The 113,635-nt window shown below is 75.6% G+C and carries 105 protein-coding genes and 1 pseudogene (1 of these 106 running past the window's edge); 75 read left to right on the plus strand and 31 right to left on the minus strand.

Annotated features, from left to right (window positions below):
- Positions 1-1,244 carry the 3' portion of a hypothetical protein gene (locus KPF47_RS01670; protein WP_224386422.1) on the plus strand. It extends 535 nt beyond the left edge of the window, so the window shows 1,244 of its 1,779 coding nt (coding positions 536-1,779); its start codon lies beyond the left edge, outside the window; the stop codon is at positions 1,242-1,244.
- Positions 1,245-1,272: 28 nt separating this feature from the next.
- On the opposite strand, the gene KPF47_RS01675 is transcribed toward KPF47_RS01670, so the two are convergent.
- Both KPF47_RS01675 and KPF47_RS01680 read right to left on the minus strand, forming a co-directional pair.
- The gene (locus KPF47_RS01675) at positions 1,273-1,710 is read right to left on the minus strand and encodes a DinB family protein (RefSeq protein ID WP_224386423.1); all 438 of its coding nucleotides are present in this window, start codon (positions 1,708-1,710) and stop codon (positions 1,273-1,275) included.
- Between the two features lie 51 nt (positions 1,711-1,761).
- On the minus strand, positions 1,762-3,009 hold the full coding sequence (locus KPF47_RS01680) for an IS110 family transposase (protein ID WP_224386790.1): 1,248 nt from the start codon (positions 3,007-3,009) through the stop codon (positions 1,762-1,764).
- Between the two features lie 273 nt (positions 3,010-3,282).
- Here KPF47_RS01680 and KPF47_RS01685 point away from each other — a divergent pair, with 273 nt between their 5' ends.
- The gene (locus KPF47_RS01685) at positions 3,283-4,128 is read left to right on the plus strand and encodes an IS5 family transposase (RefSeq protein WP_224386382.1); all 846 of its coding nucleotides are present in this window, start codon (positions 3,283-3,285) and stop codon (positions 4,126-4,128) included.
- Between the two features lie 31 nt (positions 4,129-4,159).
- On the opposite strand, the gene KPF47_RS01690 is transcribed toward KPF47_RS01685, so the two are convergent.
- Together KPF47_RS01690 and KPF47_RS01695 are read right to left on the minus strand one after the other, a co-directional pair.
- Positions 4,160-4,753, minus strand: coding sequence for a plasmid pRiA4b ORF-3 family protein (locus KPF47_RS01690; RefSeq protein ID WP_224386178.1), 594 nt, complete (start codon positions 4,751-4,753; stop codon positions 4,160-4,162).
- Positions 4,754-4,844: 91 nt separating this feature from the next.
- On the minus strand, positions 4,845-5,687 hold the full coding sequence (locus tag KPF47_RS01695; RefSeq protein WP_224386276.1) for an IS5 family transposase: 843 nt from the start codon (positions 5,685-5,687) through the stop codon (positions 4,845-4,847).
- A gap of 215 nt (positions 5,688-5,902) precedes the next feature.
- Between KPF47_RS01695 and KPF47_RS01700 the strand changes: the two genes are divergently transcribed.
- Genes KPF47_RS01700 through KPF47_RS01710 form a run of 3 tightly spaced genes read left to right on the plus strand, consistent with a single transcriptional unit; the run spans position 5,903 to position 9,296 of the window.
- The gene (locus tag KPF47_RS01700; RefSeq protein ID WP_224386424.1) at positions 5,903-7,315 is read left to right on the plus strand and encodes a heparan-alpha-glucosaminide N-acetyltransferase domain-containing protein; all 1,413 of its coding nucleotides are present in this window, start codon (positions 5,903-5,905) and stop codon (positions 7,313-7,315) included.
- Complete coding sequence (locus KPF47_RS01705) at positions 7,312-8,622, plus strand: sensor histidine kinase (protein ID WP_224386425.1); 1,311 nt, start codon at positions 7,312-7,314, stop codon at positions 8,620-8,622. Before KPF47_RS01700 ends, KPF47_RS01705 begins: the two co-directional genes overlap by 4 nt.
- On the plus strand, positions 8,619-9,296 hold the full coding sequence (locus tag KPF47_RS01710; RefSeq protein WP_224386426.1) for a response regulator transcription factor: 678 nt from the start codon (positions 8,619-8,621) through the stop codon (positions 9,294-9,296). The genes KPF47_RS01705 and KPF47_RS01710 overlap by 4 nt, the downstream gene beginning before the upstream one ends.
- Here the strand turns inward: KPF47_RS01710 and KPF47_RS39820 are convergent.
- Positions 9,289-9,789, minus strand: coding sequence for a cupin domain-containing protein (locus tag KPF47_RS39820; RefSeq protein ID WP_224386427.1), 501 nt, complete (start codon positions 9,787-9,789; stop codon positions 9,289-9,291). The two genes, KPF47_RS01710 and KPF47_RS39820, sit on opposite strands and share 8 nt — an antisense overlap.
- A gap of 166 nt (positions 9,790-9,955) precedes the next feature.
- Between KPF47_RS39820 and KPF47_RS39825 the strand changes: the two genes are divergently transcribed.
- The 3 genes from KPF47_RS39825 (at position 9,956) to KPF47_RS01730 (ending at position 11,668) form a co-directional block, all read left to right on the plus strand.
- Positions 9,956-10,291: a hypothetical protein gene (locus tag KPF47_RS39825; protein ID WP_224386428.1), complete on the plus strand. Its 336-nt coding sequence runs from the start codon at positions 9,956-9,958 to the stop codon at positions 10,289-10,291.
- An 82-nt stretch (positions 10,292-10,373) separates the two neighbouring features.
- Positions 10,374-11,024, plus strand: a complete 651-nt coding sequence (locus KPF47_RS01725) for a thioredoxin domain-containing protein (protein ID WP_224386429.1) — start codon at positions 10,374-10,376, stop codon at positions 11,022-11,024.
- 2 nt (positions 11,025-11,026) lie between these two features.
- Positions 11,027-11,668 (plus strand): vitamin K epoxide reductase family protein, encoded by a 642-nt coding sequence (locus tag KPF47_RS01730; RefSeq protein ID WP_374108786.1) that lies wholly within the window; start codon positions 11,027-11,029, stop codon positions 11,666-11,668.
- Between the two features lie 56 nt (positions 11,669-11,724).
- Here the strand turns inward: KPF47_RS01730 and tatA are convergent, their stop codons facing one another.
- The 3 genes and pseudogenes from tatA to KPF47_RS01745 form a co-directional block, all read right to left on the minus strand.
- Positions 11,725-11,985, minus strand: a complete 261-nt coding sequence (tatA, locus tag KPF47_RS39655) for a twin-arginine translocase TatA/TatE family subunit (protein WP_305080397.1) — start codon at positions 11,983-11,985, stop codon at positions 11,725-11,727.
- The gene (locus KPF47_RS01740) at positions 11,982-13,220 is read right to left on the minus strand and encodes a cation-translocating P-type ATPase (RefSeq protein ID WP_224386430.1); all 1,239 of its coding nucleotides are present in this window, start codon (positions 13,218-13,220) and stop codon (positions 11,982-11,984) included. Before KPF47_RS01740 ends, tatA begins: the two co-directional genes overlap by 4 nt.
- Positions 13,221-13,320: 100 nt before the next feature.
- Positions 13,321-14,709, minus strand: a pseudogene (locus KPF47_RS01745) (cation-transporting P-type ATPase); the annotation flags it as partial.
- 85 nt (positions 14,710-14,794) lie between these two features.
- On the opposite strand from KPF47_RS01745, the gene KPF47_RS01750 reads away from it, so the two are divergent.
- From KPF47_RS01750 to KPF47_RS01760, 3 genes are all read left to right on the plus strand, one after another.
- Positions 14,795-15,145 carry a helix-turn-helix transcriptional regulator gene (locus KPF47_RS01750; protein ID WP_224386431.1) on the plus strand — a complete coding sequence of 117 codons (351 nt, stop codon included), beginning with the start codon at positions 14,795-14,797 and terminating at the stop codon, positions 15,143-15,145.
- A 371-nt stretch (positions 15,146-15,516) separates the two neighbouring features.
- Positions 15,517-16,755 (plus strand): LCP family protein, encoded by a 1,239-nt coding sequence (locus KPF47_RS01755; protein WP_224386432.1) that lies wholly within the window; start codon positions 15,517-15,519, stop codon positions 16,753-16,755.
- A 78-nt stretch (positions 16,756-16,833) separates the two neighbouring features.
- The gene (locus KPF47_RS01760) at positions 16,834-17,439 is read left to right on the plus strand and encodes a DedA family protein (protein ID WP_224386433.1); all 606 of its coding nucleotides are present in this window, start codon (positions 16,834-16,836) and stop codon (positions 17,437-17,439) included.
- 76 nt (positions 17,440-17,515) lie between these two features.
- On the opposite strand, the gene KPF47_RS01765 is transcribed toward KPF47_RS01760, so the two are convergent.
- Positions 17,516-18,580, minus strand: coding sequence for an IS630 family transposase (locus KPF47_RS01765; RefSeq protein WP_255658826.1), 1,065 nt, complete (start codon positions 18,578-18,580; stop codon positions 17,516-17,518).
- A gap of 132 nt (positions 18,581-18,712) precedes the next feature.
- Here KPF47_RS01765 and KPF47_RS01770 point away from each other — a divergent pair, with 132 nt between their 5' ends.
- The 3 genes from KPF47_RS01770 to KPF47_RS01780 all read left to right on the plus strand — a co-directional run bounded on the left by KPF47_RS01770 (position 18,713) and on the right by KPF47_RS01780 (position 22,630).
- Positions 18,713-18,949 carry a hypothetical protein gene (locus KPF47_RS01770; RefSeq protein ID WP_224386434.1) on the plus strand — a complete coding sequence of 79 codons (237 nt, stop codon included), beginning with the start codon at positions 18,713-18,715 and terminating at the stop codon, positions 18,947-18,949.
- 136 nt (positions 18,950-19,085) lie between these two features.
- Positions 19,086-21,644, plus strand: a complete 2,559-nt coding sequence (locus tag KPF47_RS01775) for a molybdopterin oxidoreductase family protein (RefSeq protein WP_224386435.1) — start codon at positions 19,086-19,088, stop codon at positions 21,642-21,644.
- Positions 21,641-22,630, plus strand: a complete 990-nt coding sequence (locus KPF47_RS01780; RefSeq protein WP_224386436.1) for an NADPH:quinone reductase — start codon at positions 21,641-21,643, stop codon at positions 22,628-22,630. The genes KPF47_RS01775 and KPF47_RS01780 overlap by 4 nt, the downstream gene beginning before the upstream one ends.
- A 36-nt stretch (positions 22,631-22,666) precedes the next feature.
- Here KPF47_RS01780 and KPF47_RS01785 read toward each other — a convergent pair whose 3' ends face one another.
- Complete coding sequence (locus KPF47_RS01785) at positions 22,667-23,347, minus strand: DUF3153 domain-containing protein (protein WP_224386437.1); 681 nt, start codon at positions 23,345-23,347, stop codon at positions 22,667-22,669.
- Positions 23,348-23,384: 37 nt separating this feature from the next.
- The gene (locus KPF47_RS01790; RefSeq protein WP_224386438.1) at positions 23,385-23,996 is read right to left on the minus strand and encodes an N-acetyltransferase; all 612 of its coding nucleotides are present in this window, start codon (positions 23,994-23,996) and stop codon (positions 23,385-23,387) included.
- 321 nt (positions 23,997-24,317) lie between these two features.
- Between KPF47_RS01790 and KPF47_RS01795 the strand changes: the two genes are divergently transcribed.
- Together KPF47_RS01795 and KPF47_RS01800 are read left to right on the plus strand one after the other, a co-directional pair.
- Positions 24,318-24,638, plus strand: coding sequence for a hypothetical protein (locus KPF47_RS01795; protein ID WP_224386793.1), 321 nt, complete (start codon positions 24,318-24,320; stop codon positions 24,636-24,638).
- A gap of 42 nt (positions 24,639-24,680) precedes the next feature.
- Positions 24,681-25,628, plus strand: coding sequence for an SAV_6107 family HEPN domain-containing protein (locus KPF47_RS01800; protein WP_224386439.1), 948 nt, complete (start codon positions 24,681-24,683; stop codon positions 25,626-25,628).
- 84 nt (positions 25,629-25,712) lie between these two features.
- Here KPF47_RS01800 and KPF47_RS01805 read toward each other — a convergent pair whose 3' ends face one another.
- Entirely contained in the window at positions 25,713-26,543 is an 831-nt protein-coding gene (locus tag KPF47_RS01805; RefSeq protein WP_224386440.1) for a ParA family protein, read from the minus strand.
- 126 nt (positions 26,544-26,669) lie between these two features.
- Here KPF47_RS01805 and KPF47_RS01810 point away from each other — a divergent pair, with 126 nt between their 5' ends.
- Both KPF47_RS01810 and KPF47_RS01815 read left to right on the plus strand, forming a co-directional pair.
- Entirely contained in the window at positions 26,670-27,428 is a 759-nt protein-coding gene (locus KPF47_RS01810; RefSeq protein ID WP_224386441.1) for a bifunctional 2-polyprenyl-6-hydroxyphenol methylase/3-demethylubiquinol 3-O-methyltransferase UbiG, read from the plus strand.
- A gap of 300 nt (positions 27,429-27,728) precedes the next feature.
- Positions 27,729-28,139 (plus strand): DUF3040 domain-containing protein, encoded by a 411-nt coding sequence (locus KPF47_RS01815; protein WP_224386442.1) that lies wholly within the window; start codon positions 27,729-27,731, stop codon positions 28,137-28,139.
- A 551-nt stretch (positions 28,140-28,690) separates the two neighbouring features.
- Here KPF47_RS01815 and KPF47_RS01825 read toward each other — a convergent pair.
- Genes KPF47_RS01825 through KPF47_RS01835 form a run of 3 tightly spaced genes read right to left on the minus strand, consistent with a single transcriptional unit; the run spans position 28,691 to position 33,358 of the window.
- The gene (locus KPF47_RS01825; protein ID WP_224386443.1) at positions 28,691-31,042 is read right to left on the minus strand and encodes a DUF3488 and transglutaminase-like domain-containing protein; all 2,352 of its coding nucleotides are present in this window, start codon (positions 31,040-31,042) and stop codon (positions 28,691-28,693) included.
- Complete coding sequence (locus tag KPF47_RS01830) at positions 31,039-32,403, minus strand: DUF58 domain-containing protein (protein ID WP_224386444.1); 1,365 nt, start codon at positions 32,401-32,403, stop codon at positions 31,039-31,041. Before KPF47_RS01830 ends, KPF47_RS01825 begins: the two co-directional genes overlap by 4 nt.
- A 1-nt stretch (position 32,404) precedes the next feature.
- Positions 32,405-33,358: a MoxR family ATPase gene (locus KPF47_RS01835; RefSeq protein WP_224386795.1), complete on the minus strand. Its 954-nt coding sequence runs from the start codon at positions 33,356-33,358 to the stop codon at positions 32,405-32,407.
- Between the two features lie 629 nt (positions 33,359-33,987).
- On the opposite strand from KPF47_RS01835, the gene mraZ reads away from it, so the two are divergent.
- The 20 genes from mraZ (at position 33,988) to ileS (ending at position 61,774) form a co-directional block, all read left to right on the plus strand.
- On the plus strand, positions 33,988-34,419 hold the full coding sequence (gene mraZ, locus KPF47_RS01840) for a division/cell wall cluster transcriptional repressor MraZ (protein WP_043276508.1): 432 nt from the start codon (positions 33,988-33,990) through the stop codon (positions 34,417-34,419).
- A 395-nt stretch (positions 34,420-34,814) separates the two neighbouring features.
- Entirely contained in the window at positions 34,815-35,813 is a 999-nt protein-coding gene (gene rsmH / locus KPF47_RS01845) for a 16S rRNA (cytosine(1402)-N(4))-methyltransferase RsmH (RefSeq protein WP_224386445.1), read from the plus strand.
- Positions 35,814-35,877: 64 nt separating this feature from the next.
- Complete coding sequence (locus KPF47_RS01850) at positions 35,878-36,561, plus strand: septum formation initiator (RefSeq protein ID WP_224386446.1); 684 nt, start codon at positions 35,878-35,880, stop codon at positions 36,559-36,561.
- Positions 36,561-38,387 (plus strand): penicillin-binding protein 2, encoded by a 1,827-nt coding sequence (locus KPF47_RS01855; RefSeq protein ID WP_224386447.1) that lies wholly within the window; start codon positions 36,561-36,563, stop codon positions 38,385-38,387. Before KPF47_RS01850 ends, KPF47_RS01855 begins: the two co-directional genes overlap by 1 nt.
- 368 nt (positions 38,388-38,755) lie before the next feature.
- On the plus strand, positions 38,756-40,366 hold the full coding sequence (locus KPF47_RS01860) for a UDP-N-acetylmuramoyl-L-alanyl-D-glutamate--2,6-diaminopimelate ligase (RefSeq protein WP_224386448.1): 1,611 nt from the start codon (positions 38,756-38,758) through the stop codon (positions 40,364-40,366).
- 94 nt (positions 40,367-40,460) lie between these two features.
- Positions 40,461-41,906: a UDP-N-acetylmuramoyl-tripeptide--D-alanyl-D-alanine ligase gene (gene murF, locus KPF47_RS01865; protein WP_224386449.1), complete on the plus strand. Its 1,446-nt coding sequence runs from the start codon at positions 40,461-40,463 to the stop codon at positions 41,904-41,906.
- Positions 41,903-42,973: a phospho-N-acetylmuramoyl-pentapeptide-transferase gene (mraY, locus tag KPF47_RS01870; RefSeq protein ID WP_062404548.1), complete on the plus strand. Its 1,071-nt coding sequence runs from the start codon at positions 41,903-41,905 to the stop codon at positions 42,971-42,973. Before murF ends, mraY begins: the two co-directional genes overlap by 4 nt.
- Positions 42,970-44,388, plus strand: a complete 1,419-nt coding sequence (gene murD, locus KPF47_RS01875; RefSeq protein ID WP_224386450.1) for a UDP-N-acetylmuramoyl-L-alanine--D-glutamate ligase — start codon at positions 42,970-42,972, stop codon at positions 44,386-44,388. The genes mraY and murD overlap by 4 nt, the downstream gene beginning before the upstream one ends.
- Entirely contained in the window at positions 44,385-45,665 is a 1,281-nt protein-coding gene (ftsW, locus tag KPF47_RS01880) for a putative lipid II flippase FtsW (RefSeq protein ID WP_224386451.1), read from the plus strand. Before murD ends, ftsW begins: the two co-directional genes overlap by 4 nt.
- Positions 45,666-48,051: 2,386 nt before the next feature.
- On the plus strand, positions 48,052-49,128 hold the full coding sequence (locus KPF47_RS01885) for a glycosyltransferase (RefSeq protein ID WP_224386797.1): 1,077 nt from the start codon (positions 48,052-48,054) through the stop codon (positions 49,126-49,128).
- A 47-nt stretch (positions 49,129-49,175) separates the two neighbouring features.
- Positions 49,176-50,540, plus strand: coding sequence for a UDP-N-acetylmuramate--L-alanine ligase (gene murC, locus KPF47_RS01890; protein WP_374108787.1), 1,365 nt, complete (start codon positions 49,176-49,178; stop codon positions 50,538-50,540).
- Positions 50,541-50,585: 45 nt separating this feature from the next.
- A complete protein-coding gene (locus KPF47_RS01895) occupies positions 50,586-51,587 on the plus strand; it encodes a cell division protein FtsQ/DivIB (RefSeq protein ID WP_224386453.1) in 1,002 nt (333 codons plus the stop codon).
- Between the two features lie 224 nt (positions 51,588-51,811).
- Positions 51,812-53,215: a cell division protein FtsZ gene (gene ftsZ / locus KPF47_RS01900; RefSeq protein ID WP_224386454.1), complete on the plus strand. Its 1,404-nt coding sequence runs from the start codon at positions 51,812-51,814 to the stop codon at positions 53,213-53,215.
- 62 nt (positions 53,216-53,277) lie between these two features.
- The gene (pgeF, locus tag KPF47_RS01905) at positions 53,278-54,006 is read left to right on the plus strand and encodes a peptidoglycan editing factor PgeF (RefSeq protein ID WP_224386799.1); all 729 of its coding nucleotides are present in this window, start codon (positions 53,278-53,280) and stop codon (positions 54,004-54,006) included.
- Positions 54,007-54,076: 70 nt separating this feature from the next.
- On the plus strand, positions 54,077-54,829 hold the full coding sequence (locus KPF47_RS01910) for a YggS family pyridoxal phosphate-dependent enzyme (protein ID WP_224386455.1): 753 nt from the start codon (positions 54,077-54,079) through the stop codon (positions 54,827-54,829).
- 128 nt (positions 54,830-54,957) lie between these two features.
- Positions 54,958-55,707, plus strand: a complete 750-nt coding sequence (locus KPF47_RS01915) for a cell division protein SepF (RefSeq protein ID WP_224386456.1) — start codon at positions 54,958-54,960, stop codon at positions 55,705-55,707.
- Between the two features lie 3 nt (positions 55,708-55,710).
- Positions 55,711-56,007: a YggT family protein gene (locus KPF47_RS01920; RefSeq protein ID WP_374108773.1), complete on the plus strand. Its 297-nt coding sequence runs from the start codon at positions 55,711-55,713 to the stop codon at positions 56,005-56,007.
- Positions 56,008-56,054: 47 nt separating this feature from the next.
- Positions 56,055-56,909 (plus strand): DivIVA domain-containing protein, encoded by an 855-nt coding sequence (locus tag KPF47_RS01925; RefSeq protein ID WP_224386457.1) that lies wholly within the window; start codon positions 56,055-56,057, stop codon positions 56,907-56,909.
- A 96-nt stretch (positions 56,910-57,005) separates the two neighbouring features.
- Positions 57,006-58,235, plus strand: a complete 1,230-nt coding sequence (locus KPF47_RS01930) for an ABC transporter permease (RefSeq protein WP_224386458.1) — start codon at positions 57,006-57,008, stop codon at positions 58,233-58,235.
- A 332-nt stretch (positions 58,236-58,567) separates the two neighbouring features.
- Complete coding sequence (gene ileS / locus KPF47_RS01935; RefSeq protein WP_224386459.1) at positions 58,568-61,774, plus strand: isoleucine--tRNA ligase; 3,207 nt, start codon at positions 58,568-58,570, stop codon at positions 61,772-61,774.
- Between the two features lie 23 nt (positions 61,775-61,797).
- On the opposite strand, the gene KPF47_RS01940 is transcribed toward ileS, so the two are convergent.
- Positions 61,798-62,412 carry a hypothetical protein gene (locus KPF47_RS01940; protein WP_224386460.1) on the minus strand — a complete coding sequence of 205 codons (615 nt, stop codon included), beginning with the start codon at positions 62,410-62,412 and terminating at the stop codon, positions 61,798-61,800.
- Positions 62,413-62,479: 67 nt separating this feature from the next.
- Between KPF47_RS01940 and KPF47_RS01945 the strand changes: the two genes are divergently transcribed.
- Genes KPF47_RS01945 through KPF47_RS01965 form a run of 5 tightly spaced genes read left to right on the plus strand, consistent with a single transcriptional unit; the run spans position 62,480 to position 67,038 of the window.
- On the plus strand, positions 62,480-63,289 hold the full coding sequence (locus KPF47_RS01945) for a methyltransferase domain-containing protein (protein ID WP_224386461.1): 810 nt from the start codon (positions 62,480-62,482) through the stop codon (positions 63,287-63,289).
- A 13-nt stretch (positions 63,290-63,302) separates the two neighbouring features.
- A complete protein-coding gene (locus KPF47_RS01950; RefSeq protein ID WP_224386462.1) occupies positions 63,303-64,784 on the plus strand; it encodes a potassium/proton antiporter in 1,482 nt (493 codons plus the stop codon).
- A 55-nt stretch (positions 64,785-64,839) separates the two neighbouring features.
- Positions 64,840-65,388 carry a signal peptidase II gene (gene lspA / locus KPF47_RS01955; RefSeq protein ID WP_224386463.1) on the plus strand — a complete coding sequence of 183 codons (549 nt, stop codon included), beginning with the start codon at positions 64,840-64,842 and terminating at the stop codon, positions 65,386-65,388.
- Between the two features lie 10 nt (positions 65,389-65,398).
- Positions 65,399-66,310: an RluA family pseudouridine synthase gene (locus tag KPF47_RS01960; protein WP_224386464.1), complete on the plus strand. Its 912-nt coding sequence runs from the start codon at positions 65,399-65,401 to the stop codon at positions 66,308-66,310.
- 5 nt (positions 66,311-66,315) lie between these two features.
- The gene (locus KPF47_RS01965; protein WP_224386465.1) at positions 66,316-67,038 is read left to right on the plus strand and encodes a hypothetical protein; all 723 of its coding nucleotides are present in this window, start codon (positions 66,316-66,318) and stop codon (positions 67,036-67,038) included.
- Between the two features lie 46 nt (positions 67,039-67,084).
- On the opposite strand, the gene KPF47_RS01970 is transcribed toward KPF47_RS01965, so the two are convergent.
- Positions 67,085-67,711 (minus strand): HAD-IA family hydrolase, encoded by a 627-nt coding sequence (locus KPF47_RS01970; protein WP_224386466.1) that lies wholly within the window; start codon positions 67,709-67,711, stop codon positions 67,085-67,087.
- A 348-nt stretch (positions 67,712-68,059) separates the two neighbouring features.
- Between KPF47_RS01970 and dnaE the strand changes: the two genes are divergently transcribed.
- Complete coding sequence (gene dnaE / locus KPF47_RS01975) at positions 68,060-71,608, plus strand: DNA polymerase III subunit alpha (protein ID WP_224386467.1); 3,549 nt, start codon at positions 68,060-68,062, stop codon at positions 71,606-71,608.
- 148 nt (positions 71,609-71,756) lie between these two features.
- On the opposite strand, the gene KPF47_RS01980 is transcribed toward dnaE, so the two are convergent.
- On the minus strand, positions 71,757-72,662 hold the full coding sequence (locus KPF47_RS01980) for a PaaX family transcriptional regulator C-terminal domain-containing protein (protein ID WP_224386468.1): 906 nt from the start codon (positions 72,660-72,662) through the stop codon (positions 71,757-71,759).
- 110 nt (positions 72,663-72,772) lie between these two features.
- Between KPF47_RS01980 and KPF47_RS01985 the strand changes: the two genes are divergently transcribed.
- From KPF47_RS01985 to KPF47_RS02015, 7 genes are all read left to right on the plus strand, one after another.
- Positions 72,773-74,053, plus strand: a complete 1,281-nt coding sequence (locus KPF47_RS01985) for an adenosylmethionine--8-amino-7-oxononanoate transaminase (RefSeq protein WP_255658955.1) — start codon at positions 72,773-72,775, stop codon at positions 74,051-74,053.
- 278 nt (positions 74,054-74,331) lie between these two features.
- On the plus strand, positions 74,332-76,641 hold the full coding sequence (locus KPF47_RS01990) for a bifunctional SulP family inorganic anion transporter/carbonic anhydrase (protein ID WP_224386470.1): 2,310 nt from the start codon (positions 74,332-74,334) through the stop codon (positions 76,639-76,641).
- Positions 76,642-76,690: 49 nt separating this feature from the next.
- Positions 76,691-77,080: a co-chaperone YbbN gene (locus tag KPF47_RS01995; protein ID WP_224386471.1), complete on the plus strand. Its 390-nt coding sequence runs from the start codon at positions 76,691-76,693 to the stop codon at positions 77,078-77,080.
- Between the two features lie 73 nt (positions 77,081-77,153).
- Positions 77,154-78,335 (plus strand): 8-amino-7-oxononanoate synthase, encoded by a 1,182-nt coding sequence (locus KPF47_RS02000; protein WP_224386472.1) that lies wholly within the window; start codon positions 77,154-77,156, stop codon positions 78,333-78,335.
- Positions 78,332-79,036 (plus strand): dethiobiotin synthase, encoded by a 705-nt coding sequence (gene bioD, locus KPF47_RS02005; protein WP_224386473.1) that lies wholly within the window; start codon positions 78,332-78,334, stop codon positions 79,034-79,036. Before KPF47_RS02000 ends, bioD begins: the two co-directional genes overlap by 4 nt.
- Positions 79,033-80,040, plus strand: coding sequence for a biotin synthase BioB (gene bioB / locus KPF47_RS02010; RefSeq protein WP_224386474.1), 1,008 nt, complete (start codon positions 79,033-79,035; stop codon positions 80,038-80,040). The genes bioD and bioB overlap by 4 nt, the downstream gene beginning before the upstream one ends.
- Positions 80,037-80,258, plus strand: coding sequence for a hypothetical protein (locus tag KPF47_RS02015; RefSeq protein ID WP_224386475.1), 222 nt, complete (start codon positions 80,037-80,039; stop codon positions 80,256-80,258). The genes bioB and KPF47_RS02015 overlap by 4 nt, the downstream gene beginning before the upstream one ends.
- Before the next feature lie 58 nt (positions 80,259-80,316).
- Here KPF47_RS02015 and KPF47_RS02020 read toward each other — a convergent pair whose 3' ends face one another.
- On the minus strand, positions 80,317-81,354 hold the full coding sequence (locus KPF47_RS02020) for a zinc-dependent alcohol dehydrogenase family protein (protein WP_224386476.1): 1,038 nt from the start codon (positions 81,352-81,354) through the stop codon (positions 80,317-80,319).
- Between the two features lie 81 nt (positions 81,355-81,435).
- On the opposite strand from KPF47_RS02020, the gene KPF47_RS02025 reads away from it, so the two are divergent.
- Positions 81,436-81,972, plus strand: coding sequence for a type II toxin-antitoxin system PemK/MazF family toxin (locus tag KPF47_RS02025; protein WP_224386477.1), 537 nt, complete (start codon positions 81,436-81,438; stop codon positions 81,970-81,972).
- Positions 81,973-82,214: 242 nt separating this feature from the next.
- A complete protein-coding gene (locus tag KPF47_RS02030) occupies positions 82,215-83,864 on the plus strand; it encodes an ABC-F family ATP-binding cassette domain-containing protein (RefSeq protein WP_224386478.1) in 1,650 nt (549 codons plus the stop codon).
- A gap of 9 nt (positions 83,865-83,873) precedes the next feature.
- Here KPF47_RS02030 and KPF47_RS02035 read toward each other — a convergent pair whose 3' ends face one another.
- Positions 83,874-84,545: an LON peptidase substrate-binding domain-containing protein gene (locus KPF47_RS02035; protein ID WP_224386801.1), complete on the minus strand. Its 672-nt coding sequence runs from the start codon at positions 84,543-84,545 to the stop codon at positions 83,874-83,876.
- A 13-nt stretch (positions 84,546-84,558) separates the two neighbouring features.
- On the minus strand, positions 84,559-85,269 hold the full coding sequence (locus tag KPF47_RS02040; protein ID WP_308015295.1) for an NUDIX domain-containing protein: 711 nt from the start codon (positions 85,267-85,269) through the stop codon (positions 84,559-84,561).
- A 164-nt stretch (positions 85,270-85,433) separates the two neighbouring features.
- Between KPF47_RS02040 and nadA the strand changes: the two genes are divergently transcribed.
- From nadA to nadC, 3 genes are read left to right on the plus strand one after another with little or no spacing between them, the layout of a single operon-like run.
- The gene (nadA, locus tag KPF47_RS02045) at positions 85,434-86,432 is read left to right on the plus strand and encodes a quinolinate synthase NadA (protein ID WP_224386479.1); all 999 of its coding nucleotides are present in this window, start codon (positions 85,434-85,436) and stop codon (positions 86,430-86,432) included.
- Positions 86,429-88,015, plus strand: coding sequence for an L-aspartate oxidase (locus KPF47_RS02050; protein WP_224386480.1), 1,587 nt, complete (start codon positions 86,429-86,431; stop codon positions 88,013-88,015). Before nadA ends, KPF47_RS02050 begins: the two co-directional genes overlap by 4 nt.
- The gene (gene nadC / locus KPF47_RS02055) at positions 88,012-88,911 is read left to right on the plus strand and encodes a carboxylating nicotinate-nucleotide diphosphorylase (RefSeq protein WP_224386481.1); all 900 of its coding nucleotides are present in this window, start codon (positions 88,012-88,014) and stop codon (positions 88,909-88,911) included. The genes KPF47_RS02050 and nadC overlap by 4 nt, the downstream gene beginning before the upstream one ends.
- Before the next feature lie 32 nt (positions 88,912-88,943).
- On the opposite strand, the gene KPF47_RS02060 is transcribed toward nadC, so the two are convergent.
- Positions 88,944-90,152: a winged helix DNA-binding domain-containing protein gene (locus KPF47_RS02060; RefSeq protein ID WP_224386482.1), complete on the minus strand. Its 1,209-nt coding sequence runs from the start codon at positions 90,150-90,152 to the stop codon at positions 88,944-88,946.
- Between the two features lie 92 nt (positions 90,153-90,244).
- On the opposite strand from KPF47_RS02060, the gene hisD reads away from it, so the two are divergent.
- From hisD to KPF47_RS02080, 4 genes are read left to right on the plus strand one after another with little or no spacing between them, the layout of a single operon-like run.
- Positions 90,245-91,606, plus strand: a complete 1,362-nt coding sequence (gene hisD, locus KPF47_RS02065; protein ID WP_224386483.1) for a histidinol dehydrogenase — start codon at positions 90,245-90,247, stop codon at positions 91,604-91,606.
- Positions 91,603-92,724, plus strand: a complete 1,122-nt coding sequence (locus KPF47_RS02070; protein WP_224386484.1) for a histidinol-phosphate transaminase — start codon at positions 91,603-91,605, stop codon at positions 92,722-92,724. Before hisD ends, KPF47_RS02070 begins: the two co-directional genes overlap by 4 nt.
- Positions 92,721-93,323 carry an imidazoleglycerol-phosphate dehydratase HisB gene (hisB, locus tag KPF47_RS02075; protein ID WP_224386485.1) on the plus strand — a complete coding sequence of 201 codons (603 nt, stop codon included), beginning with the start codon at positions 92,721-92,723 and terminating at the stop codon, positions 93,321-93,323. Before KPF47_RS02070 ends, hisB begins: the two co-directional genes overlap by 4 nt.
- A 35-nt stretch (positions 93,324-93,358) precedes the next feature.
- On the plus strand, positions 93,359-94,411 hold the full coding sequence (locus KPF47_RS02080) for an LLM class flavin-dependent oxidoreductase (RefSeq protein WP_224386486.1): 1,053 nt from the start codon (positions 93,359-93,361) through the stop codon (positions 94,409-94,411).
- Here the strand turns inward: KPF47_RS02080 and KPF47_RS02085 are convergent.
- Positions 94,378-95,763 (minus strand): CoA transferase, encoded by a 1,386-nt coding sequence (locus tag KPF47_RS02085; RefSeq protein ID WP_224386487.1) that lies wholly within the window; start codon positions 95,761-95,763, stop codon positions 94,378-94,380. The genes KPF47_RS02080 and KPF47_RS02085 overlap by 34 nt on opposite strands.
- Positions 95,764-96,005: 242 nt before the next feature.
- On the opposite strand from KPF47_RS02085, the gene KPF47_RS02095 reads away from it, so the two are divergent.
- The gene (locus KPF47_RS02095) at positions 96,006-96,599 is read left to right on the plus strand and encodes a hypothetical protein (protein ID WP_224386488.1); all 594 of its coding nucleotides are present in this window, start codon (positions 96,006-96,008) and stop codon (positions 96,597-96,599) included.
- A 36-nt stretch (positions 96,600-96,635) separates the two neighbouring features.
- Here the strand turns inward: KPF47_RS02095 and KPF47_RS02100 are convergent, their stop codons facing one another.
- Positions 96,636-97,160 carry a MarR family winged helix-turn-helix transcriptional regulator gene (locus tag KPF47_RS02100; RefSeq protein ID WP_224386489.1) on the minus strand — a complete coding sequence of 175 codons (525 nt, stop codon included), beginning with the start codon at positions 97,158-97,160 and terminating at the stop codon, positions 96,636-96,638.
- Between the two features lie 77 nt (positions 97,161-97,237).
- On the opposite strand from KPF47_RS02100, the gene KPF47_RS02105 reads away from it, so the two are divergent.
- From KPF47_RS02105 to hisH, 3 genes are all read left to right on the plus strand, one after another.
- Complete coding sequence (locus tag KPF47_RS02105; protein WP_224386490.1) at positions 97,238-98,017, plus strand: alpha/beta hydrolase; 780 nt, start codon at positions 97,238-97,240, stop codon at positions 98,015-98,017.
- A gap of 67 nt (positions 98,018-98,084) precedes the next feature.
- Positions 98,085-98,333, plus strand: coding sequence for a hypothetical protein (locus KPF47_RS02115; protein WP_224386839.1), 249 nt, complete (start codon positions 98,085-98,087; stop codon positions 98,331-98,333).
- A gap of 144 nt (positions 98,334-98,477) precedes the next feature.
- Positions 98,478-99,113, plus strand: coding sequence for an imidazole glycerol phosphate synthase subunit HisH (hisH, locus tag KPF47_RS02120; RefSeq protein WP_224386491.1), 636 nt, complete (start codon positions 98,478-98,480; stop codon positions 99,111-99,113).
- 60 nt (positions 99,114-99,173) lie between these two features.
- Here the strand turns inward: hisH and KPF47_RS02125 are convergent, their stop codons facing one another.
- From KPF47_RS02125 to KPF47_RS02135, 3 genes are read right to left on the minus strand one after another with little or no spacing between them, the layout of a single operon-like run.
- The gene (locus KPF47_RS02125) at positions 99,174-99,983 is read right to left on the minus strand and encodes a DUF1707 domain-containing protein (protein ID WP_224386492.1); all 810 of its coding nucleotides are present in this window, start codon (positions 99,981-99,983) and stop codon (positions 99,174-99,176) included.
- Positions 99,984-100,038: 55 nt separating this feature from the next.
- Positions 100,039-100,734 (minus strand): SDR family oxidoreductase, encoded by a 696-nt coding sequence (locus KPF47_RS02130; RefSeq protein ID WP_224386493.1) that lies wholly within the window; start codon positions 100,732-100,734, stop codon positions 100,039-100,041.
- Positions 100,735-100,771: 37 nt separating this feature from the next.
- The gene (locus tag KPF47_RS02135) at positions 100,772-101,554 is read right to left on the minus strand and encodes a DNA-formamidopyrimidine glycosylase family protein (RefSeq protein ID WP_224386494.1); all 783 of its coding nucleotides are present in this window, start codon (positions 101,552-101,554) and stop codon (positions 100,772-100,774) included.
- A 37-nt stretch (positions 101,555-101,591) separates the two neighbouring features.
- Here KPF47_RS02135 and priA point away from each other — a divergent pair, with 37 nt between their 5' ends.
- The 4 genes from priA to KPF47_RS02155 are packed head-to-tail and all read left to right on the plus strand — an operon-like array spanning position 101,592 to position 103,747.
- Entirely contained in the window at positions 101,592-102,341 is a 750-nt protein-coding gene (priA, locus tag KPF47_RS02140) for a bifunctional 1-(5-phosphoribosyl)-5-((5-phosphoribosylamino)methylideneamino)imidazole-4-carboxamide isomerase/phosphoribosylanthranilate isomerase PriA (protein ID WP_224386495.1), read from the plus strand.
- Positions 102,341-103,114: an imidazole glycerol phosphate synthase subunit HisF gene (gene hisF, locus KPF47_RS02145; RefSeq protein WP_224386496.1), complete on the plus strand. Its 774-nt coding sequence runs from the start codon at positions 102,341-102,343 to the stop codon at positions 103,112-103,114. The genes priA and hisF overlap by 1 nt, the downstream gene beginning before the upstream one ends.
- On the plus strand, positions 103,111-103,500 hold the full coding sequence (hisI, locus tag KPF47_RS02150) for a phosphoribosyl-AMP cyclohydrolase (protein ID WP_224386497.1): 390 nt from the start codon (positions 103,111-103,113) through the stop codon (positions 103,498-103,500). Before hisF ends, hisI begins: the two co-directional genes overlap by 4 nt.
- A 43-nt stretch (positions 103,501-103,543) precedes the next feature.
- Positions 103,544-103,747: a hypothetical protein gene (locus KPF47_RS02155; protein ID WP_224386498.1), complete on the plus strand. Its 204-nt coding sequence runs from the start codon at positions 103,544-103,546 to the stop codon at positions 103,745-103,747.
- 4 nt (positions 103,748-103,751) lie between these two features.
- Here KPF47_RS02155 and KPF47_RS02160 read toward each other — a convergent pair whose 3' ends face one another.
- The 3 genes from KPF47_RS02160 to KPF47_RS02170 are packed head-to-tail and all read right to left on the minus strand — an operon-like array spanning position 103,752 to position 105,771.
- Positions 103,752-104,669, minus strand: a complete 918-nt coding sequence (locus KPF47_RS02160; protein WP_224386499.1) for an oxygenase MpaB family protein — start codon at positions 104,667-104,669, stop codon at positions 103,752-103,754.
- Between the two features lie 56 nt (positions 104,670-104,725).
- Positions 104,726-104,896, minus strand: a complete 171-nt coding sequence (locus tag KPF47_RS02165) for a hypothetical protein (protein WP_224386500.1) — start codon at positions 104,894-104,896, stop codon at positions 104,726-104,728.
- Positions 104,893-105,771, minus strand: coding sequence for a hypothetical protein (locus KPF47_RS02170; protein ID WP_224386501.1), 879 nt, complete (start codon positions 105,769-105,771; stop codon positions 104,893-104,895). Before KPF47_RS02170 ends, KPF47_RS02165 begins: the two co-directional genes overlap by 4 nt.
- Before the next feature lie 109 nt (positions 105,772-105,880).
- On the opposite strand from KPF47_RS02170, the gene KPF47_RS02175 reads away from it, so the two are divergent.
- A complete protein-coding gene (locus KPF47_RS02175) occupies positions 105,881-107,188 on the plus strand; it encodes a histidine kinase (RefSeq protein WP_224386502.1) in 1,308 nt (435 codons plus the stop codon).
- A 39-nt stretch (positions 107,189-107,227) separates the two neighbouring features.
- Complete coding sequence (locus KPF47_RS02180) at positions 107,228-107,896, plus strand: response regulator transcription factor (RefSeq protein ID WP_224386503.1); 669 nt, start codon at positions 107,228-107,230, stop codon at positions 107,894-107,896.
- On the opposite strand, the gene KPF47_RS02185 is transcribed toward KPF47_RS02180, so the two are convergent.
- Positions 107,854-108,501, minus strand: a complete 648-nt coding sequence (locus KPF47_RS02185) for a TetR family transcriptional regulator (protein ID WP_224386504.1) — start codon at positions 108,499-108,501, stop codon at positions 107,854-107,856. The genes KPF47_RS02180 and KPF47_RS02185 overlap by 43 nt on opposite strands.
- A 57-nt stretch (positions 108,502-108,558) precedes the next feature.
- On the opposite strand from KPF47_RS02185, the gene KPF47_RS02190 reads away from it, so the two are divergent.
- The 5 genes from KPF47_RS02190 to KPF47_RS02210 all read left to right on the plus strand — a co-directional run bounded on the left by KPF47_RS02190 (position 108,559) and on the right by KPF47_RS02210 (position 113,405).
- On the plus strand, positions 108,559-110,169 hold the full coding sequence (locus tag KPF47_RS02190; protein ID WP_224386505.1) for an anthranilate synthase component I: 1,611 nt from the start codon (positions 108,559-108,561) through the stop codon (positions 110,167-110,169).
- Complete coding sequence (locus KPF47_RS02195) at positions 110,166-110,816, plus strand: Trp biosynthesis-associated membrane protein (RefSeq protein ID WP_224386506.1); 651 nt, start codon at positions 110,166-110,168, stop codon at positions 110,814-110,816. Before KPF47_RS02190 ends, KPF47_RS02195 begins: the two co-directional genes overlap by 4 nt.
- Before the next feature lie 118 nt (positions 110,817-110,934).
- Complete coding sequence (trpC, locus tag KPF47_RS02200) at positions 110,935-111,735, plus strand: indole-3-glycerol phosphate synthase TrpC (protein ID WP_224386805.1); 801 nt, start codon at positions 110,935-110,937, stop codon at positions 111,733-111,735.
- 3 nt (positions 111,736-111,738) lie between these two features.
- Entirely contained in the window at positions 111,739-112,770 is a 1,032-nt protein-coding gene (gene lgt / locus KPF47_RS02205; RefSeq protein ID WP_224386507.1) for a prolipoprotein diacylglyceryl transferase, read from the plus strand.
- Positions 112,767-113,405, plus strand: a complete 639-nt coding sequence (locus KPF47_RS02210) for a DUF2461 domain-containing protein (RefSeq protein ID WP_224386508.1) — start codon at positions 112,767-112,769, stop codon at positions 113,403-113,405. The genes lgt and KPF47_RS02210 overlap by 4 nt, the downstream gene beginning before the upstream one ends.
- Positions 113,406-113,635: the final 230 nt, after the last annotated feature.

The raw sequence follows: 113,635 nt of genomic DNA on the forward strand, positions 1-113,635 counted from the left end.
CGGTCCCGGAGAGCGCCGTCCCGGAGAGCGCCGTCCCGGAGGTCACCGGCCCGGAGAAGCCGGTCCCGGAGAGTGTCGTCCCGCGGAGCGCGCCCCTGCAGAGTGCGCCTCCGGACAGCGCGGCTTCGGACAGCCCGGCCCCGGACAGCGCGGCCTCGGTCGGCGCAGTCCCGGTCGGCGCGGCCCCGGACAGCGCGGCTCCGGTCGGCGCGGCCCCGGACAGCGTCGCCGACCGACTGTGCGCCCAGGCGCCGGATCCCGACGACCCCGCCGTGCGCGACCTGCCCGAACCGCCGGAGGCCGGTCCCGCTGCGGCGCGGGGAGCCGCCCCGGCCGGCCCGCCCCGGCCGCCCACGACCGGTCCCGACCCGACCCTGCGCGGGGCGCCCGCGGTCGCCCCGCGCCCGGCGCCACGGCTCACCGCCGTGGTGCTCGTCGGGTCGCTGCTGGCGGCGGCGGGCGCGGCTGCGGGCGCGGTCGCCCTCGTCGCCCGGCAGAGCGACGGCGCGGGCTGGCCCGCCGCGACCGACCCCACGGCCGTGACCCGCCCGGACGGGGTCGGCGGCGGTCTACCGGCGGACCAGCGGCCCCTGGTCCCCGTACCCGGTCGTCCGCCCGGACCGGCGGACCCCCCTCGCGGCGACGGAGCCGTGTCGCCGGAGCAGACCCGCGCCGATCCCGACCCGGGCGCCGGGTCCCGCCCGGACCCGGGTGTGCGCCCGGGTCGTGCCGATCCCGCCGCACCCGCGGCGTCGCGCCCCGCGCCGGGCGCCGGGTCCGCACCGGCGGGTCGCGGCGCGCCCTCGTCGGGTCCGCAGCCGGTACCGGGCGGACCCGACGCACCGGCACCCGGCGGACGCGGGACCGCACCGGGTACCCCCGGTGCGCCGACCGGGAGCGGGGCACCGGGCGTACCCGGCACCTCACCCGGCGGCACGTCCCCGGGCGGTCCGGGTACACCGGGAACGGCACCGGCGGACCCCGGTGGTGGGTCCGGCGCGGGGCAGCCCCCCGACGGTGGCACCGGCCCCGGGGCCGGACCCACCGGGGACCCCGCGCCCGGGGCGGGCGACGGGCCGGGCGGTGGCACGACACCCTCGCCCGGGGCGGGCGGCGGGGACGACGCCCCCGACGGGGGCGGCGACGGAGCGGACCCCGGCCCGGCGACCGGTGCACCGCCGTCCGCCGGCGCCACCGGGACCGCCGGGGATCCGACGGCCCCGCCCGCACCCGCGGGGTCCTGACCGCGTGACGCCGTGCGGCGGTGGCGCCTCAGCCCACCGCCAGGATCTGCTCGCGCAGGATGTCGGCGTGCCCGCAGTGGTGCGCCAGCTCCCGCAGCACCTGCAGGTGCACCCAGCGCACCGTGATCGGGTAGCCGCGTCCGGTCACGGTGTCGTCCGGACCCACCCCGGCGACGGCGGCCCGGGACCGGGCGCACACCTGCTGGTAGTGGCGACGGACCGAGTCGACGGTCTCGTCGTCGGCGGCCAGGAACGACTCCTCGACCGTGTCGGGGAGCCCCAGCTCCGCCCGCGACGCACCCGACACCGCCATCCCGAACCACACGGACTCGACGAACGCGGCGTGCCGGACCAGGCCGAGCAGCGTGGTCGCCGACGGGACCAGCCTGCGGCGCGCCTGCTCCTCGGTCAGACCGTCGAGAAGACCGGCGATCAGCGTCCGGTACTCCTCGACGAACGCGCTCACCTGGGTGGACTCGTCGCCGACCTGCACGGAGAAGGAATCCGAATGATGGTGTCAAGCCGCGGTAGCGGGTTGTGGTGCGGTGATGGTGAACATTCTCCGGTCACGCAGCAGGGCCCACAGGACGTCGACCAGGCGTCGGGCCAGGGCGAGCAGAGCTTGGGTGTGCAGCATTCTTTCGCTGCGTTTGCGCTGGTAAAAGGCCCGGGACGGGCCGTTGACCTTGAGGCTGGACAGCGCGGCCATGTAGAACACTCGCCGCAGGCGGCGGTTGTAGCGTCGTGGGCGGCGCAGGTTCCCGCTGATCCGGCCGGAGTCCTGGGGCACTGGGACGAGGCCGGCGTAGGAGGCCAGCCGTCCCGAGCTGGCGAAGCCACCCAGCTCGGAGCCGACATCAGCGCCGATACTGCTGCTGACACCGCCGTTGGTGGCGGTGAGGAATTCCGCGCCCAGAATGGGGCCGAGTCCGGGCAGCGACTCGATGATCGCCGCGTCCGGGTGGGTGCGGAACACGGTGGTGATCAGCTTGTCGGTGTCTTTGATCTCCCGGTCGAGCTCCAACAGCCGCCGGGCCAGGCCGGCGACAAGGACCGCGGTCCGCGTCTCGCTGGGCAGGGTCACGGTCTGGGCGTGGGCTGCGGCGACCGCGGTGGCCGCCATCGTGGGGATGCCTGGTGCCCATGCCCGGTGGGCGTGCAGATACTCGATCACTCCGGCTGTGTCCGCGTCTCGGAGCGCCTGCGGTGTCTGGAACCCGGTGACCAGCACCAGAGCGCTGCGGGTGGAGTAGTCGAAGGCCGCCTCGAGACCGGGAAAGATCGACCCGAGCAGGTCACGCAGCCGGTTGACCCCGCGTACCCAGTCAGCCATCAGGTCCTCGCGGTGGGCCACGAGCCGACGCAGCTCAGCAGTGGTCTCGTCAGTGGCGGTAACCACGGTGAGGTCGGCGCCGGACATGCGGGCGGTGTCGGCGATGACCTTTGCGTCGCGGGCGTCGGTCTTGGCCTCCCCACGGAACACGCCGCTCATCCGGTTGACGACCCGCCCGGGAACGTAGACCACCCGCTGGTCGGCTGCGGTGAGGACGACCTGCAACAGCGCGGCATAGCTGTTGGTCAGATCGATCGCCCACCGCACGTCCTCGGCCGCGGCGGACGCCCGATCGAGCAGAGCTTCGATCGCGGCCTGGTCGTTGCCGACCTTGCGGGAGAACACAACCTTGCCCTCGGCATCGACAGCGCAGGCGTGGTGGGTCCTTTTCCCGACGTCGATCCCGATCCAGACCACTGCTCGTCGCGCCACGAACAAACTCCTGTTGTTGCAGTTCACGCCCGTGGACAACCCGCCATCAGGTCCCTAATCAGCGACGGTTCGCATCAGATCCGAATCAGTGGCCAGGCCTGTCCAGAACGACGGGGCGGCCATTCCTTCCGAGCCACCGAAGCGGCAACAGCTCATCAGCCACACCCCGTCGTCCCGGGCATCCGGGGCATCAACCCCGAACTTAGAGGTCGTTTCAGAAGTCGGCGTGTCGGTCCTGTGTGGATCGGCGCTGGTAGCTGATCATGTCCGGTCGTGGCGCGGCGATCTTGTGTCGAGCGATTGGTGAGCGACGAGCTGTGGGCGCTGGTGGAGCCGCTGCTGCCCAAGCCGCGCAAGCACAAGCGGGGACGGACAGGCCGTCCGCGGGTGCCGGATCGGGCCGCTCTGGCCGGGATCGTGTTCGTGCTCAAGACCGGGATCAGCTGGAACGCGCTGCCCGCCGAGCTCGGCTGTGGGTCCGGAGTGACCTGCTGGCGGCGGCTACGGCAGTGGCAGCAGGCCGGGGTCTGGGCCCAGCTGCACCGGGTGATGCTCGACCGCCTCGCCCAGCAGGGCCTGCTGGACTGGTCGCGGGCGGCGGTGGACAGCGTGAGCGTGCGGGCCAAGCGCCGCGGCGAGGCCACCGGGCCCTCGCCGACCGATCGCGGGAAGGCGGGCAGCAAGTACCACGTGCTCTGCGACCGAGGCGGGCTCCCGCTGCATGCGCTGGTCACCGGGGCGAACGCCCACGACAGTCGGATGCTCGCCCCGCTGCTGGACACCAACCCCGGCGTCCGCGAACGGGCGGGACAGCCGGGGCGTCCGCGACGTCGGCCGGACAAGGTGCACGCCGACAAGGGCTACGACTATCCCCGCTGCCGCCGCTACCTGAGTGGGCGTGGGATCGGGGTGCGGATCGCCCGGCGCGGGATCGAGGACTCCACCCGGCTCGGGCGGGTCCGCTGGGTCGTCGAGCGCACCATGTCCTGGCTGCTGGACTTCCGCCGCCTCGCGCTGCGCTACGACCGCGCCGAATCCACGATCACCGCGCTGTTATCGCTGGCCTGCGCCCTGATCTGCCACCGCCGCCTCACCAAGCCGAAGCCGAAGCCGAAGTGATGGTCGACCCAGCCCTCGCTGAGGCACTCGCCTACGAGGTCGGGGCCAGCGGCCGCCAGGCCAGCCACTCCAAGGCCCGGTCGGCCTCGTCAGGGTCGAAGCGGTGCGGGTCGAACGGCCCGCCCGCCCACTCCAGGCGCTCGGCGCGGTCGGGATGGTCAGGGTCGGCGAGCACGGCCTGGAAGTCCTCATACCCCCCGATCCCGCCGACGTCCTCGGGCGGGCACGCCCCCTGCCCGGCGACGCATCGCGGATAGCACACTCCCGGCTCGACGGCCGCGACCGCCTCGACGGTGATCTCGTGGGCCCAGTTGTCACCGAAGTCGTAGACGTAACCGAACCGGTCACCAGCCTTGACCAGCCGAAACAGCTTCTCTTTCGTCTCGTCGGCGACATCCTGTCCGGGCCAGTCCGGGTCTGGGATCCCGTAGCGGCGCCCGACGATCTCGAACTCGTGCAGATGAGAGTTCGTCCAGCCCATCACTGACTGCACCACCTCGTGTAACACCGCCAAGTCGACCTCGCCCGGCACCTGCACCCGACGCCGGACCGCCGGCACCACCTCGGTCAGGACGATCTCCAACTCGAAAATCTTCGTCTTCTCAGACACACGAGGCGCGACCATCAGCCGATGCTGCCAGCCCCGCCGTCACCGGCAGAACCGGGCCCACCACTTCTGAAACGACGTCTTAGAGGTCGCGCGGATTGGTTGGTGATCATGGACGTCGTGCAGGTCGGGCGTTCCAGCGGTGTGTGGTCCAGGCCTGCCGAATCAAGCTACGGAGTGTGACGATCGTGTCGGCGAGGTCGAAGAACGCGTCGACGACGATTTCTCGTCGTTCGTAGCAGCGCTGCAGCCGGTTGAAGCTGTTGTGCCAAGCGTTGGTCCGCTCGACGTGCCAGCGGCGGGTGGCCTGGATCGGCGCTTTCTCACCCTTGTGCGCGATCTCGCCGTGCAGGCCTCGTTCGGCCAGCGTGTCGCGGGTCTTGCCGGAGTCATAGCCGGCGTCGAGGTGCACGGTGATGTCGTCGGGCAGCGGGCCGAGAGCATCGAGGCGGTCGAGGGTGGGGCCCAGTAGCGGGGAGTCGTGCCGGTTGGCTCCGGCCAGGACTCGGCCCAGCGGGATGCCGTATCCCTCGACGAGCACCGAACGTTTCATACCCTGTTTGCGCCGGTCCACCGGCGACGGACCGGCGACCTCGCCGCCGCCGGGGGCCTTGGTGATGGCGCCATCGACGGCGATGTCGTGCAGCAGCAGACCGACGATGCGGTCGTAGGCGTCCAGGACGATCCGACGCAGCTGGGCGAAGACCCCGAGCCTGATCCACTCGTCACGACGATCGCGGATGGTGGTCGCCGAGCAGGTGCTGTCAGCGATGCCCTCATACGAGCAGCCGAACCGCAGTACCTGCAGGAGCTTGTCGAACACGATCCGATCCGCGATCCGGCGGCGATGGCAGCCCAGCGGATGGGTGGGATCGAACTCGTCTCGATGAGGCAGCAGCGCGGTGAACTGGTCCCACAACGGCTCGGTCAGCCATGATGGCAGGGTGGGCACGCGGCCTCCAGACGATCACGAAGCGTAGATAACTTCATGATCGGCAGGCCCGTACCCGCCCTCGCCCCCAGACACTCGACCGCGGCCAAGCTGTGACCAATCCGCGCGACCTCTTAGGGGCGGCTCATGGCGGTGACCCTACGACCGTGGTCGGACGGCGGAGATCGTTCCCGGCTCCGACGCGCCCGGGGGACCCCGGCCCGCACCGTTGCGGCATGAGCACCACAGACCGGGCCTCCGGCCCACCGTCGGCAGCACCCGCCGGACCGCGCAGGGGCCCGTGGCCGCGCGGCAGGCACCGGCCCGGACGCACCAGGGTCGTCGGCGTCGACGCCGCCCGCGGCCTCGCCGTCCTCGGCATGATCGTCGCGCACGTCGCCGTCGCGGCGGACCCGTCCTGGGCGGTCCAGGCGGTGAACGGGCGTGCCGCGGTGCTGTTCGCGGTGCTCGGCGGGGTGTCGCTGGCCCTGATGACCGCCCCCGTCCTCGCCGCGCCCACCGCACGGAACCGGGCGCGGCTGCGCCGTCGGATCGCCGTCCGGGCCGTGCTGCTCGTGGTCCTCGGGCTGCTCCTGGCCGTGATCAGCACCGGGCCGATGGTCATCCTCGTCGTCTACGGGGTGCTGTTCTGGCTGCTCCTGCCGGTGCTGTTCGCCCCGGCCCGGGCGCTCGCGGTCGCCGCCGCGGTCTGGGCGGTCGCCGGGCCGCTGCTGTCCTGGGTGCTGCGCGCCCGGTTCGGCTCCACCACCGACGCCGCCGGGCGGACGGTGCTCGGCGCGACCGTGCACCCGGCCGACCTGACCTCGCCCGCCGGGCTGTTGCACGCCCTGGACACCGTCCTGCTCAGCGGCGCCTACCCGGTGCTGACCTGGATGCCGTTCCTGCTCCTGGGGATGGCGCTGGGACGGCTCGACCTGCGGTCCGCCGGGGTGCGGTTGCTCACCGGCGGCGCCCTCGGCGCGCTGGCCGGCTACGGCGGGTCCTGGCTGGCCCTCGACGTCCTCGGCGGGCGGGACGCGCTGCTCGCCTCCGTGGCGCCCGTCGCCGACCGGCTCGGCGTCCCGGCCGAGCTCGCGCTGCAGCTGCTCGGCGGCAGCGCGCTGGGCACGGTCGCCACCACCACACCCGCCTGGCTGCTCGCGGCGACGCCGCACAGCGGCAGCCCGTTCGACGTCGTCGGCGCGGCGGGGGGCGCGGTCGCCGTGCTCGGCCTGTGCCTGCTCGCCGCGCGTCGTGCCGGGCCGCTGCTCGCCCCGCTCACCGCGACCGGCTCGCTCGCCCTGACCCTGTACGCCGGGCACATCGCGCTGCTCGCCGCGCTCGGGGAATGGCCGCAGGAGTCCCCGTGGGCGGCCACCGCGCTGGTCGCGGGTCTCGCCGTCGCCGTCGCCCCGGTGTGGCGCGGACTGGTCGGGCGCGGCCCGCTGGAGGCGTTCGTGCACGTGGTCTCGGTCCGCGCGGCCGGAGCTCCGACCACGGTCGGAGCCGCGGGATCGGCCCCCGCTCCGATGCCCGGCGGGCCCGCCGCGGGCCAGGCTGGGGACATGCAGAACGGCACGACGGGCCGCGCGCCCGACACGATCGGGTACCGGGGATCATCGGACCCGGCGCGGGAGGAGGCACGATGAGCATCGCGACCCGTGTGCGGGACTCCCTGCGTCGCCTGCCCACGCTGCGGTCGACCCCCGCCGAGGCACCCACGCTGGTCGAGCGGGCGGTGGCCCTCGGGCGGCGCAACCCCGTCGTCGTCGACGCCGTCCTGGCCGCGCTGCTCATCTGGGTCGCGGTCAGCTGGACCCTGGAGGGCAAGGGCGTCCGCTCCGACATGCGGATCGAGGCGCTGGTCGTCTCGGTGCTGGCGGCGCTGCCGGTGCCGCTGCGCCGGGTGTACCCGATGCCCGCCGCGATCGCGACCGCGGTCGTCGCGCTGGTCTGCTCCTTCGCGCTGCCCGGCACGATGGCCGCGTTCCTGCTGCCGTCGCTGGTCATGGGGTACTCGGCCGTGGCCTACGGGCCCCGCTGGGCGGGCTGGCTGGCCCTGGTCGTGCTCGCGGTGGGGGTGTTCGGACCGTTCGTGGCGCGCGGACCCGCGGCGCTGTTCGCCTCCCCGGACATGACCCCGCTGGTGGTACTGGCCCTGTTCGGCGCGATGGCGACGGTCCCGCTGCTGGTGTGGCTGCTCGGGTCGCTGCGCCGCGCCGCGCACCGCCGCACCCTGGACCTGCGCGAACGCAACCGGCTGCTGCAGGAGGCCCGGCGTCAGGAGGTCCGCCTCGAGCTGCTGGCCGAGCGGTCGCGGATCTCGCGGGAGGTGCACGACGTCGTCGCGCACTCGCTGTCCGGGATCATCGCCCAGGCCGACGGCGGCCAGTTCGCCGCCCAGCGCGACCCGGCGAAGGCGGTGGAGGTCCTGTCCGGCATCGCGACGACCGGCCGCTCCGCCCTGTCCGACGTGCGCGGCCTGCTGGTCATGCTGCGCGACACCGGCCCCGACCCCGACGGCGACCCGGACGACGCCGCCCGCCCGCAGCCCGGCGCCGGGGACGTGCCCGCGCTGGTGGAACAGGTCCGCAGCGGCGGGCTGCCGGTCGAGCTCACCACCACCGGCACCCCGCGCGAGCTGCCGACCGGTCCGGGGCTCACGGTCTACCGGATCGTGCAGGAGTCGCTGACCAACGTCATCAAGCACGCCGGGCACGGCGTCCCCACCCACGTCGGCCTGCACTGGACCGCCGACGAGCTGACCGTGCGCGTGCACGACGACGGCGCCCGCGGCCCCGTACCCACCCCGCCCCGGGGCGGGCACGGGCTGACCGGGATGCGCGAGCGCGCGGCCCTGCACGGCGGCTCGGTCGAGGCCGGTCCGGCCTCCGGCGGTGGCTGGACGGTCCGGCTGCGCCTGCCCCTCACACCCCCGGCCCGAGGAGAACGGTGAACCCCGTACGTCTGCTGCTCGTCGACGACCAGGAGCTGGTCCGCACCGGCTTCGCGATGGTCCTGGACTCCTGCGACGACCTCAGCGTCGTCGCCCAGGCCGGTGACGGCGAGGCCGCGCTGGCCGAGCTGGACCGCACCGGGGTCGACGTCGTCCTGATGGACGTGCGGATGCCGCGCCTGGACGGCATCGCCGCGACCCGGCGGGTCGTCGCCGAGCACCCGGGGGTGCGGGTCCTGGTCCTGACCACCTTCGACCTCGACGAGTCGGTCACCGAGGCCATCGCCGCCGGGTCCAGCGGGTTCCTGCTCAAGGACGTGTCCCCGCAGGACCTCATCGAGGCCGTCCGGACCGTGCACCGCGGGGACTCGGTCGTCGACCCCGTCTCCACCCGCCGGCTGCTGCGCGCCACCCGGCCGCTGCTCACCGCGCCCGAGCCGACCGCCGCGGAGCCGTCGGTGGACGCCGTCGCCGCGCTCGAGGAGCTGACCCCGCGGGAGCGGGAGGTGCTGGAGCTGGTCGGCAACGGCCGCTCCAACGCCGAGATCCGCACCGAGCTGGTCGTGTCCGAGGCGACGGTGAAGACCCACATCGGGCACCTGCTCGCCAAGACGCAGTCCCGCGACCGCGTGCAGCTCGTCGCCCTGGCGTTCCGGGCGGGGCTGGTCAGCTGAGCGGCGTGGAGAAGCCGGGGTGGTCGCGGAGGTTGACCTGGTCGCAGGTCCGCGCGAACGCGTCGACCTCCTGCTCCGACGGTGGTGTCGTCCGCGCGGCGAACTCCGCCAGGCCCCGGAAGTAGCGCTCCCGCGGGGCATCGGGCACGAACAGGATCAGGAACCGCGCGTCGGAGCCCGGGCCGGTGCGGAACGCGTGCACCCCGTGTGCCGGGACGTGCACGAGGTCACCCGGCCCGGCCTCGGTCCAGCTGTCCCCGGTCATGACCCGCAGCGCCCCGTCGAGGACGTAGAAGCTCTCGGTGAACCCGGTGTGGAAGTGCGGCAGCGCGCCGGGCGCGTCCGCCGGGATCCACGACTCGAACAGCCCGAACCCGCCGCCGACCTCCGCGCCGGGGGCGGCGAACCGGGTCCAGGACCCGGTCGGGGAGGTCACGGCGCGCTCGGTGGCCGCGGCGGGACGCCACACCGCGCCGGGCTCGGGGAAGCTCACCCACCGACCGTAGCCCTCCGGGGCCCTCCGGTGACCGGGCGTCCCGGCGCGGCAGCCGGTCGCCGCCGGTCCGGGGCGTGGGGGAGCACCGGGGCGGCCGGCGCCCCTCGGTATCGTCGACGACGCTGCCGCGGGCGTCCGGCCGCGGTCGGAGCGGAGAGGCGAGGTGAGGCACGTGCGTGTCCTCGCCCCGTTGGTGCTGCTGGTCCTGGCGCTGGTGCTGTGTGCGGGACCCGCCGCCGTCACCGCCCCGGGCGGCCACGGCACGACGGCGGTCGTCGCCGGATCGGACTGCTCGCAGCACCCGCTCACGCTCGGGCACGCGGGCGACTGCGAGCAGGCCCCCCGCCGCGACGACGACCTGCCCGCCCCGTCGCTGCTGCCGGTCGCCGTGGTCGCCGTCCTGGCGTCCGGGCACCCCGACACCCCGCCGCCCGCCGCACCGGAACGCACGCTGTGCGCGCCGTCGCCGGTGGAACACCTCTGCGTGGACCGCAACTGAGGCGTGCGGTCGATCCGCCACCGCGTCCCCGCATCCGTTCCGACCCGGCCGTCGCGCCGGGCCCCGTGGAGGAAGACTCCCGATGACCCGCAACGTCAAGATCTCCCTGGCCGTCGTCGGCGCGTTCGCGCTGATCGTGGCCGCGCTGCTGTTCGCGACCCGCCCCGGCACACCGGACACCGGCGCCGCGGCCGCAGGCTCGCCCGACGCCCTCGTCACGGCCGACTCCGCCCGGCTCAACGAGGCCCCGAACGCCTCGGCGACCCTGGTCGAGTTCGCCGACTTCCAGTGCCCCGCCTGCGGTCAGGTCCAGCCGATCATGGACCAGCTGGTCCAGCAGTACGGCGACCGTGTGCAGTTCGTGTTCCGCAACTTCCCGCTGCCGATGCACCAGAACGCCGAGGCCGCCGCGGTCGCCGGTGAGGCCGCCCGTGCCCAGGGCGCGTTCCACCCGATGTACGAGCGCCTGTTCCAGACCCAGCGCGACTGGTCCGAGTCCCCGGACGCGGCGACGGTGTTCCGCGGCTACGCCCAGGACCTCGGCCTCGACCTGGCCGCCTACGACGCCGCCGTCGCCGACCCGGCGACCGCCGCGAAGATCCAGGCCGACAAGGACGCCGGGACCGCGGCCGGTGTGGAGGGCACCCCGACGATCTTCGTCAACGGGGAGAAGGTGCAGCTGCGCTCGGTGCAGGACATCACCGACGCCCTCGACGCCGCGGTGAACCGGTGAGCATCCCCTCCACGGAGCGGACCGGGGAGATCCCCGCCGTCGCGCGCACCGACGCCCCGGCCGTACCGGGCCCGGTGCCGCGGTTCCTGCCGTGGCTGCTCGTCGTCGGCGGAGCGCTGGGGCTGGTCTCGGCGTTCACCCTCACCGTCGAGCGCATCGAGCTGCTGATGGACCCGGGGTACACGCCGTCGTGCAGCATCAACCCGGTGCTGTCCTGCGGGTCGGTCATGACGACCCCGCAGGCGGCGTTCTTCGGGTTCCCCAACCCGCTGCTCGGGATCGGGGCGTTCGCGGTCGTGGTGACGACGGGTGCGGCCCTGCTGGCCGGGGCCCGCTTCCCACGCTGGTGGTGGGTGGGGCTGACGGCGGGCTCGGCGCTCGGTGTCGTCTTCGTACACTACCTGATCGTCCAGAGCCTGTACCGGATCGGGGCGCTCTGCCCGTACTGCATGGTCGTGTGGGCCGTGACGATCCCGATCCTCTGGTACACGCTGCTCGCGACCCTGGACACGCTCGGCGGAGCCGCACGGGGGCTGTACGCCCGCGTCGCCGGCTACCACGCGGTGCCGGTGGTGCTGTGGTTCCTGGTGGTCGTCGGGCTGATCCTGCAGCGCTTCTGGACCTACTGGTCCTCGCTGCTCTGAACCGGCTCGGCACCGGCGCGCGGGGCCGGGGACGGGCGTCCCCGGCCCCGCGACGGTCAGCGTTCGCCGGTGGCCCGGTCGCCGGGGACCCGCTCCCCGGCCACCGGTTCCCCGGTGGCCCGCTCCTCGAGGGCCCGCTCCCCGGCGGCCCGGTCCTCGGACCGGTCCCCCTCGGCGCGGGTCCCGCCCAGCTCGGACTTCAGGATGCGGGTGGACCGGCCCACCGAGCGGGCCAGGTCGGGCAGCTTCTTCGCGCCGAACAGCAGCACGACGACCAGCAGGACGACGAGCAGCTGGGTCGGTCCGGGTGGGGTCATCGGATCCTCTCCTCCTCCGGCCGGGAATCCGCGGCGCGGATCCCCAGCACGTGACGCAGGTACAGCGGCCGCGTCGCGGCCACACACAACAGGAACGGCAGCACGACGGCCGCCAGCAGCGGCCACACCGCGGGCGGCGGTGCCGCCATCCCGAACAGGGGGGCGAGCGGGGTGTAGGGCACCGCGAGCCCGGCGAGCACGACGGCGGACACCGTCGCCACCACCGGCCGCGACGCCCGCCCGGCCCGGGTCCGCAGCAGGAGCAGCACCAGGACCTGGGACAGCACGCCCTCGGAGAACCAGACGGCCTGGAACACCGCCTGCTCCTGCGGGGTGTCCAGGCCCAGGAAGCGCCACACCGCCCAGAACGTGACCAGGTCGAACGCCGAGGCCAGTGGTCCGAGGACCGCCATGGACCAGAGCATCCCGCGGGTGTCCCAGCGCCGGGGCCGCGCCGTCCAGCCCGGCTCGACCCGGTCGAACGACAGCGAGAGCGCGGCCACCCCGAACAGCACGCCCTGGAGCAGCAGCTGCGCGGGCAGCAGCGGCAGGAACGGCAGCACCGCCGAGGCGACCAGGACCGACAGCGCGTTGCCGACGTTCAGCGCGGCCGTCACGGTCAGGTAGCGGGTGGCGCGCCTCAGGGTGCGTCTGCCCTCCTCGACCGCCGAGACGACGACGTCGGGGCTGCGGTCGGCCAGCACGATGTCGGCGGCCGCCCGGGCGGCGGGCACCGCCCCGTCGACGCCGATCCCGACGTCGGCGATCCGCAGCGCGCCGACGTCGTTGAGGCCGTCGCCGAGGAACCCCACGGTGTGGCCGCGCTGCTGCAGCGCGGCCACGACCCGCTCCTTCTGCAGCGGTCCGAGCCTGGTGAACAGGGTGGTGCGCTGCACCGCGCGGGCCAGTGCGACGTCGCCCAGCGCATCGAGCGCGGTGCCGTCGAGGACCCCGGTCACGGCGATCCCGGCCCGCGCGCACACCTGCTCGGCGACGGCGGTGTCGTCGCCGGTCAGGACCTTCACCGCGACGCCCTGCTCGGCGAACCGCTCCACCGCACGGGCCGCGGACTCCCGTACCGGGTCGACCATCCCGACGAAGCCCAGCAGCAGCAGGTCGCGCTCGGGGTCGTCGGCACCGGCGCCGAGCGGGCGCAGCAGGGGGGTCCGGCGGGTGGCGACGGCGACGACCCGCAGCCCGGTCGCGCGGTGCCGCGGCGTCGGCGGCCGCGGCACGCAGCGAGGCGGTCAGCTCGACGGCGGAGCCGTCGCGGACCACCCGGGTGCAGCGGGGGAGCACGGTGTCCGGGTCGCCGCGCACGACCACCAGCTCGCCGGGATCGTGCGCGTCGCGCAGCACCACCGCCGAGCGTCGCCGCGCGTGGTCGAAGGGCAGTTCCTCGACCCGGGTGAGCAGGCCGTGGGCGAGTAGCGCCGAGCCGTCCCGGTCGGCGGCGGCCATCGCGTCGTCGAGGCCGTCGCGCGGGGTGGTCTGGAACCGCACCGCGACCGCCGCCGCGTCGGCCGGGGCGGGGTCGGGTCGTCCGTCGACGTCGACGGAGTGGGTGAACACCACCCGGTCCTCGGTGAGGGTGCCGGTCTTGTCCAGGCAGGCGACGTCGATCGACCCGAGGTCGTGGATGGCCTCCGGGCGGGTCACCAGCACCCCCGCCTCGCGCAGCCGGGCGGTGCCGCGCAGCAGCGTCGTGCCGACGACCAGCGGCAGCAGCTCCGGGGCGAGCCCCACGGTCACGACGACGGCGAACAGCAGCGCCTGCCGCACGTCGCCGGACACCTCGACGTTCACCAGCAGCACCAGCGGCGCCGCGAGAAGCATGCAGCGCACCAGTGCCCGGCGCACCGACCGCAGGCCGCGGTCCACCTCGGACTCCGGCCGGGGCCTGCGGCCGCGGCCGGCCAGCTCCTCGGTGTGCGTGTGCGGGCCGGTGGCCAGCACCACCGCCGTCGCGGTGCCCCGCACCACCGTGCTGCCCGCGAACAGCAGGGTCCCGGCGGTGGTGAGCGGCCCGTCGTCGCCGGCGGCCCGTGACGGGCGTCGTCGCGGCGCCGGACGCGGCTCCCGCGCCGACGGCGGTGCCTTGGCCACCGGCAGCAGCTCGCCGGACAGCGACGACTGGTCGACCAGCAGGTCCCGGGCGTGCAACAGCCGCGCGTCGGCCGGGACGGGGTCGCCCGCGGCGAGCAGCACGACGTCGCCGGGCACCAGGTCCTCCGGCGGCACCTCGCTGTCCCGCGGGGCCGTCCCGGGCGCCGGGCGACGACGGACGGTGACGGTGGTCGCGGCGTGCGCCCGCAGCTCGCGCGAGAGCCGGTCGCCGCGGACGGCGTGCCACAGCCGCAGCCCGACCCCCAGTGCCGCGACGACGAGCACCAGCGTCGCGCTGCCGGGGCTGCCCGCGACGGCGAGCAGCACGCCGAGGACCGTCATCAGGCCGGAGAACGGCCCGGCGAGCGCACGACGGGCCCGCACGGCCGCGCCCGGGCGTCGTACGGCCTCGGTGGAGTTCTCGCCGTGGGTGTGCAGCCGCAGCGCTGCGGTGTGCTCGCAGAGCCCGCGCCGCGACGTCTCCAGGCCCCGGAGCAGCGCGAACGCGTCGGCGTCTGCCCAGCGTCGCAGCGCGACCTCGCCGGGAGTGGCGGGCGGGCCCGCCGGCGGGGGCGGCGGTCGCGCCGCGGCACCGTCGCGCCCGATCGTCCGGTCCAACGGTGCCCTCCGGTCCCCGGCACCGCGGCCGGCACCGCCCGGTACGGTAACAGTTGCGTAAGTGACGCAACTGTCTGGAGGCCCGGTGGAGACCGCCCCCGAGGGCCCGCAGCCCCTCGACCCCGAGCTGCTGGCCGACGCGGCCGCGGCGTTCGGGATGCTCGCCGCGACCTCGCGGCTGCAGATCGTCTGGCTGCTCGCCGACGGCCCGCGCGACGTCGGTTCCCTGGCCACCGTCCTCGGCCAGCCGGTCGCCGCGGTGAGCCAGCACCTGGCCAAGCTCAAGCTCGCTGGGCTGGTCCGGGCCCGGCGCGAGGGCCGTCACCAGATCTACGTCATCGCCGACGCCGGGATGGTCGAGGTGGTCCGCACCGTCGTCGCCGCCCAGGAACGCAGGCGGGAGCCGCACCCGGTGCGCGAGCGGGGGACCGCGTGAGGCCGCCGTCGGGCCCGGTGCCGCCGGACCGTCCGCGCCCCGCCGGCGCCGGCGCCCCGGGCGCCCCTGCCTCCCCGCGCAGCCCTGCCGGCCCGAACACCCCTGCCGGCCCGCCGGCCGCGGGCTCCGCCGGTGCGCCGGTGCGGTGGTCCGCCCCGGCTGCGGGGTGGCCGCGGTCCGGTGGGCCGGCGACCGCCCGGCCCGGCGCCCCGGCCGTGTCCCGGCCGCCCCGGCCGGGCCCCGGTAGCCCGTCGGGTGGAGCCGGACGACCCGCGGGTGACCGCCCAGCTGGCCCCGGCGGCCGGGGAACGGGGGGAGCCCTCCGGACGCGGTCGCGGCCCGCCGGTCCCGGCGCCCGCGTCACCTCCCCGATGCGCCCGGTCGCCCCCTGGCCGCGCGCCGAGCGGCAGGCCCCTGCCCCCGCCCGGCGCCGCGTCCGCGGTCTCGTCGCGGCGCTCTCGGTCGCGGTCTTCCTCGCCACCGGTGCCGGCTGGGCCCTGGTCGGCGGCTCCGGTGGTCTGACCACCGCCGACGTCACCGGCCCGCACGTCGCCGACGGCGCGACCGACATCCTGCTGGTCGGCAGCGACTCCCGGGTCGACGCCCGCGGCAACCCGCTGCCGCGCGAGGTGCTGGACGCCCTGGACGCCGGTGACGCCGAGGGCCAGGAGAACACCGACACCCTGATGCTCGTCCGCATCCCGGACGACCCCGATCTCGGCGCGTCCGCGGTGTCGATCCCGCGCGACTCGTGGGTCGAGGTCCCCGGGCTCGGCAAGCGCAAGATCAACTCGGCGCTGGCCCGTGGTGCGGCGATCGCCTGGCCGGACCTGGTCCGGCAGGGCCTGGCCGGCGCGGACCTGGAGCGGGAGGCCAACGCCGCGGGCAGCCGGCTGCTCGTGCGCACCGTCGAGGGGCTCACCGGTGTCTCGATCGACCACTACGCGCAGGTCAACCTGGCCGGGTTCGCCGACATCACCCGGGCACTCGGCGGGGTCCCCGTCTGCCTGCGCGCCCCGGTGCGCGACCGCTACTCCGTCGCCGACTTCGCCGCGGGCCCGCAGACCGTCCAGGGCGCGCAGGCCCTGCAGTTCGTCCGTCAGCGGCACGGGCTGCCCGAGGGCGACCTCGACCGCGTCCGGCGACAGCAGGCGTTCCTCGCCGGGCTGACCCACCGGCTGCTCTCGGCGGGGACCCTGGCCGACCCCACCGCCGTCGCGGACCTGATGCAGGCGGTCAACGGTGCCGTCGTGCTCGACCAGAGCTGGGACCTGACCTCGATGCTCGCCCACGCCGCCCAGCTGCGGGGCGACCGGGTCACCTTCCGCACCGTCCCGACCGGCCGGGCGGACTACCGGACGGGCAGCGAGGGCGTCGCGGTGCAGGTCGACCCGGCGGAGGTGACCGCGTTCTTCGCCGGTCTGGCCGCGCCCGGGCCGCCACCCGGAGCCGACGACGCGCAGGAGGCGGCCCCGCCCGCCCCGACGGCACCGGCCCCGGCCACCCCGAGCAGCGGGACCGGACGGGCCGCGGCGCCGCGGGGTGACCCGACCCCGGCCGCCGACACCCAGCCCGCGCTGACCGCCGACGGGGTGCCCTGCGTCGACTGACGCGGCCCCGTCACCCCGGCCGAGGAGCCTCCCATCACCGAGATCATCGACTTCCTGACCTCCGTCCCGCTGTGGGTGGTGGTGCTCGTCGCGGGGCTGGTCACCCTCGGCGAGACCACGATCGGCGTGGGTCTCGTCCTGCCCGGGGAGACCGTGCTCATCGCCGCCGCGATGGCCGTCCCCGACGTCCCGGCCGCGGTGCTGGTCACCGGGGTGGTGGCGGTCGCCGCCGCCTGCGGCGACTCGATCGGCTACGCGATCGGCCGCCGCTTCGGCCCGCGGCTGCGCGAGTCGCGGATCATCGGCCGGATGGGCCGCGACGCCTGGGACGACGCCGCCCGCACGCTGCGCCGCTGGGGCCCGTGGGCGGTGCTCGGCGCCCGGTTCCTGCCGGTGGTGCGCACGATGACCCCGGCCGCGGCCGGCGCGTCCGGACTGCCGCTGCGGCGCTTCCTGCCCGCCGTCGCCGTCGGGGCGACGGTCTGGTCGGCGGTGCACGTGACCGCGGGGTTCCTGCTGCGCGAGGCCGCCGAGCAGTTCGAGAAGGCCTTCGGGATCGCCGGCTGGGCGGTGCTGGGGGTCGTGGTCGTCGCCGGGGCGGTCGGCTGGCGGGTGCGCCGGCGACGTGCCCAGGCCCGGCGCGGGGCCGGGGCCGAGGCCGGAGCCGGCCGCGACGCCGCCTGACCGCGGCCCCCGACCCCACCCGTCCGCCGGCCACCGATGCATGCCCCGGCTCGGGAGGGGTCCCCGCAACGTCGACCTAGTGTCGCGTAAACGATGTTCTTTGACCGGGTCGGCAGTGGTTGAGTAGGTGGTCTGCGGGTTTGGTCCAGATGAACGGGTGGCAGCGTTCGTTCCAGCCGTCGATGAACCGGCCGATCGCGCCGATCAGTTCTCTGACGCTGCCGAAGCTGCCACGGCGAATGGCCTGGCGGGTGATGACCCCGAAAAAGACCTCGACCATGTTCAGCCACGATCCCGAGGTCGGGGTGAAGTGCAGGGTGATCCGCGGGTTGCGGGCCAGCCAGGCCTTCACTGCGGGGTGCTTGTGGGTCGCGTAGTTGTCCACCACCAGGTGCAGCTTGCGCCGCGGGTAGGCCTTCGCGACCTGCTTGAGGAACCGCAGGAACTCCTGATGGCGATGCCGCGGCAGGCACGCCTGCTCGACCCGCCCGGTCGCGACCTCTAACGCCGCGAACAGCGTGGTGGTGCCGTGACGGACGTAGTCATGCGTCCGTTTCTCCGGGATACCGGGCATGATCGGCAGGATCGGCGCTGTCCGGTCCAGGGCCTGGACCTGGGATTTCTCGTCGACGCAGAGCACGACGGCCTTGTCCGGCGGGTTCAGATACAACCCGACGATGTCGCGGACCTTGGCTTCGAGCTCGGGATCGGTGGAGAACTTGAACGTCTCGGACTTCCACGGCTGCAGCCCCCACCGCCGCCAAATCTTGCCGATCCACACGTGGGAGATCCCGAGCTCGGCACCGAGCAGCCGTGACGACCAGTGCGTGACTCCGAGCCGCTCAGGCGGCGGTTCCAGCGTGGCGAGCACGACCGCGACCTCGTCGATCACCGGCGGCCGGCCCGCCTTGGGCCGGTCGGCCAGCCCGGCGATCCCCTCAGCGGCGTAACGCTTCTTCCACCCGATCACCGTCGCCTTCGACGCCCCGACCAGTGTGACGATGTCCTTGACCGCCACCCCGTCCGCGGCCAGCAACACGATCCTGCCCCGTCGGGCCAGTCCCGCCGAAACCGACGAGGAACGCAGCCAGGACTCCAGCACCTCGCGGTCGGCGGCCGGAACGTCCACGGTCACGGTCAACGGCACAGCTCATGATCCCGTAAACCAGCCCGTGAGTAAAGTAACCTAGTTACCGCAACACTAGCTTCTCCCTGCCCACACGACCACCGAGCCGGCGGACGACTGCCGGATCGATGACCAGGAGGAGAAGTCATGCCCCACACGCTTCGTAGCGTTCTCGCCGGGACCGTGCTCGCAGTCGGTGCGTCGGTGGCGCTCGCCGCCCCGGCGCTCGCCGCCGGGCTCGGTCCGTACAACTCCAAGAACGAGTGCATCCAGGCCGGCATCGACTACGTCAACGTCGCATCGGGCGGCTACTCGAGCTACGAGTGCATCGGCAACGGCAACCCGAACACCGACTCGACGCAGTGGACCCTGTACCTCTACTGATAGAGGCCCGGGCGGGCGCGCATCGGACACGGCGTGTCCCGCCCGGCACGGCGGATCCGTGTGCTGCGCGCAACGATCGACATCGCCCTGCGGCCGGGTACCCGTCCTGGAGCCGATCGTCGCCAGGAGGCCCACGATGTCCGACCGCATCGCCAGTGTCTGGGGTCCGCGCACCCCCACCGCCCGCGACGGCCGGTGGCCGGTCCGGGTGGACGTGCGCCTGGACCTCGGGCTCACCGAGGCCGACGTCGAGCACTGGGTCCCCAGCGCGTGCGTGCTGTGCAGCAACGGCTGCGGCACCGACATCGCCGTGCGCGACGGCCGCATGGTCGGGGTCCGCGGCCGGGCCACCGACGTCGTCAACCACGGTCGGCTCGGGCCGAAGGGGCTGCACGCCTCCTGCCGCGCCGCGAACTCCGACCGCCGGCTGACCCGGCCGCTGGTCCGCCGCGGCGGGGAACTCGTCGAGACCGACTGGGACACCGCGATGGAGCTGGTGGTCGGCCGTTCGCGGGCCCTGCTGGAGCGCCGCGGGCCGTCCTCGCACGGGTTCTACGGCTCGGGCCAGATGATGGCCGAGGAGTACTACACCTGGGGTGTCATCGCCAAGGCCGGCATCGGCACCAACCACATGGACGGCAACACCCGGCTGTGCACCGCCACCGCCGCCGCGGCGATGAAGGAGAGCTTCGGCTCCGACGGCCAGCCCGGCAGCTACACCGACGTCGAGTCCTGCGACGTCATCGCCCTCTACGGCCACAACATGGCCGAGACCCAGATCGTGCTGTGGGCGCGTGTGCTCGACCGGCTGGAGGGGCCGAACCCGCCGACGGTCATCGCCGTCGACCCGCGCAGCACCCCGGTCGCCGACGCCGCGCGCCGTACCGGCGGCGTGCACCTGGCACCGCTGCCGGGCACCAACCTCGCGCTGCTCAACGGCATGGTCCGCGCGCTCGTCGCCGGTGGGTACGTCGACCACGGCTACCTCGACGCCCACGTGCACGGCTACGACGACCTGGTCGCCGCCGTCGAGCCGTACACGCCCGAGGAGACCGCCCGGATCTGCGACGTCGACGTCGCAGACCTCGTCCGTGCGGTGGAGGTCGTCGGCCGCGCCGAGCGGCTGCTGTCCACCGTCCTGCAGGGCTTCTACCAGTCCCACCAGGCCACGGCGTCGTCCTGCGCGGTCAACAACATCCACCTGCTGCGCGGCATGCTCGGCCGGCCGGGGTGCGGCGTGCTGCAGATGAACGGCCAGCCCACCGCGCAGAACGCCCGCGAGGCCGGCTCCAACGGCGACCTCCCCGGCTTCCGCAACTGGGACAACCCCGCCCACATCGACCAGCTCGCGGCGCTGTGGAACGTCGACCGCGACGTCATCCCGCACGACGGTCCGCCCACCGACGCCCTGGAGATCCTCCGTCTCGCCGAGGCCGGCGACATCGGCCTGCTCTGGATCGCCGCGACCAACCCGGCGGTCTCGCTGCCCCAGCTGCCCCGGATCCGGGAGATCCTCGACCGGGAGGAGCTGTTCGTCGTCGTCCAGGACGGGTTCCTGACCGAGACCGCCCGCTACGCCGACGTCGTCCTCCCCGCCGCCATGTGGGGCGAGCGGGAGGGTGTGTTCACCAACGTCAACCGGACCGTGCACCACGCCGGCAAGGCCGTCGACCCGCCCGGTGAGGCCCGTCCGGACCTGGACATCTTCCTCGACTACGCGCGCCGGATGGACTTCCGCGACCGCGACGGGCAGCCGCTTCTCGGCTGGGACACCGCCGAGGGTGCGTTCGAGGCGTGGAAGGAGTGCAGCCGCGGCAGGCTGTGCGACTACTCCGGGCTCAGCTACGAACGGCTCTCCGGCTCGGGCGGCATCCCCTGGCCGGTCACCGAGGCCACCCCGGACGGCTGCGACCGGCTCTACGCCGACGGCGTCTTCGCCACGGGCGCCGACGTCTGCGAGACCTACGGCCACGACCTGTCGACCGGCGCCGGGCTCTCCCGCGAGGAGTACCTCGCGCTCGGTCTCGAGGGCCGCGCCCGGCTGCGGGGGTGCGCCTACACCCCCGCGGCCGAGGTGCCCGACGACGAGCACCCGTTCGCGGTGATCACCGGCCGGACCGTCTACCAGTTCCACACCCGTACCAAGACCGGGCGGTCCGGCGCACTCCACGCCGCGGCCCCGGACGCCTGGGCCGAGCTGTCGGTCGAGGACGCGCGGCGGCTCGGGGTGGCCGAGGGCGACATCGTCCGGATCGGCAACGACCGGGGCTCGGTGGAGGTGCCCGCCCGGGTCGGCCGCGGGCGGCCCGGTGTGGTGTTCGTGCCGTTCCACTACGGCTACGAGGACGCGGCCTCCTCAGGTGACCACCGCTCGCCGGGGACCGGGCCCGGACGGGCCGCCAACGAGCTCACCCCGTACGAGAAGGACCCGGTGTCGAAGCAGCCGCTGCTCAAGGCGGGTACGGCACGGGTGACCCGGGTCCGGACCGGGGACGGCCCCGCCCCCGCGCCGACGACGGCAGCATCGGCTCCGGCGCGACGGGGGAGCGTGCGGCCCACCCGCGGCCACGACGACGGCACCACGTGGGAACGCACGTCGGACGTCGTCCCGCGCCGGGTCCCGACCCCGGAACACACCCCGAACACCGGTCCCGGCTGCGGGGCCCGGCGGTCGGCGGCAGGATCACCGGGGTGAAGGCAGCCGTCTACTCCCGCGAGGGCACCGCCCGCGACGTCCTGACCGTCGGTGAACTCGACACGCCGGAGCCCGGTCCGGGTCAGGTCCGGGTCCGGGTCCGCACCTCGGCGATCAACCCGACCGACACGAAGACCCGTGACGGCACGGTGTCACGTCCGTTCGACGGGGTCCGCGTCCCGCACCAGGACGGGGTGGGCGAGATCGACGCGGTGGGGGAGGGTGTCGACCCGGCCCGCGTCGGGGAGCGGGTCTGGACCTGGCTGGCCTCGCCGGGCGGTGCCGGCGGCGCCGCGCTCGCCGAGTGGGGCACCGGCGCGGAGTACACCGTGCTGACCGCGGAGCAGGCGACCCCGCTGCCCGACGGCGTGCCCGACGACCTCGGCGCCTGCCTGGGGGTCCCGGCGATGACCGCCTACCACTGCCTGTTCGCCGACGGCCCGGTCGCCGGACGCACGGTGCTGGTCACCGGCGGTGCCGGCGCGGTCGGGCACTACGGCATCCAGCTCGCCCGGTGGGCCGGGGCGACGGTGGTGACCACGGTGTCCGGCCCGGAGAAGGCGGAGCTGGCCCGGGCCGCGGGTGCGCACCACGTCGTCAACTACCGCGACGGCGACCCGGCCACCGCCATCCTCGACGCCGTCGGCCCGGTCGACCGGATCGTCGAGGTCGCGCTCGCCCAGAACCTCGCGCAGGACCTCGCCGTGCTGCGCAACGGGGGCGAGGTCGTCTCCTACGCCGCCACCCCGCAGGACCCGGCGATCCCGGTCCGTGCACTGATGGGGGCGAACGCGGTGCTGCGGTTCGCGCTGCTCTACACCGTGCCCCGCCCGGTGCTGGCCGAGGCGGCCCGCGGGCTGGGTGTCGCGGCCACGCACGGCGCGCTGACCCCGCTGCCGATCACCCGGTTCGGGATCGACGACGTCGTCGCCGCCCACGAGGCCGTCGAGGCGGGGACGACGGGCAAGGTCGTGGTCGACCTCTGACCGGTCACGGTCGGCCACCCCGCCGGTCCGGCGCCCTCAGCGCCGGATCGGCGGGTTCCGGTCGCGCCGGGCCAGTAGTACCGCCGCCCCCGCCGCGACGACCACCAGCCCCGCGAGCAGCAGCGACCACCCCAGGATGGACGGCGCGTTCGGGTCGGTGGAGATCACCGCGGCGTTGATCTGCGAGACCTCGCCGGGGACGAAGTCCCAGGTCACGGTCCCGCCGTCGGTCTCGCCGTCGGACTCGACGACCTCGCCGGGGAAGCTCATCGCGAGCCGCACGTCGGCCCGGTCCACCGGCATCGTGGTCAGGTCGGCCCGGCCCTGGACCGCGATCCGCTCCCCGACCCGGCGCAGCTCCAGGTTCGCCCGGCCCGAGGCGTTCCCCCCGAGCAGGTTCAGCTGCGCGACCTGGGCGAAGCTCAGGTTCTCGAAGGCGGCCCGGGTGCCGACGAACCCGTCCTGGTCGTACGGCGACAGCTCGACCTCGCCGGCCAGGTCGGCCGGGACCTCCAGCTGCGGGCCGCGGCCGTCCGGCGCGCCCTCGGGCGTCGCGACGACGACGGTGCCGTCCACGGTGTCGTCCGGCTGGACGGCGAGTGCGACCTGGACCCGGGTGCAGCCGGTCAGTGCGAGCAGGGCCAGCACCGCGAGCAGCACGAGCGCACGCGTCCGGGATCGACGGCGTGCGGGTGGCGCGGTGCGGTGCGGCGGCATGGCGTCATCGTGCCACCCGGGTACGACGGTCCCGGCGTCACTCGGGGGCGTGTGTCGGGTGATCCGTGGGGAGCAGGGGCAGCTCCCGCCCCAGCACGGCGAACGGGCGCGGATCCCCGGTGAACAGGTGCTCGCGCAGCACGTCGACGAACCCGGCACGCCGGTAGAGCCGCCAGGCCCGGCCGGGCGCGGCGCGGCCGTACTCGGGGGTCGAGAGCAGCATCCGGGCCCGGGCGGCGTCGGTGGCCAGTGCCCGCAGCAGCTGCTCGCCGATGCCCGAGCCCTGCGCCTGCGGGTGGACGTGCAGCTCGGTCAGCTCGAAGTAGTCGCTCAGCCAGTCGGTGCCCGCGGCGCCGGGCTCCCCGCGCCGCGCGCGCAGCCCACGCCGGACCTCCTCGAACCACCACTGCCCGGGGCCACCCCAGTAGCCGTAGCCGATGCCGGTGAGCCGGTCGTGCCCGTCGAGCCAGCCGACCGAGCGCCAGCCCGGCCGGTAGGAGTGTTCGAGCCAGAGCGAGCGGCGCTGGCGCGCGGTCGAGCGCGGGTAGCCCATCGCGGTCACGTAGACGTCGATGGCCTCGCCCAGCCGGTCGGCGAACTCGCTGCGGCCGAGGCCCACCAGACGCGGACGCGACGGTGCGGCGGTCACCGCGAGCACCGGCCCCGGCGGGGACCGCACGCCCGCGCGGGGGCGGGGTCGGTGTCCGGGTACATGGCCCCATCACACCACGGCCGGCCGGTCCCGGCGGTCCCGGACCGGACGCCCCGCCGCACCGCGGCCCGGTGGGCGGGGCCACCGGGGGCCGACTTGACGCGACGATCGAACACGCGTTCTACTGACGTATGTCGAACGCGTGTTCGACGCCGGGCGTCCGGTGGGCGGGGTGGGGGAAGCACCCCGTCGCCGGGCGTCCCGGAGACCGATTCCGGTGGTGGCAACCGAGGCCCCCGCCGGGTGGAAGGCGTGGTGATGCCAGTGGGCGGCTTCTCGCGTTTGTTCCGGTCCCGCCAGCCGGCGGCGATCGACGTGCGCTGGCAGAACGGCGAGCCGGTCGAGTTCTCCCGGCGTCCGTCGCGCCGCGGGGAACATTTCCTGGTCACCGGGGTTCGAGACCAGTGGGTCGAGGAGTCCCCGTGGCCGTTCCCGTCGCCGATGCCGGTGGGCGGGGACCGGCTGAGCTGCTGGCGGGTGCTCGCGCGGTCGGTGCAGGACCCGCAGGAGCCGCCCCGCGAGGTGGTGCTGCGGATGCGGTCCGGTCCCGGTGTGTGGGACCTGGTGAAGGTCGACTGAGAGGTGCGGGAGGTACGGGAGGTGCGCGTGCGGAGCAGGACGATGGAACTGGACCTGGCGCTGCCGTCGCCGCGGTCCGCCGGGGTGCGACGGCCGGGCGAGGTCCCGGAGGGTGCCGCGCGGCCGCAGCGGCGGTCCGGCCGGCCGCGCCCGGCCACCGACGGGCTGTGGCCGCTGGACTGCGGCGTGGCGCGGGGCGGGGCCGACCGCGCGGAGCCCGCTCCCGGAGCGGTGTCGTCCCGGCGGGGGAGCGGCCGGACCGGCTCCGACCCGGCCGGGACCGGCTGCGCCGGCCGCGCGGCCAGGACCGCGTCCGGCACCGCCGGCTCGTCCGGGACCGCCGGCTCGGCCGGGACGGACGGGCCGAGCGCGGCCGGCCCGGGTGGCACCGCAGGTACGGCCGGGACGGCCGGCTGGACCGGGACGGCCGGTCCGACCGGGACCGGCGGCCGGAGCGGGCCCGGCCCGGAGCGGCGCGCGGCGGACGGTCCGCCGCGGTCCCGGCCCGGCGTCCCCGGCCGGGCCGGGCAGGTGGTGCCGCTGCCGAGCGCTCCCGCATCCTCGACCGGCGGTGCCGCCCGCCCGGCCGGTCCGGGGTCCCTCCGGTCGCCTGCGCCCGCCCCGCCGTCGCGGGACGCGCTGGGGTTGCTGCGCCAGGCCGCGGAGCAGCTCGCCGAGGCGCACCGGGAGCTCGAGCCGCTGCGTCGCTACCCGGCGGCCTATCTCGCCGCGCTCCGCGCCGGAGCGGCGGTGCTGGCGATGCGGGCCCGGCCCCGGACCCGCCGTGGTGCCCCGCGCGACGTCTGGCGCCTCCTCGCCGAGGTCGCCCCGGAGCTGGAGGAGTGGGCGGCCTTCTTCGCCGGGTGCTCGCGGCTGCGGATCGAGGCCGAGGCCGGCATCGACCGGCACGTCGACCGGCGCGCCGCCGACGACCTGCTGCGCCAGGCCGAGCAGTTCGTCACCCGGGTGCAGCTGCTGCTGCCGCGGTGAGGAGGGCCGACAGCGGGCGGCGGGCCGTACCGGGGGAGCCGGATGGCCGGGAGCGACCGGGGCCGGGCGCGGGAGCGGAACGTCTCAGGCCGAGGCGGCGGGGCGCGAGGCGCTGCGCAGCACCCGGCCCAGCAGGGCGGTGAACACCGCGGAGATCTCCCGGGCGCCCGGGGTGTCCCACGCCTGGATCGGCAGGCAGGCGCCCTGGGCCTGCTGGACCGCCGAGCGGTCGGGCAGGACGCTGTTGAACACGAGGGGGCCGAACAGCTCGCGCAGCTCCGAGATCCGGAACTCGTGCTCGGTGTTGCGCGGCCGTACCCGGTTGACCAGCACGCCCAATGGCTGCAGGCGGTCGTTGGACCGCTCGCGTTCGGTCTGCACCGCGTCGAACGCACGTTGCACACCGGACACCGAGAACATCGTCGGGTCGGTCACCAGGATCGCCCGGTCCGCCGCCGACAGCGCGCTGCGGGTCAGCTGCCCCAGCGACGGCGGGCAGTCCACGATCACCAGCCGGTAGCGCTCCTCGACGGTCTCGGAGCCACCGGACTCGTCGGTGATCAGCTCGCCGGCCAGCCGCTGCAGTGCGCGGTCGAGCCGATGGAGCTGCGCCGCGCCCGGGTCGGGATGGTTGTGCCGCTCGGTCTGCTCCGCGCCGACCAGCACGTCGAGACCCTCACCCCACGCCGACGGCGCGATGGCCCGCTCGACGACCGCGCGGCGCGGCTCGTCCAGCACGTCGGCGACGGTGGCCGTGGTCGGCTCCGGGTCGAGCGCGGTGGTGGCGTTGGCCTGCGGGTCGAGATCCACCACGAGGGTGGAGACGCCGTGACGCTGCGCTGCGCCGGCCAGACCCAGTGCGACGGTGGTCTTGCCGACGCCACCCTTGAGACTGAGCGTGGCGACGACCTGCACCCACCCAACGTACCGTGCGGTCCGGCGGTGTGGCCGGGCGGAGTCCGTGTGATCGCCCGGCGCCTGCCGGCGGCCCCGCGACGGGCGGGCGGTCCGCTTCCCGGTGGGGGCCACTAGTCTCGTGCCGTGGGATCGCCGACACGGGAGCAGTCCGGAGCAGCGCGCGGTGCCGCCGTGTTCCGGGTGCTGGACAGGGAGATCGACCGCGTCCGCCGGGACACCGGGGCCGCGCCCCGGGTGCTCGACGTCGGTGGTGGCAGTGGCACCTGGGCGGTGCCGCTGGCGATCGCCGGCTGCGCGGTCACCGTGGTCGACACGAGCCCCAACGCGCTGGCGACGCTGGCCCGGCGGGCCGACGAGGCCGACGTCACCGACCGGATCACGCCGGTGAACGGCGACGTCGACACCCTCGCCGACGTCGCGCCGGCCGACGGTGCCGACCTCGTGCTCGGCCACGGGCTGCTCGAGGTCGTCGACGGCCCGGCACGAGTGCTCGCCGCGCTCGCCGCGGCCGCCGCCCCCGGCGGTGCGGTGTCGGTGCTGACGGTGGGGCGTTACGGCGCGTTCATCGGGCGGGTCGCCACCGGCCGGCTCGCCGAGGCCCGTGCCCTGCTGGCCGACCCCGAGGGCCGCACCGGTACCGACGACCGGCTGCTGCGCCGGTTCGACGCGCACCGCCTCCGGGAACTCACCGCAGGGACCGGGCGGCTCCGGACGGAGGTGCTGCAGGGCGACGGCACCCTCGAGGCGTGGCTGCCCGGGCCCGGGCCGGAGGGCGAACCGGCGGGCCGGGACGAGCGCGACGAGCTGGACGCCCTCGCGTCGCAGGTCGGTGCGCTCGCCGAGGTCGCCCCGCGGTTGCATCTGCTCGCCCGGCGGTACTGACGCCGGTCTCCGACGGTCGTCGCCCGGCCGCCGTCGGTGACCGGTCGTCCGGCGTTCACCCGGGCGTCCGGCCCCGTCCGGGTGGGTCTGCGAGGCTCCGCGTGAGCGACGACACGCCGCGCCACGCCGTCCGCTCGACGATCAGCCGAGCGGGTTGGACGGTCCGGGTGGTCGCGGCACGATTCGCCTCGTACTCTGACATCAGACGCCCAGGTTGGGGCGCCCGTCGTACCGGTCAGGGCGAGGAAGCCCGGACCGGATGCGGCCTACCGTCCGATTACGTGTGCCGGAGGTGAAGGCATGCCGCTCTCCGAGCACGAGCAGCGCCTGCTCGAACAGATCGAACGCGCCCTCTACCAGGAGGACCCCAAGTTCGCGTCCTCGGTCAGCGGTAGCCGGCGGAGCAAGCCCGCCCGGCGTCGTCGGATCCAGGGCGCCGTCCTGTTCGTGGTCGGCCTCGTGCTGCTGATCGCGGGGATCCCCTTCCGGGCCCTCTGGCTCGGTGACCTGCCGATCCTGAGCATCGTCGGTTTCCTCGCCATGCTCGGTGGCGCCCTGCTGGCCGTCACCTCGATCGGCGCCCGCCGGTGCGGCGAGGAGGCGACGGGGCAGAGCGGGTCCACCCCCAAGGACAAGCAGTCCGGCGAGAGCGGCGGTGGCTTCACCGGCCGTATGGAGGAGCGCTTCCGGCGCCGCTTCGAACAGGAGTGACACCGGGCGGCCCTGCGGCCGCCCGCGCGACGCCCGGCGGGGCGGGACACCGACTCGGTGTCCCGCCCCGCCGTCGTCCGTCGGGCCCCGGTGTCCCGACACCGGTGGGGCGTGCGGCGTCGCCTCCGTCGGGAGCCGGGCACACCCGGGGACCCTCTCTGCATCCGACCGCGCGCGGCCACGGTCCGGGCTGGACCGACCTACCCGGCCCAGCCCGGCCCGGCCCGGCCCAGCCCGGACCGGCCCGGCCCGGCCCAGCCTGGCCCAGCCCGGCCCAGCCCGGCCCAGCCCGGCCCGGCCCGGCTCAGCCCGGACCAGCTCAGCCCAGCCCGGACCAGCTCAGCCCAGCCCGGACCAGCCCAGCCCGGACCAGCCCAGCCCGGACCGGCCCAGCCCCGCCCGACCGGCTCAGCCCGGACCGACCGGTTCAGCTGGGCCCGGTTCGGCCCGGCCGGGGGCGGCCCAGCGGGGGAGCGGACCTGCGGGGGCCGGCCGTCCGGGATCGGGATCGGGCGGGGACCGCGCCGGTTCGGATCGCCGCCGGAACGGGCTCAGCGGCGCTCGGCGGGCTCCTCGGACGCGCTCGGGGCGGCACCGTCCCCGTCGGCGGTCGGGTCCTCGCCGGACGGACGCCGGCCACGCCGGACCGCCTCCGGTACCACCGAGGGCGGCAGCACCCGGGCCCGCAACGACGCCCCGCCGGCCGCGATCGCCGTTCGCACCTCGTCGACCAGGCCGTCGAGGGTGCCCGGCCCGGGCAGCATCCCGCCGTACCAGCTCGCCTCGACCCGGCCAGCCAGCTCCCGCAGCGCCTCGGCGGGGCGCCCGGACAGGCCGTGCCGCTCGATGATGCGGTCGGCCGCCGCCCGGACGGTGTCGCCGGGTGGCACCGGGACCCCGTGGTCACGGGACACGGCGAGGACCTCGTCCCACGCCGCCGCCGCCGCGCCGTCACCACCGGCCCGGGCCAGACCGGCCCGGCGGGAGTACTGGCGCCGTCGCCACAGGCCCGGGGTCAGCACGACCGCGAGCGCCGCGGCCGCCAGCAGCAGTGCGACGACCACCGGCCACCACGACCCGACCGCGGACGCCGGCCGGTCGGCCGCCTGCTCCTCGGCGGGCGGGGGCTCCGGGGTGGGGCCGCCCGCCTCCGGGGGCGGCGGGGTCGCGGACGGCTCGGGCTGCGGGGTCTGCTCCGCGGCGGGCGCACCGCCGTCCTGCTCGCGGGCCTGCTGGACGTAGGCCGGGTCGATGGTGCGGCCGTCGGCGAGCGGGGTCGGGTCGAAGGTCAGCCAGCCGTAGTCGGGGAACCAGGCCTCGACCCAGGCGTGCGCGTCCTCGGTGGTGATCGTGCGCGCCCCGGTGCCGTCCGCGTCGCCTGCGGTGAAGCCGACCGCGACCCGGGCCGGGACGTCGACGGCACGCAGCATGACCGCCATCGCCGAGGCGTACTGCTCGCAGTAGCCGGTGCGGCCCCGGGTCAGGAAGTCGACCAGCGCGTCGCCGTTGCCGCCGGGCGCGGTCGCCAGGCTGTAGGTGAACGGGGAGCCGGGCCCGGTGAAGTGGTCCTCCAGCGCCATCGCCCGGTCGAACGGCGTCGTGGCACCGGCGGTCACCTCACGGGCGATCGCGGTGACCCGCGGGTCGACGCCCGCGGTGTCGAGGTAGCTCCGGTCGACCGTCACCGGTCCGGACGCCGCGCGCAGCTGGTCGGCCGAGGGCTCGGGCAGCCGCATCGACTGGGTCCAGCCGTCCTCGGACTGGGCGCGCTCGCTGTAGACGATGCCGCCCGCGGTGTCGTAGGCCCAGCTCGGGGAGCCCACCGTGATCCGGGTCGGGTCGCCGAACACCGGCAGCCAGTAGTCGTGGAAGCCCAGGTTCTCGACCTGCACGTCCTGCGACGCGGCCGGCCCGGACGTCGACGGCGGGAGCGGACCGGTCAGTGGCACCCCCGGCAGCGGCCGGTCGGCCTTCCAGCCCTCCTGCGGCACGTAGGTCTGCAGGGTGAGGGCACGCAGGTAGGTCGGGGTCTGCAGGCCGCGGACCCCGAACAGCGGCCGCGGCTCGCTGCGGGTCAGCTGGCCGCGCAGCGAGGTGAACGGGTTCAGCCCGATCGAACCGTCGGCGTCGCCGCCGGTCCCGCCGGTGGCGTCGAAGCGACCCGAGGTGCCCACCGACGACGTCAGCAGCCCCACCAGCAGCGACCCGACGACGGCGACCGCGACGACCGCGGCCCCCGCCGGGAGCTGACGCAACCGGTCCGGGCGCAGGAGCAGCAGCACGCCGTAGCCGAGCGTCGCCGCGACCACGGTCCACCAGGGCAACAGCTCCGGCTGCAGCGCCGTCGGCACCGCGAACACCACCAACAGCGGCACCCCGGCCGCGGCCGGGGCGGCGACGGTCACCGCCAGGCCGAACACGGCGATCGCGATCGTGCCGAACCCGAGGGTGACCAGCAGCAGGATCTCCGGGCTCGCCGCGACGGGGGGCAGCCCGGTGTCGATCTGCTGTCCGGCGCCGCCCAGCAGCCCCGACAGCTCCGCGAACGCGGTGGGCCCCGGGACCACGCCCAGCACGCCGCTGCCGGTGAACCATCCGGTGACCAGCAGGACCAGGGCGAGCAGCTGCCCCGGGGCGACCAGCCAGGCCCGGACCGGCAGCAGCAGCCCACCGACCAGCGCGACCAGCACGACCGCGGCGGCGGCGTGGGCGAACCAGGCGGCCCCCTGCACCACCGAGCTCATCGCCGACCCGGCGAGCAGCACCGCCACCACCGTCGCGACCGGGCCCAGCACGACCGTCCAGGCGGGTCCGCCCGGTGCCCGGCCCGGGGGTGCGGTGTCGGCGACCGGCGCGGCGGCCGGGGGCGCGGGCCGGACGGGGGGACGGGTCGGTGCGCTCATCCGGTCGCCCCCGCGAGGCCGGGCGTGCCGCAGGCGTCGGCCCAGGCCCGCTGGACGGTCGTGTCGGAGGTGACGACGGTGGCGTGCCACCCCGCCCGGCGCAACGCCGCCGCCGCGACCGACGCCGGCCGGGACCGCGTCGCGGCCGACCAGGAGTCGACGTCGAGCAGGACGGCGTGTCCGCCGCGCGGCCACGCCGAGACCAGGGCGGTGACGTCCTGGGGGGCGGTCCCGCCGAGCACCGCGAGCACGCCCTCGGGGTGCCCGGGGCCCGGGCCGGGGGCGGTGAACCCGGTGCTGGCGGAGGGGCGCAGCACCGCGAGCGACTCCAGCCGCGGTGGGACGGCGTCCGCGCCGGTCACGCCGGGCGGCACGTCGCCGACGGTGTCGCCGGACTCGTCGACCAGCGCGACGGCCTCGCCGCGCTGCAGCAGGTGCACCGCGACACTGGCGGTGAAGGCCACCGCCCACTCCAGGCTGGAGGCGGGCCCGTGGCCGCGGTGGGCGCTGTCGCGCCGGTCGATCAGCAGCGTGACGCCGGACGGGTCGGGCCGGTCGTCGAGGCGGACCATCAGCTCGTCGCGCCGGGCGCTGGAGCGCCAGTGCACACGGCGTAGCTCGTCGCCCTGGCGGTAGGGACGGATCAGCACGTCCGGGGTGCCGGGGCCGGGGCGGCTGCCGCCCTCGGCGCCGCGTCCGGCCGCGGTGGAGGTCAGCGCCGGGCGCCCGGTCAGCGGGGTGACCCGGGGCAGGACCAGCAGCCGGTCGGCGGGCAGCAGGTCGTGCCGGAACTCGGCCAGGCCGAGTGCGTCGGTGCCGCGGCCGCGCAGCGGGCCGATCCGGTAGGCACCGCGGACCGCGGGCCGCACCGGGTAGCCGACCCGGGCACCGCGGCGGCCGAGCCGGTGCACGGTGAACCGCGGCGGATAGCGGTCGGCGGGGCCGGCGGCGTCGGGCACGTGGTCGGCGATCCGCAGCGCACCCAGCAGCGCCCCGCCGGCGATCCGCAGCAGCACGGTGCCCGCGCCGCCCGCCTCCAGGCGGGCCGGTTCCAGGGTGCGCCCCACCTGCAGCGAACGACGTGACCGCAGCGCGACGACGAGGGCGAGCAGCGGCAGGAGCAGCACGAACGCGCCGATCCGCACGAGGTCACGCTCGTCGAGCGCGATCGCCGAGACGACCATCGCGGCGCCGCCGGCGAGCAGACAGCGCCCGCGCACGGTCAGCCCGGCGCGCCGTTCCCGGCGCGGCGCGCCTCCGGTGGCGAGCGGCGCCGGCGACGAGCCGGGCGCCCCGGTCGCGGCCGGGTCGCCGGGCTCGGTGGGAGCCGGTGCCTCCGGGGGCGGCGCGGTCGGCGCCATCTCAGCCCCGCGGCGGGGACGGCACCGCGACCCGCGCGACGGCGGCCCGCACCAGATCCGCCGGGGTCCGGCGGGCCGCGACCCCCTCGGGGCCGAGCACCAGCCGGTGCGCGAGGACCGGCACGGCGACGGCCTGGACGTCGTCGGGGACGACGTAGCCGCGCCCGGCGGTGGCCGCCCACGCGCGGGCGGCGCGCAGCAGGTGCAGTGTCGCGCGCGGCGACGCGCCGAGGCGGACCTCGGGCAGCCGCCGGGTCGCGCCGACGACCTCGACGCAGTAGCGGCGTACCTCCGCGGCGGTGTGCAGACCGCGCACCCCGGCGACCATCGACCGCAGCGTGCGCAGGTCGGTGACCGGCCGCAGCCGCTCCAGCGGGTCGGTCGAGCCGTGCTCCTCGAGCATCGCGAGCTCGGCCGCCGGGTCGGGGTAGCCGACCGAGACCCGGACCGTGAACCGGTCCTGCTGGGCCTCGGGCAGCGGGTAGGTGCCGTCCATCTCCACCGGGTTCTGGGTGGCGACGACCATGAACGGGTCACCGAGCGGGTAGGTGCCGCCGTCGACGGTCACCTGGTGCTCGGCCATGCACTCCAGCAGCGCGGACTGCGTCTTCGGCGAGGCACGGTTGATCTCGTCGGCGATCACGACGTTGGCGAACACCGGTCCGGGCCGGAACTCGAACTCCGAGGTCTGCCGGTTGTAGACCGAGGAGCCGGTGATGTCGCCGGGCAGCAGGTCCGGGGTGAACTGCACCCGGCTCACCGCCCCGTCGACGGCCCGGGCGAGTGCCTTGGCCAGCGTGGTCTTGCCGACGCCCGGCACGTCCTCGACGAGCAGGTGCCCCTCGGCGAGCATCGCGACCAGGGCCAGCCGGATGGTGTCGGGCTTACCGACGATGATCCGCGCCATCGCGGCGGCGATCCGGCCCGCCGTGTCGGCGACGGCGGCGGCGTCCATCGGCTCGGGCGCGTAACCGGGGTGCGCACCGCTGAGGTCGGCCCGGCGGACGGGCCCACCGGACGGCGACGGGACGGGTGGCACGGAGGGCGCGGACGGCGCGCTCGAGGACAACGGGCCTCCTCGGGAGACGGCTCGGGCGACCCCAGTCTGTCAAACGTCCCCCGATCGTGACCGGGCGCCGCCACCCGTCCCCGACGGCTGCTCCGTCCGGCCCGGTGGGGCAGGTCCCGGGGCGCTCGCGACCGGCCGTTCCCCACCCCGCCCCACCGCGGGGGCACCGGGCCCCCCACCGCCCCCCACCCGGGCTCCCCACGGGTCCCCCCACCGTCTCCCCACCCGTCCCCACCCGGACGTCCCGCGCGACCGGGAGAACGGGGCCTGACCAGCGACGACGCCGGTGGGGGAGCGGCCGGTCGACCGGGCGGCCGGGACGGGCCGGCACCGGCGTCGGACGTCGCGCGACCGGGTGGCGCCGCGCGCGCCCCCACCGTTCCCCACCGCCTCTGACCTGCGACGACACCGAGTCGGGGGCCGACAGGCCACCCGGCTCGGGTTGACGGTGGGTGAGTGTGGGGTAGTGTGGTGATCGCTGGGGCGAACAGGGGTCCCAGGTGGAGGTGGGGTCGGTGTTCCTCGGCACCTACACCCCGAAGCTGGACGACAAGGGGCGGCTCACGCTGCCCGCGAAATTCCGCGACGAGTTGCGAGGCGGCTGCATGATCACGAAAGGGCAGGACCACTGCCTCTACGTGTTCACCCGTGACGCCTTCACCGAGATGGCGCGCAAGATCGCCGCGGCCCCGCTGACGAACGAGTCGGCGCGGGTGTTCCAGCGGAACCTCTTCTCGGGCACCGACGAGCAGAACCCCGACGGCCAGGGCCGGATCGCGATCCAGTCCGAGCTGCGCCGGTACGCCGGACTGTCCAAGGACTGCGTGGTGATCGGCGCGTTCACGCGCGCCGAGATCTGGGACGCGCAGGCCTGGCAGGAGTACCAGGAGCGGCACGAGGACGAGTTCGCCAAGGCCCAGGAGGAGGTTCTGCCCGGGCTGTTCTGAGTTCCGCTGGCGGGCGGGACGAGGGACGGCGGCAGTACCCGAGCAGGACAGCACGACCGACAGCGGACGACACCACCACCACCACCACCGTCGCCGTCCCGACCCGGGTGCCGTGATCGAACAGGCCCTGGCACACCTTCCCCGGTGCCAGGTCCACCTCGGCACGGCCCCCGGGTGGGGACGGCGCCGGCGCCCACCCCGACTGGGGAGTTCGGGTGGCGCGGTGGAGCCCGCGCGTCTTCGGGAGTGGAGCGCACCGGTTGTGGGAGCCGGACGCCACGCCCACGGACATCGACCGTCCCGGTCCCGGCCCCGTGGCCGGGGCCGGGGACGGCCGCCGCACCGGCGGCCCGCACGCACCACACGGGGACGGACGGCGCACCGGGGGGTGGCACGTGGACGGCACTTCCGGCGACGGCGCCACCCCGCGCGACGACCGCGCACCCGGCGACCGGCACACCCCGGTCCTCCTGGAGCGCGTCTCCGAGCTGCTCGACCCCGCCCTGCGCGACCGGGACGCCGTCTACGTGGACGCCACCCTGGGCATGGGGGGACACGCGGCGGCGCTGCTGGCCGCGCACCCCCGGCTCACCGTCGTCGGGATGGACCGCGACCCGCAGGCCCTCGAACTCGCGGGGCGCAGGCTCACCGCGTACGCCGACCGGCTGCACCGGGTGCACACCGTCTACGACGACGTCGCCGGCGCGCTGGAGCAGGCGGGCGTGCCCGCCGCCGACGGCATCCTGTTCGACCTGGGCGTCTCCTCGCTCCAGCTCGACGAGGACGCCCGCGGCTTCTCCTACTCCCGCGACGCCGACCTCGACATGCGGATGGACCCGACCACCGGGCCGACCGCCGCCGACGTCCTGAACTCCTACACCGCTCCCGAGCTGCGCCGGATCCTGCGGGAGTACGGCGAGGAGCGGTTCGCGGGCCCGATCGCGAACGCGATCGTCCGGAACCGGGAGAAGCGGCCCTTCACCCGCAGCGCCGAGCTCGTCGAGCTGCTCTACGGCGTCGTCCCGGCCGCGTCCCGGCGGACCGGCGGCCACCCCGCGAAGCGGACCTTCCAGGCCCTGCGCATCGAAGTGAACCGCGAGCTCGAGGTGCTGCGCGACGCCCTGCCCGCCGCGCTGGACGCGCTGGCGCCGGGCGGACGGATCGTCGTGCTGTCCTACCACTCGCTGGAGGACCGGATCACCAAGCGGGTGCTCGCCGAGCGCGTCCGCTCCCGGACCCCGGTGGACCTGCCGGTGGAGCTCCCCGGACACGGTCCGGAGTTCCGGCTGCTGACCCGGGGCTCCGAGCAGGCCTCCGAGGCCGAGGTCGCCCGCAACCCGCGGGCCGCGCCGGTACGGCTGCGCGCGGCGGAACGCGTGGAGGACGGACCGTGAGCACCCGCGGCACGGACCCGAGCACGCAGGTAGTACCGGTACGACGGAGAGGCAGGAACCCCCGATGAGCACACCCGTCATCGAGCGCCCGGGCACCCCGGGCGGTGGCCGGGCGCGGCCCGACACCCGCCAGAGCCGTCGTACCGCGGCGCCCCCGCGGATCCCGGCCCAGCGCGGCCCCGGCGACGCCCGCCGGGTGGCCGACCAGCGCCGCCGCACCGCGGCCAGGGAGAACACCGGCCGTGCGAAGTTCGTGCTGGTCGTGATGGTCCTGCTGGTCTCGGGCCTGATCGCGACGCTGTGGCTGTCGACGGCCGCGGCCGCCGACTCCTACGCGCTGCAGGCGGCACGGGAGCGCACCGCGTCGCTCACCGAGCAGTCCGAGGCCCTCCGCAAGGAGGTCACCGTGCTCCAGAGCCCCGGTTCGCTGGCCGACCGTGCCGCGGCCCAGGGGATGGTCCGGGTGACCGACCCGGCGCGACTGGTCGTCGCCCCGGACGGACGGGTCGACGTCGTCGGGGAGCCGAGTGCCGCCGTCGCCCCGGCGCCGCCCGCCCCGCCCGCCGAGGCGCCCGGCGAGGTGCCCGCACCGCAGGCCCCGCCCGCCGCCCCGCAGGACGGGCAGCCGGGTGCGGCCACCACCGACCCGGCCGCCGAGGGCGGGGACGCCGCCCCCGGTGCCGCCGGTGCCGGTGAGGGCACCGAGCGCGAGGTCCCGGCCGACACCCGGGCGGCGGGCGGGAACTGATGGTCTACGCGCCGCCGCGCCCCCGCCCACGGGGGCAGGGGCCGCGGGGTGGTCGGCGCCGGTCCCCGGCCGACGACCCGCGCTTCCGGCTGCGTCTGGCCTGGGTGGCGCTGGCCGCCCTGCTGCTGGTGTCCGGGGCGAAGCTCGTCGTCGTCCAGACGGTGCAGGCCGGCACGCTCACCGCCGACGCGGAGAAGCAGCGCGCCAGCCGGATCGTCATCCCGGCCGAGCGCGGCGCGATCAGCGACCGCAACGGCACCGTGCTGGCGTTCTCCACCGAGTCCAAGGCGCTCGTCACCAACCCGCGGCTGATCAACTCCACCAAGGGGGCTGATGCGGCCGCGTACAAGGACCGGATGGCCGACGCCGTCGCCGCGGTCACCCGGGGGGACCCCGAGGAGCTCAGGCGGGCGCTGCACAGCGACCGCGGCTACGTCGTCATGGCGACCGCCGTCGACCCCGGCCCGGCCCGTGACCTGCGCACGCAGTTCCCGGAGATCGCCGAGGAGAGCCGCGAGGCGCGGCAGTACCCCAACGGGACGCTGGCCTCCAACATCATCGGCGCCGCGACCTGGAGCGCCGACGCGCAGAAGCTGATCGGCCGGATCGGCCTCGAGTCCTCCGACGACCAGCTCCTCGCCGGTCGTGACGGCTTCCAGATCGCCGACACCGCCGAGGGCAGCGGCACCGTCATCCCCGGCAGCGTCCGTTCCGAGCAGGCCGCGGTGTCCGGCTCGGACGTGCAGCTCACCATCGACTCCGACCTGCAGTTCCAGGTCCAGCGCATGCTGGCCGACTACGCGGGCCGCGCCGGCGCGCGCAGCGGCTCGGCGGTCGTCCTGGACCGGGCGACCGGGCAGGTCCTCGCGCTCGCCGACAACACCTCCTTCGACCCGGCGCAGCTGCTGTCCGCGGACCCGAAGTCGCTGGGCAACAAGGGCGTGACCACCCCGTTCGAGCCCGGCTCGGTGAACAAGGTCGTCACGATGGCCGCCGCGCTCGAGGCCGGCGTCGCCAAGCCCGACGACGTGCTGGACGTGCCCGGCAGCATCGAGGTCGCCGACCGCACGATCAAGGACGCCTGGGAGCACGGCGTCGACCGCTACACCCTGACCGGGGTGCTGGCCAAGTCCTCCAACGTCGGCACCCTGATGACCGCGCAGAAGGTGGGCGAGGACCGCTTCTCCGACATGCTCGCCAGGATGGGCATCGGGCAGAAGACCGGCGTCGGGCTGCCCGGTGAGAGCGGCGGCCGGGTCCCGCAGCGGGCGACCTGGTCCGGCTCGACCTTCGGCAACCTGCCGATCGGGCAGGGCCTGTCGATGACCGTGCTGCAGATGGCCGGGATGTACCAGGCCATCGCCAACGACGGCGTCCGGATCCCGCCGCGGGTCGTCGCCGCGACGACCGGCCCGGACGGCGTCCGGGTGCCGACCGAGGCCCCGGAGCCGGTGCAGGTGATGTCACCGCAGACCGCGCAGGCCCTGCGGACCATGCTCACCGCCGTCACCCAGGAGGCGCGCGGCCAGTCCGGCACCGGGCCCGCGGCCGCCGTGCCCGGCTACGAAGTGGCGGGCAAGACCGGTACCGCCCAGCAGGTGGACCCGGCGACCGGGGCGTACTCCCGCTCCCAGTACTGGATCACCTTCGCCGGGATGCTCCCGGCCCAGGACCCGCGGTTCGTGATCGGGATCATGCTCGACGCCCCGAGGGGCGGGACGAGCGCGGCGCCGTTGTTCCACGACATCGCCTCGTACCTGGCCCAGCGCGACGCCGTGCCGGTCCAGACCACGCCACCCCCGGTGCAGACCCTCCAGATCAAGTGACGCCGCGGCCGGGTGCGCTCCGGCTGCGTCGGGCGGTCCCGGTCGCTGCTCACCCGTACGGGTGCCCGTCGGGGTCCCGGACACCCCGTCCGACGAGCCGCCCACCGGCCCGGAACCTGCGCCGGATGGCGGTATCGGGCTCATCGGACGGCCGCGTGCCGGTCGCCGTCCCACCGCCCGCCGCGGGGGTCTCCGCGAGCGGTCGGGAGCGCCTGACCGGGACGAGGGGCGGCCCGCGCCGGTCGGTAACCTCCCGCCCTGTGCCCGACCTCCACACCGCAGCCACCGCCCGCTCCCGGAGCACCGGTGGACCCGTGCACGGTGGCGGGCCGGACGGTGTGTCGGGCGACCGGACGGGGACGGGTGACGTGACGGGTTCCCTCGAGTCGCTGCCGGACCGTCCGTCGGACGTGCGCCCGGTCGACGTCGCGCTGCTCGGGCGCCTCGCCGGCGCCGAGCTGAACCCGCGCGCCGCGGGGAGTGGGCCCGGCCCGTTGCTCGACCCGGCCGGCGGACCGCACACCGTCACCGGCGCGACCCTGCGGGCGGGTTCGGTCCGTCCCGGCGACCTGTTCGCCGCGCTGCCCGGAGCCCGCGCGCACGGGGCGGACTTCGCCGCACAGGCCATCGCCGCCGGTGCCGCCGCGGTGCTGACCGACGCCGCCGGGGCCGACCGCGCCGAGATCCGGCACTCCCGGCTGCCGGTGCTGGTGCACCCGAACCCACGCGAGGTCCTCGGCCCGGTCTCCGCCGCCGTCTACGGCGAGCCCACCGCCCGGCTGCGGGTGCTCGGGGTCACCGGCACCTCCGGCAAGACCACCGTCGCGCACCTGCTCGAGGCGGGTCTGACCGAGGCCGGACGGGCCACCGGCCTGCTCGGCACGGTGCGGACCCGGGTGCAGGTCCCCGGCCGCCCGGCCCGGGCGCTGCCCAGCGCGTTCACCACGCCCGAGGCGCCGGACCTGCAGGCCCTGTTCGCGGTGATGGTCGAGGCCGGCGTCACCGACGTGGCGATGGAGGTCTCCAGCCACGCGCTCGCCCTCGGCCGTGTCGGCGGGTCCCGGTTCGCCGCCGGTGCGTTCACCAACCTGTCCCAGGACCACCTGGACTTCCACCCGACGATGACCGACTACTTCGAGGCGAAGGCGCGGTTGTTCGGCGGCGGCGGGGCGGGCGTCGAGGCCGCGCGGCACGGCGTCGTCTGCGTCGACGACGAGTGGGGCCGCCGGCTGGCGGCCCGCCACCGGGACGCGGTCACCGTCTCCTCCGACCCGGGCGGTCCGCACGCCACCTGGACGGTCCGCGACCTCACCGCGCACCCCGACGGCACCCAGACCTTCACCGCGGTGGGCCCCGGCGGGCTCGCGGTGCCGGTCACGCTGAGCCTGCCCGGCCGCTACAACGTCGCGAACGCGCTCGTCGCGCTGGCCGTGCTCGACGCCGACGGGATCGACCCCCGGGTGGCGGCGGCCGGGTTCGGCCGGGCGTCGGTGCCCGGCCGGATGCAGCGCGTCGACGCCGGTCAGCCCTGGCTGGGCGTGGTCGACTACGCGCACAAGCCCGCCGCCGTCGCCGCCCTGCTCGACGCGCTGCGCCGCCAGGTCCACCCGCACGCGCGGGTGATCACCGTGCTCGGCTGCGGCGGGGACCGCGACTCCGGCAAGCGCCCGCTGATGGGCGCGGCCGCCGCGATCCGGTCCGACGTGCTCGTCGTGACCGACGACAACCCCCGCAGCGAGGACCCGGGCGCGATCCGGCGGGCGATGCTCGACGGCGCCTTCGGCGAGCCCGCCCGCGGCGACGTCATCGAGATCGGGGACCGGCGCAGCGCGATCGTCTACGCGGTCCGCTCGGCCCGTCCCGGCGACGCGGTGGTGGTCGCGGGCAAGGGGCACGAGGCCGGGCAGGAGATCAACGGCGTCAAGTACCCGTTCGACGACACCGACGAGCTGGTCGCGGCGATCCGGGCGGCGACGTGACGCGCCGCGTGGCGACACGACAGGACGTGCCGGGGCCCGGCACGGACCGCGTACGGGCAGGAGGACGGATCGGACCGGTGGAGGCGAGCGGGCGATGATCGAGATGACGCCGGCGGAGATCGCGGCCGTGACCGGCGGGTGCATGCACCGCATCGACGACGACGCGGCCACCGCGCCGGTCACCGCCGTCGAGTTCGACTCCCGCAGGATCGGGCCGGGCGGGCTGTTCCTGGCGCTGCCGGGGGAGCGTGCCGACGGCCACGACTTCGCCGCCCAGGCCGTCGCCCGCGGCGCGACCGCGGTGCTGGCCGGTCGCGAGGTCGACGCCCCCGCGGTCGTCGTGCCGCCGGCCGGGGTCCGTGACAGCCACACCTACCTCGGTGCGGTCGACCCGGACGGGACCGGCGCCGCCGTCCTGGCCGGGCTGGGCCGCCTCGCCCGGCACGTGCTGGGTGCGCTCCCGGGACTCGCGGTCGTCGGCGTGACCGGGTCGGCGGGCAAGACCTCCACCAAGGACCTGCTGTCCGCGGTGCTGTCCCCGCTGGGGCCGACCGTCGCGCCGCCGGAGTCGTTCAACAACGAGCTCGGCACGCCCTACACCGCGCTGCGCGCCGACGCGGGCACCCGCAACCTCGTGCTGGAGTTCTCCGCCCGCGGGATCGGCCACATCGCGGCGCTGTGCGCGGTCGCGCCGCCGCGGATCGGGGTCGTGCTCAACGTCGGCTCCGCCCACCTGGGCGAGTTCGGCTCGCGCGCGGCGATCGCCACGGCCAAGGGCGAGCTCGTCGAGGCGCTGCCCCCGGGTGACCTGCCCGGCGGCCGGGGCGGCGTCGCCGTCCTCAACGCCGATGACGAGCTGGTCGCCGCCATGGCGACCCGCACCTCCGCCCGGGTCGTCACCTTCGGGCGCGCCGAGCACGCTCAGGTGCGGGCCACCGACGTCGCACTGGACGCGGGCCGGGCCTCGTTCCGGCTGGTCACCCCGGCCGGGGAGGCCGACGTCGCGCTGCGGCTGGTGGGCGAGCACCAGGTGTCGAACGCCCTCGCCGCCGCCGCGGTCGCCCTCGAGCTGGGTGCCACCCCGGACGGCGTCGCGGCGGCCCTGTCGTCGGCGACGCCCGCGTCGCGCTGGCGGATGGAGGTCACCGACCGCGCCGACGGCGTGACCGTCGTCAACGACGCCTACAACGCCAACCCCGAGTCCGTGCGCGCCGCGGTCGCGGCGCTCGGGCAGCTCGCCGGTCCGGACCGCCGGGCCTGGGCGGTGCTCGGCCCGATGGCCGAGATCGGCGACGGCGCGGCCGCCGAGCACGCCGCCGCCGCGCAGGACGCCCGCGCCGCCGGGGCGCAGGTGGTCGCCGTCGGTGCCCCCGACTACGGGCCCGGGGCCGAGCACGTCGAGGACGTGGCGACCGCGCTGACCCTGCTGCGGGAGCGGATCCGGCCCGGTGACGTGGTGCTGGTCAAGGCCTCGCGCAGTGCCGGGCTCGAGCGGCTCGCCGCCGGCCTGCTGACGACCGAAGGACTGGTGCACCGGTGAGGGGACTGTTCCTGGCCGCGGGCCTCGCGCTCGCGGTGTCGATCCTGCTCACCCCGTACCTGATCCGCTTCTTCGCGCGGCAGGGCTTCGGGCAGGAGATCCGCGAGGAGGGCCCGCAGAGCCACCAGTCCAAGCGCGGCACCCCCACGATGGGCGGCGTCGCGATCCTGCTCGCCATCTGGGTCGGGTACCTGGGCTCACACGCGTTCACCCGGGAACCGATCACCGCCTCGGCGCTGCTGGTCCTGTTCCTGACCACCGCGCTGGGCGTCGTCGGGTTCCTCGACGACTTCCTCAAGATCCGCCGCCAGCGCAACCTGGGGCTGAACAAGACCTCCAAGATCGTGGGCCAGGTCCTGACCGCGACGATCTTCGGTGTGCTCGCGGTGCGCTTCGTGAACGAGCGCAACCTCGCCCCCGCCTCGGAGAGCCTCTCGTTCGTCCGCGACATCACGGTGCTGAGCTTCGGCGTCGTCGGGTTCGTGCTGCTGTGCAACCTGATCGTCGCCGCCTGGTCGAACGCGGTGAACCTCACCGACGGCCTCGACGGCCTCGCCGCCGGCACCGCCGCGATGGTGCTCGGCACCTACGTGATCATCGCGTTCTGGCAGTTCCGCAACAACTGCGCGATCGCCGCGACGGCAGGCTGCTACGAGGTCCGCGACCCGCTCGACGTCGGCCTGGTCGCCGCCGCCGCGATGGGCGGCTGCATCGGGTTCCTCTGGTGGAACGCCGCACCGGCGCGCATCTTCATGGGCGACACCGGGTCGCTGGCGCTCGGCGGCCTGCTCGCCGGCCTGTCCATGGTGACCCGCACCGAGCTGCTGCTCGTCGTCATCGGCGGCGTGTTCGTGGTCGAGGCGCTGTCGGTGTCGCTGCAGATCATCGTGTTCCGCACCTCGCGCCGGCGGCTGTTCCGGATGGCGCCGTTCCACCACCACTTCGAGCTCGCCGGATGGGCCGAGACGACCGTCATCATCCGGTTCTGGCTGCTCGCCGCGATCTGCGCGGCGATGGGGCTGGGCATCTTCTACTCCGAGTGGCTGTCCATGTCGGGTTCCGGGTGAGCGGCCGGCCCGGCGGGGACCCCGTCCTGGTCGCGGGGGCCGGTGTCTCCGGCCTCGCGGCCGCGACCGCGCTGGTCGGAGCGGGTGTCCGGGTGCTGCTGACCGACGACCGCGAGGAGGCGCTGGCCTCGCTGCCCGACGGCGTCGAGCCGTGGCGCGGCGGCGGGATCCCCGAGGGCGTGCGCACCGTGGTCACCTCGCCGGGGCGCCGGCCCGACCACCCGCTGGTCGCCGAGGCCGCGGGCCTCGGGGTCGAGGTGATCGGGGAGCCGGAGCTGGCCTGGCGCCTCGGTGCCCGGCGCGCCACACCGCCGTCCTGGCTGGTCGTGACCGGTACCAACGGCAAGACCACCACCACCGAGATGCTCGCGGCGATCCTCGCCCGCGCCGGGGTGGACGCCGTCGCCTGCGGGAACATCGGCCACCCCGTGGTCACCGCGGTCGCGGCGGGGCACGAGGTGCTCGCCGTCGAGCTGTCCAGCTTCCAGCTGCACTGGTCGCCGTCGGTACGGCCCGCCGCGGGGGTGGTGCTCAACGTCGCGGAGGACCACCTCGACTGGCACGGCGGGATGGACGCCTACGCCGCGGCCAAGTCCCGCGCGCTGGTCGGCGACGTCGCCGTGGGCGGGGTCGACGACGCCGTCGCGGCCCGGCTGCTGGCGCAGGCCCCGGCACCGCGCCGGGTCGGGGTCACCCTGGCGGCGCCCGGCCCGGACCAGCTCGGCGTGGTCGACGGGGTGCTGACCGACCGGGCGTTCGGCGGGGGAGCGCTGCTCGCGGCCGCCGCCGTCGTCCCCCCGGGGCCGCCCGGCGTCGTCGACGCGCTCGCCGCGGCCGCGCTGGCCCGCGCGCACGGCGTCGACCCGGAGCACATCGGCGCCGCCCTGGCGGCGTTCACCCCCGGGCCGCACCGCAGCGCCCCGGTCGGCGAGCACGCCGGGGTGACCTACCTCGACGACTCCAAGGCGACCAACCCGCACGCGGCGGACGCCGCGCTGGCCGCCGTCGCCGCCCGCCGTCCCGGGGCCCGCGCGGTCTGGGTGGTCGGCGGGCTGCTCAAGGGGGTCGACCCGGCCGAGCTGGGCCGGCTCGCCGCCGCGCACGCCGGTCGGCTCGCGGGGATCGTCGTGATCGGGACGGACCGGACACCGATCGTCGAGGCGCTGACGCGACACGCGCCCGGCCTCCCGGTCGAGGAGGTCACGCCGGGACACGATGGCCCGATGGCGCCCTCCGACCTGCAGGACCCGATGCCGGCCGCGGTCCGCCGCGCCGCCGTCCTGGCCCGCCCCGGCGACGTCGTGCTGCTCGCCCCGGCCGCCGCCTCGATGGACCAGTTCCGCGACTACGCCCACCGTGGCGACGCGTTCGCCGCCGCCGTCGCCGGCCTGCCCGCCGCCCGGGTGACCCGGTGAGCCCGGCCGCGCCGGACCGCACACTCGGGCAGGCGGCCGTCACCGGCACCCGGGGGGCGGTACGCCGGCTGCGGCGATGGCTGCGCCGCCCGCTGACCTCGCTGCACCTGATCCTCGGCGTCTTCGGGCTGCTGACCCTGTTCGGGCTGGTGATGGTGCTCTCGGCGTCCTCGGTCGGTGACGGGTCGTCGTACTCGGTGTTCACCCGGCAGCTGATGTTCTGCGCGGTCGGGCTCGTGCTGTTCTACGTGGGTCTGCGCGTGCCGCCGCGCCGCCTGCGGGCTGCGGCACCGGTGCTGCTGATCATCGGGCTGGTGGCGCTGGTGCTGGTGCTGATCCCGGGCATCGGCGCGCTGCGCGGCGGAGCGCGGTCCTGGTTCGCGTTCGGCCCGGTGTCGCTGCAGCCGTCGGAGGGCGCGAAGATCGCGCTGACGCTGTGGGGGGCCCACGTGCTGGCCGCCCGGCGTGCGGTGATGCACCGCTGGAAGCACGCGCTGAACCCGGTGGTGCCGGTGACGCTGGTGATCTTCACGCTGCTGGTGCTGGAGCCCGACCTGGGGATGACGATCTCGGTCGGGATCATCATGCTCGCGCTGCTGTACTTCGGCGGCGCGCCGGTGAAGCTGCTCGCGCTGATCGCGGGCGGCGGACTCGCCGGTGCGGTGATCCTCGGGCTGACCGCCGGCTACCGGGCCAGCCGGATCACCGCGTTCCTGTCGTCGTCGGCGGACCCGCTGGGCCCGGCCTACCAGGCGACGCAGGCGCTCTACGCGCTCGCCGACGGCGGCCTGTTCGGCGTCGGGCTCGGCCAGGGCCGGGCGAAGTGGGACTACCTGCCCAACGCCCACAACGACTTCATCTTCGCGATCATCGGCGAGGAGCTGGGGCTGATCGGGGCGGGTGCGGTGCTGGCGCTGTTCGCGACCCTGGCCTACACCGGCATGCGGATCGCCGCCCGCAACACCGACCCGTGGCTGCGGATCGTCGTCGCGACGTCGACGGCGGGCATGGTCGTGCAGGCCTCGATCAACATCGGGTACGTCGTGGGGCTGTTGCCGGTGACCGGGCTGCAGCTCCCGCTGATCTCCTCCGGCGGTACCTCGCTGGTGGTGACCATGTTCCTGTTCGGGCTGCTCACGAACGCGGCCCGGCACGAGCCGGAGGCGGTCGCCGCGCTCCGGAAGGACGGGCAGGGGCGGCTGGCGAAGCTGCTGCGCCTGCCGTTGCCGCAGCCCTACCGCGCACCGGTTCCGGTGTCGCGGTGGGCGGCGCGTTAGGGCGTTCCCACCCGGAGTGGGAGCGGACACGACGGACGACGAGGGGCACGAGAGCGTGACGGGTACGGATCAGACCGGCGGGAACGACGGCACCGGCTCGGGCCGGGAGCCCGGCCGGCGTCCGACCATGGGCGGCCGTGCTCCGGGACCCCAGGAGGTCCGGCCGGACGGTGTGGTCTTCGGCGGCCCGGACGGTGCGGGCGGCTCCGGTGGGCGTCCGGCGTGGCCCGCGGAGTCCCCGTCGGGTGCCGACCTGTTCGGCGCCCCCGCGCAGCCCCCGGCGGCCCCGCCGTCCGCGGAGCCGGGTGAGCCGCAGGGTCCGCGTGGTCCGCAGCGGCTTCCCGGAACCGGGTGGGACCCGCACGCGCAGTCCCACCGCCCGGGTGCCGGCCCGCTGAACGGGAGCGGGCCGCAGGGCACGAACGGCGTCGCACACGGCGACCGCGGTGCGGCACGGCCGGCGAGCGGTGCCGACCACGCGGACCTCCGCCAGGACCGTCCCGACGACCGCGCGGCGCCGCACACCGGCACCCCGGCCAACGGCACCCCGACCAACGGCGCCCCGCGCAGCGGCGCCCCGCAGAACGGCGCCCCGGCCAACGGCGCCCCGGCCAACGGTGCACCGCGCAACGGCGCGCCGCAGAACGGTGATCCGCGGAACGGCGCCCCGAGCGGCGGCGACCCGCGCGGCGCGGCCGAGGGCACGTCCGGGGGCGGGGGCCAGGGCGCTCCGCAGCGCCCGAACGGCGTGTCCCGCGGGCCGGACGGCACCACCCCGGAGGACGGCCCGTACGGCCCGAACGGCGCGCCGCGCTCCGACGGGGCCGGACGCCCGCCGGGAGGCCTGCCGCGCCGCCGGCCCGGGGGCCCGGTGCCGCCCGCGGCGATGCCGTCGCGGCCCGGTGCGGCCGACGACCTGTTCACCCCGCGCGGGAGCACCGGACGCAGCGGACCGGCGCCTCGGGACCGTGGAGCGGACCGGGTGGACCCGGCTCGGTCCGACGCCCCGGTGAACGGCGTACCGCGCTCCGGCCCGGAGCGCGACGGCCCCACCCCCGGCCCGGGTCCGGACGTCCCCGGCGCACCCGTGACCGACACCGGCCCCACCGTCGCCACGCCGAACACCGGTGCCACGCCGAACACCGGTGCCACGCCGGACACCCGGGCCCCGCAGGGAACCGGCGCGGAGGGCCCCGGCACGAACGGTGCTGTGGCGAACGGTGCTGTGGCGAACGGGGCTCCGGGGGACGGTGCCGTGGGTCCCGACGGAACCGGCGGCGCGGCGCCCACCTCCGGCCGCGGTGACGCACCCGTGGACGGCGCCACCGGCCCGGCCTCGGCCGACACGACCGGCCCCGGGAAGGTGACCGGCCCGCAGCGGGCCGTCGCCGACGGCCCGAGCGAGCAGGCGGCCCCCGACGGGCCGCCGACCGTCGGGCACCCCACCGGCGACGCCACCGGGCTCCCGGCCACCGCCTCGGCGGACGGACCGTCGGGCACCGGGTGGCAGCAGGCCCGGCCCCCGGCGCCGCAGCAGCGCCCGGTGCGGCCCGACGAGCGCGAGCACGCCGGCGTCACCGCCACCGGCCCGCAGGGCGGGCCCGAGCCCGCCGGACTGTCGGCGACGGGCCCCCGTGGTCCGGTCCCGCCGCACGGCCGGCCCGCCCCCGGGACCTACCCGCCCGGCCGTCCCGGTGCCGGACCGCAGGGGTCCGGCCCGGTCCCCGGCGGACCCGGCCCGCAGCAGTTCGGGCGGCCCGGCCCGGCCGGTCCGAACGCGCTGACCGGCACCGGCCCGCAGCACCCCCTCGCCCCCGGCCGCCAGGGCCCCGGCCCGGCCGCCCCGGGACAGCACGGCCCCGGCCCCCAGGGACCCGGCCCCCAGGGACCCGGCCCCCAGGGACCCGGTCGTCAGGGACCCGGTCGTCAGGGGCCCGGTCGTCAGGGGCCCGGTCGTCAGGGGCCCGGGTTCGCGGGACCCGGCCGCCAGGGACCCGCGGGGACCGGCCCGTTCCACCCGGTCGGACCGGGCGGGCCCGGTCCGACCGGCCCCGGCCGGTACCACCCCGGCGGACCGGGCGCCCCCGTCCGGCAGGGACCCGGTGGCCCGGTTCCGCCCGGACCGCAGGGCCCTCGTGGCCCCGTCCCGCCCGGGCCGCAGGGCCCCGGCGCCCTGCAGAACGCCCAGGGTCCCGGCGGCCCGCAGCCCCGGGGCCTCCAGGGCCCCGGTCCGCAGCCGGGTGGCCCGCAGCAGAACCCGCAGGGCGACGGCGTTCCTGGCCCCGGCGTCCCCGGACCCGGTGCCCCCGGCTCCGGGGGCCCCGACGAGACCCGCGCCTTCGGCCCCGCCACCACGCGTCCGGCGGGGGAGCAGGCGCCCGCCCCGGTGCAGGGCGGCCTGTCGGTCGTCGTCGCGGGCGGTGGTTCGGCCGGGCACATCGAGCCCGCGCTGGCCGTCGCCGACGCGATCCGGCGGCTCGTCCCGGGCGCCCGGGTCACCGCCCTCGGGACCGAGAAGGGGCTCGACACCCAGCTGATCCCGGCCCGCGGGTACCCGCTCGAGCTGATCCCGCCGGTGCCGTTGCCCCGCAGGCCCACCGCCGACCTGCTCAAGCTCCCCGGCAACGTCCGGGGCGCGGTGAAGCGGGTCCGGGAGGTGCTGGAGGCGGCCGAGGCCGACGTCGTCGTCGGGTTCGGCGGGTTCGTCTCGCTGCCCGCCTACCTCGGTGCCCGCGGCCGGGTACCGATCGTCGTGCACGAGGCCAACGCCCGCGCCGGGCTGGCGAACAAGGTCGGCGCGCGGTTCGCCTCCGCGGTCTGCGTCGCGGTGCCCGGCACCGGGCTCGCGAACGAGGAGGTGGTCGGCATGCCGCTGCGCCGCTCGATCACCACCCTGGACCGGGCGTCGCTGCGGCCGGAGGCCCGCACCCACTTCGGCCTGCCGCCGCACGGCCCGGTGCTGCTGGTCTTCGGGGGGTCCCAGGGCTCCCGCACCCTGAACGACGCGGTCGCGCAGGCGCTGCCCGCCTTCACCGAGCGCGGCATCGCGGTGCTGCACGCGTACGGGAAGCACGGCACCCCCGCCGACCCGCGGCCCGGCTACGTGCCGGTGCCCTACATCGAGCGGATGGACCTGGCCTACGCCGCCGCGGACGTCGTGCTCGGCCGCTCGGGCATGACCACCGTCGCCGAGCTGACCGCCGTCGGGCTGCCCGCGGTGTACGTGCCGCTGCCGCACGGCAACGGCGAGCAGGCGCTCAACGCACGCCCGGTCGTCGAGGCAGGCGGCGGGAAGCTCGTGCAGGACGAGGACATGGACGGCGACCGCGCGATCGACGAGCTGATGCCGATGCTCACCGACCCCGACCTGGCCCTGGCCATGGGCCGCCGCGCCCGCGCGGCCGGGCACGGCGAGGCCGACGAGAAGATCGCCCGCATCGTCCTCGAGGTGGCGGGCCGGTGAGTGTGCTCTCCGACCACGTCCATCTCATCGGGATCGGCGGCGCCGGGATGAGCGGGATCGCGCGGATCCTGCTCGCCCGCGGCGTCACTGTCTCCGGGTCCGACGCGCGGGACTCGCGCACGGTCACCGCGCTGCGGGCGCTCGGCGCCCGCGTGGAGACCGGGCACGACGCGGGCCACCTGCGTCACGACGGCGAGGCCGAGCCCACGGTGGTCGTCTCGACCGCCATCCGGGAGACCAACCCGGAGCTGGCGGCCGCCCGCGAGCGGGGCTACGACGTCGTCCACCGGGCGGTCGCGCTGGCCGCGCTGACCGAGGGGAGGCGGCTGGTCGCGGTCGCCGGGACCCACGGCAAGACCTCGACGACGTCGATGGTCACCGTCGCCCTGCAGCACGCCGGGGCGGACCCGTCGTTCGCCATCGGTGGCGACCTGTCGGTGTCCGGGTCCGGCGCCCACCACGGCAGCGGCGACGTGTTCGTCGTCGAGGCCGACGAGAGCGACGGCTCGTTCACCGCGTTCGCGCCGTCGGTCGCGATCGTCACCAACGTCGAGCCCGACCACCTCGACCACCACGGTGACGAGGCCGCCTACCGGGCCGTGTTCGAGCGGTTCCTGGACCGGCTCGTCCCCGGTGCCACCCTCGTCGCCTGCGCCGACGACCCCGGGTCGGAGGCCGTGGCCGTGCGGGCCGAGCGGGCGGGCGTCGCCGTGCTGCGCTACGGGCGCACCGCGGCCGGCCCGCACGACGCCCGGCTCCTCGAGTTCGTGCCGGACGGGACCGGCTGCCGTGCCCGGTTCCGCACCGGCGGTGTCGAGCACGAGCTGACCCTGGGTGTCCCGGGCGAGCACATGGCCCTCAACGCGCTCGGCGCGTTCCTCGCGGGCGTCGCCGTCGGGACCGACCCGGCCGCGCTGCTCGACGGGCTCGCCGGGTTCGGCGGGGTGCAGCGGCGGTTCGAGTTCAAGGGCCGCGTCCGCGGCGTCTCGGTCTACGACGACTACGCCCACCACCCCACCGAGGTCGCCGCCACCCTGCGCGCCGCCCGGGAGGCCGCACCGGTGCTGCACGGCCGGCGCGGCCGCGTCCTGGTCGCGTTCCAGCCGCACCTGTACTCCCGCACCCGGCTGTTCGCCGCCGGCTTCGGCGCGTCGCTGTCGCTGGCGGACGAGGTGATGGTCCTCGACGTCTACGGTGCCCGGGAGGATCCCGAACCCGGCGTCGGCCCGGCGCTCATCACCGACGCGGTGACGTTGCCGGCCGAACGGGTGCACCGCGCCCCCTCGTGGGAGCGGACGCCCGCGGCGATCGCCGCGCTCGCGACCGACGGCGACGTCGTGATCACGATGGGCGCCGGTGACGTCACCGCGCTCGGGCCGGAGATCCTGCGGGAGCTCGCCGGCGAGAGGTGAGTGCGCGACACGGCGGCGGCACGGCGGCGGCACAGTGGGGGCACGATGAGCAGCGACGAGCAGGACTCCGGCGACGACCGGGGCCGGGACGGCGCCCGGGCCACCGGCCGTCGTGACCCCGACCAGGAACGGCGGGCCGCCGAGCGGGCCCGTCGCATCCGGGAGCGCCGTGCCGCCGAACGCCGTGCGGGCGCCGGGGCACCCGCCGCCCCCGGCCCCGACGACGACGTCGTCGACGACGACGGTGAGGGGGAGACCGGGCACGCCGGCCGGGGGGACGGTCGCGGTGCGGCCGCCGCCGTCCGGGAGCGCACCGCCGCCCGCGCCGCCGAGCGGTCCCGCAGCCGCGACCCCCGCTACCGGCGCCGTCGCCTCGTCGCGCTGCTCGCCACGGCCGCCGTCGTGCTCCTCGGGGTCTCCGCGGCGGGCTGGTGGGCACTGGGCCGCTACGGCCCGCCGGTGGCCGCCGTGCGGGTCGACGGCACCCGCCAGATCCCCGTCCGCGACGTCGAGGCCGCGACGGGCGACCAGACGGGCGTCCCGCTCGCCGCGGTCGACACCGACGGGGTCGCCGCCCGCGTGTCGGCCATCCCCGGCGTCGCCGCGGTGGAGGTCGACCGGTCCTGGCCGGACACCCTGGTGGTGGCCGTGACCGAACGCGCCCCGGCCGCCCTGCTCGACACCCCGGAGGGGCGCAAGCTCGTCGACGTCACCGGGTTCGTCTACCGCGACGCCCCGCCCGACGTGCGGCTGCCCGTGCTGCAGCTGCCCCGCGTCGCCCCGGACGACCCGGCCACCCTCGCCGCGGTGGGGGTCCTGCAGGCGCTGCCGGTCCCGGTCCGCGACCAGGTGCGGACGCTGTCGCTCGGCGGGGGCGGCTCGACCTTCGAGCTGGGGCTCACCGAGGACCGGCGCGTCCTGTGGGGTCCGTGGTCCGATGCCGACCAGGCCGCCGCGCGCGCCCGGGTGCTCGGACCGGTGCTGCAGCGCGAGGGCGCCGTCTACGACGTCTCCAGCCCGACGCTGGTCACCGTCCGGCAGCGCTGACCCGTCGCGCCCGGCCCGTCGGCTGCTGCGGGTGACCGCCCGGCGACCGTCCGCGTTTCCACCGGCGGCGAGGTCGAACCACCCGGGCGGGGTGTTGTCCTCGTGCGGCGCGCCTGCTGGACCCGGGCACCGCCATCCACCTAGCGTGCGCACCCGAAGGCCCGGGGCACCCGGAGCTTGACCCACCCGATCCCCGGACCCCGAGCGACTGGAAGGTGCCGCGCATGACGCCCCCGCACAACTACCTGGCAGTGATCAAGGTGGTCGGCATCGGTGGCGGCGGCGTCAACGCCGTCAACCGGATGATCGAGGTCGGCCTCAAGGGCGTCGAGTTCATCGCGGTGAACACCGACGCCCAGGCCCTCCTCATGTCCGACGCCGACGTGAAGCTCGACATCGGCCGCGAGCTGACCCGTGGGCTCGGTGCCGGCGCCAACCCCGAGGTCGGGGGCAAGGCCGCCGAGGACCACGCCGAGGAGATCGAGGAGGTCCTCAAGGGGGCCGACATGGTCTTCGTCACCGCGGGTGAGGGCGGCGGGACGGGCACCGGCGGTGCGCCGGTCGTCGCCTCGATCGCCCGCAAGCTCGGCGCGCTGACCATCGGTGTCGTCACGCGCCCGTTCACCTTCGAGGGGCGTCGTCGCGCCGGACAGGCCGAGGAGGGCATCCAGGCGCTCCGCAACGAGTGCGACACCCTCATCGTCATCCCGAACGACCGGCTGCTGCAGCTCGGCGACGTCGGCGTCTCGCTGATGGACGCCTTCCGCTCCGCCGACGAGGTGCTCCTCTCCGGTGTGCAGGGCATCACCAACCTGATCACCACGCCGGGTCTGATCAACCTGGACTTCGCCGACGTCAAGTCGGTCATGTCCGGTGCCGGGTCCGCGCTGATGGGGATAGGGTCCGCCCGCGGCGAGGGCCGCGCGGTGCAGGCCGCGGAGAAGGCGATCAACTCGCCGCTGCTCGAGGCGTCGATGGACGGCGCCCAGGGTGTGCTTCTGTCCATCGCCGGCGGCTCGGACCTGGGTCTGTTCGAGATCCACGAGGCCGCGTCGCTGGTCCAGGAGGCCGCGCACCCCGAGGCCAACATCATCTTCGGTACCGTGATCGACGACTCGCTCGGTGACGAGGTGCGGGTCACCGTGATAGCGGCCGGTTTCGAGGGCGGTACGCCGACCCACAAGAAGCTCGAGCCCGCCGTGTTCTCCCGCGGCACCCAGAAGGCCGCCGAGCCCGCCCCGCAGGCGGCGCCGCCGCAGCAGGCAGAGCAGCACCAGGGCCAGCAGCACCAGGGCCAGCAGCACGGTGGCCAGGCCCCGCAGGGCCAGGCCCGCTGGGCCGCGACGACGGCGACCACCCCGTCGGCCCCGCAGCTCCCGGCCACGGCGCACGCCCCGGAGCGCACCGGCGTGCTGCCGCCCGAGCGGCCGACGGCGCCCGCCCCGCGTCAGGGCGACACCCAGCAGCCCGGCGGCGACGGCGCGGCCGTGCCGAGCGGTCCGATGTCCGCGCCGGCCTCGCCGACGTCGGCCCCGGGGTCGCACGGCACCGTCGGCGCGACGCCCGCGGCCCGTCCGGCCGAGCCGGTCGAGGACGAGGTGGACGTCCCGCCGTTCATGCGGCGCTGACCGCGGTGCCGGACTCACCGGGCCCGGCCCCGGTCCGCGCGGGCGGCGGCACCCGTCGTCCCGTGCGGATCCGCCGGGTCGTGACCACCCGGGCCGGCGGCCGCTCCGGTGGTCCGTTCACCTCGTTCAACCTGTCCCTCGGGGTCGGCGACGACCCGGCCGCGGTGGCCGGGAACCGGGCCCGGGTGGTCCGCGAGCTGGGACTGTCCGGCCTGGCCTTCCTCCGGCAGGTCCACGGTCGCGACGTCGCCGTGCTGCGCGAGGCCCCGCGCGCCCGTTCCGGGACCGGGGGAGTCGCCCCCGACGTCGCCGACGTCGACGCGGTCGTCACCGACGTCCCGCTGCTCGGTGTCGCGGTGCTGGCGGCCGACTGCGTCCCGGTCCTGCTCGGGGACCCGGTCGCCGGGGTCGTCGGGGCCGCCCACGCGGGCCGGGTCGGCGCGGCCGCCGGGGTGCTCGACGCCGTGGTGGCGGAGATGACCGCGCTGGGCGCCGAGCCCGGACGGCTGGAGGCGCTGCTGGGGCCCGCCGTGTGCGGCCGCTGCTACGAGGTACCGCCCGCGATGCGGGCCGAGGTCGACGCCGCGTTGCCCGGCAGCGCCTCGACCACCCGGACCGGCACCGCCGGGCTGGACCTGCGCGCCGGGCTCACCCGCCGCCTCGCCGCCCTCGGCGTGAGCAGGGTCGGCACCGATCCGCGCTGCACGATCGAGGACCCGGACCTGTTCAGCCACCGCCGTGACGGTCGCTGCGGCCGTCAGGCCGCGGTCACCTGGCTCGACCCGCGCTGACCGGCCCGGCACCGCGATCCCCACCACGCGGGGCTCGCGGGTGCCCGCGCGGGCGGGAACGATGGACGGCGTGTCCGATCCCCGTAGCCCCGCCACCACCGACCGTGCCGCCGAACTGACCGACCGGCTCACCGCCGTCCGCGCCCGGATCGCCGCGGCCTGTGACGCCGCGGGCCGCGACCCGTCCGGGGTGGGGCTGCTCGCCGTGACCAAGACGATCCCGGCCGCCGACGTGGCCACCCTGGTCGATCTCGGGCTCGACGCGTTCGCCGAGAACCGCGCCCAGGAGGCGGCGTCCAAGGTGGACGAGGTGCGGGAGGCCCGCCCGGGTACGTCACCGGACTGGTTCTTCGTCGGTGGACTGCAGCGGAACAAGGTGCGGACGGTGCTCCCGTGGGTGACACGGATCGACTCCGTCGACTCGTCCCGGCTGGCGCGCGCGATCGACAAGGAGGTCGCGAAGGCCGTCGACGCGGGGGAGCGGAGCGGTCCGCTGCCGGTGCTCGTGCAGTTCAGCGTCGACGGCGATCCCGGCCGCGGCGGTGTCGCCCCGGACGGGCTCGCCGAGCTGACGGACCTGGTCACGGAGCTGCCGGGGCTCGAGCTCGCCGGGCTGATGGCCGTCGCGCCACTGGGCTGGGAACCGGACGCGGCGTTCGCACGGATCGCCGAGGCGCACCGGGAGACCGTCGGCCGCCACCCCGGGGCGACGGTCCTGTCGGCCGGCATGAGCGGGGACCTGGAGTCGGCGATCGGTCACGGATCGACGGTGGTGCGTGTCGGTACGGCCCTTGTGGGGGATCGGCGGATAGCCTCCGAGTAATCGCTGGTGGGTGTGGGTACTGAGCAGGTGGCGGAGGCCGCACCGCCCGGCGAGACCGTCGCCAGAACGCGGGGTGCGCGTGCGGTTGGGCGCGTACGGAGTCGAGCAGTACTGCGAGGGGACAGCGGATGAGCGCGATGTACCGGCTGAAGGCGTACTTCGGCATGGTCCCGGCCGACGAGATGGACTATGTGGACGAACCGGATCACTACCGGGGCGGCCACGAGCACCACGCCGGCCCGCGCGGTGACCGTTGGTCCGCCGGGGCCGGTCGGTTCGCCGACCAGGCGTCCTACGACGACCACCGCTACGAGACCGCGGTCCGGTACGAGGACGGATGGGGTGCCCGCCCGGCGCGGGAGACGCTCCGTCCGGCGCGCGCCGGACGGCCGGATCCACGCGGCGAGCGGGAGACGCTCGGGCTGGTGTCGGAGCGCGGGAGCCTGCCGACACCCCTCGGAGGGGGCGCCGGGGCTGCCGTGCGCGGGGCACTGGCGATGGACCCGGAGAGCCTCCGGGGCCCGGCCCGCGAGGAGCGCAGCGAGCCCGTCGTGGCGCCCGCACCGGTGCCGGAGCAGCGCGACCGGGCGGCCGCGGGACCGGCGTCGATCACGACGCTGCACCCGCGCAGCTACAACGAGGCGCGCACCATCGGCGAGCGCTACCGCGACGGTGTGCCGGTCATCATGAACCTCACCGATCTGGACGGTGCGGCCGCGAAACGCCTGGTGGACTTCGCCGCGGGGCTCGCGTTCGCGCTGCGCGGCAGCATCGACAAGGTCACCGACCGGGTGTTCCTTCTCACCCCGGCCGACGTCGAGGTGTCCGCCGACGACGCCCGGAGGCTCGCCGAGCGCGGGGCTTTCCGACAGGATTGAGCCGTGGCCGTCCCGATTCTGACGTTGATCTACTACATCCTGTTCTTCTTCTGGCTGCTGCTCGCGGCCCGGATCGTCGTCGAGATGGTCCGGTCGTTCGCGCGCCAGTGGCGACCCGCCGGAGCGCCCGCCGTGGCGCTCGAGGTCGTCTTCACCGTGACCGACCCTCCGGTCAAGTTGCTGCGGAGAGTGATCCCCGTGGTCCGTATCGGAGGCGTAGGACTGGACCTGTCGATTATGGTTCTGTTGCTGGTGGTGTTCATCTCGATGAGCGCCGTCAGATCACAGCTCCTGGGATGAGCCCCAGTCACCCGGGAGTGCCGCCGAGGACCGCATGAGGTGATCCGATGCCGCTGACGCCCGCCGACGTTCATAACGTCGCGTTCAGCAAACCCCCGATCGGGAAGCGGGGTTACAACGAGGACGAGGTCGACGCCTTCCTCGATCTGGTCGAGGCCGAACTGGCCCGGCTGATCGGGGAGAACGACGACCTGCGCGACCAGGTCGCGCAGCTGGAGCAGCGCCTCGGCGACGCTGAGGCCGACCTGCAGGAGGCGCGGAGCCAGCCGGCTCCGGCGCAGACGCAGGCCCTGGCCGCCTCGCCGTCGCCGATGGGCCGTGGTGCGGGTGCTCCCGCCCCGCAGCTGGCCGGTGCCGGTCCCGCCGATGCCGACGGCGGTGACCACCACGTGCAGGCCGCCAAGGTCCTGGGCCTCGCCCAGGAGATGGCGGACCGGCTGACCGCGGAGGCCAAGAACGAGGCCGACACGATGCTGTCGGACGCCCGGAACAAGTCCGAGCAGCTCCTGTCGGACGCCCGGACGAAGGCCGACGGTCTGGTCAACGACGCGCGTTCGCGTGCCGAGACCATGCTCAACGACGCCCGTACGCGGGCCGAGACGCTGGAGCGCCAGTCGCGCGACAAGGCGTCCGGCCTGGTCAGCGAGGCCGAGCGCAAGCAGAACGAGATCATGGGCGCCATCCAGCGCGACAAGTCCGTTCTGGAGAAGAAGATCGACGAGCTCCGGACCTTCGAGCGGGAGTACCGCACCCGTCTGAAGACCTACCTGGAGTCGCAGCTGCGCGACCTGGAGGGCCGTGGTTCCGCTGCTCCCTCGGACGCCGGTGGTGCCGGCCGGTCGGGCTCGAACGGTGGCTACGCCGCCTCGGGGTACGGCCAGCGGGCCGACACCGGGAGCTGATCTGCGGAGGTGGCGCCGGAACCCTCCGGCGCCCCGAGACGCCTGACGACGACCGGGTGGTGGCCAGGGGCCGCCGCCGACCGACGGAGTTCGCCGATGATGCTTCTGGTCCTGATCTTCCTGGTCATCGCGATCGCGTTGTGGGCCGCCGGGTGGATCCTGCAGATCGTGGCCCTGTTCTGGATCTCGGTCGGGATCAGCCTGCTCGCCGGGCTGGTCCTGCTTATCGACTGGTGGCAGAGCAGGGCGGCCGTGCGAGCGGGCGACCAGGGGCACGTGACGGAGTCCGAGGAGGGCTCCCGGGCGTCCGTCGACGACGGTCGTCCCGGCGTGCCGGGCCGGAGCGGTCCGGACATGGAACCGGTGACCCAGGTGCTGCCGGTGGTCCGTCCGGAGTCCGGCGGAGCCGGATCGTCGGCTCCGGGAGGCTCCGGCGGTGCCGGTGACGAGACCATGCAGATACCGCTCGTCCCGCCGTCCGGCTCTGACAAGGCACCGCCCACCGTTTCTCGATCGAGTGGTTGTTCGTCACGCACAGTGACCGATGACGAGCCCGTCGACCGCGTCGCGGACCAGGGCGACCCGGACGGGTCGTCCGGCCCGGACGCGACGGCGGCGACGGCGGACGGTGCGGTTCGTGGTGCCGCCGCGGCGGGTTCCGGCCCGTCCGTCGCCACCGGGGACGGCCCGACGTCCACCGACGCGGGGCCCGCCCCCGCGAGCGGGACGGACACCTCGGACGCCGGGGCCGTCGCGGCCCCGGGCTTCGGATCGGGTGCGCCCGAGCGGGTCGCCGGCCCGGTCGACGAGGCCATCCCTGCGGGGACCGGCACCGGACCCGGATCCGACGATCCCGCCGTGGCGGGTCCGGTGGACGGCAGTGTCGGCACCGTCGGCTCGACCGCGGTGCTCGGTGCACCCGGGGCGGTCCAGGACGCCGGTACGGCCGACAGGACGGCCGCGGGCGCCACGGCGACGGACGGTGCCGCCGGAGGGGTCCGGGCCGACGGGGCGACCGTTGCCGGTGCGGCTGCGGAGGCACCGGCCGGGCAGGCTCCGACCGGGCAGGCCCCGGCCGAGCAGCCCCCGACCGACGGCGACACACCGGAGGCGCCGCGCGACGCCGCGCTCGTCACGCGGCTGTCGGACGAGGTGCTGGTCATCGACGAGCACCCGCGCTACCACATGCAGACCTGTCGTGCGCTCGCCGGACGCTCGGTGATCCCGTTGCCGGTCAGCGAGGCGGTGGAGCTCGGGTTCACCCCCTGCGCCTGGTGCTCGCCGAACCACGTGCTCGGCGAGCGGCACCCCGCGCAGGCCCGCTGAGCGTCGACGCCCCGGCTCCCGGCCTCGTCCGGGTCGTGACGAGGCGGCTCCGGCCCACCCGGTGGGCCGGATCGGGGTCGTCACCGCCCCGACCCGACTCCGCGCTATCCTGGGACCTCAGGCATCGATCCGGCCATCACCGGGGAGCCGCCGGAAGAACCGGTCCTCCGGGGCCGCAGTAGAACCGGCCGGGTACGGCCCGTCACAGCCGTGAACGAGAGGTGCGTACCCGGTGCGCACAAGCGGGGTGGTACCGCGGCACGGCCCGAGCGGGTCGTCGTCGTCCCCGTGCGAGAGGCAGCAATCCGGCCACCGCACGAGGAGCGACCGTCATGAGCGACACCCCGGCACCCGCCTCCGGCTACCCGGAGGTCCCCGCGCACCCGGCGTTCCCCGCCCTCGAGCAGGACGTGCTCGCGTCGTGGACGGCCGACGACACGTTCCGGGCGTCGGTCGACCGGCGCCCGGCCGGGGAGAACGGCGCGGACGAGTACGTCTTCTACGACGGCCCGCCCTTCGCCAACGGTCTGCCGCACTACGGCCACCTGCTGACCGGCTACGTCAAGGACGTTGTCCCGCGCTACCGCACCCTGCGCGGCCACCGCGTCGAGCGCCGCTTCGGCTGGGACACCCACGGGCTGCCCGCCGAGGTCGAGACCGAGAACCAGCTCGGCATCAAGCACAAGTCCGAGATCGACGAGATGGGCGTCGCCGCGTTCAACGAGGCGTGCCGCACCTCGGTGCTGCGCTACACCGGTGAGTGGCGCGACTACGTGACCCGCCAGGCGCGCTGGGTCGACTTCGACAACGACTACAAGACCCTCGACCTGGACTACATGGAGTCCGTCATGTGGGCCTTCAAGTCGTTGTGGGACAAGGGTCTGGTCTATTCCGGGTTCCGCGTCCTCTGGTACTGCTGGCGCTGCGAGACGCCGCTGTCGGCCACCGAGACCAAGATGGACGACGTCTACCGCGACCGGCAGGACCCGGCGGTCACCGTCGGGCTGCGCCTGTCCACCCCGGACCGGCCCGGGACCGACGGCGCCCTCGCCCTGGTCTGGACGACGACCCCGTGGACGCTGCCCTCGAACCTCGCGGTGGCCGTCCATCCCGACGTCGACTACGTCGTGGTGGAGGCGGACGGCGAGCGCTGGCTGCTGGCCGAGGCCCGGGTCGGCGCCTACGCCCGGGAGCTGGGGGAGGAGCCGCCCGTCGTCGACCGGGTGAAGGGCTCGGACCTGCTCGGTGCGCGCTACACCCCGCCGTTCGACTTCTTCACCGGCCGGGAGAACGCCCACCGGGTGCTCGCCGCGGACTACGTCACCACCGAGGACGGCACCGGCCTGGTCCACATCGCCCCCGCCTTCGGTGAGGAGGACAAGGAGGTCACCGACGCGGCGGGCATCGAGGTCGTCAACCCGGTCGACTCCCGCGGTGAGTTCACCACCGAGGTCCCGCCCTACGCCGGCATGCAGGTGTTCGACGCGAACCCGCAGGTCATCCGGGACCTCAAGGAGCGGGGCGCCCACGTGCAGGGCGTCCTGCTGCGCCACGAGACCTACGACCACCCGTACCCGCACTGCTGGCGCTGCGGCAACGCGCTGATCCAGCGCGCGGTCGACTCCTGGTTCGTGCGCGTCACCCAGTTCCGGGACCGCATGGTCGAGCTCAACCAGCAGATCGAGTGGACGCCCGCGCACGTGCGGGACGGCCAGTTCGGCAAGTGGCTGGAGGGCGCCCGCGACTGGGGCATCTCCCGCAACCGGTACTGGGGCAGCCCGATCCCGGTGTGGCAGTCCGACGACCCGCGCTACCCGCGGACCGACGTGTACGGCTCGCTCGACGAGATCGAGCGCGACTTCGGCGTGCGCCCGACCGACCTGCACCGGCCCTACGTCGACCAGCTGACCCGGCCGAACCCGGACGACCCCACCGGCAGCTCGACCATGCGCCGGGTCCCCGAGGTGCTCGACTGCTGGTTCGAGTCCGGCTCGATGCCCTTCGCCCAGGTGCACTACCCGTTCGAGAACCGCGACTGGTTCGAGCACCACTACCCGGGCGACTTCATCGTCGAGTACAACGGCCAGACCCGCGGCTGGTTCTACACGCTGCACGTGCTGGCCACCGCCCTGTTCGACCGGCCCGCGTTCCGCAACTGCGTCGCGCACGGCATCGTCCTGGGCGACGACGGCGCCAAGATGTCCAAGTCGCGCAAGAACTACCCCGACGTCAACGAGGTCTTCGACCGCGACGGCAGCGACGCCATGCGCTGGTTCCTCATGGCGAGCCCGATCCTGCGCGGCGGCAACCTGGTCGTCACCGAGCAGGGCATCCGTGAGGGCGTCCGACAGGCGATCCTGCCGCTGTGGAACACCTGGTACTTCCTGTCGCTCTACGCCGGCGGCGAGCGCGGCACCTTCCGCACCGACAGCCCGCACGTGCTCGACCGGTACGTGCTGGCCAAGACCGCCGACCTGGTCGACGACGTCACCGCGGCGATGGACGCCTACGACATCGCCGGTGCCTGCGACCGGATCCGGGACCACGCCGAGACCCTCACCAACTGGTACGTCCGCCGGTCCCGGGAGCGCTTCTGGTCCGGTGACGACGCGGTGCGCCGCGACGCCGTCGACACCCTGCACACCGTGCTGGAGGTGACCTGCCGGGTCGCGTCGCCGCTGCTGCCGCTGACCACCGAGGCGATCTGGCGGGGCCTGACCGGGGAGCGGTCGGTGCACCTGACCGAGTGGCCGGGCGGGTCCGACGCGTCGGTGTCGCAGGGCGCCGCCGGGGTGGGGCTGCCGCACGACGCCGACCTGGTCGCCGGGATGGACCGCATCCGCCAGGTCGCGAGCGCGGCGCTGTCGCTGCGCAAGTCCGCGAAGGTGCGGGTGCGCCAGCCGCTGCCCGCGCTCACCGTCGCCGCGACCGACGCCAAGGCGCTGGAGGACTTCACCGGGCTGCTGGCCGACGAGGTCAACGTCCGCTCGGTCGAGCTGACCGACGACGTCGCTGCCCACGGCCGGTTCGAGGTGGCCGTCAACGCCCGGGTCGCCGGGCCGCGGCTGGGCAAGGACGTCCAGACCTGCATCCGGGCGGTCAAGGCGGGGGAGTGGACCCAGGACGGCGAGACCGTCGTCGCCGCCGGGATCGCGCTGCAGCCCGGCGAGTACACCGAGAAGCTCGTCGCCGCCGATCCGGAGCGGACCCAGGCGCTGCCCGGCAACGCGGGCCTGGTCGTCCTGGACACGACGGTCACCCCCGAGCTGGCCGCGGAGGGCACCGCCCGCGACGTCGTCCGCGTCGTGCAGCAGGCCCGCCGCGACGCGGGGCTCGCCGTGTCCGACCGGATCGCGCTGACCCTCGACGGTCCGGACGCGGTGCTCGACGCCGTCCGCACCCACGAGGCGTTCGTCGCCGGGGAGGTCCTGGCGACCTCGGTCGCCTACGGCGCCGCCGGCGACGGCGCGTCGAGCGGGCAGGTGGTCGGCCCCGACGGCGCGTCGGTCACGCTGTCGGCCGCGGTCGCCCGCGCCTGACCGGCACCGGCGCCGACCACCGCTCAGGGGCGGGGTGTCACCGTGAGACGGACGCGGTGGTCGGCGCCGGAGACCCGGGTGACCTCGACGGTCGCCGGGACCCCGTCGACCCGGCACACGACCGTCGCGCCCTGCGGCACCGGCGGGCAGCGCGGGGACAGGAGCACCGCGTCGTGGCCCGCGGCGCGCAGCGGGTCGCGCACGGCGAACATCAGGACCCCGGCCAGCGTGTCGGTCCCGGTCGGGCCGGGGCCGAGGCCGGGGACGACCACGTCCAGCTCCGCGACGCCGTCGGCGGACACCGGGAAGTCCCAGCGCGTCCGCACGACGTCCTGCGGGGTGGACCCGCGGGCGCCCTCCACCCGCGTCTCGTCGACGCGCACGGTGCCCCAGCCGTGGCGGCCCTCGTCGTCGCGCATCCGGCAGCCGAGGACCGGGTCGTCACCGTCCAGGACCCGGCAGACGGCGGTGACGCCGGAGTGCTCCCGGCCCGTGGCCGCCTCGACCAGCAGCGCCGCGCCCTCGGCCGGCGAGGGCAGCGGCTCGTGCTGCGACCACAGCACCAGCGCGGTGGGGACGGCCGCGACGGCGACGACGAGCGGCAGCCACCACCGGGGCGGACGGGGTCGATCGGGCACGGGGACAGTCTGGCCGACCGGGACCGCCCGGAACTCCGCAGAACCACCGGGCCCTATCCTCACCCCCATGGGTGACGCGGCGGAACGGTGGCGGGAACGCCAGACCGGCCGCGGCATCCCCGACCACGTCCTCCGCCACGCCCCCGCGGACCCGTGGACCCACGACCCCGCCGACTTCACCCCGCCCGACGACCCGGCCGACACCCCGTCGCACCGGGCCGCGCGGGCGCTCGCCGAGCGCGCCGCCGCCTGGACCTGCGCCGGGGCCTCGGTGCTCGACGTCGGCTGCGGCGGCGGGACGGCCGCGTTCGGTGCGGCCACGCCGGAGCCCTCCCCGGTGGCGCGGGTGGTCGGCGTCGACCGGCAGGCCGACATGCTCGCGGTGTTCGCCGCGGCCGCCCGCGCCCGGGGCCTGCCCCACGCCACCGTGCACGGCAGCTGGCCCGACGCGGCCGCGACGGCCGGACGGCACGACGTCGTCGTCTGCCACCACGTGCTGCACAACGTCGTCGACCTGCCCCCGTTCCTCGCCGCGCTGACCGGCGCCGTCCGCACCCGGGGCGGGATCGGCGGCGTCGTGGTCGAGATGCTGACCGAGCACCCGCTGGCCTGGCTGGACCCGCTGTGGACGCGTTTCCACGACGTGGCCCGGGCACCGTCGGCGACCCACGAGGACGCCGTCGCCGTGCTGCGCGAGCAGCAGGGCATCGACCCGGAGGTCGTGACCTGGACCCGCCCGGCGCGCCTGCCGCACGACGCGGCCTGGGTCACCCGCCGGCTCTGCCTGCCCGCCGACCGCGCCGACGAGGTGGCCGCCGCGCTGGCGGACCTCCCGCCGCGGCGCACCGACGCCGTCACCCTGACCTGGTCGCCCTGAGCAGGGGGCGTCGATGAGCCTGGAACTGCTGCTCGGCATCTCGGCGGGGGTGCTGCTGCTCGGCGTGCTCGCGGTGCGTGTCTCGGTGCGGCTGGGCCTGCCGTCGCTGCTGCTCTACCTGGGCATCGGCGTGCTGCTGGGCGAGTCGGTCCTGGGCATCCCGTTCGACGACACCGGCCTCACCGAGTCCCTCGGCCTCACCGCGCTCGTGCTGATCCTCACCGAGGGCGGGCTCACCACCCGCTGGTCGGCGGTGCGGCCCGCGCTCGGCCTCGGGCTGCTGCTGTCGACGCTGTCGGTGCTGGTGTCGATCGCGGTCGCGGGCGGCCTGCTGCACCTGCTGCTGGACCTGGAGTGGCGTACCGCGCTGCTGTGGGGCGCGGTGCTGTCCTCCACCGACGCGGCCGCGGTGTTCTCGGTGCTGCGCGGCGTCGCCGTCCCGCAGCGGCTCGCCGGGACGCTCGAGCTGGAGTCCGGGATGAACGACGCGCCGGTGGTGATCGCCGTCGTCGTGCTGGCCGGGACCGAGGCGATCAGCTGGACGACGCCGCTGCTGGTCGTCTACGAGCTCGTGGCGGGCGCCGTCGTCGGGGTGCTCCTCGGGCTGGGCGCGGCCTGGGCGCTGCGTCGCGCCGCGCTGCCCTCCACCGGCCTGTACCCGCTCGCGGCGATCGCCTCGTGCCTGCTCGCGTTCGCGGCCGGGCAGGGCGTGCACGCCTCGGGACTGCTCGCCACCTACTGCGCCGCACTGGTGCTCGGCAACTCCCGGCTGCCGCACCGCGGCGGCGTGGTCTCCTTCGCCGAGGGCACCGGCTGGATCGCTCAGATCGGGCTGTTCGTGCTGCTCGGCCTCTACGCGGTACCCGAGCGGCTGCCCGCCGCGGTGGTGCCCGCGCTGATCTGCGCGGCCGTCGTGCTGCTGGCCGCGCGTCCGCTGTCGGTGGCCGCCGCCGCACTGCCGTTCCGGGTGCCGTGGCGCGAGCAGGCGTTCCTGTCCTGGGCGGGGCTGCGCGGCGCCGTGCCGATCGTGCTCGCCCTCGTCGCGGTCACCGAGGGCGGCGGGCAGAACCAACGCCTGGTCGACGTGGTGTTCGTGCTGGTCGTGCTGCTCACCCTGGTCCAGGGCACCAGCCTGCCGTGGGTGGCGCGGCTGCTCGGGGTGGTCTCGCGCACCGACACCCGCGGGGTCGAGGTCGACGCCGCCCCGCTCGACGAGGTCGACGCCGAGCTGCTGCAGGTGCGGGTGCCACCGGGATCCCGGCTGCACGGGGTCTACCTGCGCGAGCTGCGGCTGCCCCGCGGCGCCACGGTCAGCCTGGTGGTCCGCGACGCCGAGGCGTTCTCCCCGGGCGGGGACACCCGGCTGCGCGAGGGCGACCAGTTCCTGGTCGTCAGCACCCGGGGCAACCGGGAGGACACCGAGCGGCGGATCCGCGACGTCGACCGGGGCGGCAAGCTGGTCCGCTGGCACGAGGGCGGGGGCCGGTCGCGCTGAGCCGTGCGGTGCCCGCCCGGACGTCGGCGTCGGGACGACCCGCATAATCACGGGTGTGAGTGCCGACCCCCCACCGCCCACCGCGCCGATCGACCCCGCCGTACGACGGCGCGGTGTCGCGCTGCTCGCGGGGATCGCCGCGGTGTGGCTGGCACTCGACCTCGTCACCAAGATCGCCGCCGTCGCCGCGCTGGAGGGGGAGCGCCCGGTCACCGTGGTCGACGGGTTCTTCTACCTCACGCTGCTGCGCAACCCGGGCGCCGCCTGGTCCATGGCCACCGGCTACACCTGGGTGCTGACGATCGTGGCCGTGGTCGTCGTCGGCGTGATCATCCGGATCGCGCGGCGGCTCGCCTCGACCGGCTGGGCCATCGGCCTCGGCCTGGTCCTGGGCGGTGCGCTCGGCAACCTGGTCGACCGCTTCTTCCGCGCGCCCGGGCCGATGCGCGGCCACGTCGTGGACATGCTGGCCTTCTTCTCCCCGGACGGGAGCGTCTTCCCCGTGTTCAACATCGCCGACACCGGCATCGTGTGCGGCGGCATCCTGCTGGTGCTGATGGCCGTGCGCGGCATCGAGATCGACGGGAGCCGCGAACGTGGGTGAGGTGCGGAGCATGCCGGTGCCCGACGGGCTGGACGGCATGCGGATCGACGCCGGGCTGTCCCGGCTGCTGGGCCTGTCCCGGACCGTCGTCGCCACCCTGGCCGAGGCCGGGCGCATCTCGGTCGACGGCCGCGAGGCGGGCAAGTCCGACCGGCTGCCGGGCGGGTCGTGGCTGGAGGTCGAGCTGCCCGACGCGCCGGCCCCGGCGGTCATCGAGGGCCCGGCCGAGGTGGTCGCGGGGCTGACGGTGCTGCACTCCGACGACGACATCGTCGTCGTCGACAAGCCGGTCGGGGTGGCCGCGCACCCCTCGCCGGGCTGGACCGGGCCGACCGTGACCGGCGGGCTCGCCGCCCTGGGGTTCCGGCTGTCCACCTCCGGCGCGGCCGAGCGGCAGGGCATCGTGCACCGGCTCGACGTCGGCACCACCGGGGTGATGGTCGTCGCCACCTCCGAGCACGCCTACACCGAGCTCAAGCGGGCCTTCAAGGAACGCACCGTCGACAAGCGCTACCACGCCGTCGTCCAGGGGCACCCGGACCCGTCGTCGGGCACCATCGACGCCCCGATCGACCGGCACCCGCGCCACGACTACCGGTTCGCGGTGATGCAGAGCGGCAAGCCGAGCGTCACCCACTACGACACCATCGAGGCGTTCCGCTCGGCCAGCCTGCTCGACGTGCACCTGGAGACCGGGCGCACCCACCAGATCCGGGTGCACTTCTCCGCGCTGCGCCACCCCTGCGTCGGCGACATCACCTACGGTGCCGACCCGACGCTGGCCAAGCGGGTCGGGCTGTCCCGGCAGTGGCTGCACGCCCGCACGCTCGGGTTCGCCCACCCCGCCGACGGTCGGCACGTCGAGTTCACCAGCCCGTATCCGGCCGACCTCGACGCGGCGCTGGACGTCCTGCGGGACTGAGCGGCGTGAGGGGGCTGAGCACCCGCGCGCTGGTGTGGACCGCCGCGGCGATGGCGGTGGTGTTCCTCGGCGCCGTCTGGGCCGCCGGGTCCGGGCCGTCGGCCGGGCCCCCGGCGGCGACGGGGTCGGTGCGGCTGGGTCCCGACCCGGGGCAGGACGTTGCCGGCTACCTCGCCGGGCTGCCCGCGACGCTGCCCGCGCCGGGGGTGTCCGTGCCCGCGCTCGTGCAGTTCGCCCGCCCGCTGACCCCGTCCGCCGCCGCGACGGCGGGCTCCGGGACGCAGACCACGACCGCGGTGTTCCGGGTGCCCTTCGACCGGGTGCAGACCGCGCTGCGGTTCGAGCCGGTCACCGGCACCGGGGACCCGGGGGCCGCGCTCGGCGTCGCCCGGGAACGGGCCGCGTACGCCGCCGAGGCCGACGCCGACCGGGCCGCCCGCGACGGCGGCGAAGCCGCCGCCCCCGAGGCCCGCGCCGCGCTCGCCCGGCGGGCCGCGGTGGCCGCCGCCGAGGGCCGCGCCCTCGGCGACCCGGGCTGTGCCTGCGTGGTGGCGCTGGTCGTCACCGCCGACCACGCGGCGCTCGACGCCGTCGCCGGGCGCCCCGGGGTCCGGGCGGTGCAGGCCGCCCCGCCCGGCACCACCGCGCCGGAGCTGGCGCTGTCGCCGCTGCTGCCCGAGCAGACGACCTCGGCGAGCCCACCCCCCGACGACGGCCCCGTCCCCTGAGCCGCGCCCGGCTCCGGGCACGACCGGCAGGGCTCCGGTGGACCGGTCAGCCGAGCACACCGCGCTCGCGCAGCACGCGGACGGCCCGGGCGGCGCCCTCCCAGTGGTGGGCGTCCCAGCCGTGCGCGGCGGCGGCGCGGACGTTGTCGACCCGGTCGTCGAAGAACACCACCTGCTCCGGCGCGGTGCCGAACTCGACGTCGGCGCGCCGGTAGATGTCCTGCGACGGCTTCGCGGCCCCGATGTCGGCGGAGAACAGCAGCCGGTCGAAGGGGCTGCTCCAGGCCGCCGCACGCACCGCGGCCGCGAGCCCGCGCGGCGCGTTCGACAGCACCGCCAGGCGCACCCGGGCCCGGGCGAGGTCGGCGATCAGCATCGACGACGACGGCGGCAGCGTCGACCAGAACGTGACGTCGACCCGCTCCGCGGCGTCCAGCCGGGCCCGCTCGGGCGCCAGGCCCAGGTCGGTGCAGACGGCGGTCCAGTAGCGGTCCGCGGGCTCGCCCAGGTCGTGCCGGGGCCGGTGCCGCCAGTAGGGCTCGCGCAGCGCCGGCTCCGACACCCCGAGCACCGCGGCCAGGCGACGCTCGAGCCCCGCGGACGGGACGAGTACCTCGCCGAGGTCGAACACCACCGTGCTCGGCGGCGTCGTCGGCTCGGGGGTGCGGGGCATCGTGGCCCGACCCTAACCCGCCGTCCGGGCCGCCCGCGACACGCCGTCGTCCGCCGTGGACGGCGGGTGAGCAGGACCGACACGCCGACCCCGATCGGGCCCGCCCGCCGTCGCGGGAACCGTCGGACCCCACGGTTACGCTGAGGCCCTCACCGATCCGGTCGGTCCGGACCCGCAGGGTCCACCGGCTCCGGCGAGCGGGCCCCGCCAGGTCCGCGCACCCGGCGCCGTCGTCCCTGCCCGGCCGTGCCGCCGGCCCGGTGTCGGGCACGTCCGCCCCGACGGGCGTGCGCACCATCGTCAGGTCCGCGCCGTCCCAGCGGTGCGGGAGAGGAGCGCGGGACACACATGGGCAGTGCCGGATCCGGGAATCGCTCCTTCGTCCATCTGCACACGCACACCGAGTTCTCGATGCTGGACGGCGCCGCCCGGCTCGACGACCTGTTCTCCGAGGCCGCCAAGCACGAGATGCCGGCCATCGCGATGACCGACCACGGCAACGTGTACGGCGCCTTCGAGTTCTGGCGCAAGGCGAAGGCGCACGACGTCAAGCCGATCATCGGCATGGAGGGCTACCTCGCGCCCGGGTCGCGCCACGAGCGCAAGCGCACCGCGCTGGGCAACGGCAGCGAGAACAACCCCGACCTCATGTACACCCACATGACGCTGCTCGCGGAGAACACGGAGGGGATGCACAACCTCTTCCGGCTCTCCTCGCTGGCCAGCCTCGAGGGGTACTACTACAAGCCGCGTATGGACCGCGAGCTGCTCGAGCAGTACGGCAAGGGCCTGATCGCGACGACCGGCTGCCCGTCCGGCGAGGTCGCCCGCCTGCTGCAGCAGCACGACTTCGACGGCGCCTGCCAGGCCGCGAGCGACTACCGGGACATCTTCGGGAAGGACAACTTCTTCCTGGAGCTGATGGACCACGGCATCGAGATCGAGAAGCGGGTCCAGGAGGACCTGTTCCGGCTCAAGGACAAGCTCGACCTGCCCGGTCTCGCGACGAACGACCTGCACTACACCTACCCGGACGACACCAAGGCGCACGAGGTGCTCCTGTGCGTCCAGACCGGCAAGACCCTCGCCGACCCGAACCGGTTCAAGTTCGACGCGCAGGACTTCTACCTCAAGTCCGCCGCCGAGATGCGCGACCTGTGGGACCCGATCCACCCCGAGGCCTGCGACAACACCCTGCTCGTCGCCGAGCGTTGCAACATCGACTTCACGACCGGCCAGGACCTGCAGCCCAAGGCGCCGGTCCCCGAGGGGGAGACCGAGGAGTCCTGGCTGATCAAGGAGGTCGAGCGGGGGCTGCACATGCGGTTCCCGGACGGCGTCACCGAGCGGTACCGGCAGCAGGCCAACTACGAGGTCGGCGTCATCATCAAGATGGGCTACCCCGGCTACTTCCTGGTGACCGCGGACCTCATCCAGCACGCGAAGTCGGTCGGCATCCGGTGCGGCCCCGGCCGTGGCTCGGCGGCGGGCTCGCTGGTCGCCTACGTCCTGGGCATCACCGACCTCGACCCGATCCGGCACAAGCTGATCTTCGAGCGGTTCCTGAACCCGGACCGCGTCTCGATGCCCGACATCGACATGGACTTCGACGAGCGCCGGCGCGGCGAGATGATCCGCTACGTCACCGAGAAGTACGGCGAGGACCGGATCGCGCAGATCATCACCTACTCCACGATCAAGGCGAAGGCCGCGATCAAGGACTCGGCGCGGGTGCTGTTCGGTCAGCCGGGCTACTCCGTGGCCGACCGCATCTCCAAGGCGATGCCGCCCGCGGTGATGGGCAAGGACATCCCGCTGTCGGGGATCTTCGACCCGTCGCACAAGCGGTACTCCGAGGCGACCGAGGTCCGCGCCCTCTACGAGGCGGACCCGCAGGTCAAGGAGATCGTCGACACCGCGCGGGGTCTCGAGGGGCTGAAGCGGCAGTGGGGTGTGCACGCCGCGGGCGTGATCATGTCCTCGACACCGCTGATCGACGTGATCCCGATCCAGCGCCGCGAGTCCGACGGCGCGATCATCACGCAGTTCGACATGGGCGTCTGCGAGACCATCGGTCTGCTGAAGATGGACTTCCTGGGGCTGCGCAACCTCACCATCCTCGACGACGCCCTGGAGAACATCGAGCTCAACGGCAAGCCCGCCGTCGACCTGGACAAGGTGGAGCTCGACGACCGGAAGACCTACGAGCTGCTCTCCCGTGGGGACACCCTCGGCGTGTTCCAGCTCGACGGCGGCCCGATGCGGGACCTGCTGCGCCGCATGGCACCCAGCGAGTTCGAGCACATCTCCGCGGTCGGCGCGCTGTACCGCCCGGGCCCGATGGGCGCGAACGCGCACAACGACTACGCCGACCGCAAGAACGGCCGGCAGGAGATCACGCCGATCCACCCGGAGCTGGCCGAGCCGCTCAAGGACGTCCTCGGCGAGACCTTCGGCCTGATCGTCTACCAGGAACAGGTCATGTCCATCGCGCAGGTGCTGGCGGGCTACACGCTCGGCCAGGCGGACCTGCTCCGTCGCGCGATGGGCAAGAAGAAGAAGGAGATCCTGGACAAGGAGTACGCCGGCTTCGCCCAGGGTATGAAGGACAACGGCTACTCCGCCGCCGCGGTCAAGACGCTCTGGGACATCCTGCTCCCGTTCTCCGACTACGCCTTCAACCGCGCCCACTCCGCCGCCTACGGCGTGGTGTCGTACTGGACGGCCTACCTCAAGGCGAACTACCCGGCCGAGTACATGGCCGGCGTGCTCACCTCGGTGCGCGACGACAAGGACAAGGCCGCCGTCTACCTGGCCGAGTGCCGCCGGATGGGCATCACGGTCCTCCCGCCCGACGTCAACGACTCGGTGCGCAACTTCGCCCCGGTCGGTGACGACATCCGCTTCGGCCTCGGCGGCATCCGCAACGTCGGGCACAACGTCGTCGACGCGATCGTCGCCGCGCGGCGGGAGAAGGGGAACTTCGTCGACTTCTCCGACTTCCTGCGCAAGGTCGACGCGGTGGTCTGCAACAAGAAGGTCGTCGAGTCGCTGATCAAGGCGGGCGCGTTCGACTCGCTCGGGCACTCCCGCAAGGGCCTGCTGCTGGTGCACGCCGACGCCATCGACGCGGTGATGAGCACCAAGAAGGCCGCCTCGCTGGGGCAGTTCGACCTGTTCGGCTCGCTGGACGGACCCGGCGACGGCGACGACGGCGGTCTCGGCGGGATCTTCGACGTGAAGGTCCCCGACGAGGAGTGGGACACCAAGCACAAGCTCGCCGTCGAGCGGGAGATGCTCGGTCTGTACGTGTCCGGGCACCCGCTGCAGGGCCTCGAGCAGGCACTGGCGGCGAAGTCGGACACCTCGATCGCCGACATCGTCGAGGGCTCGGTCGCCGAGGGGGCGCAGGTCACCGTCGGCGGCATCCTCGCCAACGTGAACCGCCGAGTGAACAAGAACGGCGAGCCGTGGGCGTCGGCGCAGATCGAGGACCTCGCCGGCGGCATCGAGGTGCTGTTCTTCCCGCGGGCCTACCAGGTGGTCGGCGTGGACGTCGCCGAGGACGCGATCGTGCTGGTCAAGGCGCGGGTGAACAAGCGCGACGACCGCGTGTCGCTGATCGCGAACGACCTCGCGGTGCCCGAGCTCGCCACCGGCGAGGCCGGGCTGCCGATCCGGGTCAGCCTGCGCACCGACCAGTGCACCCCCGAGCGCGTGGCGAAGCTCAAGGAGGTGCTGACCCACCACCCCGGCACCTCCGAGGTGCACCTGACCCTGGTCTACGGCAGCAAGACGACCGCGCTGCGCCTGGACGACTCGCTCAAGGTCATGCACACCTCGGCGCTGATGGGCGACCTGAAGACGCTGCTCGGCCCCGGCTGCCTCGGCGGCTGACCCCCCGGCGGCCCCCTCCGCGGTGTCGCGTGGCGAACTGCGGCGTCGGGTGGCGACCTGCGGTGTCGCGTGGCGACCGCCGGGCGGGGTGCCGCGCGACGGGACGGGTCGCCGCGCCGTGGTGCGGGGTCCGCGGTGCCCGGGTGGCTCAGGCCCGGCGGGCCAGGCCGGCCCAGGTGGCGCGGGCGGGGGCGTCCCAGCGCTCGTGCAGGGTGGTGAACAGCTCGGTGGCACGGGACCCGGCCCAGTGCTCGGGCAGCAGCTCGGCCGGCAGCTCGGGGTCGAGGAACGGGAAGCGGCGCCAGGCGTGGACCAGCCGGACCTGGCGGGCGAGGACGTCGCAGCCGTCGTCGGCGTGCGGGTCCGGGGTGGCGGGGCCGGAGGCCGGGTCGAGGTGGGGGCCGAACTCGTCGAGGAACTCCGAGTAGGCCCGCTCGACGACGTCGAGGTCCCAGGCCTGGGCGACGATGTCGTCGGCGCGGCCGATCCCGCCGTAGTGCCCGACGAAGGAGTAGCCGGACCCGGCGAGGTCGAGCTCGTCGAGCACCGCCGCCACCCGCTCCTCCTTCCCGGGATCCGGGCTGACCCACACCCCGGGGGCGGGGGAGCCCAGTCCGGCCCAGGCCAGACGGGTGCGCAGCCGGTGGCGCAGGCGTCGGCGGGACTCCGGGACCGACGCCAGCAGCACCAGCCAGCGGCCGTCCCAGCCGGTGGCCGGGCGTCCGAAGCCGTAGATGCGGGCGGCCCCGTCGGACAGCAGCTCCGACCCGGCGGGGGTGAGCGACCAGCGGACCCGGCGCCCGTCGCGGTCGGAAGTCAGCAGCCCCTCGCCCGCGGTACGGGCCAGCGCCTGGCGGGCCGACTTGGCCTCCACCCCGAGCGCGCCGAGCACGTCGAGCAGCGCCCGTGTCCAGACCGGCTCACCGGCCGGGAGGACGAACTCGCCCAGCACGGTGAGCAGCAGCGATCGGGCGGAGGTCTGCCCGAGCTCGCGACGGCGCAGGGCCGACCCGTCGGGCCCCTCCGGCTCGTACACGGAGTCGGGCGTGGCCATGGTCGGGCCAGCGTAGAGGGTCGGGACTAGCGTGGGTGTCCGTGACCACCGCAGGCCCCGGGCGTGTCCCGGACCCGACCCGCTCCGGATCCCCGCTCGACACGTCGGCACTGCTCGCCACCGACCGGGAACACGTCTGGCACCCCTACGCGCCGATGCCGGCGACCCGGGCACCCCTCGTCGTCGACTCCGCGCAGGGGGTGCGGCTCCGGCTGCCCGACGGCCGCGAGCTGGTCGACGGGATGTCGTCGTGGTGGTCGGCGATCCACGGCTACCGGCACCCGCGGCTCGACGCGGCGGTACGCGACCAGCTCGGCCGGATGAGCCACGTCATGTTCGGCGGCCTGACCCACGGCCCGGCCGTCGACCTGGCCCGGTTGCTGGTCGAGGTCAGCCCCGAGGGGCTCGAGCACGTGTTCCTCGCCGACTCCGGCTCGGTGTCGGTCGAGGTCGCCATCAAGATGTGCCTGCAGTACTGGCGTTCCCGCGGCCGTCCCGGCAAGCACCGGCTGATGACGTGGCGGCGCGGCTACCACGGTGACACCTTCGGCGCGATGAGCGTCTGCGACCCCGACGGCGGCATGCACTCGCTCTGGTCCGACGTGCTCCCGCAGCAGGTGTTCGCCGACGCCCCGCCGGAGGACTTCACCCACGACTACGTCGCCCACCTCGCCGAGCTCGTCGAGACCCACGCCGACGAGCTGGCGGCGGTCGTCGTCGAACCGGTGGTGCAGGGCGCCGGGGGGATGCGCTTCCACGACCCCCGCTACCTGCACGTGCTGCGCGAGCTGTGCCACGCCCACGACGTGCTGCTCGTGTTCGACGAGATCGCCACCGGCTTCGGCCGCACCGGCGAGCTGTTCGCCGCCGACCACGCCGCCGTCGCCCCGGACGTGATGTGCGTCGGCAAGGCGCTCACCGGCGGCTACCTGACGATGGCCGCGACCCTGTGCAGCACCCGGGTGGCCCGCGGCATCACCGACGGCGAGGCCGGCGTGCTCATGCACGGGCCGACGTTCATGGGCAACCCGCTCGCCGCGGCCGTCGCGCACGCCTCGGTGTCGCTGCTGCTCGAGCGCGACTGGCGCCGTGAGGTGAAGGGCGTCGCCGCCGGGCTGCGCGCCGGGCTGGCTCCCGCACGGTCGCTGCCGGGGGTGCGCGAGGTCCGGATCCTGGGCGCGATCGGCGTCGTCGAGATGGCCGACGAGGTCGACGTCCCCGCGTCGACGGCCGCGGCCGTGCTCGCCGGGGTCTGGCTGCGTCCCTTCCGCAACCTCGTCTACGCGATGCCGCCGTTCGTCAGCACCCGCGAGGACGTCGCGTTGATCGCCGCCGGCATGCGGGCGGCAGTCCTTGCGGGGCAGCGTGAGCCGTCGCCGGAACGGCGCTGAGCGGGTGAGCCGGATCACCGATCCGGTGGAATCCGGCGTGATCCACCTCACGTTACACGGAGGTGTACGGCGCTGACCGGGCGTTTCGTCGTGGGCGTCCGAAACGATGAGAAGCGCTCTCATCATGATCCGTTTCCGTGGTCGGAGTGAAACGGTGTCGACCGCTCGCATTCGTGCGATCGGACGCACCCGCTCCGCCGTTCGCGCGTCGCGCGACCGCCCTGTCCGACCGCACCGTCGCGGTCCGGCGCCCCCCACGGACCGACACGGAGGATCCGGTGCCCACGCACAGTCACTCCAGCAACACCCGCACCACCAGCACCGCGGAACGCGGGGTGGAGGACCACGAGCACGCCCCGGCCGAGTCCGGCCGGGGTGAGCACTCGCCGCCGGGCGGCTCCTGGTTCGGCCGTACGTTCCCGCACGCCCGGGCGGACCTGTCCGCCTCGATCGTCGTGTTCCTCGTGGCGGTGCCCCTCTCGCTGGGCATCGCCGTCGCCTCCGGCGCCCCGATCCTGGCCGGCCTCATCGCCGCCGTCGTCGGTGCCGTCGTCGCCGGTCTGCTCGGCGGCTCCAAGCTCCAGGTCTCCGGGCCCGCCGCGGGTCTGACCGTCATCGTCGCCGAGCTGGTCAACACCTTCGGCTGGCAGGTCACCACCCTGATCACCGCCGGCGCGGGTGTCCTGCAGATCGTCTTCGGGCTCACCCGGCTGTCCCGGTTCGCCCAGGCCATCCCGCCCGCCGTCGTGCACGGCATGCTCGCGGGCATCGGCGCCACCATCGCCCTCGGCCAGCTCAACGTGGTGCTGGGCGGTCAGGCGCAGACCGGTGGGGTCAACTCGATCACCGCGCTGCCCGGTGCGGTCGCGAACCTGTCCTGGCCCGCGCTGATGCTCGGCGGCATCGTCATCGCGATCATGCTGACCTGGAACCGGCTGCCCGCGAGGCTGACCGTCGTCCCGGCGGCGCTGGTCGCGATCGTCACGGCCACCGCCGTCTCCCTCGCCTTCGGCGACGTCGTCCGGGTGCAGCTGGGGGGCTCGCTCCTGGACGCCCTGTCGCTGCCCGCGCTGCCGGAGTCGGACTGGGGCGGCGTGCTGTTCGGCATGCTGACCATCGCGCTGATCGCGAGCGTCGAGTCGCTGCTGTCCGCCGTCGCGGTGGAGCGCATGAAGCCCGGCACCCGCACCGACACCGACCGGGAGCTGCTCGGCCAGGGCGCGGCCAACACCGTCTCCGGAATGATCGGCGGTCTGCCCATCACCGGCGTGATCGTCCGGTCCGCCGCGAACGTCAAGGCCGGTGCCGAGACCCGCGCCTCGGCGGTGCTGCACGGCGTCTGGATCGCGCTGTTCGCGATCGTGCTGATCGGCGTCATCGAGCTCATCCCGATGGCGGCGCTGGCCGGCCTGCTGGTGATGATGGGTGTCGGACTGATCAAGCCGGCCGAGATCCGCACCGCCCGTCAGCACGGTGAGCTGGCCATCTACGCGGCCACCCTGCTCGGCGTCGTGTTCCTGAACCTGCTCGAGGGCGTCGTCATCGGCCTGGTCCTGGCCGGGCTGATGCTGCTCTGGCGTGCCGTCCGGTCCCGCCCGCACCTGGAGCAGGCCGACGACGGCAGCTGCGAGCTCGTCGTCGAGGGCTCGCTGAGCTTCCTGGCGGTGCCGCGGCTGTCCCGGGAGCTCAACGCGGTCCCGCGCGGCTGCGACGTCACCGTCCGGCTGGTCACCGACTACCTCGACCACGCCGCCTACGACCACCTGCTCGCCTGGAAGGCCCGCCACGAGGGCACCGGCGCCACCGTGACCGTCATCGAGCCCGAGCAGGCCCGTCGCGCCACGACCCCCGGCGCCGGGTTCCTGACCTGGGGTGAGTGGCAGGGTCGCGAGACCGACCAGGATGCGTCGGGGACGCTGATGGCCGGTGTCGCCGCCTACCACGACAACACCTCCGAGGCGATCCTCCCGACCATGACCGGGCTCGCGGACGGGCAGTCCCCGTCCGCGATGATGATCACCTGCGCCGACTCCCGGGTGCTGCCCCACGTCATCACCCACAGCGGCCCGGGTGACGTGTTCACCGTGCAGAACGTCGGCAACCTCGTCGTCGGCCCCGGCACCGCCGCCGCGGTCGAGTTCGCCACCGGCACCCTCGACGTCCCGATCGTCGCCGTCTGCGGCCACTCCGGCTGCGGGGCGATGCAGGGGCTGCTCGCCGGCGCCGCGAGCGGGGACTCCGCGCTCGGCCAGTGGCTGCGCGAGGCACGGCCGGTGCTGCGGGCCTACGAGACCGGGCACCCGGTCGCGGTGGCCGCCGCCCGCGACGGCTTCGGCGAGGCCGACCAGCTGGCCATGGTGAACGTCGCGATGCAGCTGGAGATGCTGCGGGCCCAGGACTCCGGCGCCGAGGTGCTGGGTCTGTTCTACGACATCCGTAGCGCCCGCGTGCTCGTCCTCGACGAGGCGGCGGACCGGTTCGTCGAGCCGCGCGCCGACCTCGGCGACGGGGGCTCGGACCTCGACCGGATCGCGGCCGGGCACGGGCACGGTGCCAGCGCCGCCGCCCGCCGGCTGCTGAAGGTCTGAGCCGGCGCATCCGGGAACAATCCGCCCCCACGACGTCGTTGAAGACCGTATGGCCACCGTGGAACTGACCACCGACAACTTCGACGACGTCGTGGGCGCGCCCGGGACGACCGTGCTCATCGACTTCTGGGCGTCCTGGTGCGGGCCGTGCACCCAGTTCGCCCCCGTGTACGACGCCGCCTCCGACAAGCACCAGGACGTGACCTTCGGCAAGGTCGACACCGAGGCCCAGCAGGCGCTGGCCGGTGCGTTCGGGATCTCCTCGATCCCGACCGTGATGGCCGTCCGCGACGGCGTGGTGCTCTACTCCGAGCCGGGCGCGCTGCCGGCCGAGGCCCTCGAGGACCTCATCGGCCAGGTGAAGGCGGTCGACATGGACGAGGTCCGTGCCGCCGTCGCCGAGCAGGAGAAGCAGCAGGGCGAGGCCCCGCAGGCCTGACCCGGCCCGCACGACCCCCGGAGCCCCGCACACCTACGGGTGGGCGGGGCTCCGTCGTGCCTAGGGTGTGGGGGTGACCGGTCCCGACCCGACGCCGCCCGGATCCCGCCCGCTGGCCTGGCTCGACCACCACGCCCGTGCCCGCACCGAGGCCGGTCTGCGCCGCAGGCTGTCCCCGCGTCCGGCCGACCCCGCGGGCGGACCCGCGCTCGACCTCGCCGGCAACGACTACCTCGGGCTCTCGACCGACCCGCGGGTCCTCGACGGGGCGACGGCGGCGCTGCGCACCTGGGGCGCGGGCGCCACCGGGTCGCGGCTGGTCACCGGCTCGACCGCGCTGCACGCCGAGCTGGAGGCCGAGCTCGCCGCGTTCTGCGGCCACGACGACGCCCTGGTGTTCTCCTCCGGCTACACCGCCAACCTCGGCGTCGTCACCGCGCTCACCGGCCCCGGCGCGCTGATCGTGTCCGACGCCGCGGCGCACGCCTCCCTGGTCGACGCCTGCCGTCTCGCGCGGGCCCGGGTGGTCGTGACGCCGCACGGCGACGTCGAAGCCGTCGACGCCGCGCTGGCCGCGCGCACCGAGTCCCGCGCACTGGTCGTCACCGACTCGGTCGGCTCCGCCGACGGCGACCTGGCCCCGCTCGCCGCGCTGCACCGGGTCTGCCGGGCCCGCGGCGCCGTGCTGCTCGCCGACGAGGCCCACGGCCTCGGGGTCCGCGGCCCCGGCGGGCGCGGGCTGCTCGCCGAGATCGGGCTGGCCGGGGCGGACGACGTCGTCGCCACCGTGACCCTGTCCAAGGCGCTCGGCAGCCAGGGCGGCGCGGTGCTCGGCCCGGCCGCGGTCATCGCGCACCTGGTCGACTCGGCCCGCCCGTTCATCTTCGACACCGGGCTCGCGCCCGCCGCGACGGGAGCGGCGCTGGCCGCCCTGCGGGTGCTCGCCTGCGAGCCCGAGCGGGCCGCGGAGGTGCTGCGCACCGCGGGGGTGCTCGCCGCCGCCTGCGACGCGGCGGTACCGGTGTCGGCGGTCGTCCCGGTGGTGCTGGGCGAGCCCGGACCCGCGGTCGCGGCGGCCGCGGCCTGCCTGCGGCGCGGGCTGCGGGTGGGCTGCTTCCGGCCGCCGTCGGTCCCGCCGGGCACGTCCCGGCTGCGGCTCACCGCCCGGGCCGGGCTGACCGGGGCGCAGCTGTCGTTCGCGACCGGTGTGCTCGCCGGTGTGCTCGCCGACGCCCGGACCGGGGCCCCGGCGTGACCGGGCGGTTCGTGGTCGTGACCGGCACCGGTACCGGGGTGGGCAAGACCGTCGCCACCGCCGCGCTGGCCGCCGTCGCGGTCGCGGCGGGGGAGCGGGTCGCGGTGCTCAAGCCCGCCCAGACCGGGGTCGGCCCGGACGACCCCGGCGACGTCGACGAGGTCGCCCGCCTCGTGCCCGGGGTCACCACCCGGGAGCTGGCCCGCTACCCCGACCCGCTGGCCCCGGCGACCGCGGCCCGGCGCTGCGGCGCGGCTGCGGTGACCCCGGAGCAGGCCGTGGCGACCGCGCGGACGCTGGCCGACCACCACGACCTCGTCCTCGTCGAGGGGGCGGGCGGGCTGCTCGTCCGGTTCACCGACGACGGCGGGACCCTCGCCGACGTCGCCCGGCTGCTCGACGCCCCGGTCGTGGTGGTCGCAGCGGCCGGCCTCGGGACGCTCAACCACACCGAGCTCACCGTCGAGGCGCTCCGGGCGCGCAGCCTGACCTGCGCGGGGATCGTGATCGGGGCCTGGCCCGCGACACCCGACCTGGCCGAGCGCTGCAACCTCCAGGACCTGCCGATGATCACCAGGGTGCTGGTCCGCGGCCTGCTGCCCGAGGGCCTCGGACGGGTGACACCGGACCGTTTCGCCGCGGTGGCCCGGGACACACTGGGGCCGATCCAGCTGGGTGACTGGCAGGATCCACGGGCATGACGACCGCCCGGACCGACGTCCTCACCGTCGCGCGCGACCAGGTCCTCGCCCAGGGCAGCGGCCTCACCGTCGCCCAGGTGCGCGAGGTGCTCGACCTCCCCGACGACCGTCTCGACGACCTGCTCGAGCTCGCCCACGAGGTGCGGATGCGCTGGTGCGGGCCCGACGTCGAGGTCGAGGGGATCATCTCGCTCAAGACCGGCGGCTGTCCCGAGGACTGCCACTTCTGCTCCCAGTCGGGGCTGTTCGCCTCGCCGGTCCGCTCGGCGTGGCTGGACATCCCGATGCTCGTCGAGGCGGCCAAGCAGACCGCCAAGACCGGGGCCACCGAGTTCTGCATCGTCGCCGCGGTGCGCGGCCCGGACGAGCGGCTGATGGCGCAGGTCGCCGCGGGCGTCCAGGCGATCCGCGACGAGCTCGACATCAACATCGCCTGCTCGCTCGGCATGCTGTCCCAGGAGCAGGTCGACGCGCTCGCCGCCATGGGGGTGCACCGCTACAACCACAACCTCGAGACCGCCCGCAGCCACTTCCCGAACGTGGTCACCACGCACACCTGGGAGGAGCGCTGGGAGACCCTGCGCATGGTGCGCGAGGCCGGGATGGAGGTGTGCTGCGGCGGGATCGTCGGCATGGGCGAGACGCTCGACCAGCGCGCCGAGTTCGCCGGGCAGCTCGCCGAGCTGGAGCCCGACGAGGTGCCGCTGAACTTCCTCAACCCGCGCCCGGGCACCCCGTTCGGCGACCTGGAGCCGATGTCCGGGCCGGACGCGCTGCGCACCGTCGCCGCCTTCCGGCTGGCCCTGCCGCGCACCATCCTGCGCTTCGCCGGCGGTCGCGAGATCACCCTCGGCGACCTGGGTGCCCGCAGGGGCCTGCTCGGCGGGATCAACGCCGTCATCGTCGGGAACTACCTGACGACGCTCGGCCGCCCGGCCGAGTCCGACATCGACCTGCTCGGCGAGCTGGAGATGCCGATCAAGGCCCTCAACGAGACGCTGTGACGGCCCCGGTGGGCACGCCGACCCGCGAGGACGGGGGCCCGTACTGCGACCAGTGCGGGGCACCGGACTCCGTGGCCGGGCACGACCGGTGCGCGGCGCGCCGCGAGCTGGAGCCGCCGCGGTTCTGCCCGGCCTGCGCACGGCGGATGGTCGTGCAGGTGGACCCGGTCGGCTGGCGGGCCCGCTGCAGCCGGCACGGCGAGCGCACCTCGTCCTGACCCGCACCGTCCCGGTCCTGCGGTGCGCAGGGCCGGGACGCGGCCGGGCCGGGTGTGGTCAGGGCTTGATGAGGACCTTCAGCGCCTCGCGGTCGTTCATCGCGCGGTAGCCGTCGGGGACCTCGTCCAGACCGATGGTGCGGTCGAACACCCGGCCGGGCTGGATGCGGCCCTCCAGCACGTCGGGCAGCAGCTCCTCGATGTAGGCGCGCGCCGGGGCGACGCCGCCGTGCACGCCGACGTTGCGCATGAACGAACCGACGCCCAGCGGGATGTCGGAGTACTGCGAGACGCCCACGCGGCCGACCAGTCTGCCGTCCTTGGTGACCTCGATGGCGGTGCGGATCGCCTCGACGTAGCCGACGCACTCCAGCGCGGTGTCCACGCCGTCGCCCCCGGTCAGCTCGCGCACCTTCTCGATCGCCTCGTCGCCGCGCTCGGGCACGACATCGGTGGCGCCGAACTCGCGTCCCAGGTCGGTCCGGTCGGTGTGCCTGCCGAGCAGGATGATCCGCTCGGCACCGAGGCGCTTCGCCGCGAGCACCGCGGACAGCCCGACCGCGCCGTCGCCGACGACGGCCACGGTGTCCCCGCGCCGCACCCGTGCCGAGACGGCCGCGTGGTGGCCGGTGGAGAACACGTCGGACAGCGTGAGCATGGACGCGAGCAGCGCGTCGTCCGGCTCGCCGGGCATCGGGACCAGGGTGCCGTCGGCGAACGGGACGCGCACCGCCTCGCCCTGGCCGCCGTCGGTGCCGTCGGAGCCCCAACCACCGCCGTGCCGACACGAGGTCTGCAGCCCCTGCGCGCAGAAGTCGCAGGTGTTGTCGGCCCACACGAACGGTGCGACGACGAGCTGGCCCGGCGTCCGGTTCCGCACGCCGGACCCGACCTCCTCGACCACGCCGAGGAACTCGTGCCCGCTGCGGTTGCCCTCGGCGGAGGTCTCCGCCGCGTTGTACGGCCACAGGTCGCTGCCGCAGATGCACGAGCGCAGGACGCGCACGATCGCATCGGTGTCGTCACGGATGACCGGGTCCGGTACGTCGGACGAGACCCGGATGTCGTGCTTGCCGTGGATCAGAGTCGCCTTCATGCCGGTCGGCTTCCCGTATGCGGAACCGTTCATGCGCGCCCGGTGGCGGTGACGTGCCGCACGTGCGGCAGGCTGGACGCCATGGCGATCAACTGGGGTTCGGTGTTGCGCAGGGCCGCCGACGTGGCGGTGCGGCTCCTGAAGGACTCGCAGAAGGACCCGGGTGCGGGTCCCCGGCGCGGGCACGGCGGACCGCGGCCGGGTCCGCCCCCGACGGCGGGGCGGGTGCGGACCGCACCGACCGGTGACCGCGCCCGCGAGGTCGCCTACGCGCCCGAGCCCGACGGCGCCGCGGACCCGGGCGAGATCGTCTGGACCTGGGTGCCCTACGAGGAGGACGCGAGCCAGGGCAAGGACCGGCCGCTGCTCGTGGTCGGTCGCTCGGGTGCCGAGCTGCTCGGGTTGATGCTGTCCAGCCAGGACAAGCGGGCCCACGACCCGGACTGGGTCGGGATCGGCTCCGGGGCCTGGGACCGCGAGGGCCGCGACTCCTACATCCGGCTCGACCGGGTGCTGGAGGTCGAGGAGCACGGCATCCGCCGCGAGGGCGCGGTGCTCGACCGGGCCCGGTTCGACCGGGTCGCGTCCGAGCTGCGGTCGCGCTACGGCTGGCGCTGACCCGGGGCAGCGGGGCCCGGTGCGCCGGAGCCGGTGCACGGACACCGGGTGCACGGAGACCCGGTGCACGGAGACCCGGTGCACGGACACCGGGTGCACGAAATCGGGTGCACGGAAATCGGGTGCGCCGCGCGCGGGCAGCGGGTACGGTCGCGACCATCATGAGGCACTGACGACACCACCGACCGCGGACGCGGCACACGCCCCTGCGGTCCTCCTCCGTCTCCACCGGAGCCGTCGTCATGTCCTCGACCGAACAGGTCCACGCCGTCACCGCCCGTGGTCTGGTCCGCTCCTTCCCCACCCGCGCCGGCCGTCCGCCGGTGCTCGACGGCGTCGACCTCGTCGCCGGACCGGGCACCCGGGTCGGGCTGATCGGGGAGAACGGATCGGGCAAGTCGACCCTGCTGCGGCTGCTCGCCGGAGCCGACACCCCCGACGGCGGGTCGCTGTCCGTGCCCGCGGACCGGGTGTACCTGCCGCAGGAGCCCGAGCTGGGGACCGGCGGCACCGTCGGCGACCTGCTCGACGCCGCGCTGCGTCCGCTGCACGACGCCGTGGCCGAGCTGGAGCGCCTCGCCGGGGACCTCGCCGACGGCCGCGGCGCCGCCGCCTACGACCGGGCCCTGGCCTGGGCGGTCGCCCACGACGCGTGGGACGCCGACCGTCGTGCCGAGGTCACCGCGGGCACCCTCGGCGTCGCCGACCTGGACCGCGACCGGCCGGTCGCGACCCTGTCCGGTGGGCAGCGCACCCGGCTGGCGATGGCCGCCGCCCTGGTCCGCCGCCCCGCGGTGCTGCTGCTGGACGAGCCCACCAACCACCTCGACGACGCCGCCCTGGAGCTGTTGGAACGCTCGCTCGTGGAGCTGCCCGGCGTCGTGGTCGCCTCGAGCCACGACCGCACGTTCCTCGACCGGGTCTGCACCGAGCTGCTCGACCTCGACGCGGGCGAGCTCGGTACCGACGGGCACGGCGGGCGCCGGTTCGGCGGCTCGTTCACCGCCTACCTCGAGGCCGCCGCGTCGAGCCGCCGTCGCTGGGAGGAGCGGTACGCCGCGGAACAGGAGGAGATCGCCGCCCTGCGGGACCGGAGCCGGGCCGGGCTGTCGACGATCGCCCCCGGGCGCGGCCCGCGCGACAACGACAAGTTCATCCACGCCTTCAAGGGGGCGGGTGTCGAGCGCACCCGGGCCCGTCGGGTGCACGACGCGCAGCGCCGGCTCGAGAACGCCGAGCGCGACGCGGTCCGCAGGCCGCCCCGGCCGCTGCGGTTCGCCGGGCGCCTCACCGGCGGGGCCCCGGCCGACGGGCTCGCCGTCAGCGTCCGCGACCTGCGCGTCGACGGCCGGCTGCGGCTCGACCTGCTCGACCTGCCCGTGGGGGAGAAGCTGCTGGTCACCGGACCGAACGGGTCGGGGAAGTCGACGCTGCTGGCGGTCCTGCACGGCGACCTCGCGCCGAGTTCGGGCACCGTGGACGTCCGTGCGCACCGGGTCGGCCTCCTGGCTCAGGACCCCGACGTCGGCCCGCCCGACCGCAGCGCCGCCACCGTCTACGCCGACGCCGTCGGGGTGGAGCGGGCGGAGACGGTCCCGCTGCGCGCACTGGGGCTGGTGCACCCGCGCGAGCACGGCACCGCGGTCGGCGAGCTCAGCCTCGGCCAGCGGCGACGGCTGGCCCTGGCCGTCGCCGTCGCCGACGCGCCGGACCTGCTGCTGCTCGACGAGCCGACCAACCACGTCTCGCTGCGGCTGGCCGCGGAGCTGGAGGACGCGCTGGGGTCCGCGCCGGGGACCGTCGTCGTCACGTCGCACGACCGGTGGCTGCGCCGGCGCTGGGACGGGCGACGGCTCGTCGTCGGCGGGGGCGCCGGGGAGCCCGCCTGCTGAGCGGGCCGGTCAGTTCGGGCTGTGCTCGTCGGGGAACGAACCCAGCGGGGCCGGCACCGCTCGCAGGTTCTCCAGCAGCCCGCGCTCGCGGGCGAGCAGCCGGCGGATCTCCCGCAGGCGCTGCACCGGGCTGGTCTGCTCGAGCAGGTGCTGACGGTCGTCGAGGGGCAGCAGGCAGTCCCCGGCGAGCAGGTGCGCGAGATCGGCGGTCGGGGTGTCGTCGGCGGGTTCGGACCAGTCGCCGGTCCGCCACGCGGTGTCGCAGTACCCGCGGTGCGCCGCGCGGGCGGAGTGCTCCAGCATCGCCACCAGCCGGGGGTCGGCGTCGTCGGGTGCGTCGTCGGGCAGGAACTCCACCTCGCCGCAGAGGTAGGAGTGCGAGCCGGCGTCCAGGTCGAGCAGCCGGAAGCGGCGGGCCCCGCGGGTGACGACGTCGTAGCGGCCGTCGGGGAGCCGGCGTGCGTCGATGAGCGTGGCGGTGCAGCCCACGGCGTGCATCCCAGCGGCGCCGGAGCGGTCCGGGGAGTGCCCCTCGCGCACCGCGACGACACCGAACTCCCGATCCGGCACGGCGCCGGTCAGCAGGTCGACGGTGAGCTGGCGGTAGCGGGGCTCGAAGATGTGGAGGGGAAGCGCCGCACCCGGCATCAGCACCGTCCCCAGCGGGAACAGCGGGAGCATGGCGGACACCGGCTCACGGTAGTACGCCGTCGCGGGCCCCGCCGGGTCGCGCGGGCGGACGGAGCACGGCGACCGCGTCGGTGACCCGCATCCCGCGGTCGGTGAACCGGAACACCGCGGCCGGGCGGCCGCCGGAGCGGCCCGACGGGACGACCTCCCCGGTGGGTTCGAGCAGGCCGCGGCGGGTGAGGACGCGCTGCAGGTTCGTCGCCGACACCTCGTGGCCGAGTGCGGCGACGTAGTGCTCGCGCAGCGTCGAGATGGTGAACTCCGCCGGGGCCAGTGCGAACCCGAGGTTGGTGTAGGAAAGCTTGGCGCGCAGCCGGTCCCGCGCCGCGGCGACGATCCCGGCGTGGTCGAACGCGGTCGGGGGCAGGTCCTCGACCTCGTGCCACGCGGTGTCCGCGGGCAGGGCCGGGTCGGCGTCGGAGGGGACCAGGCCGAGGAACGCGGTGGCGATCCGGCGCTCGCCGGACACGCGGTGCGGGTCGGAGAATACCGACAGCTGCTCGACGTGGGCGACCTCGCGCACGTCGACCTTCTCGGCGAGCTGACGGCGCACCGAGGCCTCGACGTCCTCGTCGGGGCCGAGGGTGCCGCCGGGCAGCGCCCAGCGTCCGGCGTCGGGGTCCAGGGCACGTTGCCAGAGCAGGGCGCCCGCCCGGCCCTCCCGGATCCTGAGCACGACGGCGAGGACCTCGTGCAGGGCGGGTGGGGGCGTCACGGGCCCAGCCTAGGGCCGTCCCGGCCCGGCACCGGGACGTGACGGTGGGGTGTCCGTCGGGTGAGGTCCCGGTCACGACGGAGGTGCCGGTGGCGCGCGTCCGGTGCTACGATCCGACCAGTTTCCGCCCGCTAGGCGAAAACCTGACGGCCCGGGAGGGCGCGATGACCGGAACGCTGACGGCACCCGGCGGCACGGGGACCGACCCCGGCTGGGCCGACGAGGTCCGTGCGCTGGCACGCGAGCGGGACGCGGTCCTGCTGGCGCACAACTACCAGCTGCCCGAGATCCAGGACGTCGCCGACCACGTGGGGGACTCGCTCGCGCTGTCCCGCATCGCGGCCGAGTCCCACGCGTCGACGATCGTGTTCTGCGGCGTGCACTTCATGGCCGAGACCGCCAAGATCCTCAGCCCGGACAAGACCGTGCTCATCCCGGACGCGCGGGCCGGCTGCTCGCTGGCCGACTCGATCACCGCGGACCAGCTCCGGGAGTGGAAGGCCGAGCACCCGGGCGCGGTCGTCGTCTCCTATGTCAACACCACCGCCGCGGTGAAGGCCGAGACCGACATCTGCTGCACCTCCTCCAACGCCGTCGCGGTCGTCGACTCGATCCCGCGCGACCGCGAGGTCCTGTTCCTGCCCGACCAGTTCCTCGGCGCGCACGTGCGGCGGACCCTGGAGCGGGAGAACATGCACGTCTGGGCAGGCGAGTGCCACGTGCACGCCGGCATCAACGGCCGCCAGCTCACCGAGCGGGCCGCCGCCCACCCCGGCGCCGACCTGTTCGTGCACCCCGAGTGCGGCTGCGCGACCTCCGCGCTCTACCTCGCGGGCACCGGCGCGGTGCCCGCCGAGCAGGTCAGGATCCTGTCCACCGGCGGCATGATCGACGCCGCCCGGGCCACCGGTGCGACGGAGGTGCTCGTCGCGACCGAGGTGGGGATGCTGCACCAGCTGCGCCTGGCCGCCCCGGAGATCGAGTTCCGCGCGGTCAACGAGCACGCCTCCTGCCCCTACATGAAGATGATCACTGCCGAGGCGCTGCTGCGGTCGGTCCGCGACGGCACCGACGAGGTGCACGTCGACCCCGGGCTCGCCGCCCGCGGCCGGGCCGCGGTGCAGCGCATGATCGAGATCGGGCAGCCGGGGGGCGGGGAGTGACCGGCTGGGAGGCCGGCGCCGACCTGGTCGTCGTCGGGTCCGGGGTGGCCGGTCTGACCGCCGCCCTGGACGCCGCCGCGGCGGGACTGCGGGTCGTCGTCGTCACCAAGGACGGCATCGGCGAGGGCTCCACCCGCTGGGCCCAGGGCGGGGTGGCCGTGGTGCTCGGCGACGTCGCCGGGGACTCGCTGGGCGCGCACGTCGCCGACACCCTGGCCGCCGGGGGCGGGCTGAACGACGCCGTCGCGGTCGACACCGTCGTGCGCGGCGGCCCCGGCGCGGTGCGGCGGCTGCGCGGGCGCGGCGCGCTGTTCGACCACGACGGGGACCGCCCGGCGCGGACCCGCGAGGGCGGGCACTCCGCGTTCCGGGTGGTGCACGCGGGCGGCGACGCCACCGGTGCCGAGATCGAGCGCGCTCTGGTCGCGGCCACCCGGGACGCGGGCGTCACCGTGCTCGACGGGCACGTCGCGGTGGAGGCGCTGCGCGAGGTCACCGGCCGGGTCGTCGGGCTCGCGGTGCTGGCCGGGGACGACGCGGGCGTGCTCCGGGCGCCCGCGGTGCTGCTGGCCACCGGCGGCTACGGGCAGCTCTACTCCTCGACGACCAACCCGGGGACCTCCACCGGCGACGGCGTCGCGATCGCGCTGCGCGCCGGGGCGACCGCGGCGGATCTGGAGTTCGTGCAGTTCCACCCCACCGTGCTGTGGACCGGCCCCGCGGTCGGGCGCCGCCCGCTGGTCACCGAGGCCGTCCGCGGAGAGGGTGCGGTCCTGCTCGACCGCACCGGGCACGCGTTCATGGCCGGGGTGCACCCGCTGGCCGACCTGGCCCCGCGTGACGTCGTCGCCGCGGCGATCACCCGGCACACCGCCGAGACCGGCAGCGACTGCGCCTGGCTCGACGCGACGGCGCTGCCGGGGTTCGCCACCCGGTTCCCGACCGTGTTCGCCTCCTGCCGGGAGGCGGGCATCGACCCGCGGACCGACCCCATCCCGGTGAACCCGGCGGCGCACTACGCCTGCGGCGGGGTCGTCACCGACACCTGGGGCCGCACCGGTGTCCCCGGGCTGTATGCGGCGGGCGAGGTCGCCCGCACCGGTCTGCACGGGGCGAACCGGCTCGCGTCGAACTCGCTCCTGGAGGGCCTGGTCGTGGGGGAGCGGGTGGTGCGCGCGGTCTGCGAGGACCGGGCCGCCGCCGGTCCGGCACTGCTCACGGCGCCGGTCGAGCCCGCGCCCGCGCTGCCGGTGGCCGACCGCGCGACCCTGCAGCGCGCGATGTCGCGGCACGCCGCCATCGGACGCGACGCCGCCGGGCTGGCCGCCGCCTCCGACGCGGTCGAGGCCGCCACCACGGTCGGCGTCCCGGTGGGACGGGCGGGGGTGGAGGACGCGGCCCTGACCCTGCTCGCGCAGGCCGTGCTGGCCGCGGCCGGTACCCGGCGGGAGTCGCGCGGCTGTCACGTGCGCACCGACTTCCCCGACCGCGACGACGCCCACCAGGCGGTGTCGCTGCGGGTGCGGCTCGACGCGGCGGGCCGCCCCGTGGTGGTCACCGACGCGCTGGCGGGTGCGGCATGACCCGCGTCGCCGCCGGGGTCGGCGGGACGACCGGGATCGGGGTCCCCGATCCGGAGGACCTGCTGCGCGTGGTGCGCACGGCGCTGGCCGAGGACCTGCGCTACGGCCCGGACGCGACGTCGGCGGCCACCGTGCCCGCCGACGCGGTCGCCCTCGCCTCGTTCACCCCCCGGGCCGACGGCGTGCTGGCCGGCGCCCCGGCCGCCCGCGCCGTGCTCGACGAGGTGCTCGGGGAGGGCGGGTACGAGGTGCTCGCGCAGGCCGCCGACGGGGACCGCCTCACCGCGGGCACCCCGGCGCTCACGGTGCGGGCCCCGGTGCGCGGGCTGCTCACCGCCGAGCGCACCGCACTGAACCTGCTCACCCACCTGTCCGGGATCGCGACCGCGACCCGGGCCTGGGTGGACGCCGTCGCCGGGACCGGTGCGTCGATCCGCGACACCCGCAAGACGCTGCCCGGGCTGCGGCTGCTGGAGAAGTACGCCGTCCGCTGCGGCGGCGGGGTCAACCACCGGCTCGGCCTCGGCGACGCCGTGCTGATCAAGGACAACCACGTCGCGGCCGCCGGGTCGGTGTCCGCGGCCCTCGCGGCGGCCCGGGCGGCGGCCCCCGATCTGCCGTGCGAGGTGGAGGTCGACGCACTCGACCAGCTCGACGAGGTGCTCGCCCTCGACGCCGAGCTGGTGCTGCTCGACAACTTCACCGTCGCGCAGACCGCCGAGGCGGTCCGGCGGCGCGGGGAGCGGGTGACACTGCTGGAGTCCTCGGGCGGACTGTCGCTGGGCGCGGCCCGGGACTACGCGGCGACCGGGGTGGACTTCCTGGCCGTCGGCGGGCTGACGCACTCGGTCACGGCCCTGGACCTGGGGCTGGACCTGCACCCGGCAGGGCGCTGACCCCGGGGCCCGGCGACGCCGCCGTCCGCCGGTCACGGGTCGGCCAGCAGCTCCGGCTGCACCGGCGCGGGGAAGCGGGTGGCGAACCTGACCTCGCCCAGCAGTGCCCGGTGGCGCTCGGCGGCGTCGTCGACGGCCCGGCGGGCGGCCCGGTCGACCCGGGTGAACAGCCGCGTCGCGATCGTGCCGTCCCGCCGCTGCACCCAGGTCCCGGCGACGGCGCCGTCCACCCAGATCGCCGGCCCGCCGTTGCCGTTGCGGTCGAACAGCAGCGGCGCGTGTTCCGGGTCGAGGTACCAGCCGCGGGCCTTCCAGCCCATCGTCGCCGGGTCCAGGCTCGGCAGCAGGGCCACCGACGGTCCGGGGTCGTCGACCGGGCCGAGGTCGTCGGGCAGCAGGTGTCCGGTCCCGCCACCGTCCAGACCCACCTCGACGGCGCCGACGTCGGCCAGCGCGGTGCGGGTGGTGGCCACGGTCCACCCGGCCCACCACCGCAGGTCGTCCCGGGTGACCGGGCCGACCGCCCGCAGGTGGGCGCGGGCGAGCCCCGCCGCGGCGGCACGGCGCACGTCACCGTCCGCGGTGGCGACGGTGCCGATGCCGCCGGGCACCCACGAGTCGGCGGCGGCCCACCGGTACTGCCCGTTGATCCACGTGCCGAGCGGCTCGGCCCGCAGCACCCGTCCCTCGAAACCCAGCACCAGCAGCACCCGGGTGTGCGCGGGCTGCGGCCCGCCGCCGGGGAGCACGAGCCGCTGCGCGGCGAGCCCGGGCAGCGCGGCGCCGACCTCGCGGGCCGGTGTCGGGCCGCGCCCGGCCAGCAGGGCCAGCACCGCGTCGGTGGCGTCGCCGTACCAGCCCTCCGGGTCGTCGACGCCCGCGGCCGCGGCCTGACGCAGCAGGTCACGGCGCTGCACCGCGGCGACGTCGACTGTCGCCGCGTGGTGGGCGAGCGCGGCGTGGGCGTGGCCGAACACCCACAACGTGCGGCGCATCGCGTGGTGGCGCAGCAGCGTCCGGTCCTCGTACAGCGCCGTCGCGACCGGCGCGAGCGACGGCGTCGCCATCCGGGCCGCCGCCGACAGGTACACCGTGACCGGGTCGGTGGAGTGCAGCGCGACCAGGTCGTCGGCGATCGTCACGACGTCGTCGGTGCGGGTGTGCGGGGCCAGGCGGTGGCGCGTGACCAGCCGGGCCCGGCGCTCGGCGTCGGTGACGTGGCGGTGCGGGTGGGTGCTCACGGCGCGCAGACTGCCACGCGCCCCCGACGACGAGCCGCGGCTCACCCTGCCGGGCCGGGAGACCGTCGGACCGCCGCCGTACCCTGGGGGCCATGCTCCGCCGCCTCGACCTGCGAGCCGAACCGCTGCCCCCTCCGGCCACCCTGCGCGCCGTGATGCCGCGCGCCGAGCTGGACATCGACGCCGCCCTGGAGCGCGCCCGCCCGCTGGTGGAGGACGTGCGCGACCGCGGCGCCGCCGCCGCGCTGGACGCGACCGAGCGCTTCGACCGGGTCCGCCCGGAGACCGTGCGGGTGCCGGCCCCGGCGATCGCCGCCGCGCTGCGCGACCTCGACCCGGACGTGCGCGCGGCGCTGGAGACCTCGATCGAGCGGGCCCGGATCGTGCACGCCGAGCAGCGCCGGCCCGACGTCGTCACCCAGGTCGTCCCCGGCGGCACGGTCACCGAGCGGTTCGTCCCGGTCCGCCGGGTCGGGCTCTACGCCCCGGGCGGGCTCGCGGTCTACCCGTCGAGCGTGGTCATGAACGTGGTCCCGGCGCAGGCGGCGGGCGTGGAGTCCCTCGTGGTCGCCTCCCCGGCCCAGGTGGAGTTCGGCGGGCGCCCGCACCCGACGATCCTCGCCGCGGCCGCGCTGCTCGGCGTCGACGAGGTGTGGGCGGTCGGCGGGGCGCAGTGCGTCGCCCTGCTCGCCTACGGCGGCACCGACACCGACGGTGCCGAGCTGGAGCCGGTCGACATGGTCACCGGCCCGGGCAACGTCTACGTCACCGCGGCCAAGCGGATGCTGCGCGGCCTGGTCGGGATCGACGCGGAGGCCGGCACCACCGAGATCGCGATCCTGGCCGACGACACCGCCGACCCCGCGCACGTCGCCGCCGACCTCATCTCCCAGGCCGAGCACGACCCGAACGCCGCGTCGGTGCTGGTCACGACGTCCGAGGCGCTGGTGGAGCGGGTCGAGGCCGAGCTGGAGACCCGGGTCGGCGCGACCAAGCACACCGAGCGGGTGCGCACCGCGCTGACCGGGCCGCAGTCCGGGGCCATCCTGGTGTCCTCCACCGCCGACGGTGTCGCGGTCGTCGACGCCTACGCCGCCGAGCACCTGGAGATCCAGACCGCCGACTCCGCGGGCGACGCGGCGAGGGTCCGCAACGCCGGCGCGATCTTCGTCGGTGCCTGGTCGCCGGTGTCGCTGGGCGACTACTGCGCCGGGTCGAACCACGTGCTGCCGACCGGGGGCTGCGCGCGGCACTCCGGCGGGCTGTCGACGGCGACCTTCCTGCGCGGTATCCACGTCGTCGACTACGGCCGCGCGGCGCTGGCCGAGGTCGCCGACCGGGTCGTGACCCTGGCGAACGCCGAGGACCTGCCGGCGCACGGTGAGGCCGTGACCGCGCGGTTCGGTACCGATTCTGGCTCCGCCGGGGCTCCGCTCGACGGGGCCGGGGCGTGACCGCCGGTTCGCCGGTCCGGCTCTCGGACCTGCCGCTGCGCGAGGACCTGCGCGGGAAGAGCCCGTACGGGGCGCCGCAGCTCGACGTCGCGGTGCGGCTCAACACCAACGAGAACCCCTACCCGCCGCCGCCGGAGCTGGTCGCCGACGTCGCCGCGTCGGTGGAGCGGGCGGCCCACGAGCTGCACCGCTACCCCGACCGGGACCTCGTCGCGCTGCGCGGCGACCTGGCCGCCTACCTGTCCCGGCAGACCGGGGTGGAGCTGGGCACGGCGAACCTGTGGGCCGCGAACGGGTCCAACGAGATCCTCCAGCAGATCCTGCAGACCTTCGGCGGGCCCGGGCGGACGGCGCTGGGCTTCGTCCCCAGCTACTCGATGCACCCGATCCTCGCCTCGGGCACGCAGACCGAGTTCGTCCCGGTCCCGCGCCGCGAGGACTTCACCCTCGATGTCGACGCGGCCGTCGCCGTCCTGGGGGAGCGGGCCCCGGACGTCACGTTCGTGACCAGCCCGAACAACCCCACCGGGCAGTCGATCGCCCCGGAGGACCTGGCCCGGCTGGTTGACGCCGCACCGGGCATGGTGGTCGTCGACGAGGCCTACGCCGAGTTCGCCGAGGCCACCGGCCGCCCGAGCGCCACCACCCTGCTGGGGACGCACGGGCACAAGCTCGTGGTGTCCCGCACGATGAGCAAGGCCTTCGCCTTCGCCGGCGGACGGCTGGGCTACCTCGCCGCCGACCCCGCGGTGATCGACGCGCTGCAGCTGGTGCGGCTGCCGTACCACCTGTCGGTGCTGTCGCAGGCCGCCGCGCGGGCCGCGCTGCGCCACGCCGAGGCCACCCTCGGTTCGGTGGCGCTGCTCGCCGCCGAGCGGGACCGGATCTCGGGCGAGCTGGCCGCCGCGGGGCACGACGTGGTGCCCTCGGACGCCAACTTCATCCTCTTCGGGCGCTTCGCCGACGCCGGCCGCGCCTGGAAGGGCTTCCTCGACCGGGGCGTGCTGATCCGCGACGTCGGCATCCCCGAGCGGCTGCGGGTCACCGTGGGTACCCCCGAGGAGAACGACGCTTTCCTCGCCGCCGCCACCGACCTCGCCACCCAGGAGCTGCTGTGACCCACCGCGTGGGACGCGTCGAACGCGTCACCAAGGAGACCCGCATCGTCGTCGAGATCGACCTCGACGGGACCGGGCGCACCGACATCGCCACGAAGGTCCCGTTCTTCGACCACATGCTCGACGCGTTCGGCAAGCACGGCAGCTTCGACCTGTCGGTGCACGCCGAGGGCGACATCGAGATCGACTCCCACCACACGGTGGAGGACGTCGCGATCGTCCTGGGTCAGGCGATCCGCCAGGCGCTGGGGGACAAGAAGGGGATCCGCCGGTTCGGCGACGCCTGGATCCCGATGGACGAGGCGCTGGCCCAGGCCGTGGTCGACGTCTCCGGGCGGCCCTACACCGTGTGCACCGGCGAGCCGGAGATGATGCGCGGCTTCGTCGTCGGCGGGCACTACCCGACCGTGCTCAACAAGCACGTGTTCGAGTCGCTGGCCTTCCACGGCCACCTCGCGCTGCACGTGCGGGTGCTCGACGGCCGGGACCCGCACCACATCACCGAGGCCGAGTTCAAGGCCGTGGCCCGCGCGCTGCGGGCCGCGACCGAGGCCGACCCGCGGGTGACCGGGGTGCCGTCCACCAAGGGCGCCCTCTAGGGAATGTTGAGCCCTCAACCTTCGTTGGAGGGGGCATGACGAAGATCGGGTTCCTGTCCTTCGGGCACCACGGGGAGGTCCCCGGGTCCCGGACGCCCACCGCGGCCGATGCGCTGCGCCAGACCGTGGAGCTGGCCCGTGCCGCGGAGGACATCGGGATCGACGGTGCCTTCGTGCGGGTGCACCACTTCGAGCGGCAGCTCGCCGCGCCGTTCCCGCTGCTCGCGGCGATCGCGGCGACGACCAGCCGGATCGAGATGGGCACCGGCGTGATCGACATGCGCTACGAGAACCCGCTCTACATGGCGGAGGAGGCGGCGGCGACCGACCTGCTCGCCGGCGGGCGGCTGCAGCTCGGGGTGAGCCGGGGGTCGCCCGAGATCGCGCTGAACGGCGCGGAGGCGTTCGGGTACCGGCCCGCCGACGGGCAGACCCACGCCGACGCGGCCCGGGCCAAGGCGGAGGTGTTCCTGGCCGCGATCCGCGGTGCCGGGGTGGCGCCCGCCGATCCGTCCCGTACCCGCGGACGGCACGTCGCGCTGCCGGTGCAGCCGCAGTCCCCGGGCCTGGCCGAGCGCATCTGGTGGGGTGCCGGTACGCGCGCCACCGCCGAGTGGGCCGCGACCCAGGGCATGAACCTGCAGAGCTCGACGCTGCTCACCGAGGACACCGGGGAGTCCTTCGACCGGCTGCAGGCCGAGCAGATCCTGCGCTACCGCGAGGCCTGGGCCGCGGCCGGGCACGACCGCACCCCGCTGGTGTCGGTGTCGCGCAGTGTCATGCCGGTGACCACGGACCTCGACCGCCGCTACTTCGGCGAGCGCGGCGAGGGCGACCAGGTCGGGATCCTCGACGGCACGCGTTCCCGGTTCGGCCGCAGCTACGTCGGCGACCCGGACCGGCTGGCCGAGGAGCTGGCCCAGGACGCCGCGGTGCGCGAGGCGGACTACGTGCTGTTCACCGTGCCCAACCAGCTCGGAGTGGAGTACAACGCGCACCTGCTCCGCTCGATCGCCGAGCGGGTCGCCCCGGCGATCGGCTGGGCGCCGGCCGGTCACCAGGTCGCGGCGGCGGTCCCCAGCAGCTGAGGCGGGCCGGGCAGCGGCGCGGGCCGGCCGTCGAACTCCAGCGGGAGCACGGGTTCGACGAGCCGGCCCATCGGCCCGTCGACGGCGTGCCGCCCGATGGTGGCCGCCCCGGGCCGGGGCAGGTCCGCCACCTCCGACGCGGCGAACATCCCGAGCTCCCGCACCCAGGTGCAGACCCCGGCGAGGGTGACCCGCACCCGCCACGAGCCGCCCTCGACGGCTCGCCGGCGCAGCGCCGCGAGCACTCCGGCGGCTCCCAGCCAGGCGGCTAGGTAGTCGTTGAGCAGGTGGGTCGGGGGCAACGACGGCGTGCCGTCCCGGCCCTCCTCGATCGCGAAGCCGGTCGCGGAGCAGGCCAGCTGGTCGAACCCGCCGCGCGCGGCCCACGGCCCGTCGGTGCCCCAGCAGTGCAGGTCCAGCGCGACGATCCCGGGCCGGAGCGCCGCCAGCTCCGCGGGCCCGAAGCCCCGGGCGGCGGTGCCCCGGTAGGCGTTGACGAACATGTCCGCCCCACCCACCAGCTCGCGCAGCGTCGCCGCCTGCGCCGGGTCCCGCAGGTCCAGCCAGGTGTTGCGTTTCCCGCCGCCGGTCAGCGCGACCATCGCGAGCGGGTCGGGCAGGTCCGGACGCGACACGTGCAGGACGTCCGCGCCGAACGTGTCGAGCAGCTTCGCCGCGACCGGCCCGGCGATGACGTGGGTGTCGTCGAGCACGCGTGGCCGGTCCGGGACCGGCGTGGGTGCGGCGTCGCCGATCCGCTCGATCTCCACGACCGGGCGGCCGGCGAGGTGCCTCCCGGCGGGGTGGGCCGCCCACTGTCCGCCGGTCCGGACGGCCGCGGCCACCCCGCCGGCGGCGCAGACGGCGTCCTCCAGCGCGACCGCCCGCCACCGGGAGGCCTCCTCGGCGATGCGCTCGCGCAGCGGCGGGCAGTCCAGTACCCGGCAGACCGCGTCGCGCTGGTGCGGGTAGGTGGTGATCAGGAAGATCCAGCCGTCGGCGGTACGGACGAAGCCGTTGTTGGCCAGCGCCGTCGGGTCCTCGGCCACGGACTGCACGTCCACGCCCCCGAGTGTGGTCAGGAACGGTGCCCGCAGCGTGTCGATCGCGTCGGACGCCCGGACGGTCACCGAGCGGGGCGCGCCGCCGGCGTCCTCGGCGAGGCCGCAGACCTGGATGCCGAACGCCCCGATCGCGGCGGACATGGCGTCGGCGAGCCGGTGCACCGACGGCGTGAGCGGGTCGGCCCCGCTGACCCGCAGCGTCGAGCGCACCGGGGGAGCGTCCGGCACGAGCGTCGCCGCCAGCTCGGTCGCGGAGGGGAATCGTGCGGACGGGGTCGTCGCGGTCATGGTCCCAGGCTGCGACGCGCGCGCGACGCGCACCAGTTCCTCCGTATATCCGTAGGGTGGACGGGTGTCCGAGCCCGTCGCCTCCGCCCGTGCCGTGGGGCGGGTGGACCGCATCCTGGAGGTCGTCGCGACCGCGGGCACACCCCCGTCGGTGACCACGATCGCGCGGCTGCTCGACCTGCCGCTCAGCTCCACCGCGGACCTGCTCCGCGAGCTGCGGGCCACCGGCTGGGTGCGGCTGCGTGGGCGCGGCCACGTCCTGGGGCACCGGCCGTACGTACTCGGGCTGCTCGCCGGGACCGACCCCCCCGGCCTCGCTCACGCACGCCGAGCTCGACGCGCTCAGCCGGGCCGCCCGGGCGCCCGTCGCGCTCGCGGTGCTGGTCGGCGGGGAGGTCCGCTATGTCGACCACGCCGGCCCCCGTGCCCCCGACCGGCTGCAACGGGTCACCGACGACCACCGGCCCCGGCCTCCGCTGCGCACCGCGGCGGGACGGCTGCTGCTCGCGCTGGGCGACCCGCAGGAGTCCGACCGGGCGCTGGCCGGGGTCGACGACCCGCCCGCCGTCGCGGCCTACCTCGCCGAGCGTCCGGAGATCCTCCGCACCCGGCTGGCCCGCAGCGACGGGCTGGCCGACCCGGTGATCCGCGCCGTCGCCGTCCCGGTGCAGGAGGCCGGGGAGACGGTCGCGGCGGCGGTGGTCACCGGGACGCGGCGGGGACGGGCCGATCGCAGCGTCACCCTGGACCGGGCCGCGGCCCGGCTGGTCGCCGCCCTCGCGGCCCGGGGGCGCGGTCGCCCCGGGGTCGCACCGCGGCCGGGCCCACCGTCGTGAGCGTCCGCTGCGGGCGCGGCGGGCACTGCGGCGGGGTCATGACCCGTGCCGGGTACCGCCGGACCCCGGGCAGGGAGCGCCCCGGTCCGGTGGATCGGGGCCGCCGAGGGCCTCGACCAGCATGAGGGTGCAGTCGGTGAAGCGGTCCCGGTCCTCGGGTGGCAGGACGCCGAGCACGGCGTCGAAGGAGTCGGCCAGCTCGCGGTAGAAGGCTCCGGCCGTCGCCGCGCCGTGGGGGGTCAGGCGGACCCGGGTCGAGCGACGGTTCTCCGGCACGACCTCGCGCACCACGAGGCCGCGGGACTCGGCGCGACCGACGAGCCCGGTCAGCGTCGCCTTCTCGATGCCCAGCTCCCGGGACAGCTCGGCCATGGGCCGGGGACCGGAGTCGATCAGTCCGAGCAGGCGGCCCTGCATCGCGGTCAGCCCGTGCCGTTCGGCGACGGTCACCACGCGGGCGCGGACCAGCACCGACAGCTTTCCGAGGGGATGCAGCGACGCGGTGTGCAGCGGATCCCCGTGTCCGGGCGGAGCGGAGGCGGGGGTCGGGTGGTCGGGCACCCGGGAACGGTACCGCGCGCGTACAGTTCGTGTAGCGTACTGTTCGACATGCGAACGATTCGGTGAGGAGACGACCCATGGGTGCGACCTACGTCCTGGTGCACGGCGCGTGGCACAGCGGACAGGTGTGGGACCGGGTGCGGCCGCTGCTGGAGGCCGCGGGCTGTCGCACCGTGGCACCCACGCTCACCGGTTACGGGCGGACCGCCCCTCTGATGGGCCCCGACGTCGGCCTCGACACCCACGTCGACGACGTGGTCGCCGCGATCGAGGACGCCGACCTCCACGACGTGGTCCTGGTCGGGCACAGCTATGCCGGGATGGTGGTGACCTCGGTCCTCGACCGGGTCCCCGCCCGCATCGCCGCGCTCGTCTACCTCGACGCGATGGTCCCCGAGGACGGAGAGACCGCGGTCGACGTCATGCCGGTCTGCCAGGTGTTCCTCGACCACGCCGCGGCCACGGACAGCCCGTGGCGGATCCCCGCCCCACCGCGGACCGACGGCGGGCTGTTCGGCGTCACCGACCCCGACGACATCGCCTGGCTGGAGCCGATGATCTCCGCCGGCTCCGGCCTGTGTCTCCGTCAGCCCGCCCGGCTCCGCGACCCGGAGGCCGCACGGGTGCCGCGCACCCACATCCACTGTGTCGGTGGTGCGGAGGCGGGCCCGCCGCGCCGGGCCGTCCCCCCGGTCCAGCCCGACGGGACCCCCGCCGACATCCGAAAGCTCGACACCGGGCACGACGCGATGGTCACCGTCCCCGCCGAGCTGGCCGCCCTGCTGCTGGACGTGCGCCGTCGTACGGCCACGGGTGGCACGGCCGGGGCGCCGGAGGGACGCGGGTCAGTCCGCTGAGCGGAGCCGGGCGAGCACGGCCAGCACCCGTCGGTGCCCGGGGGAGTCCGCGGGCAGGTCCAGCTTGGTGAACACCGAGCGGACGTGCTTGTTCGCCGCGACCGTCGCCGCCGAGACGGGGGTGGCCGCGACGCTCGGCGTCGTGCTCGGCCTGGTGGTGGCCCTGCCGCCACTGGCCGCGGTGGCCTCGGGACTGTCCGCGGCGACCGGCACCGCGGTGGGGCCGGTGCTCGACATCGGGGTGACCGCCCTCGCCGCCGGCACCTGCGTGCTCGTCGCCGTCCTCGCCGGCGCGGTGACCGCGGCACGGACGTGAGCCGCCGCGGTGACCGCGGCACGGACATGACCATCAGCACCGGAATGCCGTCCTGGGCGGTCGGGGCGACGCCCAGGTGCTGATGATCATGCGGCCGTACCGGTCCGCGGGGAGCCGCACCGGGCGGCGACTACCCTGGTCGCCGTGGCACGCATCGTCGTCCTCGACTACGGCTCCGGGAACCTGCGCTCCGCCGAGCGCGCGCTCGAACGCGTCGGCGCGGACGTCACCGTGACCTCCGACTTCGACGCCGCGACCGAGGCCGACGGCCTCGTCGTCCCCGGGGTGGGTGCGTTCGCCGCCTGCATGAGGGGCCTGCACGCGGTGCGCGGCCCGCAGATCATCGGGCGTCGCCTGGCCGGCGGCCGCCCGGTGCTGGGGATCTGTGTCGGCATGCAGGTGATGTTCGAGCGGGGCGTGGAGTTCGACGAGGACACCGAGGGCTGCGGCGAGTGGCCCGGCACCGTCGAGCGGATCCAGGCCGACGTGCTGCCGCACATGGGCTGGAACACCGTCCGTACCCCGCAGGACAGCACGCTGTTCGCCGGGCTCGACGCGGACACCCGCTTCTACTTCGTGCACTCCTTCGGCGTGCGGCGCTGGACCCTGGAGCCCTCGCACGCGATCGCCCCGCCGAAGGTCACCTGGGCCCACCACGGCGAGGACGTCGTCGCCGCGGTGGAGAACGGGCCGCTGTCGGCGACCCAGTTCCACCCGGAGAAATCCGGCGACGCGGGCGCCGCGGTCCTGGAGAACTGGCTGCGGTCGGTCACGGGCTGAGCGGGCCGCCTGCTCAGGACGCGGCGAACACCGCGACCTCACTGCCGTCGGGCCGCGCGGTCACCGTGCCGCGCCGTCCGTGCAGGTGATCTCGACGGCCGGGCCCGAGCCGGGGTCGAACACCATCAGCCGCACGGAGCGGGCGCCGGGGACACCGGTCGCCCGAGGTGCGTCGGCGAGCAGGCCCGCGAGGGCGGTCGTGTCGAGGTCGCCCAGGTCGACGGTGCGCTGATCGGGGTCACGGGCGATCGCGGACACGACGTCGAGCCCGGTGAGCCCGGCCCCCGGCGTCCAGGTGTAGGTCCGGTCCGCGCGTGGGTTCCCCGGCTCGGCGATCCGGACCCCGCCGTCGTCGGGGCCGCGTACCGACAGCGAGTCGACGACGGTGCCACCCGAGACGCGGCGGACGGCCGCGACCAGCTCGGTCAGGCCCCGGTCGGTCCGCAGGTCGACCGACTCGACGACGGCCGGGGCGGTGACGGGGACGGGTGCGGCCGCCGTGGGAGGCGGCACCGGTGGCTGGTGCACCGGGCGGGAGACGACGGCGTGCGCGACGGCCGTCGCCGCGACCAGCGCGACGGCGACACCGATCCGCACCGGCCAGTAGCCCGGCGCGTCCCGGTCCCGCCGTGTGGGGGAGGCCGCCACGCTCCGGGACGGCTCCCGGCGTACTCGCGCGACCCCGGGAAGCTGCAGGTCCGCGGTGAGCGCGGTGAGGTCACCGATGTGCCCCGCCCGCAGCGCGGCGGCGATCCGGGTCCGGTGCTCGACGCCGTCGATCTGGCCCTCGGCGAAGGCGACGTCGAGCCGGTCGCAGGTCGCGGTCCGGTCGGAGTCACGGGCCCGCTTGCGGGAACGGAGGGAAGGCACGGCGGCGAGTGTGACGGCCGCGCACGACGACCGTGGCCGTTCCGCGGAACGCGCCTCAGCCCAGCGCGTACTCGCCGGAGCGCAGGTCGAACGTCACCGTCCGCCGGTCGTCGCGCAGCGCCTGCAGGACCTGCCCGACGAGAGTGCCGACGTCGGAGCCCTCCTTCAACCCCGACGGCACCGTCCCGGCGACGGCGCGGTCGGCGAGCCCGGTCCCGATGTGCGGCGGGCGGATGTCCAGCACCCGCACGCCCTGCCTGCGCACGCCACCGCGGGTCGCGGTCAGCCACGCCGACAGCGCCGCCTTCGACGCCGAGTAGGCGGCCATCCCCGGGGTGGGCACGTCGGCGAGGATCGCCGAGATCATCGCGAGGGTCCCGCCGCCGTCGGCCTTCGACGGGAAGCGGGCCAGCGCCGCCCGCCCGATCGCCATCGGGGCCTGCGCGTTCACCGTCAGCAGGTGCTCGGTGACGACGTCGTTCTCGGCCTCCTCGCCGAACCCGGCGACGCCGATCGCGACGAGCACCAGGTCCAGCCCGCCGAGCGCGTCGGCGGCCTCGTCGACGACGGCGGCGCAGCGCTCCAGGTCCAGCGCGTCGAGGGTGAACGTGGGCTCCCCGTCCGCCCCGGCGGGCTCGGTGCGGCCCGCGAGCGCGAGCGTCGCACCCTGGTCGCGCAGCGCCTCGGTGAGCGCGCCGCCCAGCACACCCGTCGCCCCGACCACCAGCGTCCGCGCCCCGGAGAGTTCCATGATCCGACGGTAGGGCGATCCGGCGACGGCCGCGCGCTCACCGCTGGCAGCGCGGGCACCACCACGTCTCGCGGCCGTGCGGGGTGCGTTCCGCCGGCGCGAACGCGACGGGGGCGCCGCAGCGGAGGCAGGGCCTGCGGTAGCGGCCGTACACGAAGTGCCGCGGCCGGACCCGTCCGGTGGTGTTCTGTGCCGGGTTGCGGACGACCGCGTCGCGCAGCAGCGCGCGGCCGTGCCCGAGGAGCGCGCCGGCGTCGTCGACCGCGGAGCACGCCCGCCACGGGGAGACCCGCTCCAGGAACAGCAGCTCCTGGGCCCACATGTTCCCCAGCCCGGCGACGACCCGCTGGTCCAGCAGCGCCGCCAGCACCGCCCGGCCGGGGTCGGCGCGCAGCCGGGCGAGGGCCGCGTCGCCGTCGAAGGTGTCGCCGAGCAGGTCGGGACCCAGGTGCCCGACGACGGTGTGCTCCTCGCGGGTCGGGAGCACGGCCAGCACCGGCAGCCCGATCCCGGCCAGGGTGCGGCCGTCGGCGAGGTGCAGCGCGATCCGCAGATCCGCCGCGACGTCGCGGGGGAGCCGCTTCCCGGGCCGCAGCACCGACCAGCGACCGGACATCCGCAGGTGCGAGTGCACGGTCCAGCCGTCGTCGGTACGGGCCAGCAGGTGCTTGCCGCGCGGCACCCAGCCGGTGATCGTCCGGCCGGACAGGTCGGCTCCGGCGTAGCGCGGGTGGCGCACGTCCGAGCGTGCGACGACCGCACCCGCGGTCGCGGAGTCCAGCCGCGCCGCGAGCCGGAAGATGCTGTCCCCCTCGGCCACCCCCGGAGGCTACGAGCGACGCGGATACGCTGGCGCGGTGAGCTTCACGTTGCTTCCCGCGGTGGACGTCGTCGACGGGCAGGCCGTCCGGCTGGTGCAGGGCGAGGCCGGCACCGAGACCGGCTACGGTTCGCCCCTGGAGGCGGCCATGACCTGGCAGGCCGGCGGTGCCGAGTGGGTCCACCTGGTGGACCTCGACGCCGCGTTCGGCCGTGGCTCGAACGCCGAGCTGCTGGCCGAGGTGGTCGGGAAGCTCGATCTGCGGGTCGAGCTGTCCGGCGGCATCCGCGACGACGAGTCCCTGGAGCGCGCGCTGTCCACCGGCGCGGCCCGGCTCAACCTCGGGACCGCGGCGCTGGAGCAGCCCGAGTGGTGCCGTCGGGTCCTCGCCGAGCACGGCGAGAAGATCGCGATCGGGTTCGACGTCAAGATGATCGACGGTCGACGCCGGGTCGCCGGCCGCGGCTGGACCTCCGACGGCGGCGACCTCTGGGAGGTCCTCGCCCGCCTCGACGCCGACGGCGCGACCCGCTACATCGTCACCGACGTCTCCAAGGACGGCACCCTCCAGGGCCCGAACGTCGAGCTGCTGACCGAGGTCGCGCACGCCACGACCGCGCCGGTCATCGCGTCGGGAGGGATCTCCGAGGTGTCCGACCTGACCCGGCTCGCGGAGGTCGCCGCGACCGGTGTCGGCATCGAGGGCTCGATCATCGGCAAGGCGCTCTACGCCGGCCGGTTCACCCTGCCCGAGGCACTGGCGGCGGTGGCGGCGGTGAGCGTCTGATGGGCGTCGCGGTCCGCGTCATCCCCTGTCTGGACGTCGACGCCGGGCGGGTGGTGAAGGGCGTCAACTTCCGGGAGCTGCGCGACGCCGGGGACCCGGTGGAGATGGCCCGTGTGTACGACTCCGAGGGCGCCGACGAGCTGACCTTCCTCGACGTCACCGCCTCCTCCTCGGAGCGCGGGACGATGATCGACGTGGTGCGTCGTACCGCCGAGCAGGTGTTCATCCCGCTGACCGTCGGCGGCGGCATCCGCACCCCGGACGACGTCGACCGGATGCTCCGCGCGGGCGCGGACAAGGTGTCGGTGAACACCGCCGCGATCGCCCGGCCCACGCTGCTGCACGAGATGTCGCGCCGCTTCGGCAGCCAGTGCATCGTGCTGTCGGTGGACGCCCGCCGGGTGCCGGAGGGGGAGCGGCCGCAGCCGTCGGGCTGGGAGGTCACCACGCACGGCGGGCGCCGCTCCGCCGGGATCGACGCCGTCGAGTGGGCCGAGCGCGGCCAGGAGCTCGGGGTCGGGGAGATCCTGCTGAACTCGATGGACGCCGACGGCACCCGCGCCGGGTTCGACCTGGACATGCTGACCGCGGTCCGCAAGGTCGTCGACGTCCCGGTGATCGCCTCCGGCGGTGCCGGAGCGGTCGAGCACTTCGCCCCGGCCGTGCGGGCCGGAGCGGACGCGGTGCTGGCCGCCAGCGTGTTCCACTTCGGTCAGCTGCGGATCGGCGAGGTCAAGGACGCGCTGCGCGCGGAGGGGGTCGAGATCCGATGACCACACAGGACACCCGGGTCGGCGCCGGTGAGTCCGCGCTCGACCCGGGCATCGCGGCCCGCCTCAAGCGCGACGCCGACGGGCTGGTCTGCGCCGTGGTGCAGTCCCGCGCCGGTGAGGTGCTGATGGTCGGCTGGATGGACGACGAGGCGCTGCACCGCACCCTGACCACCGGCCGGGGGACCTACTGGTCGCGGTCGCGGCAGGAGTACTGGGTCAAGGGGGCCACCTCCGGGCACGTCCAGCACGTGCACGAGGTGCGGCTCGACTGCGACGGCGACGCGGTGCTCGTGGTCGTCGACCAGGAGGGGCCTGCGTGCCACACCGGCACCCGGACCTGCTTCGACACCGACGTCCTGCTCGCCGGGGGCGGCGCCGGGGTGTGAGTTCCCCGGTGCGACGACGGGGCGGATCGGGCACCCTCGGGAGATGGATCCCGAGGACAACGCGCAGGACTGCCACGACCCGCGTGCCCGCTGGCGGACCATGCCCGAGCCGGTTCGTCCGGAGCAGTGGGTCGCCGAGCACGACACGGACCCGATCCCGGAGTCGCTGGCCGAGGCCGAGGCCCGCCGCGAGGAGCAGGAACGGACCTACCTCGTGACCCGGCTCGGGTGCGGCGGCGGGATCTGACCGCTCACGGGTGCGCCGGCGGCATCGGTGGCGGCTGGGCGGGCGCCGAGGTGACCCACCGGATCCCGGCGGTGATCGCGTGCCCACCGGCCCGCACCACGGTCGCCTCGGCGACGGGCAGCCAGGGCAGGCGCAGCGGCAGCCGCGTCCAGCGCGGCATCAGCCCCACCGACGCGGCGGCCAGCACCGAGTACGGCACCCGCGCCGACAGCGGCAGCGGCGGCTCCCACAGCAGGAACCGGGCGGCGTCGCGGGCGGCGGGGGTCCCGGCCAGCTCGGGCCGGTACCCGTCGAGCTGCGCCCGCAGCTCCGCGGTGGACTCGGGCGGGTCGGGCACGCCCAGCTTCCGGGCGACGAGCGCGGTGTCGGCGACGTAGGCGTCGCGCCCGGCGGCGTCGAGCGGGGTGGTGCCGTAGCGGTCGTGTGCGGTGAGGAAGCTGTCGATCTCGGCGATGTGCACCCAGCGGAGCAGGTGCGGGTCCGACGCCGAGTACGGCCGCCCGTCCGGCGCCGTCCCGCGGACGTGGACGTGGGCCCGCTGGATCCGCGCGATCACCCGCTCGGCCTCCTCGGCCGGGCCGAACGTCGTCGCGGCCAGGAAGTAGGAGGTGCGCTGCAGCCGTCCCCACGGGTCGCCCCGGAACCCGGAGTGCCCGGCGACCCCGGCCATGGCCAGCGGGTGCAGCGACTGCAGCAGCAGCGCCCGCAGCCCGCCGACGAACATCGACGCGTCGCCGTGCACGGTGCGGATCGCGGCGTCCTCGGGGAACCAGCGCGGGCCCTCGGCGCCGAGCACGCGGGCCCGGCGGCCGGAGCCCTCGTCCCCGGCGACCCGGCTGAACACCGCCGAGCCGACCCGCGAGCGCAGGGCCGCGAGCCGGTCGGTGACGGCGTCGGGGAGCCGGGCGGACAGATCGACCATGGCCCCAGTGTGCGGTCGGGCCGGGACGGCGGCCACCGCTCCTGCGCGGTCGTCGGTCAGGCGCCGACTCCCACCTCGTCGGAACGGCGGGACCGGGTGACGGCCAGAGACCCGGTCACGCAGATGAGGAGGTTGGCCGCGAGACCGACCAGCCCGGCGCTCGACGTCTCCTCCTCCCGCAACCGGGAGCCGGCGGGACGGACGCCGCAGACCGTCGCGCCGGTCATCCGGCACGAGGCCAGGTGACGGCGACCAGCGCCGCCACGGCGAGCGCGAACCCGGAGAGCAGGCCCGCCAGGTTCCCGAGCCCGTACGCCGCGGCCCCCGCGGCCGACAGCGGTGAGCCGCCCATCGTCGTGGCCGCGGTCCACAGCCCGTCGGCGAACGGGACGGCACTGCCCGTCCACGCGGCGAGGACCGCGAGCGGCCCGCCCGTGCCTCGGACCAGCGCGGCGGCGCCCCCGATCCCGGCCACGGCGACGGCGGCGACCACCACACCCTGCACCAGCAGCGGCACCGAGCCGGACAGGACCCCGTACGCGACGCCGAGCCCGGCGCCGAGCACACCGGTCACCGCACCGCCGCCGAGCAGTACCCGTCCCAGCTCGGGGGCGGGTCCGGCGGGCCGTGGCCCGGAGCCCCACCGCTCGCGGGCCAGCAGGGCGAACGCGGCCAGCAGGAACACCCCCTGCCAGGCGAACCCGCCGTAGACCGTCGGCCGCACCCACGGTTCCATACCCGTGCCCGCGGTGTCGGGGAACAGCAGCGTCAGCGGGAACGAGACGAGCGCGATCGGTGCCAGCAGGCCGGTCGCGACCCAGGCCGGGAGCAGCACCACCACCGCCGGGGCGCGCAATGGGTACCGCGACCCGAGTGTCACGGCCACCGCGACCAGGCACAGGTCCAGGCCCACGGTGATGGCGTTGAGCAGGGCCATCGACCCTCCCGCGACCAGGGCGGGGTCGCTCAGCCCGACCGGGTGACCGGTCAGCCAGGCGGTCTTGAGGGCGAGGTAGGGCAGGGTCCCGGCGGCGGCTGCGGCGCCCAGGGCGCGGCGCGGGCGGCGGGTGTCCGGCGGGGCCGGAAGGTCGGTGGTCGTCATGGCGTCCACGGTCCGGCGCCGGCGCCCGCGGCGGATCCCGCCTGCGAGGGGGACCGGCTCCCCCGCGCGAGGGAGCCGGGCACCCGCCCCGGTCTGCGACGATCGGCGGGTGGAGATCGCCGTCGCCGCGCGCCGCGCCGTGCACTGCCTGCTCGGGGCGGTCATCGGGCTGCCCTACGTCGCGGTGGCGTGGCTCGTGGCGGGCACCGGCGCGGCCGCAGGGCCCGCGGTGGCGCTCGCGCTGGGCGTGCCGGCCGTCGTCGTGGGGGCGGGGGTGCTGGTGCTGCCGGGTGTGCGGGAGCTGGCGACCACGGCCGCCCGCACCCTGCTCGACGCCGACCTCCCCGACCCACGCGGCGGCGGACGGCTGCGAGGTGCGGCCTGGATGCTGCTCGCGGTGCTCATGGGCGCGGTGGGTGCCGCCGCCGTCCTGTGGCTGGTCCCGACCGCGGTCGCGCTGCTGCAGGCGCCCTGGGTGCTGCGGTCGCCGCTGCCGACCGGGACAGCCGCCTGGTGGTGCCCGCCCGCGGCGGTGGCGGCCGTGCTGCTCGCCGCGGCCGTCCCGGCGGGACTGGGCGTGGTGCAGGCCCGCTTCGCGGCCCGCGTCCTCGGCCCGACCCCCGCCGAGCGCCTGGCCGCCGAGCTGGACCGGGAACGGCGCCGGGCCGAGCAGCGGGCCGCACGGGACCGGCTGGCGGGGGAGCTGCACGACTCGGTGGGCCACGCGCTGACCGTGACGACGCTGCAGGCCGGAGCGGCCGCGGAGCTGCTGGACAGTGACCCGGCGTTCGTCCGGCGGGCGCTGGCCGCGATCGCCGACACCGGCCGGGCCGCCCTCGACGACCTCGACCACGTCCTCGGGCTGTTGGCGCGCGACCCCGACGCGGTGCCGGTCGACCCGCCCGGCCCGACCGGCCACGGGGGCCCGGGCCACACGCCCGGTCCCGCCGGCTCCCCGGGGCCCGCCGGGACCGACCGTCCTGCCGCGGACCTCGACGACCTCAGCACCCTGCTCGCGGGTGTCCGAGCCGCGGGGGCCGACCTGACCGCCACGGTGGACGACGGCCCGCCGGTCCCCGGCACGGTCTCGCGCGAGGCGTACCGGCTGGCCCGCGAGGCGCTGACCAACGCGCTGCGTCACGCAGGACCGGGCCCGGTCGTGCTCGTCCTGCGCCGCGCCGGGGGCGGGCTGACCCTGACCGTCATCAGCCCGCTCGGCCCACCCGTCCCGCCCCGCGACGGCGGCGGGCGCGGTCTGGCCGGCGCCGCCGCCCGGGTCGCGCTGCTCGGGGGCGGGCTCGACGCCGGCCCGCGCGGCGGTCACTGGGTGCTGCACGCCCGGCTGCCCGGTCCCGGGGCCCACAGCGGGACCGACGACCGGCGCGGCGGAGCACGCGCGGCGGGACCGTCGCGGTAGGACGGACCGGAACGGGTCCGGTGGCGGGGAGGGGGAACGGTGACGAACGGCGAGACCTTCGGGATCCTGCTGGTCGACGACGAGGAGCTGATCCGCGCCGGGCTGCGGGCGGTGCTCGACGCCGACCCCGGCCTACGGGTGCTGGGCGAGGCCGCCGACGGCGCCGAGGTGCCCGGCCTCGTCGCGCGCCTGCGCCCCGACGTCGTACTGATGGACGTGCGGATGCCGGCCGTCGACGGCCTCACCGCCACCCGCGCGCTGCTGCGCGCCCCCGACCCACCCCGGGTGCTGGTGCTCACCACGTTCGGCCACGACCGGTACGTCCTCGACGCGATGCGGGCGGGTGCGAGCGGCTTCCTGCTCAAGCGCACCCCGCCGCGGGAGATCGTCCGTGCGGTGCACACCGTCGCCGCGGGGGAGTCGGTCCTGTTCCCCTCGGCTCTGCGTGAGCTCGTCGCGGGCTTCGCCGGCGACGGCGGCGACCGGCTCGCCGGGGCCGGGCTCACCGTGCGGGAGGGCGAGGTGCTCACGCTGATGGCCCGTGGGCTGTCCAACGCCGAGATCGCCGCGGACCTGTACCTGGGGGTGGAGACGGTGAAGACCCACGTGGCCGGGGTGCTCGCGAAGACCGGCTCGCGGGACCGGACCCAGGCCGTCGTCGCCGCCTACTCCTCGGGGTTCGTCGACCCCAGGTTCCCGGTCAGGTAGCGCTGCACGGTCGGGCCGACGGCGGCCACGACCTCCTCGCGCGGCGCCGAGGCCAGCGGCTCCAGCCGCACGACGTAGCGGATCATGCCCAGCCCGATCAGCTGCGAGGCGACCAGCGCGCCGCGCTCGTCGGGCCGGTCGGGGGAGTGCACCCGGGTGACCGGGACCAGGATGGCCTTGCCGACGAACTCGCGCAGCATCCGGGCAGCCGCCTCGTGCCCGGCGACGCTGCGCAGCATCGCCGCCATGGGGGCGCCGCCGCCGGTGTCCCACACGGTGAGGAACGTGCGCACGATCCGCTCGCCGACGGCGTCCTGCGGACCGCTCAGCACGCGCTCGCGGACCTGTTCGGGCTCGATCGGCAGGTCGAGCGCGGCGAGGAACAGCTTCTCCTTGCCGCCGAACCAGTGGTTGACCATGGCCGGGTCCACCTCGGCGCGCTCGGCGATCCGGCGGACCGTGGCCCCCTCGAACCCGCGGTCGGCGAACTCGGTCCGGGCGGCCGCGAGCAGCCCGGCACGGGTGTCCGCGCCGCCGGACCGGCGACCGCGCCGCCGGGGCGGCGCACCCGGGTCCGGGGGTGAGGGGGCGCTCGGATCGGTCATGCGCCCCATCCTCACCCGCGCGAGGGCGGCCGTCACTGCTCGGGGACAATGAGTCGCATGACCCAGCGGACCCAGCACGCATCCGGTGGCGCGACGACGGCCGGGGCCGCCGCCCCCGCGGCCGCGGCCCTGGGCGCGGTGAGCCCCACCCGTGCGGAGTTCCGGGAGCTGGCCCGCGCGCACCGGGTCATCCCGGTGACCCGCCGGCTGCTGGCCGACGACGAGACCCCGGTCGGGGTGTACCGCAAGCTCGCGGGTGAGCGCACCGGCACGTTCCTGCTGGAGTCCGCCGAGAACGGCCGTTCCTGGTCGCGCTGGTCGTTCGTGGGTGCCCGCAGCGCCGCCGCGCTCACCGCCGTCGACGGCGAGCTGGTCTGGACCGGGGAGGTCCCCGACGGCCTGCCCACCACCGGTGACCCGCTGGACGCACTGCGCACCGTGGTCACCGAGCTGCACTCCGAGCCGCTGCCCGGTCTGCCGCCGCTGACCGGTGGCATGGTCGGCTACCTCGGCTACGACATCGTCCGTCGCGTCGAGCGCATCGCCGACCCCGACGACCCGGCCGTCGACGACCTGGCGCTGCCCGAGCTGGTCATGCTGCTCGCGACCGACCTGGCCGCGCTCGACCACCACGAGGGGACCGTCACCCTGATCGCGAACGCGATCAACTGGGACGCCACCGACGAGCGCGTGGACGCCGCCTACGACGACGCGGTCGCCCGGCTGGACCGGATGACCGGTGAGCTGGCGGTGCCCTCGCCCAGCTCGGTGGCCGTCTACACCCCGACCCGGCCGGAGTTCCTGCGCCGCCGCACCCCCGAGCAGCACCACGCCGCGATCGAGGACGCGAAGGAGCAGATCCGGGCGGGCGAGGCGTTCCAGATCGTGCTGTCGCAGCGCTTCGAGATGGAGTGTTCCGCCGACCCGCTCGAGGTCTACCGGATCCTGCGCACCACCAACCCCAGCCCGTACATGTACCTGTTGCGCCTCGACGACGCCGCGGGCGGTGAGCCGTTCTCCATCGTCGGGTCCAGCCCGGAGGCGCTGGTCAGCGTGCTCGACGGGCGCGCCACCACGCACCCGATCGCGGGTACCCGCTGGCGGGGGGCGACCGACGAGGAGGACCAGCTCCTGGAGAAGGAGCTGCGCGGCGACGAGAAGGAGCGCGCCGAGCACCTGATGCTCGTCGACCTCGGCCGCAACGACCTGGGCCGGGTCTGCGAGCCGGGCACGGTCACCGTGCGGAACTTCTTCGAGATCGAGCGCTACAGCCACGTGATGCACCTGGTGTCGACGGTGACCGGGCTGCTGCGCGGGGACCGCACCGCGTTCGACGCCGTCGTCGCCTGCTTCCCCGCAGGCACCCTGTCCGGGGCGCCGAAGGTCCGGGCGATGCAGGTCATCGACCGGCTGGAGCCGACCCGGCGCGGCCAGTACGGCGGCATCGTCGGCTACCTGGACTTCGCGGGCAACGCCGACACCGCGATCGCCATCCGCACCGCGATGATCCGGGGCGGCACCGCCTACGTGCAGGCGGGTGGCGGGATCGTCGCCGACTCCGACCCGGCCGCGGAGGACCTGGAGTGCCTGAACAAGGCCCGGGCGGTGCTCTCGGCCGTCGCGGCGGCGGGTTCCATGTCACCCCCGCCGGCCCCGGAGAGCCCGTGACGGCGCCCGGCGACGACGGGGCCGTCGCGACCGCGGCGACCCGCACCGACCGGCGGGCACTCGGCCTGACCGTGCTCGGCCTGCTGCTCGGCGCCGGGGCCCTGTGGGGCGCCGGCGCCGCCGAGTGGTTCGTGCTGGAGGTACCCACCGCCACCCGGGGCACCGTCGAGCTCGGTGCCACCGGCGCGCAGCTGCAGCCGGCGGTCACGGCGGTCGCCGCGCTGTTGGTGGCGGCCGTCGCCGCGCTGGTCGCCCTGTCCGGGATCGCCCGTCGGGTGCTCGGCGTGCTGGTCGGGCTCGCCGGAGCGGCCGCGGTGGTGCTGACCCTGCGGCTGGTGGCCGTCCCGCCGACGGCGGTGGTGCTGGCCTCGGCCCGTTCCGGGCTCACCGCCCCGAACGCCCCGGCCGGCTCCGGTGCGGTCTCGGCCACGCCGTGGCCCTGGCTGGCCGTCGTCGGCGGGGTCGTCGCGCTCGCCGCGGCGGTGCTGCTGGTGGTCCGCGAGCCGCGGCTGCCGCGGCTCGGCGCCCGGTACGCCGCACCGGGGACGCAGGCGGCCACCACACCGACCGATCCCGACCGGGCGGCCTGGGAACGGCTCGACGCCGGCGGTGACCCGACCGTCGGCCCGCGTGAGGGGGAGAACTAGCATGACCTCGACATCCGGGCGACGCGCGAGCGGAGGAGGAGTCGGCCCTGTGAGCACTACGGGCACTGCCGGTACTGCCGGACACCCGAACGGGACACCGGGTCGCGTACCCAGCGTCCTGGAGTCCATCGTGGACGGGGTCCGGGAGGACCTCGCCGAGCGCGAGAGCGCGGTCGACTTCGCCGAGATCAAACGCCGGGCCGCGGCCGCGCCGCCGCCGCGGGACGCGATGGCGGCCCTGCGCGAGCCGGGCGTCGGCGTCATCGCCGAGGTGAAGCGGGCCAGCCCCTCGAAGGGGGCGCTCGCCGACATCCCCGATCCGGCCGACCTCGCCGAGGCCTACTCCACCAACGGGGCGCGGGTCATCAGCGTGCTCACCGAGCAGCGCCGGTTCGGCGGTTCGCTGGCCGACTTCGACGCGGTCCGCGCCCGGGTCGACACCCCGCTGCTGCGCAAGGACTTCGTCGTCACGCCCTACCAGGTGCACGAGGCGCGGGCGCACGGCGCGGACGTCGTGCTGCTGATCGTCGCCGCGCTGGAGCAGCCGGTGCTCGCCTCGCTGCTGGACCGGGTCGAGTCCCTCGGGATGACCCCGCTGGTCGAGGTGCACACCGAGGAGGAGTGCGACCGCGCGCTGGAGGCCGGGGCCACGCTGATCGGCGTGAACGCCCGCAACCTGCACACCCTCGAGGTCAACCGCTCGGTCTTCGGCGAGATCGCGCCCGGCCTGCCGTCGCACGTCCTCAAGGTCGCCGAGTCCGGCGTCCGCAGCCCCGGTGACCTGCTCACCTACGCCGGCTGGGGAGCCGACGCCGTGCTGGTCGGCGAGGGTCTGGTGACCAGCGGGGACCCGGCGGCCGCGGTCCGCGGGCTGGTCGCGGCCGGGTTCCACCCGTCCTGCAGCCGCAACGGCGGCTGAGCCGTGCTCGTCACGCTCGCCGCGGCGCTGCCCGCCTCGATCCCCAGCCCGGACCGTGGCGTCTGGCACCTCGGCCCGATCCCGGTCCGGGCCTACGCGCTGTGCATCATCGCCGGCATCGCCGTCGCCCTGTGGTGGGGCGAGCGGCGGCTGCAGGCGCGCGGCGGGCGGGCCGGGACGGTGCTCGACGTCGCGGTGTGGGCGGTCCCGTTCGGCCTGCTCGGCGGGCGGCTCTACCACGTCGCCACCGACTGGCGGACCTACTTCGGTCCCGGCGGCGACCCGTGGGGTGCGCTGGAGATCTGGAACGGCGGGCTCGGGATCTGGGGTGCCATCACCCTGGGCGGGGTCGGCGCCTGGATCGGCTGCCGTCGTCACGGTGTCCCGCTGCCGCTGTTCGCCGACGCGGTCGCGCCCGGCATCATCGTCGCCCAGGCGGTCGGCCGGCTCGGCAACTGGTTCAACCAGGAGCTCTACGGCGGCCCGACCACCCTGCCCTGGGGGCTGGAGATCTACCGCCGGGTGGACCCGGGGACCGGGCTCGAGGACCCGCTCGGCGGCGTCGCGCTGGACCCGACGCCGATCGCGGTCGTGCACCCCACGTTCCTCTACGAGCTGCTGTGGAACCTGGTCGTGGCCGCGCTGATCGTGCTGGCCGACCGCCGGTTCCGGCTCGGGCACGGCCGGGTCTTCGCGCTCTACGTCGCGGGCTACACCCTCGGCCGGTTCTTCATCGAGCTGATGCGTACCGACCCCGCGACCCGGGTCTTCGGCGACGTCCGGATCAATGTCGTCGTCGCCGCCGTCGTGTTCATCGGGGCGGTGCTGTACGTCGCGTTCGCCCGGCGCGGGCGCGAGGAGTTCGTCGCGCCCGCGCCGGAGGACACCGTCGGGCCGGACGGCGCTGCCGGGTCGGAGCGCGCTGCCGGGCCGGAGAGCGCTGCCGGGCAGGAGAGCGCTGTCGCGCCGGAGCGCACCGTCGGGCAGGACGGCACCGTCGCGCCGGGGAAGCCCCAGGCGCGCGAGGACGCGTGAGCGCGTTCGCGGGCTTCGGCGACGGCGCCGTCGAGTTCTACGACGGCCTGCTCGCCGACAACTCCCGGGCGTACTGGACCGACCAGCGCGAGGTCTACGAGGCCGACGTCCGCGGCCCGATGCTGGCGCTGCTCGCCGACCTCGAGCCGGAGTTCGGGGCGGGCAAGGTCTTCCGGCCCTACCGGGACGTCCGGTTCGCCGCGGACAAGACGCCGTACAAGACCCACTGCGGCGGCTTCACCGAGCCGTTCTACGTCGAGGTGTCCGCGGAGGGGATGCTGGCCGCCGGCGGCTACTACTTCATGGCGCCCGACCAGCTGACCCGCTACCGGGAGAGTGTCGACGACGAGCGCCGCGGCGAGGACCTGCGGTCCCGCCTGGAGACCGCGCGGGCCGCCGGCCTCACCGTCGACGGCACGACCCTCGCGACCCGCCCGCGCGGCACCGACCCCGACCACCCGAGGTTGGAGCTGTTGCGGCACAAGGGGCTCTTCGTGTCGCGACGCTGGGCGCCGGACGACGTGCTGCACGGGCCGCGGGCCCGTGACCGCGTCCGCACGGTGTGGCGGGCGTCCCGGCCGGTCACCGAGTGGCTCGACGACCACGTCGGGCCCAGCGAGCTCCCGCGCCGCTGATCCGCCGCTGGTCCGTCGCGGGCCCGCCGTCCGCGCCGCGTCGCGCCGCCCGGCCGCTGCGTCCCCGTCCGGCCGCGGGGTCCCGCGGGGCCGGCGTGTTCCCGCCGGGCCGGCGGGGTCCCGCGGGGCCGGCGCGTTCCCGCGGGGCCGGCGGGGTCACCGGGCGCGGGTCGCGTCACCGTGTCGGGCCCGGGGGCCGGGCAGCGGCGAGTGGGTTTCCGTGACACGGT

This window comes from Pseudonocardia sp. ICBG1293 (assembly GCF_020131355.1).
GTDB lineage: Bacteria > Actinomycetota > Actinomycetes > Mycobacteriales > Pseudonocardiaceae > Pseudonocardia.

Bases quoted from the DNA above. Each gene is read 5' to 3' on its own strand.
- KPF47_RS01690 (WP_224386178.1), bottom strand. From the start codon at position 4,753: ATGGTCGCGCCTCGTGTGTCTGAGAAGACGAAGATTTTCGAGTTGGAG.
- KPF47_RS01700 (WP_224386424.1), top strand. From the start codon at position 5,903: ATGAGCACCACAGACCGGGCCTCCGGCCCACCGTCGGCAGCACCCGCC.
- KPF47_RS01705 (WP_224386425.1), top strand. From the start codon at position 7,312: ATGAGCATCGCGACCCGTGTGCGGGACTCCCTGCGTCGCCTGCCCACG.
- KPF47_RS01725 (WP_224386429.1), top strand. From the start codon at position 10,374: ATGACCCGCAACGTCAAGATCTCCCTGGCCGTCGTCGGCGCGTTCGCG.
- tatA (WP_305080397.1), bottom strand. From the start codon at position 11,985: ATGACCCCACCCGGACCGACCCAGCTGCTCGTCGTCCTGCTGGTCGTC.
- KPF47_RS01755 (WP_224386432.1), top strand. From the start codon at position 15,517: ATGCGCCCGGTCGCCCCCTGGCCGCGCGCCGAGCGGCAGGCCCCTGCC.
- KPF47_RS01770 (WP_224386434.1), top strand. From the start codon at position 18,713: ATGCCCCACACGCTTCGTAGCGTTCTCGCCGGGACCGTGCTCGCAGTC.
- KPF47_RS01775 (WP_224386435.1), top strand. From the start codon at position 19,086: ATGTCCGACCGCATCGCCAGTGTCTGGGGTCCGCGCACCCCCACCGCC.
- KPF47_RS01785 (WP_224386437.1), bottom strand. From the start codon at position 23,347: ATGCCGCCGCACCGCACCGCGCCACCCGCACGCCGTCGATCCCGGACG.
- KPF47_RS01795 (WP_224386793.1), top strand. From the start codon at position 24,318: ATGCCAGTGGGCGGCTTCTCGCGTTTGTTCCGGTCCCGCCAGCCGGCG.
- KPF47_RS01800 (WP_224386439.1), top strand. From the start codon at position 24,681: ATGGAACTGGACCTGGCGCTGCCGTCGCCGCGGTCCGCCGGGGTGCGA.
- KPF47_RS01815 (WP_224386442.1), top strand. From the start codon at position 27,729: ATGCCGCTCTCCGAGCACGAGCAGCGCCTGCTCGAACAGATCGAACGC.
- KPF47_RS01825 (WP_224386443.1), bottom strand. From the start codon at position 31,042: ATGAGCGCACCGACCCGTCCCCCCGTCCGGCCCGCGCCCCCGGCCGCC.
- KPF47_RS01830 (WP_224386444.1), bottom strand. From the start codon at position 32,403: ATGGCGCCGACCGCGCCGCCCCCGGAGGCACCGGCTCCCACCGAGCCC.
- KPF47_RS01835 (WP_224386795.1), bottom strand. From the start codon at position 33,358: ATGGACGCCGCCGCCGTCGCCGACACGGCGGGCCGGATCGCCGCCGCG.
- KPF47_RS01850 (WP_224386446.1), top strand. From the start codon at position 35,878: ATGAGCACACCCGTCATCGAGCGCCCGGGCACCCCGGGCGGTGGCCGG.
- KPF47_RS01855 (WP_224386447.1), top strand. From the start codon at position 36,561: ATGGTCTACGCGCCGCCGCGCCCCCGCCCACGGGGGCAGGGGCCGCGG.
- murF (WP_224386449.1), top strand. From the start codon at position 40,461: ATGATCGAGATGACGCCGGCGGAGATCGCGGCCGTGACCGGCGGGTGC.
- murC (WP_374108787.1), top strand. From the start codon at position 49,176: ATGAGCGGGATCGCGCGGATCCTGCTCGCCCGCGGCGTCACTGTCTCC.
- KPF47_RS01895 (WP_224386453.1), top strand. From the start codon at position 50,586: ATGAGCAGCGACGAGCAGGACTCCGGCGACGACCGGGGCCGGGACGGC.
- ftsZ (WP_224386454.1), top strand. From the start codon at position 51,812: ATGACGCCCCCGCACAACTACCTGGCAGTGATCAAGGTGGTCGGCATC.
- KPF47_RS01915 (WP_224386456.1), top strand. From the start codon at position 54,958: ATGAGCGCGATGTACCGGCTGAAGGCGTACTTCGGCATGGTCCCGGCC.
- KPF47_RS01925 (WP_224386457.1), top strand. From the start codon at position 56,055: ATGCCGCTGACGCCCGCCGACGTTCATAACGTCGCGTTCAGCAAACCC.
- KPF47_RS01930 (WP_224386458.1), top strand. From the start codon at position 57,006: ATGATGCTTCTGGTCCTGATCTTCCTGGTCATCGCGATCGCGTTGTGG.
- ileS (WP_224386459.1), top strand. From the start codon at position 58,568: ATGAGCGACACCCCGGCACCCGCCTCCGGCTACCCGGAGGTCCCCGCG.
- KPF47_RS01945 (WP_224386461.1), top strand. From the start codon at position 62,480: ATGGGTGACGCGGCGGAACGGTGGCGGGAACGCCAGACCGGCCGCGGC.
- KPF47_RS01950 (WP_224386462.1), top strand. From the start codon at position 63,303: ATGAGCCTGGAACTGCTGCTCGGCATCTCGGCGGGGGTGCTGCTGCTC.
- KPF47_RS01960 (WP_224386464.1), top strand. From the start codon at position 65,399: ATGCCGGTGCCCGACGGGCTGGACGGCATGCGGATCGACGCCGGGCTG.
- KPF47_RS01970 (WP_224386466.1), bottom strand. From the start codon at position 67,711: ATGCCCCGCACCCCCGAGCCGACGACGCCGCCGAGCACGGTGGTGTTC.
- dnaE (WP_224386467.1), top strand. From the start codon at position 68,060: ATGGGCAGTGCCGGATCCGGGAATCGCTCCTTCGTCCATCTGCACACG.
- KPF47_RS01980 (WP_224386468.1), bottom strand. From the start codon at position 72,662: ATGGCCACGCCCGACTCCGTGTACGAGCCGGAGGGGCCCGACGGGTCG.
- KPF47_RS01995 (WP_224386471.1), top strand. From the start codon at position 76,691: ATGGCCACCGTGGAACTGACCACCGACAACTTCGACGACGTCGTGGGC.
- bioB (WP_224386474.1), top strand. From the start codon at position 79,033: ATGACGACCGCCCGGACCGACGTCCTCACCGTCGCGCGCGACCAGGTC.
- KPF47_RS02020 (WP_224386476.1), bottom strand. From the start codon at position 81,354: ATGAAGGCGACTCTGATCCACGGCAAGCACGACATCCGGGTCTCGTCC.
- KPF47_RS02025 (WP_224386477.1), top strand. From the start codon at position 81,436: ATGGCGATCAACTGGGGTTCGGTGTTGCGCAGGGCCGCCGACGTGGCG.
- KPF47_RS02030 (WP_224386478.1), top strand. From the start codon at position 82,215: ATGTCCTCGACCGAACAGGTCCACGCCGTCACCGCCCGTGGTCTGGTC.
- KPF47_RS02035 (WP_224386801.1), bottom strand. From the start codon at position 84,545: ATGCTCCCGCTGTTCCCGCTGGGGACGGTGCTGATGCCGGGTGCGGCG.
- nadA (WP_224386479.1), top strand. From the start codon at position 85,434: ATGACCGGAACGCTGACGGCACCCGGCGGCACGGGGACCGACCCCGGC.
- nadC (WP_224386481.1), top strand. From the start codon at position 88,012: ATGACCCGCGTCGCCGCCGGGGTCGGCGGGACGACCGGGATCGGGGTC.
- hisD (WP_224386483.1), top strand. From the start codon at position 90,245: ATGCTCCGCCGCCTCGACCTGCGAGCCGAACCGCTGCCCCCTCCGGCC.
- KPF47_RS02080 (WP_224386486.1), top strand. From the start codon at position 93,359: ATGACGAAGATCGGGTTCCTGTCCTTCGGGCACCACGGGGAGGTCCCC.
- KPF47_RS02085 (WP_224386487.1), bottom strand. From the start codon at position 95,763: ATGACCGCGACGACCCCGTCCGCACGATTCCCCTCCGCGACCGAGCTG.
- KPF47_RS02105 (WP_224386490.1), top strand. From the start codon at position 97,238: ATGGGTGCGACCTACGTCCTGGTGCACGGCGCGTGGCACAGCGGACAG.
- KPF47_RS02130 (WP_224386493.1), bottom strand. From the start codon at position 100,734: ATGGAACTCTCCGGGGCGCGGACGCTGGTGGTCGGGGCGACGGGTGTG.
- hisF (WP_224386496.1), top strand. From the start codon at position 102,341: ATGGGCGTCGCGGTCCGCGTCATCCCCTGTCTGGACGTCGACGCCGGG.
- hisI (WP_224386497.1), top strand. From the start codon at position 103,111: ATGACCACACAGGACACCCGGGTCGGCGCCGGTGAGTCCGCGCTCGAC.
- KPF47_RS02155 (WP_224386498.1), top strand. From the start codon at position 103,544: ATGGATCCCGAGGACAACGCGCAGGACTGCCACGACCCGCGTGCCCGC.
- KPF47_RS02160 (WP_224386499.1), bottom strand. From the start codon at position 104,669: ATGGTCGATCTGTCCGCCCGGCTCCCCGACGCCGTCACCGACCGGCTC.
- KPF47_RS02165 (WP_224386500.1), bottom strand. From the start codon at position 104,896: ATGACCGGCGCGACGGTCTGCGGCGTCCGTCCCGCCGGCTCCCGGTTG.
- KPF47_RS02170 (WP_224386501.1), bottom strand. From the start codon at position 105,771: ATGACGACCACCGACCTTCCGGCCCCGCCGGACACCCGCCGCCCGCGC.
- KPF47_RS02185 (WP_224386504.1), bottom strand. From the start codon at position 108,501: ATGACCGATCCGAGCGCCCCCTCACCCCCGGACCCGGGTGCGCCGCCC.
- KPF47_RS02190 (WP_224386505.1), top strand. From the start codon at position 108,559: ATGACCCAGCGGACCCAGCACGCATCCGGTGGCGCGACGACGGCCGGG.